102 protein-coding genes and 1 tRNA gene (2 of these 103 only partly in view) are annotated in these 115,343 nt (G+C 48.4%); 41 read left to right on the forward strand and 62 right to left on the reverse strand.

Going from position 1 to position 115,343, the window contains the following annotated elements:
- Nucleotides 1-137 carry the final stretch of a sodium-dependent transporter gene (locus E7746_RS03510; protein WP_136409849.1) on the forward strand. Its footprint begins 1,207 nt before the window's first position, so only the last 137 of its 1,344 coding nucleotides appear in the window; its start codon lies beyond the left edge, outside the window; it ends in the stop codon at nt 135-137.
- 72 nt (nt 138-209) lie between these two features.
- Here E7746_RS03510 and E7746_RS03515 read toward each other — a convergent pair whose 3' ends face one another.
- From E7746_RS03515 to E7746_RS03540, 6 genes are all read right to left on the reverse strand, one after another.
- Nucleotides 210-638, reverse strand: a complete 429-nt coding sequence (locus tag E7746_RS03515; protein ID WP_136409850.1) for a BACON domain-containing protein — start codon at nt 636-638, stop codon at nt 210-212.
- Nucleotides 639-640: 2 nt separating this feature from the next.
- Nucleotides 641-1,831 carry a C10 family peptidase gene (locus E7746_RS03520; protein ID WP_123396014.1) on the reverse strand — a complete coding sequence of 397 codons (1,191 nt, stop codon included), beginning with the start codon at nt 1,829-1,831 and terminating at the stop codon, nt 641-643.
- A 31-nt stretch (nt 1,832-1,862) separates the two neighbouring features.
- Nucleotides 1,863-2,249: a hypothetical protein gene (locus E7746_RS03525; protein WP_136409851.1), complete on the reverse strand. Its 387-nt coding sequence runs from the start codon at nt 2,247-2,249 to the stop codon at nt 1,863-1,865.
- A 210-nt stretch (nt 2,250-2,459) separates the two neighbouring features.
- Complete coding sequence (locus E7746_RS03530; RefSeq protein WP_136409852.1) at nt 2,460-4,127, reverse strand: hypothetical protein; 1,668 nt, start codon at nt 4,125-4,127, stop codon at nt 2,460-2,462.
- A 230-nt stretch (nt 4,128-4,357) separates the two neighbouring features.
- Entirely contained in the window at nt 4,358-5,725 is a 1,368-nt protein-coding gene (gene hisS / locus E7746_RS03535) for a histidine--tRNA ligase (RefSeq protein ID WP_123396012.1), read from the reverse strand.
- A 40-nt stretch (nt 5,726-5,765) separates the two neighbouring features.
- Nucleotides 5,766-6,944 carry a hypothetical protein gene (locus E7746_RS03540; protein WP_136409853.1) on the reverse strand — a complete coding sequence of 393 codons (1,179 nt, stop codon included), beginning with the start codon at nt 6,942-6,944 and terminating at the stop codon, nt 5,766-5,768.
- Between the two features lie 208 nt (nt 6,945-7,152).
- On the opposite strand from E7746_RS03540, the gene E7746_RS03545 reads away from it, so the two are divergent.
- From E7746_RS03545 to E7746_RS03565, 5 genes are read left to right on the forward strand one after another with little or no spacing between them, the layout of a single operon-like run.
- The gene (locus E7746_RS03545) at nt 7,153-8,178 is read left to right on the forward strand and encodes a lysylphosphatidylglycerol synthase transmembrane domain-containing protein (RefSeq protein ID WP_168184288.1); all 1,026 of its coding nucleotides are present in this window, start codon (nt 7,153-7,155) and stop codon (nt 8,176-8,178) included.
- A gap of 13 nt (nt 8,179-8,191) precedes the next feature.
- The gene (kdsB, locus tag E7746_RS03550; RefSeq protein ID WP_136409854.1) at nt 8,192-8,953 is read left to right on the forward strand and encodes a 3-deoxy-manno-octulosonate cytidylyltransferase; all 762 of its coding nucleotides are present in this window, start codon (nt 8,192-8,194) and stop codon (nt 8,951-8,953) included.
- Nucleotides 8,953-10,284 carry a M16 family metallopeptidase gene (locus tag E7746_RS03555; protein WP_136409855.1) on the forward strand — a complete coding sequence of 444 codons (1,332 nt, stop codon included), beginning with the start codon at nt 8,953-8,955 and terminating at the stop codon, nt 10,282-10,284. The genes kdsB and E7746_RS03555 overlap by 1 nt, the downstream gene beginning before the upstream one ends.
- Nucleotides 10,285-10,326: 42 nt before the next feature.
- On the forward strand, nt 10,327-11,457 hold the full coding sequence (gene tgt / locus E7746_RS03560) for a tRNA guanosine(34) transglycosylase Tgt (RefSeq protein WP_136409856.1): 1,131 nt from the start codon (nt 10,327-10,329) through the stop codon (nt 11,455-11,457).
- A 23-nt stretch (nt 11,458-11,480) separates the two neighbouring features.
- Nucleotides 11,481-12,554, forward strand: a complete 1,074-nt coding sequence (locus tag E7746_RS03565; protein WP_123396006.1) for an LptF/LptG family permease — start codon at nt 11,481-11,483, stop codon at nt 12,552-12,554.
- 19 nt (nt 12,555-12,573) lie between these two features.
- Here E7746_RS03565 and E7746_RS03570 read toward each other — a convergent pair whose 3' ends face one another.
- From E7746_RS03570 to E7746_RS03595, 6 genes are all read right to left on the reverse strand, one after another.
- Complete coding sequence (locus E7746_RS03570) at nt 12,574-13,824, reverse strand: CobW family GTP-binding protein (protein ID WP_136409857.1); 1,251 nt, start codon at nt 13,822-13,824, stop codon at nt 12,574-12,576.
- Between the two features lie 57 nt (nt 13,825-13,881).
- The gene (locus E7746_RS03575) at nt 13,882-14,757 is read right to left on the reverse strand and encodes a nucleoside phosphorylase (RefSeq protein WP_136409858.1); all 876 of its coding nucleotides are present in this window, start codon (nt 14,755-14,757) and stop codon (nt 13,882-13,884) included.
- Nucleotides 14,758-14,816: 59 nt separating this feature from the next.
- Nucleotides 14,817-15,917, reverse strand: a complete 1,101-nt coding sequence (dprA, locus tag E7746_RS03580; RefSeq protein WP_136409859.1) for a DNA-processing protein DprA — start codon at nt 15,915-15,917, stop codon at nt 14,817-14,819.
- 4 nt (nt 15,918-15,921) lie between these two features.
- Complete coding sequence (locus E7746_RS03585; protein WP_238337318.1) at nt 15,922-16,293, reverse strand: acyl-CoA thioesterase; 372 nt, start codon at nt 16,291-16,293, stop codon at nt 15,922-15,924.
- Between the two features lie 355 nt (nt 16,294-16,648).
- Nucleotides 16,649-17,911, reverse strand: a complete 1,263-nt coding sequence (gene fabF, locus E7746_RS03590; RefSeq protein ID WP_136409861.1) for a beta-ketoacyl-ACP synthase II — start codon at nt 17,909-17,911, stop codon at nt 16,649-16,651.
- Nucleotides 17,912-17,942: 31 nt separating this feature from the next.
- A complete protein-coding gene (locus tag E7746_RS03595) occupies nt 17,943-18,179 on the reverse strand; it encodes an acyl carrier protein (protein ID WP_123396000.1) in 237 nt (78 codons plus the stop codon).
- Nucleotides 18,180-18,491: 312 nt separating this feature from the next.
- Here E7746_RS03595 and E7746_RS03600 point away from each other — a divergent pair, with 312 nt between their 5' ends.
- Nucleotides 18,492-19,355, forward strand: a complete 864-nt coding sequence (locus E7746_RS03600; RefSeq protein ID WP_136409862.1) for an RsiV family protein — start codon at nt 18,492-18,494, stop codon at nt 19,353-19,355.
- Here the strand turns inward: E7746_RS03600 and truA are convergent.
- Entirely contained in the window at nt 19,352-20,161 is an 810-nt protein-coding gene (gene truA, locus E7746_RS03605) for a tRNA pseudouridine(38-40) synthase TruA (protein WP_168184289.1), read from the reverse strand. The two genes, E7746_RS03600 and truA, sit on opposite strands and share 4 nt — an antisense overlap.
- Entirely contained in the window at nt 20,133-22,031 is a 1,899-nt protein-coding gene (gene speA, locus E7746_RS03610) for a biosynthetic arginine decarboxylase (protein ID WP_123395997.1), read from the reverse strand. Before speA ends, truA begins: the two co-directional genes overlap by 29 nt.
- A gap of 241 nt (nt 22,032-22,272) precedes the next feature.
- Between speA and E7746_RS03615 the strand changes: the two genes are divergently transcribed.
- On the forward strand, nt 22,273-23,955 hold the full coding sequence (locus tag E7746_RS03615) for a tetratricopeptide repeat protein (protein WP_123395996.1): 1,683 nt from the start codon (nt 22,273-22,275) through the stop codon (nt 23,953-23,955).
- Between the two features lie 79 nt (nt 23,956-24,034).
- On the opposite strand, the gene E7746_RS03620 is transcribed toward E7746_RS03615, so the two are convergent.
- The 8 genes from E7746_RS03620 to E7746_RS03655 all read right to left on the reverse strand — a co-directional run bounded on the left by E7746_RS03620 (nt 24,035) and on the right by E7746_RS03655 (nt 31,296).
- Nucleotides 24,035-24,385 (reverse strand): type II toxin-antitoxin system HicB family antitoxin, encoded by a 351-nt coding sequence (locus E7746_RS03620; protein WP_123395995.1) that lies wholly within the window; start codon nt 24,383-24,385, stop codon nt 24,035-24,037.
- 38 nt (nt 24,386-24,423) lie between these two features.
- Nucleotides 24,424-24,639, reverse strand: coding sequence for a type II toxin-antitoxin system HicA family toxin (locus tag E7746_RS03625; protein WP_123396191.1), 216 nt, complete (start codon nt 24,637-24,639; stop codon nt 24,424-24,426).
- 131 nt (nt 24,640-24,770) lie between these two features.
- Nucleotides 24,771-24,846 (reverse strand) — tRNA-Gly (locus E7746_RS03630).
- Between the two features lie 168 nt (nt 24,847-25,014).
- Nucleotides 25,015-26,652 carry a chaperonin GroEL gene (gene groL / locus E7746_RS03635; protein WP_136409863.1) on the reverse strand — a complete coding sequence of 546 codons (1,638 nt, stop codon included), beginning with the start codon at nt 26,650-26,652 and terminating at the stop codon, nt 25,015-25,017.
- An 18-nt stretch (nt 26,653-26,670) separates the two neighbouring features.
- Nucleotides 26,671-26,946, reverse strand: a complete 276-nt coding sequence (locus E7746_RS03640; RefSeq protein ID WP_123395993.1) for a co-chaperone GroES — start codon at nt 26,944-26,946, stop codon at nt 26,671-26,673.
- A gap of 216 nt (nt 26,947-27,162) precedes the next feature.
- Nucleotides 27,163-28,374: a bifunctional 3,4-dihydroxy-2-butanone-4-phosphate synthase/GTP cyclohydrolase II gene (locus E7746_RS03645; protein WP_123395992.1), complete on the reverse strand. Its 1,212-nt coding sequence runs from the start codon at nt 28,372-28,374 to the stop codon at nt 27,163-27,165.
- Between the two features lie 11 nt (nt 28,375-28,385).
- Entirely contained in the window at nt 28,386-30,281 is a 1,896-nt protein-coding gene (locus tag E7746_RS03650) for an LptF/LptG family permease (RefSeq protein WP_238337320.1), read from the reverse strand.
- Nucleotides 30,282-30,396: 115 nt separating this feature from the next.
- On the reverse strand, nt 30,397-31,296 hold the full coding sequence (locus E7746_RS03655; RefSeq protein ID WP_136409864.1) for a helix-turn-helix domain-containing protein: 900 nt from the start codon (nt 31,294-31,296) through the stop codon (nt 30,397-30,399).
- A 353-nt stretch (nt 31,297-31,649) separates the two neighbouring features.
- On the opposite strand from E7746_RS03655, the gene E7746_RS03660 reads away from it, so the two are divergent.
- From E7746_RS03660 to E7746_RS03680, 5 genes are all read left to right on the forward strand, one after another.
- Nucleotides 31,650-33,254 (forward strand): DUF6377 domain-containing protein, encoded by a 1,605-nt coding sequence (locus E7746_RS03660; RefSeq protein WP_136409865.1) that lies wholly within the window; start codon nt 31,650-31,652, stop codon nt 33,252-33,254.
- Between the two features lie 109 nt (nt 33,255-33,363).
- Nucleotides 33,364-34,041 (forward strand): hypothetical protein, encoded by a 678-nt coding sequence (locus E7746_RS03665; protein ID WP_136409866.1) that lies wholly within the window; start codon nt 33,364-33,366, stop codon nt 34,039-34,041.
- Nucleotides 34,013-34,942: a DUF6377 domain-containing protein gene (locus E7746_RS03670; RefSeq protein ID WP_136409867.1), complete on the forward strand. Its 930-nt coding sequence runs from the start codon at nt 34,013-34,015 to the stop codon at nt 34,940-34,942. The genes E7746_RS03665 and E7746_RS03670 overlap by 29 nt, the downstream gene beginning before the upstream one ends.
- Nucleotides 34,943-35,034: 92 nt before the next feature.
- Nucleotides 35,035-37,248, forward strand: a complete 2,214-nt coding sequence (locus E7746_RS03675) for a heavy metal translocating P-type ATPase (protein WP_136409868.1) — start codon at nt 35,035-35,037, stop codon at nt 37,246-37,248.
- A 92-nt stretch (nt 37,249-37,340) separates the two neighbouring features.
- Nucleotides 37,341-38,087 (forward strand): nitroreductase family protein, encoded by a 747-nt coding sequence (locus tag E7746_RS03680; RefSeq protein WP_136409869.1) that lies wholly within the window; start codon nt 37,341-37,343, stop codon nt 38,085-38,087.
- Nucleotides 38,088-38,166: 79 nt separating this feature from the next.
- Here E7746_RS03680 and pulA read toward each other — a convergent pair whose 3' ends face one another.
- The 4 genes from pulA to E7746_RS03700 form a co-directional block, all read right to left on the reverse strand.
- Entirely contained in the window at nt 38,167-40,173 is a 2,007-nt protein-coding gene (gene pulA / locus E7746_RS03685; protein ID WP_370640278.1) for a type I pullulanase, read from the reverse strand.
- Between the two features lie 85 nt (nt 40,174-40,258).
- Nucleotides 40,259-40,570 (reverse strand): T9SS type A sorting domain-containing protein, encoded by a 312-nt coding sequence (locus E7746_RS03690; RefSeq protein ID WP_136409870.1) that lies wholly within the window; start codon nt 40,568-40,570, stop codon nt 40,259-40,261.
- A gap of 211 nt (nt 40,571-40,781) precedes the next feature.
- Entirely contained in the window at nt 40,782-41,330 is a 549-nt protein-coding gene (locus E7746_RS03695) for a 30S ribosomal protein S16 (protein WP_136409871.1), read from the reverse strand.
- Nucleotides 41,331-41,436: 106 nt separating this feature from the next.
- Nucleotides 41,437-41,622 carry a hypothetical protein gene (locus E7746_RS03700; protein WP_136409872.1) on the reverse strand — a complete coding sequence of 62 codons (186 nt, stop codon included), beginning with the start codon at nt 41,620-41,622 and terminating at the stop codon, nt 41,437-41,439.
- Between the two features lie 89 nt (nt 41,623-41,711).
- Between E7746_RS03700 and E7746_RS03705 the strand changes: the two genes are divergently transcribed.
- On the forward strand, nt 41,712-43,517 hold the full coding sequence (locus E7746_RS03705; RefSeq protein ID WP_107681949.1) for an IS1634 family transposase: 1,806 nt from the start codon (nt 41,712-41,714) through the stop codon (nt 43,515-43,517).
- 163 nt (nt 43,518-43,680) lie between these two features.
- Here E7746_RS03705 and E7746_RS03710 read toward each other — a convergent pair whose 3' ends face one another.
- From E7746_RS03710 to E7746_RS03730, 5 genes are all read right to left on the reverse strand, one after another.
- Nucleotides 43,681-44,880 carry a nucleoside recognition domain-containing protein gene (locus tag E7746_RS03710; protein ID WP_238337322.1) on the reverse strand — a complete coding sequence of 400 codons (1,200 nt, stop codon included), beginning with the start codon at nt 44,878-44,880 and terminating at the stop codon, nt 43,681-43,683.
- A 14-nt stretch (nt 44,881-44,894) separates the two neighbouring features.
- On the reverse strand, nt 44,895-45,923 hold the full coding sequence (locus E7746_RS03715; RefSeq protein ID WP_136409873.1) for a porin: 1,029 nt from the start codon (nt 45,921-45,923) through the stop codon (nt 44,895-44,897).
- A gap of 113 nt (nt 45,924-46,036) precedes the next feature.
- On the reverse strand, nt 46,037-48,001 hold the full coding sequence (locus E7746_RS03720) for a KUP/HAK/KT family potassium transporter (RefSeq protein WP_136409874.1): 1,965 nt from the start codon (nt 47,999-48,001) through the stop codon (nt 46,037-46,039).
- 129 nt (nt 48,002-48,130) lie between these two features.
- Nucleotides 48,131-48,676 carry an IS1096 element passenger TnpR family protein gene (locus tag E7746_RS03725; RefSeq protein ID WP_136409875.1) on the reverse strand — a complete coding sequence of 182 codons (546 nt, stop codon included), beginning with the start codon at nt 48,674-48,676 and terminating at the stop codon, nt 48,131-48,133.
- Between the two features lie 127 nt (nt 48,677-48,803).
- A complete protein-coding gene (locus E7746_RS03730) occupies nt 48,804-49,493 on the reverse strand; it encodes a lysophospholipid acyltransferase family protein (RefSeq protein ID WP_238337323.1) in 690 nt (229 codons plus the stop codon).
- 557 nt (nt 49,494-50,050) lie between these two features.
- Here E7746_RS03730 and E7746_RS03740 point away from each other — a divergent pair.
- The gene (locus tag E7746_RS03740) at nt 50,051-51,856 is read left to right on the forward strand and encodes an IS1634 family transposase (protein ID WP_136409411.1); all 1,806 of its coding nucleotides are present in this window, start codon (nt 50,051-50,053) and stop codon (nt 51,854-51,856) included.
- Between the two features lie 741 nt (nt 51,857-52,597).
- Here the strand turns inward: E7746_RS03740 and glyA are convergent.
- Genes glyA through pyrB form a run of 4 tightly spaced genes read right to left on the reverse strand, consistent with a single transcriptional unit; the run spans nt 52,598 to nt 55,887 of the window.
- The gene (gene glyA, locus E7746_RS03750) at nt 52,598-53,878 is read right to left on the reverse strand and encodes a serine hydroxymethyltransferase (protein WP_136409879.1); all 1,281 of its coding nucleotides are present in this window, start codon (nt 53,876-53,878) and stop codon (nt 52,598-52,600) included.
- A 35-nt stretch (nt 53,879-53,913) separates the two neighbouring features.
- Nucleotides 53,914-54,480 carry a flavin reductase family protein gene (locus tag E7746_RS03755; protein WP_136409880.1) on the reverse strand — a complete coding sequence of 189 codons (567 nt, stop codon included), beginning with the start codon at nt 54,478-54,480 and terminating at the stop codon, nt 53,914-53,916.
- Between the two features lie 17 nt (nt 54,481-54,497).
- Nucleotides 54,498-54,959: an aspartate carbamoyltransferase regulatory subunit gene (gene pyrI, locus E7746_RS03760; RefSeq protein WP_136409881.1), complete on the reverse strand. Its 462-nt coding sequence runs from the start codon at nt 54,957-54,959 to the stop codon at nt 54,498-54,500.
- Nucleotides 54,946-55,887 (reverse strand): aspartate carbamoyltransferase, encoded by a 942-nt coding sequence (pyrB, locus tag E7746_RS03765; protein ID WP_123395976.1) that lies wholly within the window; start codon nt 55,885-55,887, stop codon nt 54,946-54,948. Before pyrB ends, pyrI begins: the two co-directional genes overlap by 14 nt.
- A 233-nt stretch (nt 55,888-56,120) precedes the next feature.
- Between pyrB and E7746_RS03770 the strand changes: the two genes are divergently transcribed.
- Together E7746_RS03770 and E7746_RS03775 are read left to right on the forward strand one after the other, a co-directional pair.
- A complete protein-coding gene (locus E7746_RS03770; RefSeq protein ID WP_136411289.1) occupies nt 56,121-57,494 on the forward strand; it encodes an aminopeptidase P family protein in 1,374 nt (457 codons plus the stop codon).
- Entirely contained in the window at nt 57,491-58,399 is a 909-nt protein-coding gene (locus tag E7746_RS03775; protein WP_123395975.1) for a DMT family transporter, read from the forward strand. The genes E7746_RS03770 and E7746_RS03775 overlap by 4 nt, the downstream gene beginning before the upstream one ends.
- 67 nt (nt 58,400-58,466) lie before the next feature.
- Here E7746_RS03775 and E7746_RS03780 read toward each other — a convergent pair whose 3' ends face one another.
- Nucleotides 58,467-59,006, reverse strand: a complete 540-nt coding sequence (locus tag E7746_RS03780; protein WP_136409882.1) for a beta-class carbonic anhydrase — start codon at nt 59,004-59,006, stop codon at nt 58,467-58,469.
- Nucleotides 59,007-59,009: 3 nt separating this feature from the next.
- The gene (gene tilS, locus E7746_RS03785; RefSeq protein ID WP_136409883.1) at nt 59,010-60,347 is read right to left on the reverse strand and encodes a tRNA lysidine(34) synthetase TilS; all 1,338 of its coding nucleotides are present in this window, start codon (nt 60,345-60,347) and stop codon (nt 59,010-59,012) included.
- Nucleotides 60,348-60,456: 109 nt separating this feature from the next.
- On the opposite strand from tilS, the gene pheS reads away from it, so the two are divergent.
- Genes pheS through E7746_RS03805 form a run of 4 tightly spaced genes read left to right on the forward strand, consistent with a single transcriptional unit; the run spans nt 60,457 to nt 63,248 of the window.
- Nucleotides 60,457-61,476: a phenylalanine--tRNA ligase subunit alpha gene (gene pheS / locus E7746_RS03790; protein WP_123395972.1), complete on the forward strand. Its 1,020-nt coding sequence runs from the start codon at nt 60,457-60,459 to the stop codon at nt 61,474-61,476.
- An 18-nt stretch (nt 61,477-61,494) separates the two neighbouring features.
- A complete protein-coding gene (nth, locus tag E7746_RS03795; RefSeq protein WP_136411290.1) occupies nt 61,495-62,157 on the forward strand; it encodes an endonuclease III in 663 nt (220 codons plus the stop codon).
- Between the two features lie 5 nt (nt 62,158-62,162).
- On the forward strand, nt 62,163-62,801 hold the full coding sequence (locus E7746_RS03800; RefSeq protein WP_136409884.1) for a trimeric intracellular cation channel family protein: 639 nt from the start codon (nt 62,163-62,165) through the stop codon (nt 62,799-62,801).
- 6 nt (nt 62,802-62,807) lie between these two features.
- Nucleotides 62,808-63,248, forward strand: coding sequence for a GtrA family protein (locus E7746_RS03805; RefSeq protein ID WP_123395970.1), 441 nt, complete (start codon nt 62,808-62,810; stop codon nt 63,246-63,248).
- On the opposite strand, the gene E7746_RS03810 is transcribed toward E7746_RS03805, so the two are convergent.
- Nucleotides 63,232-64,443, reverse strand: coding sequence for a dicarboxylate/amino acid:cation symporter (locus E7746_RS03810; RefSeq protein ID WP_136409885.1), 1,212 nt, complete (start codon nt 64,441-64,443; stop codon nt 63,232-63,234). The genes E7746_RS03805 and E7746_RS03810 overlap by 17 nt on opposite strands.
- A 258-nt stretch (nt 64,444-64,701) precedes the next feature.
- Between E7746_RS03810 and E7746_RS03815 the strand changes: the two genes are divergently transcribed.
- The 7 genes from E7746_RS03815 to E7746_RS03845 all read left to right on the forward strand — a co-directional run bounded on the left by E7746_RS03815 (nt 64,702) and on the right by E7746_RS03845 (nt 71,989).
- Nucleotides 64,702-65,997, forward strand: a complete 1,296-nt coding sequence (locus E7746_RS03815; protein WP_123395968.1) for a TolC family protein — start codon at nt 64,702-64,704, stop codon at nt 65,995-65,997.
- A gap of 21 nt (nt 65,998-66,018) precedes the next feature.
- On the forward strand, nt 66,019-67,203 hold the full coding sequence (locus tag E7746_RS03820; RefSeq protein WP_136409886.1) for an efflux RND transporter periplasmic adaptor subunit: 1,185 nt from the start codon (nt 66,019-66,021) through the stop codon (nt 67,201-67,203).
- Between the two features lie 30 nt (nt 67,204-67,233).
- Nucleotides 67,234-67,983 (forward strand): ABC transporter ATP-binding protein, encoded by a 750-nt coding sequence (locus E7746_RS03825; protein WP_136409887.1) that lies wholly within the window; start codon nt 67,234-67,236, stop codon nt 67,981-67,983.
- A 5-nt stretch (nt 67,984-67,988) separates the two neighbouring features.
- Entirely contained in the window at nt 67,989-69,209 is a 1,221-nt protein-coding gene (locus E7746_RS03830; RefSeq protein ID WP_136409888.1) for an ABC transporter permease, read from the forward strand.
- On the forward strand, nt 69,202-70,281 hold the full coding sequence (locus E7746_RS03835; RefSeq protein ID WP_136409889.1) for a sensor histidine kinase: 1,080 nt from the start codon (nt 69,202-69,204) through the stop codon (nt 70,279-70,281). The genes E7746_RS03830 and E7746_RS03835 overlap by 8 nt, the downstream gene beginning before the upstream one ends.
- A gap of 18 nt (nt 70,282-70,299) precedes the next feature.
- Entirely contained in the window at nt 70,300-71,049 is a 750-nt protein-coding gene (locus tag E7746_RS03840) for a LytR/AlgR family response regulator transcription factor (RefSeq protein ID WP_136409890.1), read from the forward strand.
- Between the two features lie 61 nt (nt 71,050-71,110).
- Nucleotides 71,111-71,989 (forward strand): CPBP family intramembrane glutamic endopeptidase, encoded by an 879-nt coding sequence (locus tag E7746_RS03845; RefSeq protein WP_168184290.1) that lies wholly within the window; start codon nt 71,111-71,113, stop codon nt 71,987-71,989.
- A gap of 30 nt (nt 71,990-72,019) precedes the next feature.
- On the opposite strand, the gene lptB is transcribed toward E7746_RS03845, so the two are convergent.
- Together lptB and udk are read right to left on the reverse strand one after the other, a co-directional pair.
- Nucleotides 72,020-72,820 carry an LPS export ABC transporter ATP-binding protein gene (gene lptB / locus E7746_RS03850; RefSeq protein WP_136411291.1) on the reverse strand — a complete coding sequence of 267 codons (801 nt, stop codon included), beginning with the start codon at nt 72,818-72,820 and terminating at the stop codon, nt 72,020-72,022.
- Nucleotides 72,821-72,915: 95 nt separating this feature from the next.
- Nucleotides 72,916-73,536 (reverse strand): uridine kinase, encoded by a 621-nt coding sequence (gene udk / locus E7746_RS03855; protein WP_135946042.1) that lies wholly within the window; start codon nt 73,534-73,536, stop codon nt 72,916-72,918.
- 114 nt (nt 73,537-73,650) lie between these two features.
- On the opposite strand from udk, the gene E7746_RS03860 reads away from it, so the two are divergent.
- The gene (locus E7746_RS03860) at nt 73,651-74,400 is read left to right on the forward strand and encodes an MlaE family ABC transporter permease (protein ID WP_136409892.1); all 750 of its coding nucleotides are present in this window, start codon (nt 73,651-73,653) and stop codon (nt 74,398-74,400) included.
- Nucleotides 74,397-75,167, forward strand: a complete 771-nt coding sequence (locus E7746_RS03865; RefSeq protein WP_136409893.1) for an ABC transporter ATP-binding protein — start codon at nt 74,397-74,399, stop codon at nt 75,165-75,167. Before E7746_RS03860 ends, E7746_RS03865 begins: the two co-directional genes overlap by 4 nt.
- Before the next feature lie 57 nt (nt 75,168-75,224).
- Here E7746_RS03865 and rlmB read toward each other — a convergent pair whose 3' ends face one another.
- From rlmB to E7746_RS03910, 9 genes are all read right to left on the reverse strand, one after another.
- Nucleotides 75,225-75,980, reverse strand: coding sequence for a 23S rRNA (guanosine(2251)-2'-O)-methyltransferase RlmB (gene rlmB / locus E7746_RS03870; protein WP_136409894.1), 756 nt, complete (start codon nt 75,978-75,980; stop codon nt 75,225-75,227).
- Between the two features lie 31 nt (nt 75,981-76,011).
- The gene (gene recN, locus E7746_RS03875) at nt 76,012-77,673 is read right to left on the reverse strand and encodes a DNA repair protein RecN (RefSeq protein ID WP_168184291.1); all 1,662 of its coding nucleotides are present in this window, start codon (nt 77,671-77,673) and stop codon (nt 76,012-76,014) included.
- A gap of 1 nt (nt 77,674) precedes the next feature.
- On the reverse strand, nt 77,675-78,577 hold the full coding sequence (gene porD / locus E7746_RS03880) for a type IX secretion system protein PorD (RefSeq protein ID WP_123395957.1): 903 nt from the start codon (nt 78,575-78,577) through the stop codon (nt 77,675-77,677).
- A complete protein-coding gene (gene coaBC, locus E7746_RS03885; protein WP_123395956.1) occupies nt 78,574-79,770 on the reverse strand; it encodes a bifunctional phosphopantothenoylcysteine decarboxylase/phosphopantothenate--cysteine ligase CoaBC in 1,197 nt (398 codons plus the stop codon). Before coaBC ends, porD begins: the two co-directional genes overlap by 4 nt.
- Before the next feature lie 8 nt (nt 79,771-79,778).
- Nucleotides 79,779-80,540 carry a 3'-5' exonuclease gene (locus E7746_RS03890; RefSeq protein WP_135946047.1) on the reverse strand — a complete coding sequence of 254 codons (762 nt, stop codon included), beginning with the start codon at nt 80,538-80,540 and terminating at the stop codon, nt 79,779-79,781.
- A 39-nt stretch (nt 80,541-80,579) separates the two neighbouring features.
- Nucleotides 80,580-81,710 carry a DNA polymerase III subunit beta gene (gene dnaN, locus E7746_RS03895; RefSeq protein WP_136409896.1) on the reverse strand — a complete coding sequence of 377 codons (1,131 nt, stop codon included), beginning with the start codon at nt 81,708-81,710 and terminating at the stop codon, nt 80,580-80,582.
- Between the two features lie 126 nt (nt 81,711-81,836).
- Complete coding sequence (locus tag E7746_RS03900) at nt 81,837-83,045, reverse strand: acyloxyacyl hydrolase (protein WP_136409897.1); 1,209 nt, start codon at nt 83,043-83,045, stop codon at nt 81,837-81,839.
- 37 nt (nt 83,046-83,082) lie between these two features.
- The gene (locus E7746_RS03905) at nt 83,083-84,117 is read right to left on the reverse strand and encodes a hypothetical protein (protein WP_136409898.1); all 1,035 of its coding nucleotides are present in this window, start codon (nt 84,115-84,117) and stop codon (nt 83,083-83,085) included.
- 604 nt (nt 84,118-84,721) lie between these two features.
- Nucleotides 84,722-85,099 (reverse strand): MmcQ/YjbR family DNA-binding protein, encoded by a 378-nt coding sequence (locus E7746_RS03910; protein WP_136409899.1) that lies wholly within the window; start codon nt 85,097-85,099, stop codon nt 84,722-84,724.
- 227 nt (nt 85,100-85,326) lie between these two features.
- Between E7746_RS03910 and E7746_RS03915 the strand changes: the two genes are divergently transcribed.
- The 4 genes from E7746_RS03915 to E7746_RS03930 all read left to right on the forward strand — a co-directional run bounded on the left by E7746_RS03915 (nt 85,327) and on the right by E7746_RS03930 (nt 89,927).
- On the forward strand, nt 85,327-86,277 hold the full coding sequence (locus tag E7746_RS03915) for a glycoside hydrolase family 43 protein (protein ID WP_289703261.1): 951 nt from the start codon (nt 85,327-85,329) through the stop codon (nt 86,275-86,277).
- Between the two features lie 113 nt (nt 86,278-86,390).
- Entirely contained in the window at nt 86,391-87,164 is a 774-nt protein-coding gene (locus tag E7746_RS03920) for a patatin-like phospholipase family protein (RefSeq protein ID WP_168184292.1), read from the forward strand.
- Nucleotides 87,165-87,206: 42 nt separating this feature from the next.
- On the forward strand, nt 87,207-88,955 hold the full coding sequence (locus E7746_RS03925) for an alpha-amylase family glycosyl hydrolase (protein WP_136409902.1): 1,749 nt from the start codon (nt 87,207-87,209) through the stop codon (nt 88,953-88,955).
- 39 nt (nt 88,956-88,994) lie between these two features.
- Nucleotides 88,995-89,927, forward strand: coding sequence for a ribose-phosphate pyrophosphokinase (locus E7746_RS03930; protein ID WP_136409903.1), 933 nt, complete (start codon nt 88,995-88,997; stop codon nt 89,925-89,927).
- Between the two features lie 84 nt (nt 89,928-90,011).
- Here the strand turns inward: E7746_RS03930 and E7746_RS03935 are convergent, their stop codons facing one another.
- A complete protein-coding gene (locus tag E7746_RS03935) occupies nt 90,012-90,956 on the reverse strand; it encodes a DUF362 domain-containing protein (protein WP_136409904.1) in 945 nt (314 codons plus the stop codon).
- A 336-nt stretch (nt 90,957-91,292) separates the two neighbouring features.
- On the opposite strand from E7746_RS03935, the gene E7746_RS03940 reads away from it, so the two are divergent.
- The gene (locus E7746_RS03940; protein WP_136409905.1) at nt 91,293-92,846 is read left to right on the forward strand and encodes a Do family serine endopeptidase; all 1,554 of its coding nucleotides are present in this window, start codon (nt 91,293-91,295) and stop codon (nt 92,844-92,846) included.
- Nucleotides 92,847-93,153: 307 nt separating this feature from the next.
- Here E7746_RS03940 and E7746_RS03945 read toward each other — a convergent pair whose 3' ends face one another.
- On the reverse strand, nt 93,154-94,959 hold the full coding sequence (locus tag E7746_RS03945) for an IS1634 family transposase (protein WP_107681949.1): 1,806 nt from the start codon (nt 94,957-94,959) through the stop codon (nt 93,154-93,156).
- A 351-nt stretch (nt 94,960-95,310) separates the two neighbouring features.
- Between E7746_RS03945 and E7746_RS03950 the strand changes: the two genes are divergently transcribed.
- Nucleotides 95,311-96,171 (forward strand): sigma-70 family RNA polymerase sigma factor, encoded by an 861-nt coding sequence (locus E7746_RS03950; protein ID WP_123395945.1) that lies wholly within the window; start codon nt 95,311-95,313, stop codon nt 96,169-96,171.
- A 105-nt stretch (nt 96,172-96,276) separates the two neighbouring features.
- Here E7746_RS03950 and nhaA read toward each other — a convergent pair whose 3' ends face one another.
- The 4 genes from nhaA to dnaB all read right to left on the reverse strand — a co-directional run bounded on the left by nhaA (nt 96,277) and on the right by dnaB (nt 102,370).
- On the reverse strand, nt 96,277-97,677 hold the full coding sequence (nhaA, locus tag E7746_RS03955; RefSeq protein ID WP_136409906.1) for a Na+/H+ antiporter NhaA: 1,401 nt from the start codon (nt 97,675-97,677) through the stop codon (nt 96,277-96,279).
- Between the two features lie 55 nt (nt 97,678-97,732).
- Nucleotides 97,733-99,520 carry a translation elongation factor 4 gene (lepA, locus tag E7746_RS03960; protein WP_136409907.1) on the reverse strand — a complete coding sequence of 596 codons (1,788 nt, stop codon included), beginning with the start codon at nt 99,518-99,520 and terminating at the stop codon, nt 97,733-97,735.
- 124 nt (nt 99,521-99,644) lie between these two features.
- Nucleotides 99,645-100,697 carry a leucine-rich repeat domain-containing protein gene (locus E7746_RS03965; RefSeq protein WP_136409908.1) on the reverse strand — a complete coding sequence of 351 codons (1,053 nt, stop codon included), beginning with the start codon at nt 100,695-100,697 and terminating at the stop codon, nt 99,645-99,647.
- A gap of 116 nt (nt 100,698-100,813) precedes the next feature.
- Complete coding sequence (dnaB, locus tag E7746_RS03970) at nt 100,814-102,370, reverse strand: replicative DNA helicase (RefSeq protein WP_136409909.1); 1,557 nt, start codon at nt 102,368-102,370, stop codon at nt 100,814-100,816.
- A gap of 203 nt (nt 102,371-102,573) precedes the next feature.
- Here dnaB and E7746_RS03975 point away from each other — a divergent pair, with 203 nt between their 5' ends.
- From E7746_RS03975 to E7746_RS03985, 3 genes are all read left to right on the forward strand, one after another.
- Nucleotides 102,574-104,655 (forward strand): S9 family peptidase, encoded by a 2,082-nt coding sequence (locus E7746_RS03975; protein WP_136409910.1) that lies wholly within the window; start codon nt 102,574-102,576, stop codon nt 104,653-104,655.
- A 166-nt stretch (nt 104,656-104,821) separates the two neighbouring features.
- Nucleotides 104,822-106,303, forward strand: a complete 1,482-nt coding sequence (gene proS, locus E7746_RS03980; protein WP_136409911.1) for a proline--tRNA ligase — start codon at nt 104,822-104,824, stop codon at nt 106,301-106,303.
- 12 nt (nt 106,304-106,315) lie between these two features.
- Nucleotides 106,316-107,266, forward strand: coding sequence for a glycosyltransferase family 2 protein (locus E7746_RS03985; RefSeq protein ID WP_168184293.1), 951 nt, complete (start codon nt 106,316-106,318; stop codon nt 107,264-107,266).
- Between the two features lie 28 nt (nt 107,267-107,294).
- On the opposite strand, the gene rimM is transcribed toward E7746_RS03985, so the two are convergent.
- The 7 genes from rimM to E7746_RS04020 all read right to left on the reverse strand — a co-directional run bounded on the left by rimM (nt 107,295) and on the right by E7746_RS04020 (nt 112,634).
- Nucleotides 107,295-107,825: a ribosome maturation factor RimM gene (gene rimM / locus E7746_RS03990; protein ID WP_136409913.1), complete on the reverse strand. Its 531-nt coding sequence runs from the start codon at nt 107,823-107,825 to the stop codon at nt 107,295-107,297.
- Nucleotides 107,826-107,833: 8 nt separating this feature from the next.
- Nucleotides 107,834-109,144, reverse strand: coding sequence for a UDP-N-acetylglucosamine 1-carboxyvinyltransferase (gene murA, locus E7746_RS03995; protein ID WP_136409914.1), 1,311 nt, complete (start codon nt 109,142-109,144; stop codon nt 107,834-107,836).
- Nucleotides 109,145-109,158: 14 nt separating this feature from the next.
- Nucleotides 109,159-109,749, reverse strand: a complete 591-nt coding sequence (locus E7746_RS04000; RefSeq protein ID WP_123396182.1) for a DUF4290 domain-containing protein — start codon at nt 109,747-109,749, stop codon at nt 109,159-109,161.
- Nucleotides 109,750-109,896: 147 nt separating this feature from the next.
- Nucleotides 109,897-110,643: a 3-oxoacyl-[acyl-carrier-protein] reductase gene (fabG, locus tag E7746_RS04005; protein WP_136409915.1), complete on the reverse strand. Its 747-nt coding sequence runs from the start codon at nt 110,641-110,643 to the stop codon at nt 109,897-109,899.
- A 78-nt stretch (nt 110,644-110,721) separates the two neighbouring features.
- The gene (locus E7746_RS04010; RefSeq protein WP_136409916.1) at nt 110,722-111,087 is read right to left on the reverse strand and encodes a hypothetical protein; all 366 of its coding nucleotides are present in this window, start codon (nt 111,085-111,087) and stop codon (nt 110,722-110,724) included.
- Nucleotides 111,087-112,031, reverse strand: coding sequence for a 3-oxoacyl-ACP synthase III family protein (locus E7746_RS04015; protein ID WP_136409917.1), 945 nt, complete (start codon nt 112,029-112,031; stop codon nt 111,087-111,089). The genes E7746_RS04010 and E7746_RS04015 overlap by 1 nt, the downstream gene beginning before the upstream one ends.
- A gap of 12 nt (nt 112,032-112,043) precedes the next feature.
- Nucleotides 112,044-112,634 (reverse strand): TetR/AcrR family transcriptional regulator, encoded by a 591-nt coding sequence (locus tag E7746_RS04020; protein ID WP_168184294.1) that lies wholly within the window; start codon nt 112,632-112,634, stop codon nt 112,044-112,046.
- A gap of 705 nt (nt 112,635-113,339) precedes the next feature.
- On the opposite strand from E7746_RS04020, the gene dacB reads away from it, so the two are divergent.
- Entirely contained in the window at nt 113,340-114,692 is a 1,353-nt protein-coding gene (gene dacB, locus E7746_RS04030; protein WP_136409919.1) for a D-alanyl-D-alanine carboxypeptidase/D-alanyl-D-alanine endopeptidase, read from the forward strand.
- 156 nt (nt 114,693-114,848) lie between these two features.
- A protein-coding gene (gene guaB / locus E7746_RS04035; protein ID WP_136409920.1) for an IMP dehydrogenase crosses the window boundary here: on the forward strand, nt 114,849-115,343 show its start. The gene runs 984 nt beyond the window's last position; the window shows 495 of its 1,479 coding nt (coding positions 1-495); the start codon lies at nt 114,849-114,851; its stop codon lies beyond the right edge, outside the window.

The raw sequence follows: 115,343 nt of genomic DNA on the forward strand, positions 1-115,343 counted from the left end.
GCCGTGTCTTTCGTGAGCAATTGCGCGGTACAGGCTCAATCAAGGGCTGGATCTATAAGGTGATTGTAATATGCCTGCGTTATGTCGCTCCCACCGGCATTGCGCTTGTGTTCCTTTCCGGTCTTGATATCATCTGATAATATAGCCGTCACGGATCTATATAACGACAACGGCGCGGGATTCATTTTCCGCGCCGTTGCTGTTGATTGTTACTGTTGACTCGTCTGCGTCACTACGATAGTATCTTCCTCGTAACCGTATTCCCCGATTGTTATTTTCAGCGATCTTGTGTGGCCTGTATCGTTGGGCTTGAGCTCGATTTTGATGTTATTGTCATTAGACGACATGGTGTACCATTCTCCGGTCATATCCTTGGCGGGTTTCTTAACTTCGACTGTGTTGCCTGAACCGTCGGTAATTTCAAATTTGCACACCCACCATGCGCTTTTCCATGAATCGCTCTTATTTTCGGCGGTTATCGTCAGATTCACGGTTTGTTCTTTGCCGTCAACCGTTATGTCCTCGTTCTCAAATGTGTAATGATAGAATCGGTCAACATATTCCTTTTCATCATCTTTGCAGGCGGTCAACAACACTGTCATCAACCACCCGATAAATAAAATCTTGGGTATTCTCATAGCTAAAATCCATATATGTATATGTGTTCTTTTTTAGAAATATATGTCCTATTTCTTGGATCAGATGATGATGATGGGTAATCATCGCATGCGTACCACCCGTCGCAATTGCCATCCCAGCCCCAATTACAATGGTAAAGCACTTCAAGGATTAAACGTTGATTTCTAGATGAAATAGGCCTATATTTACTAGAATATCCATCAATAATCCAAGCATGTGCGAATTCGTTATCATTAGAAATTCCTCCTATTATGTGTGGATAGCCTTTTTTTAGATTATTAATCAGTCCATTATCATCTATCTCTCCATTTGCATAACTACAATTGTATCCTTGCCATTTTAAATAATTATATGCATCTTTTAATGTCGCAGAACTTGAATTACACCCAAATTTAGTTTTGCATCCATATGCGATTTCTTTAGTGAATGGAGCTACATATTCGCCTCTATATGTGCCCGCTTCAATTCTTGCGATTTCAGTTAGAAAGTCAAATTGCATAGCTAATGTTTCCCGTGATTCTCCTAGATAATGTTTACATTTAGTTATTGCTTGAGCAACTGCAGTAGATACGCATCCTAACGGCATATTGTGATTGTGATTTTCTGTATAGCATACGGGTATTTTATCATTGTATGGATGTCCTTGTCCCCATTGAGTTTTTACTATAGGGTCTATAAGTATTTCTTCATTAATATTGCTTCTGGAATAATTGGATGTATTGTAATATTCAATTATATCAGATTGCACTAAATGTTGAATGTCGTCAATTACTAACTTAAGTGTGGGAATTGAAATGGTATCAGTAATACTGCCTTTTTCACAGAATGCATAAACCTTATTCAATCTGTAGTCGTCTGAAACTATAGAAAATCCTTTTTCCCCATTAACAATGAATTCAATAATACTTATTGATGTGCGAATTGTATCAAAGTTTATACCTTTTATCTCCGCAATAGAATCAATATCTTTATTATTCAGATAATTTTTCAATGTTATAGATTCATCTTTCACTGAAATAACCATCGGCTTAGCTTCTGATCTACTGTTGGGATTGGTCCTATACCAAAACTCGCACATTAATTCGATTGCTTTGTCGGATTGTTGATTTACTTTTTCTTGAAATAATAATGGAGATTCATTATTGCATCCAAATAGGACGAAAAATGATAGAATAAATAGTAAATTTTTCATAATTAAAATTGTTAGTGTTTAAAATGATGTTTTAAAGAGTTAGCCAACCTTCATATTCGGAGCCAATAGTGGTTTTTATATTTATTTGATAAATACCAGATGTATTTCCTATATTTATACTTATAGGATGTTGAAGCGTGGAATATGAACATGTATATTTTTGACCGGTATTAATGTTTGTTATTGAAAACCAGGCATTCCCTTCATAAGATTCAAATGAGAAGTTAATAGTATCATTATGGTACCATGATACAACAGAAATAGTTTCATCATGTGGTTTAATATTAGAATCTGGTTTCTCCCTAATAGTAATATTAATAACACTATTGTTGCACTCAGATTCGTTTTCAGCATTAATTTGTGACCAATTAAATGCCACAGAAACAATGCATAGTAATGTAAGAAATATTTTTTTCATAAATGTTAATTTGTTTTACACAAATTTAAGGCAGATAAAAAATATTTCAAAGAGGAAAATATTTAGAGATATTATGCAAATAGGAGTATAATGCGTTGATTTTCAGGGGATATAAAATTATTATTCATGCAAATGAGTAATGCTTTGATAATCATGGAATTAAAATGTCGAAAGGATAATTGGATAAGTAATTAATTGGAATGTAGCGTTTTAGTGTATGTTACATACGAATAAATTCGCATTTTGGGGGTTACATTTGATAATATACTCTTTCAATCTCTTCTTTTTGGAATATACACTAGGCCTTTTTAAGTTGGTGAATATGCAAATTGATTTTGTTGAGAATCCAGCAAAAGTGTAAATAAGAAAATTAATATCATATTTGGAGAGCTGAGGCATTTCTTCTCTAAGTTTTGTTATGATTCCGTTTAAGTCTTGGTTTAGGTTATGCTCAAGTTCAGATCTGAATTTATGACCTTTCATATCCTCGATTATCTGTTGAGCTTTACGCGCTATTATTTTCTGTTTTTGTTTAGGTTCATCATCGTTATATGCGAATAATTCATCACAAATATTATTTACAATCTCAAATTTTTCTTTAATTAATCTAGCAATACTCTTTTGAAGACGTTCGCTGTATTGTTTATTTTTTGTAATTGAGCTATTTTTAATATTTAGTGTTGAAATTGAATCCTTCAATTCGTGTATTTGTTGTTTTAATTTATATTCTTTATGTTTTACTTTTTCATGAAGATAATATATTACACTGCATAATATAAAAATAGAAATTACAATTAACAATAATATTTTTATCTTATGGTTTTCAATATCAGACTCTGATTTCAAAGAGCGATATTTATAATATTCACTAATAGCACTTGGAACATTATTTTCAATTATAGAATAAAAAATAGAATCTTTTTTAGTTTGTAAATCAAGAATTATTTCTAATGCGTCATTATAGTTATTACAGCCTATTGCATATTCATATTCCATTTGTTTTAATGTTAACTGGTCATAGTTATCTTCTAAAGATTTTAGCTCACTTAAATAGAATTTTGCTAAATCTAATTTTTTTTGACTTATGGCAAGTCGTATTAGGTATATATAGCAATTGGGAATAGATTGTTTGTCTGAGTTTTTAAATAAAAAATTTATATTATCCATTAATCTATCATATTGTTGTAATTTATATAAAGAGATTAATTGTCGATATTTGCCGTAATTTATAAGCGATTTATCATTAATATAATTGTCCATTATACTGTCAGATAACTCGATACATCTATTGTATTCTCCATGGTTGGCATAGCTTGCTGCTAAATCAATCATGACATAACGGTAATTGTCATTTCTCCCTGATTTATTATAATGTTCAGCTGATTTGTGTAGTTTGTCAATGGCTTTTTCATCGTCATATGTTTCATTGAATATTTCACCCATTAATTCATATGCTCTACCTAAATAATAATTATCCTTTAATTGTAAGGCAATTTCTTCACATTCGATTGATGATATCATCCCTCCGCTATAATTACCATTATAAACGCGGATTCTTCCTTGGCAATATAGGGCCGTCATAAGATGATTCTTGTCATTATGTTCTCGAAAATAGTTTACAGCAATAGATATTAACGAATCGTTCATTTCAATAATATAATTGCGATATTGAGCGTGAGAATATAATACAGCATATAAGGCCTGGTTATATCCTTTCAGTGAAGTTGAATTTATATTGCGCAATATGGATAAGGCAGAATCAGGTTGTTCTGTCATTAATGATTCTGCTAAAATAAGATTTTTCTTTGTTGTTGAATCTGAACAAGCAATAAAAATCGGAATGAGTATAGCAAATAATAACTTAATATAATATTTCATAGATTTGATATATATTGTACAAATATAATATTTTTATTGATTAATATTATCGTTTATAAAATTAATACTAAATATAATGTTGATTTAAATTAAGCGAAATCTCTACTTTTTGTAATGTGACTTTGCAAATATTTGTGATTGATTTGCGTCTTGTGAGGTGTGAAACTATAAAAATTAGGCCTTCGGCGTAGTGCTGAAGGCCTTTATTATGTACGTTGTTTGTGTTATTATTAGTCGGCGAGGCGTTTTATCAACTCTTCGAGGGTGAGGAGTTCCTGATCGCCCGTTGTCATGTTTTTAAGCGTTACCTTGTTTTCGGCAAGTTCGGTTTCTCCGACTATGGCAACGAATGGTATTGCCAATGCGTTGGCATAAGCCATCTGCTTTTTCATCTTGGAATTTTCAGGGAATATCTCGGCCGACACTCCGGCTGTGCGAAGATGCTTTATCATCTGCATCGATGCACGGGCTTCGCTCTCGCCGAAGTTGGTAAACATCACCTTGACCGTGTCGAGTGCGTCGGCCGGATAGAGGTCGAGTGCATTGAGAACATCGTAGATGCGGTCGGCTCCGAACGATATGCCCACGCCCGACACGCCCGGCATTCCGAATACGCCGGTAAGATTGTCATATCGGCCGCCGCCGGTGATTGAGCCTATTGCAACATCACAAGCCTTTACCTCGATTATTGTGCCGGTATAGTAATTGAGGCCTCGTGCGAGCGACACATCAAGGTCGAGCTCGGCATTGAGTCCGAGTCTTTCGGTGCCACCGATGACTTCGCGCAGCTCCTCGATGCCTTTTCGTCCTATTTCCGAAGAGGCGAGGATGCCCTCCATTGTGGCGAGTCGCTCGGCTACGCTTCCCGAGATTGAAAGGATGGGCTGCAGGGCGTTGATAGCTTCATCGGAGAGTCCGTGTTCACGCAGCTCGGCGTTCACGTTGTCGATGCCTATTTTGTCGATTTTATCGATGGCCACAGTTATGTCGACAAGCTTGTCGGGTGCGCCTATCAGTTCGGCTATTCCGGCGAGTACCTTGCGGTTGTTGAGCTTTATCGTCACGTTTATGTTGAGGCGTGTAAACACCTGGTCGATGAGTTGGAGCAGCTCAATCTCGTTGATGAGCGAGTCGGAGCCTATAATGTCGGCGTCACATTGGTAAAATTCGCGGTAACGGCCTTTCTGCGGTCGGTCGGCACGCCACACGGGCTGAATCTGGAATCGCTTGAAAGGGAACTGAAGTTCGTTACGGTGCTGGACAACGTAACGCGCAAATGGAACCGTGAGGTCGTAACGCAATCCCTTTTCACACAGTTGCGATGTGAGCTTGCCGGTGCTTTCGCGGGCGTCGAGCAGTGCGGGGTCGGCTCCGCGCAGGTAGTCGCCCGAGTTCAGAATCTTAAAGAGGAGCTTGTCGCCTTCTTCGCCGTATTTCCCCATAAGTGTTGACAGGTTCTCCATTGCCGGAGTTTCGATTTGACGGAATCCGAATAGATGGAACACCTCACGTATTGTGTCGAATATATAATTGCGTCGCGCCATTTCGATGGGCGAGAAGTCACGCGTTCCCTTGGGAATTGAAGGTTTCTGAGCCATAGTCTTTAAGTGAATTTATTTTGGCGCAAAGTTACCCTTTTTATGCCAAAGATGCAACACAATCCTCGGCAGTGTTGTCGTTGAGAATCGTTTTCATTATGTCGAGGTCGCTTAGCACCTCGCCTTGCATCAGGTAGTCATCGCTATGTCGCTGCACCGACTCATATATTGACAGGGCTTTGGCTCGGTCATGTTCCATGAATAGGGCCACGGCGCAAAGCACTCTCGGTTTTGACGACATCATGCTTTGATATTGCGTTATGTACTTTTTCAGTTCGTCGGTGAATAGTTCTCGGGCCTGTTCGATGCGTCCTGTGACAAGCGAAGTAAACAGAAGCTCACACTCCACCTCTTTGGCATAGATTGGGATTATCTCCGATTTGTGACGGTAGAATTCATCGAACAACCTGTATGCCTCCTCCCATTGCATCATGTCGAGCAGTCGCGACGCCCTCATCATGTCCATTGAGAACTCAAGCGCATCCTTGTAGTTGACTGCGCCCGTGTCGATAAACCATTCCCGAGGCATGTCTTTGGGGCGTATTCCTTCCTGAATCAGGGCATTGGCGCGGAGTTGCATGATGAATCCACGCCGGGCAAGCTTGTTGCGTGACAATGACAGGACATTCATTGCATCGTTGCTTATGCCGCCTACTTTCATCGGCACCCCGTTTATTATGATGAAGATAATGTCGATGAAGATGAATATCAATATAAATTCATGAACGAATGTCTTCAGCTCAACGGTCAGCAGAATGGCTAAAGCCGCTATCAGCGCGAGTAAGTTGGCCAATACTCCGCCTGAATTGTAAAGGATTACGGGTACTTTGTCGTCGGGTTTGTCGGGTGGGGTGAGCAGGCACTGTCCGCCTGTGCCTGCTATGGCGTAACGCTTGATGCGCAGTCGTCCGTTATCCTTTATCAGCGTCATGTTGAATATGCGGAACGACACGAAGCGATACCCCGATATAAGACCGCACACAATATGCCCTCCTTCATGTATCAATACAAGTAAGGGCACCGCTATGATTGCGCTCAATACTCCTATCGCACCTCCGGTTATTCCGTCGCTTATATTTATTGTCGCAAGCTTGTGAAGAAAAGTGTCGAACGACATGTCGGTGAAAATGACAATTCCCAGCGTCACGAATATCATTCCCGCCGAAGCGCCTATTATCAGGCCTGCCGCAAGCTTTAGTATGGTCTTTATTATGTTCATGATTGGTAGTCGGCTTAAATAGCGGAGCAAATTTAATTATTTGTCACGTTCCTGCAAAATCGTTGCCTTTTCAATCGTCATGCGGGCTCATAGTGAATGAAGCGATAAATTATTTCCTAATTAGGGATAAAGGGGTTAACTTTGTAGTAGAATAATTGTCAGCGATACGGAGAGAAAAATGACAAGGTTTACTGAATCCGATAAAGAAATGTCATCACGATTAGGCCTTTGGAGGGTGCTGGTCCCTGTAGCCATAGGGCTTTGTGTCGTAGTGTGGCTCTTCTACAGGGAGTTTGATCCCGAAGTGTGGCACACGGTGCATTTCACCAATCGCGTTATATGGGGCATTGCCTTGGCGTGGGTGTTCATGCTGGGGCGTGACTTCGGTTATAGTTGGCGATTCAGGGTGCTGACCGACAAGGAGCTCCGATGGGGGCCGGCAGTGAGGGTGTGCATGATGTGTGAATTTACCTCGGCTATTACTCCGTCGACTGTAGGAGGCTCGTCGCTCGGCATGATATTCCTTCATCGTGAAGGTGTTAATCTCGGTCGTGCCACTACGTTGACAATGACTACGCTGTTCCTTGACGAGCTCTTCTTTGTATTGTCATGTCCGCTTATAGTGGCATTTGTGCCGTCAAAGGAGCTTTTTGGTTTCGGTCACAGTCAGTTTGAGATAGGAATCCGTTGGGTGTTCTGGTGTGTATATGCCCTTATATTGCTTTGGACCGTTGTGCTCTTTGTGGGTATAATTGTTAAGCCTCATGCAATACGCAAGGCTTTGGTGTGGCTCTTCGGATTCAGGTTGCTGCGCCGATGGCAGCCTACCGTCATTTCGCTTGGCGACAGCATGGTCGCCACCTCCAAGGATTTACGACACCGTTCAGCCGGATGGTGGATTGAGGCGTTTGCCGCGACGACAGTGTCGTGGATATCGCGTTATCTTGTCGTAAATGCCTTGTTTCTCGGCTTTGTGCCCTCGGCCGACCAGCTTGTGGTGTTTGGCCGTCAGTTTGTAGTGTGGGCCATACTGATGTTCAGCCCCACGCCCGGCGGCAGCGGTGTGAGCGAATGGCTGTTTACCGAATACTACGGCGATATGCTCCAAAATGCCGGAATAGCTCTGATAATCGCACTGTTCTGGCGCATAATCACCTACTATGTCTACCTCATAATCGGTGTGTGCATAGTGCCGTCGTGGCTTAAGAAAAGAGATAAAAAACAGATCAAATAAATAGAGTAGAGTTATGAAATTCATTGGTATCATACCGGCGCGTTATGCGTCATCACGTTTCCCCGGAAAACCGCTTGCCGACATTTGCGGAATGACGATGATAGAGCGGGTGTATCGTCGTGCTTCAATGGAGCTTGACGAAGTGTATGTGGCGACCGACGACGACCGCATTGCCGAGGCGGTAAAAGGTTTCGGCGGCAGGGTTGTCGTGACGGCTGCAACCCATCGCAGCGGCACCGACCGATGCTATGAGGCCTATTGCAACATAGGTTCCGATGCCGATGTGGTAATAAACATCCAGGGCGATGAACCGTTTATCGATCCGTCGCAGATAGCTGAGGTGAAACGTTGCTTCGACGACGAGTCGACACGCATAGCCACTCTCGTGCGCAAGTTTGATCCGGCGCTGGGCTTTGAGGCGTTGTTTGATGCCAATACCCCCAAGGTCACGTTTGACGACAACATGAATGCGCTTTACTTCAGCCGCTCCATAATCCCCTATGTGCGCAACTTTAAGTGGCAGGAGTGGATCGACCGATGCACCTTCTACACTCATGTGGGTATGTATGCCTATAGGGCTGCAACTCTTGCCGAGTTGACTTCGCTTCATCAAAGTTCGCTTGAACTTGCCGAGTCGCTTGAACAACTTCGATGGCTGCAAAACGGTTATAAGATAAAGGTGGGTGTGACCGAGTGTCCTACAATAGGCATCGACACCCCCGATGACTTGAAGAGAGCCGTTGAACTTTGTAAAACTCTTGAAGAAAAGCAATAATGCAGCACCCTGACAGAAAAACTCCTCCACAGGTGAGCAGCTTCGGACATCTGAGCGTGCCGTCGATACGTGTCATGACGCTTGACAACGGGTTGCCGCTTAAGGTTATCGACCACGGCAGCCAGGATGTGTGCCGACTTACCTGCGTGTGGGACGGGGGTATAGCCGAGTCACCCTCGATATCGTTGCCTACAATGACATTGAGCCTGATGCAGGAAGGAACCCGACATCACTCCGGCGTGGAAATAGCCGACCGCATCGAATTCAACGGTGCCCGCATTGCTTCGGGTGTCAATTCCCACCATGCGTTCATGAACCTGTTTACGCTTAATTCACGGGCCGACAATGTGATGCCGCTTTTGGCCGAAATGATTGTGGAACCGTCATTTCCCGAAAGGGAGTGGGGCGTAATAAAGGAGAAAACGGCACGCACCATCGAGCTCCTGCGCGAGAAAGTGGAATACTATGCCACTTGCGAGATAAACCGGTTGCTGATGGGTGACAATCATCCGCTTGCAAGGATGGACACTCCCGATAATGTACTGTCGATGACTGTCGATGACGCGGCACGTAACTATGAGGGCACTTATCGACCCGGTCGTAACGGTGAGGGAGCACCCACGATGACGCTCTATCTTGCCGGTCATGTCACGCCGGAGCTTGAGGAGCTTGTCAACCGCACGTTCGGCTCGATCGACATTGATTCAAGCCGTGGCGTAGAGCTTAAGTTTGTGCCGTTCAAGGCTGAGAATGATTCACGACGGTTAATTGAGATGGAGGGTATGCTTCAAAGTGCCGTGCGCATGGGCATTCCCACAATAAGCCGCCAACATCCCGACTACATAGAGTTGCGGCTGCTCATTATGGCGCTTGGCGGATACTTCGGCAGCAGGCTGATGCGTAACATAAGGGAGGACAAGGGTTACACCTATGGCATCCAGTCCTATCTGCTCGGACATCCCGAAGGCGGTCTGATGCAGATTGCCACATCTACCGACAATCGTTATGTCGATGTTTTGATCGATGAGTCAATCAAGGAGATAGAGCGTCTTGGCACGGGCGATTTCACAACGGGCGAAATGCAACGGTTGCAGCGTTACGCAATGTCGAGCCTTGCGTCGACACTTGATTCGGCATTTGACATCATGGACTACTACATAAACCAAAAAGTGGCGTTCACCCCCGACAAATACTTCGAGCAACAGGTCGATGCCATAAATTCGCTGACACCTCAACGGCTTGCCGAAGTGGCGCGTGAGCATCTGTCGGTCGACAAATTGACTATTGCAGTGGCCGGCGATTGTGTAAATAGTGCAAATGCACGCTCTTAGAGTTGCTTTTTGCCGCCAAAGATAGTAAATTTGCACTCTATTATGAAATTTGAGTTACAAGCTACCGATAAGTTCAGTAATGCGCGAGCCGGATTGATAACAACCGATCACGGCCCCATAGAAACCCCTATATTCATGCCTGTAGGCACCGTGGGATCGGTAAAGGCCGTACATCAGCGTGAACTGGACGAAGACATAAGGGCTCAGATAATTCTGGGCAACACATATCATCTATATCTGCGTCCCGGCATTGACATCCTGGAACGCGCCGGAGGACTGCACCGGTTCAACGGCTGGAAAAAGCCCATACTCACCGACAGTGGAGGCTTTCAGGTCTTTTCGTTGTCGGCCAACCGAAAGTTGAAAGAGGAGGGTGCCTATTTCCGCAGTCACATCGACGGGTCTAAGCACTTGTTCACGCCTGAGGGCGTTGTCGACATACAGCGCTCGATAGGTGCCGACATAATGATGGCGCTCGATGAGTGCCCGTCGGGAACAGCCGACTACGATTACGCCAAGAAATCACTCGGACTTACCACGCGATGGCTCCAACGCGGATGGAAGCGATATAAGGAAACCGAGGGCCGATACGGTTACTCGCAGGCTTACTTCCCGATTGTGCAGGGATGCACTTATGCCGACCTGCGCCGTGAGTCGGCCAAGACGGTTGCCGACCTTGGCGCCGACGGTAACGCCATCGGCGGCCTGGCCGTAGGGGAACCTGCCGAGGTGATGTACGACATGATCGAGGTAGTCAATGAGATACTTCCCGCCGACAAGCCGCGTTACCTGATGGGAGTCGGCACACCGGCCAACATACTTGAAGCGATCGAACGAGGTGTCGACATGATGGACTGCGTGATGCCTACACGTAACGGCCGAAACGGAATGCTTTTTACCGCCCACGGCATCATGAATATGCGCAACAAGAAGTGGGCCGATGACTTCTCGCCCCTGCAGGAGGACGGCCCGAGCTATGTCGACCGTTTCTATACGAAGGCTTATGTGCGTCACCTCTTTGCCGCACAGGAGATTTTGGGTATGCAGATTGCGTCGATACACAATCTGGCATTCTACCTGTGGCTTGTGGGCGAAGCACGCAAGCACATTCTTGCCGGTGACTTCAAGGCGTGGAAGGATGTGATGGTTGAACGTGTCACTCGTCGGTTGTGACCTAAACTTGATGAAAGACTGCCATGTTTAAGATTCTTGACCGATACATAATAAGGAAGTTCCTTGGCACGTATATATTTGCAATCGTGCTGATTCTGGCCATAACGGTGATGTTTGACATCAACGAGAAGCTTGACGCATTCCTGAAAGCTCCGTTGAAGGCTACCGTCTTTGACTACTTCCTCAACTTCCTCCCCTATTTTGCCAATCAGTTCAGCCCGCTCTTCACATTTATTGCGGTGATATTCTTCACATCCAAGCTTGCCGACAATTCCGAGATAATAGCGATGCTGTCGTCGGGCGTCAGCTTTAAGCGACTTATGGTGCCATACATGGTTTCGGCTGCTGTAATTGCCGCTTCAACATGGGTGCTGAGCGCCTATATCATACCGCCGGCCAACATCAAGCGACTTGAATACACCAATACCTACGTGAAGAATAAGCGCGTAGACTACGGCAGCAACATTCAGCTCATGGTGGCTCCGGGCGAAATTGCCTATATGAGCCGATTTGACAATACGACAAAGACCGGATATCGATTCTCGCTTGACAAGTTTGACGGCAAGAAGCTTGTGTCGCGACTCACATCCACAACCATAAAGTGGGATACACTTTATCAATGGCAGGTGCGTGACTACATGATACGTGACATCGAGGGAATGACTGAAAAGATAACCAAGGGTTCGCGCCTCGATACCATCATCCCCATTGAGCCGAGGGACTTCCTGATATCGGAAACCGACCATGAGAAGATGACCTCCCCGCAGCTTCAGGAGTATATAGCCCGTCAGAAATTGCGTGGTGTGGCCAATATAAAGTCATTTGAAATAGAGAATGAACGCCGCTATGCGATATGCGCGGCAGCGTTCATATTGACTCTGATAGGAATGTCGCTTTCGTCCAAGAAAGTCAAGGGCGGAATGGGTATAAACATTGGCATAGGCCTTGTGCTCAGCTTCAGTTACATCCTGTTCACTACCGTTACATCGTCATTTGCAATATCGGGTTACACATCGCCATTTGTAGCGATGTGGATTCCCAATGTAATCTACATAATAATAGGTATTGTGCTCTATCGCCGTGCATCGGCAGGATAGAGTAGGAGAAAGAGTGCAATCACTCTTTCTCCAGACAGGCATCGAGTGCCGATGCTATTGCGTCACGGTCGAGATGCTGACCGATGAACACGAGTTTGATCATGCGGTCGCCGTAGACATCATCCCAGTCGCGTGCAAGTCCGGGCTCGTATTGCATCAATTGGCGTAGTTCTTCTTCGGGAGCTGTTGCATACCACAGACCCGCTTCGGTAATTTTCTTCTGTACACCGGCTTGCTCGAAAAGAATCGACATGTCACGATTGTGGCTGAAGTAGAGCACGCCCTTGGTGCGTATTACGTTTGCCGGCCAATTCATGTTGACATAACGGTCAAACTTGTCAAAGTTGAACGGACGGCGGCGGAAGTAGACAAATGTCCCTATACCGTATTCTTCGGCTTCACCCTCTCCATCGTGATGGTGGTGATGGTGATGCGAGTCGCAATGATGATGGTGCTCATCATGGTGGTGCTCGTCATGATGGTGATGATGCGATTCATGCTCGTCGTCATCGTCATCATCATCATCAAGAGGCTTTTCTATCTCATGCACCCATGTCGCCGAAGTGGCCACCGACTCGAAGTCAAAGAGCCGTGTGTTGATTATGTCCTCAAGCGGAACATCGGCATAGTCACACTCTATAATACGGGCCTTTGGCTGTAGGGTGCGTATGATGCTCTTTATGAGTCCGGCCTCTTCGGGCGTGACTTCTGATATCTTGTTGAGGAGGATTATGTTGCAGAACTCAATCTGTTGAATTACGAGATTCTCTATGTCGTCCTGGTCGATGTCATGCTTTGTGAGTGAGTTGCCGCAGCTGAATTCGCTCTTCATGCGAAGGGCGTCGACCACGGTTACGATGCAGTCGAGATAGGGAGGCTTTATGCCGAATACGGTTGAATAGTCGTCCATCTGACTCATTGCGTCGATGGTCTGCGCGATAGGTGCGGGCTCGCACACTCCGCTTGCCTCGATTACGATATAGTCGAATTTGCGTGTAGCGACGATGTCCTGCAACTGCTTTACGAGATCCATCTTCAATGTGCAGCATATACATCCGTTCTGCAACGCCACGAGGTCGCCGGAATCGTCCTGTCCTACGATTCCGCCTTTCTGTATGAGGGTTGCGTCGATGTTGACTTCGCCGATGTCGTTTACGATTACGGCAAACTTAATGCCTCGTTCATTGGAGAGAATGTGATTGAGCAAAGTTGTCTTACCGCTCCCGAGATAGCCCGTGAGCAGCAGGATTGGTGTAGCTTTACGATTCATTTCGATGTTATGTTGATGTTTTGTCGGATAGTTCTTGACCGTGTCGCCGACTGTGGGTCAGATGCGTTCGAGCACGGTCTTTATCAAGTCGTGAATTGCTGTTTTGTAATTGGGTGTTGCGTTGGTCGACACGCGATTTGCGATTATTGAGCACACGGTCATCGCCTTGTGTCCGAGCAGCAGTGACAGTCCCTGCAATGGCGCACTCTCCATTTCGTAGTTGGTGACGGGTTCGCCGTTGTAACGGAACTTCTCGATGCGGCTGTTCAAGTCGGGATTGGCGAGCGGCAATCGAAGTTCGCGGCCTTGCGGGCCATAGAAACCTACAGCCGATATAGTGTGACCTCTCACCATGTCGTCACGGCCTATGCGCTCAACAAGCTCCTTGTCGGCAGGCACTACGTAGGGCTTTGCCCATAACGGATTCCAGTGTACATAATCGCAGAAAGCCTGTTGATAGTCGATGTCACACACTTCGTTGCGTCCGGCATAGTAGTTGAGCACACCGTCAAATCCTATTGCATGAGCGGCTATGACGGGTGTGCCGACAATCAGTTCGGGCTGTAACGCTCCCGATGTGCCTATGCGCACGAGGGTGAGTGTGCGGTGTTCAGGCTTTACTTCACGGGTGGCGAAGTCGATGTTGGCAAGTGCGTCGAGCTCGTTGATCACAATGTCGATGTTGTCGGGGCCTATGCCGTGGCTAAGACACATTATGGGTTTTCCCTTATAGGTGCCACCTATGGTGTGAAATTCACGTGACGACACTTCAAATGTCTTGGTGTCGAAAAATTCAGCTACCATGTTTACTCGTCCCGGATCGCCCACGAGGATTATTCGGTCGGTCAACTGGGAGGGAAGAAGGTGTAGGTGGAAGATTGTACCGTCGGGATTGATTATCATTTCTGATGGTTGAATTTTTTTAGTGCTCATGATAGTCTTTGAATTTTGGTTGTTATATAGAATCTAACGCGCACACAGCCTGTGATGTTTTACGAAAGTCGGTATTTACCGCCGGGATAGGTGATAATAATGCCTTTGAACTCCATGTCGATAAGCGTAGTCATCAATCGGCTTATGGGGATGCCGAGCGTGACGCACATTTCATTGATGCATCCCTCGCCATTGGCGGTGAGGTAGTCGGCTATCGATTGTTCGTCGGGTGACATCGTGACGGGCAGCTCCTCTTGTGTGCCTTCGGTCGGCTTTGATTTCCACTGCATCGCCTCGATGAGCGCATCGGCACCGTCGATGAGTGCCGCTACGTTGGATGCTATCAGCCGGTTGCATCCGCGACTGTATTTGTCGGATGTCCTTCCGGGAAGTGCCATGACATCGCGGTTGTAGGCCGCTGCGATGCCTGCAGTGATGAGTGCACCACCTTTTTCGGCCGATTCCGCTACGACGAGGCAGTCGGCAAGCCCGGCTACAATGCGGTTGCGAGCCACGAAATTGCCTTTGTGCATAACGCTTTTCGACATGTAGTCGGTGACGAGCATGCCTCCTTTATGCACTATTTCGGCTGCCGCGTTACGGTGAGCCGCAGGGTATATGGTGTTAAGGCCGTGGGCCAGGACTGCAACGGTAGGCAGCCCGGCATTCATGGCGGCCCGATGGGCGGCTATGTCGATGCCATAAGCAAGTCCGCTCACGATAACGGGCGGAGAGTCGAGCTTTGCCGCGAGGTCGTCGATGAGGCGCGTTACGAAGTCGACGCCGTAAGGTGTTGCGTGACGCGTTCCCACGATGCTGATTATGTGACGGGCATTGATGTCACACTCTCCAAGAGTGTAAAGCATCAGTGGTGCGTCGTCGCACTCAGTCAATCGCGAAGGATAGTCGCTGTTGCGGAAATATAGTGTGTGAATCCTGTTCTCATCGATGAATCGCGCCTCATTTCGGGCACGTTGCATCAACTCGGCGCGGTAATCGGAGTCGAATAGCCGATTGGAGCACCCCATTATTGCCGACAGCTTACTCTTGGGGAGGGTAAAGAATGTCGCTTCGTCGCCGGTGCGGGAAAGTATTTCCTCGGCCAATCGGCGATTGATGGAGCGTAACGATGCAAATGCTATGAGATAGGGATCGGTCATTTAATTACAGATAATTCTTGAACGCTTCGGCAAGTTCGTCACCTCGGGTGAGTCGTCCGTTACGTGTCGCGACACAGCTCACCTTGGATGTTACTACGGGCTGCCCCTGCATGTTGTATATGTCCTGAATGAATACGAATCGCGCTCCGTTGCGCGTTATGTTGAGTTTGCTCACAAATCGCTCGCCAAGACGGAGCGGGGTCTTGTAGGTGATTTCGACCTTGTTCAGGACGGGGTCGATGCCTTGCTCGTGCATGGCACGGAATGAGAGTCCCGCCCATTCGCAGAATTCATGGCGGGTGTGTTCGAGATAGTGAAGATATATGGCATTGTTTACGATTCCTTCGGAATCGACTTCATAATCACGTACCTTCATTTCAAGTTGAAAGATATATTTTTTATCCATGCTCAAATTTAACAAAAAAAATTCATACTATTTTTATTTATTCATAATTTCGTGTGAACCATTAATTGACAAGAGGTGTTATAAAAGGGCAATACGGCACACATTGCCTATTGCAATAGAATTTGTTGATGATTCTGTTTGGTGGTTTGTAATTGGTGTCGCGTAGCGGCGGGATTATTAAACTTTGTTTGATGTTTGTAATTTGATTGCGTGCCAGACATAATGTCTTGGCGCGTAATCGACTTTATATATGTGTTTGTCAGAATAAAAAAGAGCAGCGGACGACCAAAAGGCCGTCCGCTGCGATGTATTAGGTTAATGTCGATTATTCGGCATATTTCTTTACAATGACAGTGGCATTGTGACCGCCGAATCCGAATGTGTTGGACAAGGCGATGTTTACCGGGCGCTTCTGCGCTTTGTCAAATGTAAAGTTGAGGTTGTAGTCAATCTCTTCGTCCTGATCCTCTGGGTCGTGATTGATGGTGGGGGGAACGATGTCGTTCTGCACCGACTTCACGCAGAAGAGGGCTTCGAGAGCTCCGGTGGCACCGAGCAGGTGTCCGGTCATTGACTTGGTGGAACTGATGTTCATCTTATAGGCATGGTCGCCAAACACTTCCTTGATGGCTTTCACCTCGGAAACATCGCCGACCGGTGTCGATGTACCATGAACATTTATATAATCGATTTCTTCGGGCTTCAAACCTGCGTCCTCAAGAGCATTCTGCATTACAAGCTTTGCTCCGAGTCCTTCGGGATGGGTTGCGGTAAGGTGGTAAGCGTCGGCCGACATACCGCCTCCGATAACTTCAGCGTATATCTTGGCGCCACGTGCCTTTGCGTGTTCGAGCTCCTCGAGTACGAGGACTGCCGAACCTTCACCCATTACAAAACCGTCGCGTGACTTGCTGAAGGGACGAGATGCCGTTTCAGGGCTGTCGTTGCGAGTCGATAATGCGTGCATAGAGTTGAAGCCTCCAACGCCTGCAGGGAAGATTGCAGCCTCGGCACCGCCTGTGACAATGGCATCGGCCTTGCCCAAACGGATTAGGTTGAATGCGTCGATAAGAGCGTTGGTTGATGATGCACAGGCCGAAACGACACCATAGTTGGGGCCGTGGAAGCCATATTGCATGGATACGTGACCCGATGCAATGTCAGCAATCATCTTGGGGATGAAGAAAGGATTGTATTTTGGCCCCATGTCCTCGTGCATTGCATAGTATCCGGCTTCTTCTTCAAATGTGTGAAGTCCGCCGATGCCTGCTGCAATGATGACTCCGATTCGATCCTTGTTGATGTCCTCGTCGGTAAGCTTGGCATCGTTCACTGCTTGCTCGGCAGCTACGAGAGCATACTGTGCATAGAGGTCGAGGGTGCGGGCTTTCTTGCGGTCGAAATGATCGGCTACATTGAAGCCTTTAACCTCACAAGCGAATTGAGTCTTGAACTTTGAGGCGTCAAAATGGGTAATAGGTCCGGCTCCGCTTACACCTTCGAGGGCATTCTTCCATGTGGTGTCCACATCGTTGCCTATGGGTGTCAGCGCTCCAAGACCTGTTACAACAACTCTCTTTAATTCCATTTAATTTATAAGGAAGTCAGAGTGTAAAAAATTAGTTCTTTGCAGCTTCGATGTAGTCGATAGCATCCTTAACTGTAGTGATGCCTTCAGCCTTGTCATCGGGGATAGTGATGCCGAATTCTTTCTCAAACTCCATGATGAGTTCAACGGTGTCGAGGCTATCTGCGCCAAGGTCCTTGGTGAATTCTGCGTTTTCAGTTACTTCATTTTCGTCAACGTTGAGCTTGTCAGCGATAATAGCCTTAACTCGAGATGCAATTTCTGACATAGTTGTAAAAATTTTATTATTAATAAATGTTTTTTGCGATTTTGCAGTGCAAAGTAAGTAATTTTAATCGAATTACTAAAACTTTTCTATGCACAAAGTTGCTTTTTTGCGCAATTAGGTTGATTTTACCTATTAATTGGTCAATTTTTCGTGTGAATATACATATATATAATAATAAACAACCCGCCGGAGGGTTACAAATATGTTACGGAAATAAGCAAAAAGGAATGTGCGTTGTTATACTAACGTTAGTTACTGTGTAATGCAGGATGCAATTGTTGCATATTGTACAATAAAATAATATATAGCAAAATGAATTTGAAATTTTACACGCCTATGGTTGCCGGGTTGCTGATTTTGTCGGCTTGCAGTCAATCGGCATCGAAAGGAGATAACGATGCTTCGGTTACTACCGAGGGTATTGTCAACTTTGAGGTAAAGCAGACAATCAAGACACTTGATCGTACCTATGCCTGCAAAGGGGCTTCGGCGGTGTTTGACGATTCGATACCTGTGTTCAGTGTTGTAAGGATGGCTGTGCAATGGCCTGAGAAGATGGGTGATTGCAATATAAAGGTGCTTCAGGACTCGCTGTTGTCGATGATGTTTGACGATCCGGCAATAAACATCGATGAATCGATGGTGAGAGCGGGAGAGAACCCTGAGGGTGCCGATCTGTTCACGATGCAGCCTATTGACTCGCTGCCCAATGAAGGTGCGATGGTGTATATGCGTGACATGATCTCATCGGTCGTTACTTTCAGCCGTCACTATGTGGTATATGAGGTGTTGACGAGCGTATATGACGGCGGAGCCCACGGACTCACCAACTCGCGTTATCTAACCTACGATCTTGACAAGGGCCGGGTAATCGATGCCAATGTAATGTTCAAGCCCGATTCAGGTGACGCGTTACTTAAGGCTATAAAGAGCGAGCTGATGGCCGACAACGGTGTGTCGACATTGAAGGAGCTTGACGCCAAGGGATTTTTCAGCGATCAGATATATGTGTCGCACAATGTGTATCTTCAGGGATATGATGTGGTGTTTCACTATAACCCGTACGAGATAGCACCTTACAGTGAAGGCAGTGTCGATGTGAGGATTCCTTTCTATGAGATAAGCGACCAGCTGACTCCCGAGGTGTTGAACATATTCAACACGACTGATTTTTAGTAAATATATTCAAAGGGGTAGGTTATATCCCAAAGAAATAGCGGTTGAGGCGGCATCGATGTTCCGGCGGCACATCGGTCATGAGCCTCAACCACTTTTTTGAACTGGTCGAGCGTCATCTTGCCTCGTCCCACCTCGATAAGGGTGCCCACTACCGCACGCACCATGTTGCGGAGGAAGCGGTCGGCCGTAATGACGAATGCATGGCGTGACGCGTCACCGTCGACTGTCGACCACTCGGCATGTGTGACATTGCAGATGTTGGTCTTGTTGTCGGAGTGCAGTTTGGCAAATGAGGTGAAGTCGTCGATGTCGAGCAGTATTGCCGCCGCGCGGTTCATCATGTCGAAGTTGAGCGGTGATGCGGGTTCCTGCCAGCTCAGCGGGTAGAGAAACGGCGACTTTCCCGTGTGGGTGTAGTAGTGATAGGTGCGCGATGTGGCGTCGAACCGAGCATGTGCATCGGGCGCTACTTCGTAGATTCCCTCGATGGCTATGTCGGGCCCGACCATTGCGTTTAGGCTGCGACATAACGCGGCTTTGTCGGTAATGGGTTGCGACAAGTCGAAGTGTGCTACCATGAGCCGGGCATTGACACCGGTGTCGGTTCGTCCCGCTCCGGTTATTTTTATCGGAGTGCGCAATGCTCGTGACATGGCGAGTTCGATTGCCGACTGGACGCTTACGGCATTGGGCTGTGACTGCCACCCGTGAAAAGATGCGCCTCTGTAGGAGAGGCGCATGAAGTAACGTTGATTATGTGACATGTCGTCGGCTTCAATCGTTTTCAAGGTAGGTGTAGCCATATAGTCCCGAACGGTAGTTGCTGAGGAATTCACGGCCTTCTTCGGGCGAAATGCGACCGGCTTTCATTGAGGCGGTAACCCATGTTTCCACGTTACGCACGAGTTTCTTGGGATTGTACTGCACGTAGTCGAGAACTTCGTCCACGGTTTCGCCGTAGATTATCTGATCGATTTCGTAACGGTCCTTGTAGACGCTTATGTGCACGGCGTTGGTGTCGCCAAACAGGTTGTGCATGTCGCCGAGAATCTCCTGATAGGCTCCGACGAGGAATACTCCGATGTAGTAGGACTCGTTGTTGCGCAGGGTGTGCACGGGGAGTGATGTCGATGTGCCGTGGCTGGATATGAAGTTGGCTATCTTTCCGTCGGAGTCGCAGGTGATGTCCTGTATCGTGGCATTACGCGTGGGCTTTTCGTCAAGACGCGATATGGGCATTATGGGGAACACCTGGTCAATGGCCCATGAGTCGGGCAGCGACTGGAACAGAGAGAAGTTGGCAAAGTACTTGTCGGGTATCATCTTTGCGATTTTTCGCAGCTCCTCGGGTGCGTGTTTCATCGTTGATGCTATTTCACCCACTTCGCGTGCTATCGACCAGAACAGTTTCTCGATTTGGGCGCGTGTGCGCAGGTCGAGCATTCCGAGGCTGAAGAGGTCAAGTGCTTCTTCGCGTATCTGAAGTGCATCATGCCAGCTCTCGAATACTCGCGGCTGGTTTAGCTTGTCCCAGATGTCGTACAGCTCACGTGCCAACTCGTGGTCGTCGGGGCTTATTTCCTCACGATCGTCCCATTGGGGCAGGGATGTGGTGGCGAGTACCTCGAATATGAGTATGGAGTGGTGAGCCGTAAGCGAGCGTCCGCTTTCGGTTATTATGTTAGGCTGTTTAAGCCCATTTTTAGTGCAGGCGTCAACGAGTGCCGACACCGAGTCGTTGGCATACTCCTGGATTGAGTAGTTCATCGAACTTTCGCTTGCCGAACTGCGGGTGCCGTCGTAATCGACCCCGAGTCCTCCGCCTATGTCGATAAATTCGATGTCAAATCCCATTTTTGTAAGCTGCACATAGAATTGTGTAGCCTCGCGCAGCGCATTCTTGATGCGGCGTATCTTTGTAATTTGACTTCCGATGTGGAAATGGATAAGCTTCAGGCAGCTGGTCATCTTGTTTTTCACAAGGAAGTCGAGAGCCTGCAGGAGTTCGCTTGAGTTAAGACCGAATTTTGACTGGTCGCCTCCCGATTCTTCCCACTTTCCCGAGCCTGAGCTGGAGAGCTTTATGCGTATTCCGATATTAGGCATTATCTTCAGTCGCTTGGCAACTTCGGCTATGAGAGTCAGCTCGTTAAGCTTCTCTACGACAAGATATATGCGGCGACCCATCTTCTGTGCAAGCAGGGCGAGTTCGATGTAGTCCTCGTCCTTGTAGCCGTTGCATATAATGAGGGCGTTTTCATCGATGTTGATTGCGAGCACAGCATGAAGCTCAGGTTTTGAGCCGGCTTCAAGTCCGATGTTGAATTTCTTGCCGTGTGACACGATCTCCTCCACCACCTGTCGCATCTGGTTCACCTTTATCGGGTATATGATGAAATTCTGTGCGTTATATTTGTACTCCTCGGCCGCTTGTTTGAAGCACCTCGATATCTTCTCGACACGGTTGTCGAGAATGTCGGGAAAACGAAGCAATACCGGGGCTGCCACATCACGCACCTGGAGCTCGTCGAGCACCTCCTTGATGTCGACCGAGGCATAGCCTTCACGAGGGGTCACCTGTACGTGTCCCTTTTCGTTAATGGAGAAATAGGTCAATCCCCATCCGTTGATATTGTACAGCTCTGCGCTGTCGTCAATTCGCCATCTTCTCATCGGCTGAAAAATTGAATTTAGAAAGTTTTTGGTTAAATGATTCTACAAATTTACGATTTTCCGTGTAATAATTTCATAAAAGGATATTAAATGTTGTTGCGATGCTACATGATGTGAAATTAATGAGATAATTTAACAAATATGTGGCCGCATTAAGCTAATAATGTTTGAAATTTGTAGTATATTTGTAGTGCTATAAATCGATTATTCGTTTAAATTCATACAGTAATTCAAAATCATCATGAACAGCAAATTTTGCTATGCGCTCATTTTGGGCAGTGCTTTAGTTTTTACAGGTTGTGGCAAGAAGATGAATCAGTTCAGAGCTGATTACTTCTCGGTCAATCCCAATCCGCTTGAGGTGGTGGGTGAAAAGGTGCCCGCAACCGTTACAGGTAAAATCCCGGGAAAATTCTTTGTGAAGAATGCTGAGGTTACGGTGACTCCCTACCTTGAATTCAACGGAACCGAAATCGCATCGACCCCCTACACATTCCAGGGCGAGAAGGTGCGCGGTAACAATCCGGTAATCAGCTACGACGGTGGCGGTACAGTGACCATCCCCGTTAGCTATAACTACAATCCCGAGATGATTAAGAGCAATCTCAGCCTGGCATTCACAGTGCGTCAGGGTGGTAAGCAGTATGCTCTTCCGCGCGTTAAGGTGGCCGACGGTGTTGTGGCTACCGCCGCTCTTGCCGATGCCGCTACAGTGTCGCCTGCAATTGCTCCCGACAAGTTCCAGCGCATCATCAACGAGAAATTTGATGCCGATATAAAGTTCCTTATAAATCAGGCCAATATACGTGACGGTCAGCTGCGCACAGCCGAGATGAATAACCTCCATCAGGAGATTGCCGAGGCTAATGAGGACAATCGTCGCGAAATCAAGGAAATAAACATCACTTCTTATGCATCGCCCGATGGTGGTGTAGAGCTGAACACCCGTTTGGCCGAGAATCGTGAGAAGAATACCAAGAGCTATGTTCAGAACAAGCTTAAGAAGGACAACATCTCGGAATTCGGTGAATTGACCGCCAACTTCACTCCTCAGGACTGGGAAGGTTTCCAGCGTCTTGTTGCAGCAAGCAATATCCAGGATAAGGAGTTGATTCTCAGTGTTCTTTCAATGTATAAGGATCCCGAGCAGCGCGAGCGTGAAATACGTAACCTTTCATCAGTGTTTGATCAGCTTGCCGAGGAGATTCTTCCCCAGTTGCGTTACTCTCGCATCACTGCATCAATCGATGTAATAGGCAAGAGCGACGAGGAGATCATGAACATCTACTCCTTGAATCCCAAGGCTCTCTCGGTTGACGAGATACTTTATGCAGCAACGCTGACCGACAATAACGACAAGCGTCTTCAGATTTATGATACTGCCATCGAGCTTTATCCCAAGGATTATCGTGCTTACAACAACCTTGGTATGTGTCAGTACATCGACCAGGACTATGAGGCTGCTGAAGCCAACTTCGCTCAGGCTGCACGCCTCGCTCCCGAAAGCGGTGAGGCTCAGATGAACCTCGGACTTGTGTCGTTGCTCAACAAGAACTACAAGGAGGCTACAGCCAAGTTTGGTAACGCAGCCGGTGTTCCCGCTCTTGGTGACGCTCTTGGTGTTTACTACATGAAGCAGGGCGACTACAATTCAGCCATACGTGCATTTGGCGACAGCAAGACCAACAACGCCGCTCTTGCCCAGATTCTCAACAAGGATTACAGTAAGGCTAAGAATACACTTTCAGGTGTGGTTCACCCCAATGCTACTACGTTCTATATAACCGCAATACTTGGTGCCCGCACCAACAATGAAAAGATGGTTATGAACAACCTTCGTCAGGCTATAAAGCTCGACAAGTCACTTGCAGCCAAGGCTCAGAACGACCTTGAGTTTGCAAAGTTCAACCTCCGCAATCTCTAATAGATTAATTTATTAAATAACAACGGCTTCACCTCATGCAGGTGGAGCCGTTGTCGTTTATATAGGGGAATACAAATACTTATGAAGCGGTTGCGCTGTGGTCAAGCTCATGCGTTACGGCACGGGTTATAAACTCGTTTATTGTCGTCCCGGTTGCTTCAGCCATTGCAGCAACACGACTGTGCAGGTCGGATGTCATCCTGACAATGAATTTGCCACTATATGGCTTTGCCGGTTCTATGCCGCGTTCTTTACAGCTTTCGAGATAATCGTCTACTGCACCCTCAAAATCAGCTCTTATCTCTTCGACAGTATCCCCTTCATAGGAGATGAGTGTGCCGTGAAGCCCTTGTACTTTTCCAAATAAGCAATCATCCTCTTCGCTGAACTCCACCGAACCTGTGTAACCTTTATATTTTAAATATCCCATGATTATATAAGTTTTAGTGTCTTTAATACTTCTGTTAGTTACCTCACTTGGTAAGGCTTCAACTCGCCCGACGGATGAGGCTTATGTAACAATATAGTGTCCTTGCCTCTTACAAATTCAACTCTTGAACCCGATGTTTTACCCTTATTTCGTTCTTCAAAACCCAAAGCACACAAGAGAGTTCGGGCTTCATCGTAGGAGAAGTCTTTCGGGCATGACAGGAGGCGCGCTATTAGCTTTTCTTTCTTGCTCATATTGTAGTTTTGTGCAAAGATACTAAATTCAGTATCATAAACAAATTTTTTCAGATAAAAGTTTATGAAATTACAGGCAAATAATAAAAGCACTGATCTTCAAATATAATTGAAAATCAGTGCTTTGCAGATGGAGCGGTAAACGGGGCTCGAACCCGCGACCCTTAGCTTGGGAAGCTAATGCTCTACCAGCTGAGCTACTACCGCGATTATTTTCGATGCAAAGTTAGTAATTAATTCGGAAGAGGCGTAACCGAGCAGGCATATTTTTCAGCATAATATTCGGCTCCATTTAAGTGCACATCTTTATGGGTAAAAACAGACGAGGCGCATTGTCAATTGACAGTGCGCCTCGGTGTTAATTTAAGTGGGAAATTACATCATTCCACCCATTCCGCCCATACCTCCGGCAGGCATTGCGGGAGCAGGATTCTCTTCCTTCTTCTCGGCAATTACACATTCGGTGGTGAGGAACATTCCGGCGATTGATGCAGCGTTTTCAAGAGCTACACGAGTTACCTTTGCAGGATCGATTACACCGGTTGCAAAGAGGTGCTCGTACTCGCCTGTGCGTGCATTGTAACCGTAGTCGCCTGTACCTTCCTTAACCTTCTGTATAACAACGGCACCTTCTACTCCGGCATTGGCTACGATCTGGCGCATAGGCTCTTCGATAGCACGCTTGATGATTGCGATACCGGTGTTTTCGTCATCGTTGTCGCCCTTGAGGTTTTCAAGGCTTGCGATGCTGCGTATGTAAGCTACGCCTCCACCGGGAACGATTCCTTCGGCGATGGCTGCACGGGTTGCGCTCAATGCATCGTCGACACGGTCCTTCTTCTCCTTCATCTCAACTTCGGAGGGAGCACCGATGTGAAGCACTGCCACACCGCCGGCAAGCTTGGCAAGACGCTCATGGAGCTTCTCCTTGTCGTAGTCGCTTGTGGTGGTTTCAATCTGAGCCTTTATCTGAGCCACACGCTGTGCAATGGCTTCCTTAGAACCCAAGCCGTTTACAATGGTGGTATTTTCCTTGTTGACAGTAATCTTTTCGGCCTGACCGAGCATGTCGATGGTCGAAGTTTCAAGGTTCATGCCCTTTTCCTGCGAAATAACTGTTCCGCCGGTGAGCACTGCGATGTCCTCAAGCATCTCCTTACGACGGTCGCCGAATCCGGGAGCCTTGACTGCGCAAATCTTAAGTGAGCCACGCAGACGGTTTACAACGAGTGTTGCAAGTGCTTCCTGATCGACATCCTCGGCGATGATGAGGAGCGGACGACCGCTCTGAGCGGTAGCCTCGAGGATGGGGAGCATCTCCTTGAGCGATGAAATCTTCTTGTCGTAGATGAGTATATAGGGGTGATCCATCTCACACTCCATCTTCTCGGTGTTGGTAACGAAGTAGGGTGAGATGTAGCCACGGTCAAACTGCATACCCTCGACGATGTCGACGGTGGTTTCGGTTCCCTTGGCTTCATCAACTGTGATTACGCCCTCTTTCTTTACCTTGCGCATAGCCTCGGCGATGAGCTTACCGATTTCGGCGTCGTTATTGGCCGATACACGGGCAACATCCTCGATTTTCTTCAAGTCGTCGCCTACTTCCTCGGCCTGACCCTTGATGTTCTCAACAACGGCAGCTACGGCCTTGTCGATACCGCGCTTGATGTCCATGGGGTTGGCACCGGCGGCTACGTTCTTCAAGCCTACGTTGATGATTGACTGTGCAAGAACGGTTGCAGTGGTTGTACCGTCACCTGCATCGTCACCGGTCTTTGATGCAACTTCCTTAACGAGCTGTGCGCCCATGTTCTGGAAGGGGTCTTCGAGTTCTACTTCACGAGCTACCGACACACCGTCCTTTGTGATGTGGGGAGCACCGAATTTCTTGTCGATTATAACGTTGCGGCCTTTAGGACCAAGAGTTACTTTAACTGCATCGGCGAGAGCGTCAACGCCTTTCTTGAGCTCTTCGCGAGCCTTGATATCAAATTTAATTTCTTTTGCCATGATTTCTGTTCTCTTTTTTTAGTCTTTAATGATTGCCAAAATGTCAGATTGACGCATGATGAGAAGCTTTTCACCGTCGAGCTCAATCTCGGTGCCGGCGTACTTGCCAAACATTACAACATCATTTTCCTTAACCACCATTTCTTCATCCTTAGTGCCTTTTCCTGCAGCGAGTACAGTGCCGCGCAGGGGCTTCTCTTTTGCTGAATCGGGAATGATGATACCTGACAAGGTCTTCTCCTCGGCGGGAGTGGGCTTTATCAATACTCTGTCAGCCAATGGTTGGATATTCATAGCTTTTTATTTTTAATTTGTTAGATATATGTTTTTTTTGTGATTATTCAGTTTCACTCAGTTTTCATGTACTCTATTAGCATATATTGTGCCAATGTCAATACGTGACAAAAGAGGTTGACAAATTGTCACCTCCCCCGCGCCACATACATATATAACAATAGAAGCCGTCATGTGTTTATGACGGCCTCCGTAAAAATTGGGAATATTCCTTAATTACATGTGCAGATTGTGGCCCATGCGCTCTTTTTTGGTGCGCATGTAACGGATGTTGTATTCGTTGGGCGCAACTTCGATAGGCACGTTCTCGGTTATTTCAAGTCCATAGGCTTCGAGTCCGACGCGCTTTACCGGATTGTTGCTCATTAAGCGCATTTTACGCACTCCGATTTCGCGCAGTATCTGCGCTCCCACGCCGTAGTCACGCTCGTCGGCGAGGTGTCCGAGGCATATATTGGCGTCTACTGTGTCCATTCCGCCTTCCTGCAGCTTGTAGGCTTTCATCTTCTCCATGAGTCCTATGCCGCGGCCTTCCTGATTGAGGTACACGACAGCTCCGCGACCCTCTTTTTCGATCATTTCAAGTGCGCGGTGGAGCTGGTCGCCGCAGTCGCAACGTTTCGACCCGAAGATGTCGCCTGTCATGCATGATGAGTGTACGCGCACAAGTGCGGGAGAGTCGTCGCCGGCGAGGTCGCCTTTTATTATCGCTACGTGTTCAAGTCCGTTGCTCTTCTGACGGAAAGGAATCAGCCTGAAGTGTCCCCATTGTGTGGGCATGTCTACTTCTACGCCTTTCTCGACAAGCGACTCCTGGTTCAATCGATAGGCAATCAGGTCTTTTATCGAGATGAGTTTCAGCCCCCATTCATCGGCGCGGCGGCGCAGTTCGGGCAGACGAGCCATGCTTCCGTCCTCGCTCATGATTTCCATGAGAGCGGCAACGGGCTGCAAACCCGATAGGCGGGCAAGGTCGACGGCGGCTTCGGTGTGTCCGGCACGGCGCAACACTCCTTTATCCTGTGCGTAAAGGGGATTTATGTGTCCGGGACGGCCGAATGTTTCGGGGCGCGAAGCGGGGTCGGCAAGGGCGCGAATTGTAGCAGTGCGGTCGTTGATGCTGACGCCCGTGGTGCATCCCTCAAGCTTGTCGACTGTTATTGTGAACGGTGTGCCAAGCATTGAAGTGTTGTTGCTCACCTGATGGTTCAGCTCGAGCTCCTCGCAGCGTGACATGGTCATGGGCACGCACAGCACGCCTCGGGCGTTCTTGAGCATGAAGTTGACTTGTTCGGGTGTTATTTTTTCGGCGGCAACTATGAGGTCGCCTTCATTCTCACGGTCCTCATCGTCAACCACTATTACAAATTTGCCTTCGCGGAAATCCTTCAAGGCTTCGTCTATTTTGTCCAGCTTTATGTCGTCCATATTGCTAAAATTTAGTTATCGGTGTCTTCTGTATCAACCGTTAACAGCGAAGCAAGTTCACTGCATGTAGTGATTATGTGATGTATTTCCTCTTTCAACTTGTCCTGAGTGCGTGTTCCGACGATATATAAAGGAATACCGATGGGGAACATTGCGGCACACAGCCATCCGAGCCACTTGTAGTTGGTGGGGTGGTAGAACCACAGGCTCTTCATGACAGGAAGCTCCATGAGCTTTAGTATGATGATGCGGTTGCGGCTGTTGGATATGTAGTCGACTGTGTGCTCCAGGTCGGCGCTTATTGTATGAAGTTCGCGTCTGTTGTAGCCCTGAGTCCAGTAGTCGATGTAGCTTTGCCGCCCCTTGTAGCGATTCATAAACTCGTTGCACTTTGCAATCAGGCCGTCGATCATTGACAGGGCTTCGGGTATTTCGACCTCGTTCATCACCACTTCCTTTACCTCGAGCTTGCGGGTTTCGCTGCGGCCTATGAGCTTGCGGAAGAAGTTGGTGTAGGCGTCACGGTTGAATAGCGCCGAGTCGTTTACCGCCTTGTAGGTGAAGAATATGCCAAGCGGCAGCAGCACGAATGTCGACAGCCACATTCCTTCCCACACTTCGATGCGGCCGTCACGCGCCATCTTGTTGCCGGTATTGTCGATGATGAAGTAGAAAATGAACAGGAATACCGAGATTACGAGCGGCATTCCGAGTCCTCCTTTTCGTATAATGGCTCCTAACGGTGCGCCTATGAAGAAGAACACAAGGCACGCTACCGAGAGCGTGAATTTCTTCATAAGCTCGATATGGTGACGGCGTATCGTGCGGCGGTCGTCGTTCATCGTGTAGGAGCGGAACTCGTAGTCCTGGCGTATGCGCTTGGCCTTGGACAATGCCTGGGTCAGATAGGACTTTGCAAATGACGGGTTGGAGCCTCGGAACAGTGAATCGATGTCGAGCGGCTTGGTCATTGTGACCTCTTTCTGCTTTATGCTCAACACTCCTTCGGGCGATGACTGATAGGTGTAGTAGGGCAGTCCGAAATAGCCCATCTCCTTGATTGACTTTCCATATTCGGCGCCGATGCTGTCGACACGCTTGTTGACCGAGTCGATGGTCTGTTGCAGCTCGGCCATGTTTTTGCCCACAAACTGATTACGCATTCCGCTCTCGTCCATACGGTTGAAGTTGGCGTCGAATGCAATCATAACCTCTTTGTTGTCAAATGACTCGCGACGATAGGGGACATTGTTGGCCGATACACCCTGTTCACGGAGATTTTCAAATTGCTCTCCCTGCCAAAGTTTCAGGATGAGGTGGCTCTTGTCGTCGGTTATGCTCATTTTTCCGGAGTCGGAATATATGATGGTGGCGTTGTCGGAGCCTTTGCTTACATTGTAAATAAGCACATCGTACAACATTCCGGTGTCACGGTTCTTTTCGCGGACATAGAGGTTGAATCCTTGAATCTGGTCGTAGAAAACTCCTTCGGGAATCTCCAACTCGGGCGATTTCTGCCTCATCGAGTAGAGCAGCGTGAACATTTTGGTCTGCGATATTGGCAGCACGTTGTTCTGGAAGAAGAATGCGCCTATTGCAACGAGTACCATGAATATGATAAGCGGTCGCATGGCTTTGATGAGCGACACGCCTGACGCTTTCATGGCCGTAAGCTCAAATCGCTCGCCGAGATTGCCGAATGTCATCAACGATGCAAGCAGTACCGCGAGGGGCAGGGCCATGGGCGCCATTGATAGTGCCGCATAGAAGAAAAGCTCGCCGATTACGCTGATTTCAAGGCCTTTTCCCACAAGGTCGTCGATGTTTTTCCACAGAAATTGCATCAACACGATAAAGAGACATATCAGGAATGTCATTAGAAACAGAGGCAGAAAGCTCTGTAGCATAAATAGATATAGTCGCTTTATTCTTAGCATTGGGGCTTATTGTTTTAGAGGGGCAAAGTTACAATAAATCCACAACTTGAGCAAGAAGTCGGATAGGTGAAAATGTCACTATGTGTCATTTAGTGTTGAGTGACGACATTGTTTGGGGTGACGAGCGGAATGCTCGCGGCGACTGGCCCGTGAGGTGCTTGAAATATTTGCCGAAAAACGACTGGTTGGTGAAGTTGAGCTTTGTGCTGACTTCCTGAATTGTAAGGCCGGTGTTGCGTAACAGTGTCTTCGCTTCCAGAATCACGTATGAGTCGATCCATTCGCTTGCGGTGCGTCCGCTTGCCTCCTTTATTGTAGCCGACAGGTGTTTGGGGCTTATGCACAGTTTGTCGGCATAAAACGATATTGATCGTTCGGTGCGGAAATTCTCTTCAACGATGCATATAAAGCTGTAGAAAAGTGCGTCACGTCGCTTCATCTCCTTGGTGTTGTCGACCGATGACCAGTGAGCCAGGTAAAGACCCAGTGTTTCATAAAATAGCGCTTCAAGCAGAGTGCGCACGACTTCGCCTTGATACTGATGACCTTGAGAATAGGTTTTCCGACGCAGAATGTCACGCAGTTCGGTCTGGCTTGCCACTTCATCATCGGTAAGTGCTATTACGGGATTGTCGCGGAAATGAGTAAAGCACGGCAATGTCTTGGCCAACGGCGGCAGCATGTCGCCGAGCAGGCTTGAACTTAAGCTAATGAAGTGCCCTTTGAAGTCGGGCGATGTGACATAGCGGTGTAATATGTGTCCCGGACGCAGCACCATCATGTTATGTTGGGTCATCTTCTGGCACGATGAATCATAGTATAATGTCAGCGTGCCCCGTTCACATAGAATCAGCAACATCAAGTCAACTTTGGCAGGAAGCACGAGTTCTTTTATCTCATTAAGATTGTCGCATATTGCGATTGTGTCGATGCTTGCTGCAAGACGCGATGATGAAGGGATATGGTCGATTGTGGCTATGTCCATTGTCGTTGGTTTTATGCGGTTTTAACAGCCGGTATTTAATTGGTAATTGCCGGCAACAGGATTATTGGTGCCCATGATAGGGGGGTGACATCACCGGCCAAGTGCCCTTTTGCCATATATAATGATATATTTTTGATGGATATGAACGCAAAGGTGATGCGGGTCAATTCCGATAATAGTCTGTATGATTTGTTTATAGTGGATTTTATTATCATTGAGCATGCAAGATTGCGATGTTGTGCAAAGTAAAGAAATTAATTTGTAATGAACAATATTTTAAATGATTTTATATCATGATGTTGGTGCCTTATTGCGAGATTATTACTATTTTTACGGAATAAAAAATTGAAGCAATGAACAGTGACTTCAAATACTGGTGGTTTAGGATTGTCGCAAGTGCCATTTTGCTTATGGCGGGTGTGATGCCGGTATATTGTGCGCTGGTCGGAAAGCAGGAGGTTCAGGGTGCGTTGGACATTCTTGACACGGAATTGCAGCACAGTGACCTTTACATGCAGCGCCGTGCATTGAAGATTGATTCAGTGTCGGGCGAGATGAAGAAATATGCGACTTATTCTCCGGAGCGACTGAAGCTTATTATGGAGCTTGGCGACTGTTACTCGGGTTATCTCACTGATTCGGCTCTTGTGAGCTATTGGCACGGAATGCATATTGCCGACTCTATCGGCGACCGTGACATGGCTATGCGACTTGAGCTTAAGCTTATCTCCAATTTGCCGGTTGTGGGGTTTATCGATGAAGCGGTAAGCCGATTTGAACGTATGAATATAGATTCGTTGCCGCCTGAACTTAGGGTTCTTGCGTTTGAGTCGGGTAGGCAGATGTACAGTTATGTCGCTTCTTTTTACGGAAATTATCCCGATGCCTATCGTAAATGGAATGACAAGGCTGTTGACATGCAAAAGCGTCTTCTTGAGGTGATACCTAAGGATACACCCCAATATCTGTTGAACCAGGGTGAATACTATTATCTAACGGGGAAATATTCCGAGGCCGAGGCCACTTTGTCGGAGTTGCTGTACTCGGTTGGCGACGATTCCAATACGGGAGCACGTGCGGCTCATATCATAAGTCAGATAGCCGCGTTGAAAAACAAGGATGACGAGCACGTGTATTATCTTGCAAAATCGGCCATTGCCGATGTAAAGTCGGCTACACGTGAGGTGATGTCGCTTCAGGAACTTGGAGTGAAGCTATATGAACTTGGCGATATAGATCGAGCCTATTCCTATCTGTCGATTGCGTTGGGTAATGCCGTGGAGTGTAATGCATCGATGAGAATGTTGCAGACATCGCTTGCGTTACCGGTGATCGGTGCCGCGCACAGGACAGAACTTGAACGCGGGCGTCACCGACTTTACATGGTGCTCGGAGGAATGGCCGTTATGATGATTGTGCTGGGAATACTGCTGTTGGTTCTGCGCCGGGAGATGAGGCGCATGAAGTTGCTTCAGCAGCATCTTGAGGGTGCCAATAGCATCAAGGAGATGTATATGAGCCAGTTCCTGAATCTTTGTACCATATACATGGATAAGCTTAATCAGTTCTGTAAAATAGCCGAGCGTAAAATTTCGACAGGTCACACCGATGATCTCTATAGGATGACAAAGTCGGGCAAGTTTGTCGAGGAACAGAGTAGGGAGTTTTATGACACTTTCGACAAGGCATTCCTTCACATATATCCTGATTTTGTGGAACAGGTGAACCTATTGCTGCGTCCTGATGAGCGCATAGAGCTGCGTGACGGAGAGTTGCTGAACACCGATCTGCGTATTCTTGCCTTCATGCGTCTTGGCGTTGATGAAAGTACACGCATCGCCCAGGTGCTGAATTATTCGGTGAATACAATATACTCTTATCGTAATCGATTGAGGAATAGGGCCATCAATCGTGAAAATTTTGAAAATGATGTCATGAAAATAGGCGCAATCTCCTAAACTTTGCTAAAAATGTTGCATTATATATAAATGATATTTAACTTTGAATGTCAAGTGACAGGATTGTTAACAGGAATTTTGCTATTGTAAAAGAAAATCGATAATACCATTGCAACATAATCGTATAAAAATCATATTACTTGTAATAGCTCTTTTCGCAGGGACGGCTCGTGCTTCCGATATTCCGATAATAGTGTCGTCGGAGAATATCGAGAATGTACTTGAACAGCTCGATGAAGTCCTTGAAAATCGAAATGTGTATATAACTTCGCGTCTTAACAGAATCGACAGTATAAAGTCATTGCCTGTTGGGATTGGGCGTGAGGCTTATAGAATGTTGGAAATAGGCAAGGAGTATGAGTCGTTTAACAATGACTCGGCATTTGCTTATTTTCGCAACGGCTATGATATGGCTCGTTTGACCGATAATCTGTCGCTAAGGCTTGAACTCAAGCTGAGATTGATAAAGGTGCACGTTCGCAATGGGTTTGTCAAGGAGGGTTATGACATGTTTCTTGCCATTCCCGATGACTCCATCCCCGATTCCATGCGAGCGATATATTACGGCAATGCCGCTGAAGTGTTTTTCCAGGTGGGAATGGTCTATTACTCGGCGACACCTCCCTATAATGACTTGTGTAATAAATACCGTCGTGAATACATGAAGTATATCATACCCGGGTCGATTGAGTGGGAGCTGCTTGATGCCGAAAACTTCATATATATGGAGAATTACGGTGCGGCGATAGCCACTGCCGTTGAAGTCATGGAGCGCGCCCGACTATAGCCCCGAGTATGCCAGAGCCTCTTATCTGGCCTACTATTGCTATGAACAGCAGGTGAATAAGCTTAACGAACAGCTCTATTTCATGTCGCAGACCGCTATCTCGGAGGTCATGGGGGGATGTCGTGAAGGATTGGCATTGCACTCTATGGGACAGCTGCTTTACGATTACGGCAACATAAACCGAGCACACCGCTATCTGTCGGCTGCCATTGACATGTCGTCGATGAGTGACGCCAACCGTAGGGCCGCGCCTGCGGTGGAGTCGCTCGTGCTGATGGAACGAAGCTTCAAGGACAGAGGTGAATATAACGCGACTCTTGTGTGGCTGCTCGTTTTAACGCTGGTTATCTGGCTGGTGATAATTGTAGGAGCATTGATATATTATCGCCGTGACATGGCTCGCCTGCGCAAGGCGCATGCCCGCATAGCTCAGGCCAATAACGCCAAGGAAACCTATCTGAAGAATTTTCTTGACATGTGTGCTCTTTCGACCAAGCGTCTTGGCAACCTTTGCAAGACCGTAAACCGAAAACTTGCTTCGGGGCAGGTTGAGGACTTGTACGGCATCACGCGGTCGGGGCGTATAATGGATGAGCAGCGCAAGGAGTTCTACATGATATTCGACAATGCCTTTCTGCACATATATCCGTCATTTTTTGAGGAGCTTAATTCATTGTTGCGTGAAGAGGAGCGTTATGTCGCTCCAACTGACGGCAAGCTGCCTACTGAGTTGCGTATATATGCTCTTGTTCGTCTTGGCGTTGACGACGGAAGTCGTATTGCGGAATTCCTTGGATATTCAATCAATACCGTATATGCCTATCGTGCCAAGGTTAAGGCCAAGGCTATAAATCGTGACACATTTGATGCCGACTTGATGCGCATCGCTGTCATAGAGTGACATTGTCAGTTCTCAAATATTCGGTTTTGTCGTGACATTAAATTAATCGGAGTGTTGTATATTTGTAACAACAAATCCGAAATTCATAATTCATGGCAAAATTAAAAGAAGAAAAATCCATATATCCTGTGAGCGGTATGCACTGTGCCGCTTGTGCCGGTAAGGTCGAGTCGGTGCTGAACTCTCTTGACGGAGTCAAGGAGGCTGTTGCCAACTTTGCCTCACGTGAGGCGAGTGTAGAATATGATCCCGATGTGATTACTCCCGAACGGATGCGTGATGCGGTACGGCGTTACGGCTATACGCTCCACATCGAGATGAGCGAAGAGGAGCTTGACCGGATGCGTGAGGCCGAGATGCGAAAAGTAAAAAGAAACGTGACATTCTCGGCTGTGCTTACCGCAGTGATATTGATAGTGTCGTTTGCATTCCATCACGGAGGAACGGCTGTGAATGTGCTGTTATGGTGTCTTGCTACTCCGGTAGTGGTCATTGGCGGCCGTCTGTTCTATGTCAATGCCTGGCAGCGCCTGCGTCAGGGCTCAAGCGACATGGACACTCTTGTTGCGTTGAGTTCGGGCATCGCTTATCTGTTTAGCGTATTCAACACTTTATTCCCCGAGGTGTGGTTGCGTCACGGTCTTATGCCTCATGTCTATTTTGACGCGGCTGCATGTATAATAACGTTCATCTTGATAGGGCGTATGCTTGAGGAGCGTGCCAAGCAACGCACTGCCGTTTCGATAAAGAATCTGATAGGCCTTCAGCCCAAAAGCACCATCGTGGTGTTGCCCGACGGCACGCAGGTTGAGAAGTCAATCTCCGACATAACGATAGGTGACATACTGCTTGCCCGTCCCGGTGAGAAGATTGCGGTTGACGGCATAGCTGTGGATGGAGAAAGTCATGTCGACCAAAGCATGATGACAGGCGAGCCGATGCCTGTAGCCGTAAGGGAGGGCGCCAAGGTGTTTGCCGGAACGGTCAACGGCGAGGGCAGCTTCACTTACCGGGCCCAAAGCGTGGGGTCGTCGACCATGTTGTCACGCATAATCGCCCTGGTTAAGGAGGCGCAAGGCTCCAAGCCGCCGATACAGCGCATTGTCGACAAAGTTGCATCGGTATTTGTCCCCGTTATTATAAGCCTATCGGTCGTAACGTTGTTGCTGTGGCTGTTTTTCGCCAAGGATAACGGCGTCACTTACGGAATATTGTCGGCCATAACTGTGTTGGTTATCGCCTGTCCGTGTGCTCTCGGACTTGCCACACCCACCGCCTTGATGGTGGGAATGGGGCGCGGTGCCGAGGAGGGCATATTGATACGTGACGCTGTGAGTCTTGAAATCGCCAAGGGCGTAGATACTGTTGTTCTCGACAAGACAGGCACATTGACCAAGGGAAAGCCCGAAGTGGTCGACAGCATGTGGGTTGTCAGCGATAATGCCCATGCACGCAACGTGCTCTATTCGATTGAGCGCAGGTCGAGTCATCCGTTGGCTGCCGCAATAGTTGAAAGCCTTACCGACTGCGAACCGGTGCTCGTTCTTGCGTTTCGTAACATCCCCGGGGAGGGATTGCGCGCCCAGGTGGATAAGATAAACTACTTTGTAGGCAATGAGCGGCTTTTAAGCAACAACGGTGTGACAATTCCCGCCGAGGTTTCGGCCACGGCATCTAAATGGGCGGCCGACGGTTGTTCGGTAGTCTACATCGCGTCGGAAAAGGAAGGGGTCATGGGATTGTATGCCGTGGCCGATGCTGTAAAGCCGACATCGTTGCGTGCGGTTGAAATGCTGCGTGATGAGAATGTGGAGCTGCACATATTGACCGGCGACTCTTCGGAAGCTGCGTCACTCCTTGCACGCCGTGTGGGCATAGAGCATTACAAAGGTAACGTGACGCCTGCCGACAAGTGGCAATACATAAAGTCGCTTCAGGATAGCGGACGCAAGGTGGCTATGGTGGGTGATGGTGTAAACGACAGCGCGGCATTGTCGATGGCCGACCTTAGTATTGCAATGGGGTCGGGAAGTGATGTGGCCATAGATGTGGCCCAGATGACGATAATATCGGATAATCTTGAGAAGGTGCCTCAGGCCATAAAGCTGTCACGTGCCACGGTTGGCATCATAAGGCAGAATCTTTTCTGGGCGTTTATTTATAATGTAATCGCCGTGCCTGTTGCAGCCGGATTGCTGTATCCTTTTACAGGATATCTGTTAAACCCCATGATTGCCTGTGCATTGATGGCGTTAAGTAGCGTAAGTGTCGTCACAAATTCATTAAGGTTGCGAAAAAAAGGTTGAAAAACGTGACGAATCGATGAACTTTATCGACGATTCGGTTGTTGTTTATGCAAACTTGGAGTGCTTACCTACTTTATTCTTGTAATTAGATCATGAAAGATGTAAAATCTACATTATTGGACCGGCGCAGTATACGCAGATACGAGCGTGAAGATATACCGCAGGAAACGATGGACTTAATCTATGAGGCTATCAGGAATACTCCGACCAGTTATAACGGTCAGCAGTTTTCGGTAATCGACATAGATGACCAAAGTGTTAAGGAAAAGTTATATGAGTTGACCGGACAGAAACAGATTAAGACTTGTCGCAGGTTTATGCTGTTTTGTGCCGACTACAATAAGATAAGAACCATTGCTGATGCAAAACTCATAGATCTCCCCGGCTTCACTCACACAGCCGACGGTGTTATCGTAGGCGTGGTCGATGCCGCCCTTGCGCTCATGAGTGCGCTTGTTGCCGCTGAATCATGCGGACTTGGTACGTGTCCCATCGGTTATGCCCGTACCGCAGCTCCCGAAGCAATAGCAAAGATGATGGACTTGCCCGAAGGTGTATTCGTTGTGTGCGGCCTTGCCATAGGCGTTCCTCGCGAAATGCCCGATTTGAAGCCCAAGCAGCCGCGTGAGCTTATGATATTCCACAATGCCTACAGGCGTGACAACATGGTGCCCGATCTGCTGAAATATGACAAGCAGATTTCGGAGTACAATGCCACTCGCACAGGCACCAAGACCGACAACGACTGGGCGGGACACATCATTGGCTACTATCGTGAGGCGATGGCCTACAAGACTCTCGATGCGCTTCGTCGCAGAGGATTTGATGTAAAGCAATAATTTTAGACATATAATAGATGAAAATAGCGCGGTTTCCGTTAAAGATACCGCGCTATTTTTTGTGAGTGGTCGATGTCGATTATTTCTCTTTGGCGAGAATAAGTGCCGAGCGTGGAGCGACTTTCAGTTTGCCGCCTTTGCTCATTCCCAATCCTTCAGCGTTGAGTTGACCGTCCTGTGCCACTACAATCCAGTTGCCTTTGGGCACCTTTACTTCCTTTGAGTCATCGGAGCCGTTGAATATCAGCTTTATCTCTTTCCAGGTATCACCGTTGGCGTTATCCTTTATTGAGTAGGAGATGAGGTTGGGCTCGTTGTTGGTGTTGTCAAATACGATGTGCTTTGCCACATCCTTGGCAGTTGTCATGCGGAATGCGGGATGGCTCTTGCGGAGCTTTATAAGCTCACGGTAGTAGTTGAACAGATCGGCGTTTTCATGCTTCTTGCTCCAGTCGATTGCATTGATTGAATCGGGTGACTTATAGGAGTTGTGTACACCTTTCTTGTCGCGGAATATCTCTTCGCCGGCAAACATGAAGGGTGTGCCCTGTGAAGTGAACACGATTGTCTGCGCAAGCTTTGCCGCACGCTGTCGGTCGGCGGTGCTTTCATCGGGAAGCGACTTGATCAGCTTGTCGGTGAGCGTCAGGTCATCGTGACATGAAACGTAGTTTATCACCTGTGTCGGGCTTAGAGCATAGGGCTTCTTTGAGTTGTTGCCCTTTGAGTAGTCAACTTGGGGGTGATCGGTTGCAGCTACGATGCCTATCTTAACGGTTTCTTCGTTTCCCGGCTTTCCTGTGGCAAATCCGCGGTCGGCGGCATTGGTGTAGTGTCCCTTCACAGCGTCACGCAGGTCATCGCTGAACACAGCTACCTGAGGCATCTTGTACACATTGTCCTTCAACGCGCGTTTTTCAACGGGGAGGGGAGAGTCGCCTGCTGTCCAGCCTTCGCCGTAGACAAATATGTCGGGATTGATCTTCTTAAGCTCGGCGGCAACTTCGTTCATGGTTTCAATGTCGTGGATGGCCATGAGGTCAAATCGGAATCCGTCGATGTGGTATTCATCGGCCCAATACTTCACTGAGTTGATGATGAAGTCACGCATCTGCTGGCGCTCCGATGCAGTTTCGTTGCCGCAGCCCGAAGCATCGCTGTAGCTACCGTCGTCACGGTGACGGTAGTAGTAGCCCGGAGCAGTGAGCGAGAAGTTGGAGTCGTCGTTTTGTGCGGTGTGGTTGTAGACTACATCCATGATAACGCCGATGCCGTTGTCGTGGAGAGCCTTGACCATCTCCTTCATTTCGCGCACACGGGTTTCGGGTTCGGCCGGATTGGTCGAATAGGAACCTTCGGGAGCGTTGTAGTTATAAGGGTCGTAACCCCAGTTGTACTGATTGGAGGGCAGCTGCGACTCATCGACGCTATTGTAGTCGTAGGAGGGCAGAATGTGGATGTGCGTTATGCCAAGCTCCTTCAGGTGGTCGATTCCGGTCTTGTCGCCGAGAAGTGAACGAGTTCCCTCTTCGGTAAGAGCAAGGAACTTGCCTTTGTTCACAATGCCCGATGAGGGGTGCATCGAGAAGTCACGATGATGCATCTCGTATATTACGGCATCATTGATGTTTTTCAATGCAGGTCCGCGGTCATTGGCCCAGCCTTCGGGGTTGGTGTCGGCAAAGTTTATTATGGCGGCACGGTGGCCGTTGGTTCCTACGGCCTTGGCCCATACCCCGGGAGTTTCGTCAAGCCATTTGCCTTTGTATTTTATCTGGAAAGTGTAGAATTTGCCGTATAGTTGTTCAGGAACCGAAACACGCCATGTGCCACGCTCGCTACGCTTCATTGCGAGGGTGGCGGTTGCTGTCGAGTTACGGTCGGTGGGATAGAGTAACACATGTGCTTCCTGTGCTTCAGGCGACCACAAGGTAAAATGAGTGCCTTTTGAGTCGACAACGAGTTCGAGATCGTTGCCGTCGTAGGTTTCAAAGGTGGAGTACATGGCATCGGGTGATGCTGCGAGAGCCTTGTCGGCTCCATACACCAGAGCTGCTGACACGATTGTGCCGGTGCATAGCTTCATTAGATTCAATTTCATTAAAATTTAATTAATAAAGATAACAATATGCTATAAGACAATGCGATAGCGCGATTTTACAATCACGTTGTCATCGCACAACAATTTTCTTGGACCAAGAACTGCATTTGACGATGTAGTAACCTTGCGGAAGTTCGACTGTCAGTGTATAGTCGGCTTTTACCCTCTTTACAAGCTGTCCTGTAATGGAATAGATATAGAATTCATGAGCTTTGCCATCGCTTACCGTGATTTCCAGGCCGCCTGTTACAGGCTTTATTGTAGGTGAGTTGTCGATTACCTCGGTTATTGCATCGTCGTTCATCTCTTGCACGGATGATGCCGCCATAGGCAGTGTTGTCATGGCCGTAAGCAATGAAATGATGACAAGCAGTCTGTTCATTAATTTTGGTTGATTGATATACTTTATACAAAGTTAGTCATTTAGTGTGGTTTTCACAAGATTACGTTTCCCAAAAAACAATAAAATGAGTTATTTGTCTATGGAATATTTATGCTAAGGCCGAAACCTTACGCATTACCCTTATGGATATAAGAAGAGTCCCGAAACCATAACGGTTTCGGGACTCTCTTGTAAGGTAGCTAACCGAATATTATTCAGCAGCGGGAGCCTCTTCTGCGGGAGTTTCCTCAGCAGCGGCTGCTGCAGCGGCAGCATCAGCTTCGGCCTTAGCGGCAGCGATTTCGGCTTTCTTCTTGGCAACGGCTTCAGCCTTTGCCTTGTTCTTAGCCTCTTCAGCCTCAAGACGCTTCTTGTCCTCAAGCTCCTTCTTGCTTGCGATTGATGCCTTAGCAGCATCAACTGAAGCCTGACGCTTGAGCTTCCAAGCCTCGAAACGACGCTGAGCTTCTTCTTCGTTGAATGCGCCCTTCTTAACACCACCCTGGAGATGCTTCATCAAAAGCACACCTTCGTGAGAAAGAATGTTGCGAACTGTGTCGGTGGGTTGAGCACCTACGTTAAGCCAATACAAAGCACGCTCGAAGTTCAATGTTACTGTAGCAGGATTAGTGTTCGGATTATAAGAACCTATCCTTTCAATAAATTTACCATCACGTGGTGCCCTGCTATCGGCGATTACAATGGGATAAAACGCATAGTTCTTGCGACCATGACGCTGTAATCTGATTTTAGTTGCCATTTTTAATTAAATGAATTAGATGTTTTGTATTTGCTAAATGCGAGTGCAAAGTTAGTGACTATTATCGGATTTGCCAACTTAATTTCTCTTTTTCTTATGGCTTTCCTCAAAATAGTGTGATTATTACATAGAGTCCGTGGGCAATCATCGCGGCCATAAGACCTCCAATTGTGTGGGCGAGGATTGCTTTGGGGGTGAGTTCACGGTATCCGAGAGAGTCGAGCATGGCTGTGTGGGTGCTCAGGTATCCGCTCCAGCACATACCTCGGTAGTTTGACAGTTGCATTTTCATGAATCTTTTTTGCTGGCACGCTTGCACGTGTCAAATTTTATTACTATCTTTGTAGCACTGTGTAGCAATCAACGGCAGGGCGGCATAATATGAAGCTGAAAATAACCAAGACAAAAAAGACTTCCATCCTTTATGTACAGAAGGCATACAGGGACAAGAACGGCAAAAGTACCTCAAGAATCCATGAGCGCCTTGGAACGCTTGAGGAAGTTCGTCAGAGATGCGGAGACAGAGATCCTGTTGAATGGGCCAGGGAATATATCGCCAGGCTTACGGCACAGGAGAAGGAGGGCCGGCAGGTGATAATATCACGTCTGTCGCCCACAAAGCTTATTGAAAAAGGCGAGGCTCAGAGTTGCGAGAGCGGATATCTGTTTCTTAAACGGCTGTACCATAAGGTCGGGATGGACAGGATATGCGAGGCAATCTCACGTAAACATAAGTTCGACTTCGATTTCAACAAAGTTCTGGAGCTGATGGTCTACGAACGGCTTTTGAGACCGGCTTCAAAACTAGGTAATTATCGCAGGAGCGGAAGCTATATCGAGCCTTTTGATATAGAAAAACAGCATATCTACAGGAGTCTGGATATCCTGGACAGACACGGTGAATACATCCAGAAGAGACTTTTCCTTAATTCGTCAAAGGTTGTCGAACGGGATACGACCGTCATGTACTATGACTGCACCAACTATTTTTTCGAGAGAGAATCTGCCGATCCGGACTATGTGACAGACAAAAAAGGGAACGTTCATGAACGTATACGCAAGTACGGAGTCTCCAAGGAACATCGACCGAACCCCATCGTACAGATGGGTATGTTCATCGACAACTCCGGCATGCCGGTTGCGATGTGCATCAATCCCGGCAATGCCAACGAACAGACTACCTTGATTCCAACTGAAAAGATTATAGTTGAGAAGATGGGGGTCAGCAAGATTGTAGTCTGTACAGACGGAGGTCTCTCTTCTGAAGGCAACCGGTCATATAACTCCACAGCAGAAAGATCATTCATAACGGTGCAGTCAATAAAGAAACTGGAGGATAATCTCAGGGACTGGTGTCTGGAACCGACAGGATGGAAACTTGTAAAGTCCGACACGGTACAAAAAGACAAGCGGTACCGGGATGCAGACGAGGATGAACTGGAGTTTGACCTGACTGATGCCGATACTGCCCGTTATTACGGAGACCGCACTTTTTATCGCGAGCGTTGGATTGTCAATGAAAAGACAAAGTTCTCTCAAAGATTGATTGTGACATTTTCATACAAATACCGCGACTACCTCCGATTCCTGCGTCAACGCGAGATTGACAAGGCTGACAGCAATGCACGTGGAAACAGGACATTGACCAAATCTTATAAGAGCCCTGACAGGTTCCTTTCCGAGACCTACGCCACAGAAGACGGCGAGGTTGCGGTATTCAGAACCGTCTCCCTGAATCTTGACGCCATATCAGAAGAAGAAAAATATGACGGCTTCTATGCGATATGTACGGATCTGTCTGACAATGTGACGAAAATCATCGAACTGAACCATAACCGCTGGGAGTCGGAGGATGCCTTCAGGGTCATCAAGACTGACTTCAAGGGTCGACCCGTCTTCGTCTGGACGGCGGAACACATAAGGGCCCACTTCATTGTCTGCTTTATCACACTACTGCTCTTCAGAATAATGGAAAAGGAACTGAACTATAAATACACATCCTCCGCTATAATTGAGAAACTACGGTCAATGACTATGAACATAGTCAAGGGAGAAGGCTACAAGCCTAACTTCACACGGGATGATCTTACCGATGACCTACATGCCAAAGCCGGCTTCAGACTCGACACCGAGATTGTTACTCGTCAGAAAATCAAACAGATTATTGCTAATATTAAAAAAGGTTAAATATAGATAACCCCATTCCAGTGCTACATATATAGACCCTTTTGCACATGGCTTCACGCCAATGTACAAAAGGGTTTGCTCGTTTTTGGACTGTAAAAGATGGGAAAGTTAGTGACTATTATCGGATTTGCCAACTTAATTTCTCTTTTTCTTATGGCTTTCCTCAAAATAGTGTGATTATTACATAGAGTCCGTGGGCAATCATCGCGGCCATAAGACCTCCAATTGTGTGGGCGAGGATTGCTTTGGGGGTGAGTTCACGGTATCCGAGAGAGTCGAGCATGGCTGTGTGGGTGCTCAGGTATCCGCTCCAGCACATACCTATGGCAGTGAATACGGCGATGGCATTACCGTCGATCCAGCCTTGTGAGATGAAGTTGGGAACAAGGCTTAAGGCAGCTCCCACGGCTCCGAGTGCGGTTATCGGGAATGCTACCAGATGCGGATCGTTGAATCCGAAGAGAACTTCAAACACTATGTTGATCTTCTGAGCCAGCCAGGGCAGCAGCTCGACGCCTTCATAGGCTGCTCCGGTGTATTCGCCCGATGACGATGCCCCGAATGTGAGTATCATGACGAGTGTTGATATTATGAGCACACCTGGGATGATGGCTATGCCCACATCGACTCCGGTGCGTCCACCGTCGAGGAGTGAGTTTAGTATGCGGATGAATAGCGACTTTGACTCAACGGTCTTCTCCTCGGTTACTTCGTGCTGCTCCTCGACTGCAGTTTCATGGGCGTAATTGGGATAGTTCTTGATTACGAAATATTGCATCAACCGTGTTGAAACGATACATCCGCAGAAAGCGCCGAAAAAGCCCACGAGGGGTGCAAGGAAGAAGCCTTGGCCCACCATAAACACGATGACAAGGAGTCCCATGCCGAAGGCTGTACCGAAATTGGTGAGCGAGATGTATTGGAATTTCTTGAAGTAGCTGCTGAACCGCTTGTCCTGTGAAAGGGATATGATGGCGGGATTGTCGCTGAGGAATGTCATTACTGCGCCGAGTGCGGCAACTCCGGGCAGATTGAACAGCGGGCGCATCAAGGGGCGGAGCATGTTTTCGAGAAGTTTAACAACGCCGAATTCGACGAAAAGTCGTCCGATGGCTCCTGTTATAACGCATATTCCCATAAGGTAGAATACCGTGTTGAGCAACAGGTCATGGGCTGTGTGCATGATTGTGTTAAGCATGTTGGGCACACCCATTATCGACCCGATATAATAGAAGAGAGCGAAAATTACGACCAGACATATTACGCCTGAGGGAATGTAGCGTGTTATGCTGAATTTTGATGTGGCCGGTGTGGCTGGGGCCGGTTGGATTACATTGTCATCCTGCTGATTGATTGGTTCCATTGTTGTGAGTGCTTTTACCGTTTAAAAGAGAGTAGATTCATGTTCCATTTTACGCCTATGTCAAAGATTGTGGTTTTGTTCTGCATGAGGTCGGCATCGTTTGCATTCTTGCCCCATGAGTAAAATAGGTTGGCGTGAAATCTCAGCGCATGACTGCGATTTTTCAGAGGGGAGAACTCAAGGCCGCCACCTATCATTTTCATTTCAGTTCCGGGGAGCACGCACATGTCGGCGTCACTTCCCGAGCGATTGACATCGTAGGTCATCTTGCCGAATATATTCCACTTTTCGGTGGGGCGGAATGACACTTCGCCCATTATCGATATGTCCTTGAGCAGGAATGTCTGTCGGCGTGACGCTCTATTCATCAGGTCGAGCTCGAGCGTCACCTTGTCGACGGTGAATTTGTTGCCGAGGGCGATGTAGTTGATGAATCGGCCCGGAAGGTATTCGATCATGTTTATCGAATAGATGGCGTTGAACCATCCGTGATTGCCGTTCCAAAGCAGGTTGTAGGAGTACATGTCACGATTGTCGCGGGTATAGAAGGGACTTTCGCAGAATTGGAATGTCAATTTGTCCGATTCGGTAAAGCTGTATCCGGCCGATGCTCCTATTTCATAGCAGGGGATGTTGTTCCAGAACACCGAGCATCCGTAAAGATCGATGGGTGCGCGGTCATACTCCCAACCTCCTATGGCCACTACCTGTTTACCTCCGGCAATCGACCATTGGCCTATGTTGTAGTTGAGGTAAACCCAGTCGGTCGCGTCAAAGAATGTGCGGTCGGAGTGCTCTTTGTTGAGTCGTTGCCGCCAGGAGTATGACAAGTTGTCGGTGATGTTGCCGTCGGCTCGTATATTTATGAATTTACCTTCAAAGCCGGTGTTCTCCTTCACCGTCGTTCCGTCGAGCCAGTGGCGTTGGTAATCAAGTCGTGTTTCGAGCCTGAGAGTAAGCAGACTCTCTTCATTGTCGTTCGCTTGAGCTTTGGAGCATAGGATGCTCAACGCTATAAGCGCAGTGCAAATCGCTCTTCTCATAGTGGTAATAAATTCCGGTTAACGTTTATTTGTGATTTGATGTGCAAATATAGGATTTTTATACAATAAACACCAAATAAAAATTAAATGTTAATAATATTTACGCTTGATAATCACGATATGCGCGTTATTCGACGGTTGGGGCGATTGTTTATGATCAGCGGAACCTGTTCCACGGTTACTGTGCTCGTGTCAAGACCGAGGGCTTTGTCGGCCGTGATGGTGATGTGACGCAGCAGCTCGTAAATGGCCATTATGCGCCGTTCCGAAGGCTTGCAGTTGCTCGATTGCGAAAACACACGTTGGATGATGACAAAACGGAAATCCCCGGGAATGGAGTGACGCATCATCGACGGATAGGTGCTCGTGAGGTTGAGCTGGTTGTCAGCTACGAGGTCTTCGACGATCTGACGCAGGTAAACACTCACCTGAGGACGCACCTTGAAACCTATGCGCAGGTTGATCAGGAACAGTGCGTCACGTACGATTGTTTTCGAGCTGTATTCCAGCGTGTCAGGTTCGTCTACATGGTCGATTCTTACTATCCAGTAGTGGTCGGCACGCTTGGGCTGCTTGTTTATTATTGAATAGAGCAGCTTGCTCTCCACCTGGCCTTCAGTGTGGGAATAGCTGATGTAGACGACATTGGACGCATATTTGGCAATCTCACGGTCGTTGCGTATGTCGGTTATTATGTCGACATAACCGTCCAATGGTTTATAGTCGATGAAACGTGACCTCACGCGGCGCCCTATGTGCCATGCGAGCATGATCGCACACAACAGTCCGGCAATCAGCACGGTAAACCATCCGCCATGCATGAACTTGAACACATTGGCGGTGAAGAATGCGCCTTCAAGGGCGATGAACACCAACATGAACAATGCCGTAATCCATGATGCTACGCCCCGTGACCTCAGATAGAATCCAAGCAGCACGGTGGTTGTGAGCATTGTCACGGTTATGGCCAATCCATAGGCGGCCTCCATGCGCGCCGATGAACGGAATATGACGACGGTCAGCAGACACCCGAGAAAGAGAAACATGTTTATTGCCGGGACATATAGCTGCCCCTTTATCGTGCCGGGATATTTTATGTGCATTCTTGGCCAGAAGTCAAGGTTTATGGCCTCGCTTATCAATGTGAACGAGCCGCTTATAAGTGCCTGGCTGGCAATTATGGCCGCTCCTGTCGACATTATGATTCCCCCTATGAGGAACCCTTTTGGCATTATGGCGTAGAAGGGATTGGCATCGGCCGCAATCGCTCCCTGATGAGCTATGATCCATGCTCCCTGTCCGAGATAGTTGAGGATGAGCATTATCTTGACAAATATCCAGCTTACCGAGATGTTTAGGCTTCCGCAATGTCCGAGGTCGGAGTATAGTGCTTCGGCTCCTGTGGTGCATAGAAACACGGCTCCGAGAATGAACATCCATCCTGGATAATGCACGATGAGCCTGACCGCGTAGTAGGGATTGAACGCATGAAATATGGAGGTGTCGGCTCCTATGTTCATGATGCCGAGAATTCCGAGCATCAGAAACCAAATCAACATGAAAGGGCCAAACCATCGCCCGATGGCCGATGTGCCCGAGCGTTGAGCCAGAAATATAAGCGTTATGATTGTGAGTACAATCGGCACTACGGGGGTGCGTGGATAGATGTCACACAAGCCTTCTACCGCCGAAGTGACGGTGAGTGCTGGCGTTATGACACCGTCGGCCAACAGTGTGCTTGCCCCGACGGCGGCCACTATGTAAAGCCATTTGTGTGGTAGTTTGCGCACAAGTGAGAAGAGCGCAAGTATTCCTCCCTCTCCCTTGTTGTCGGCCCGCAATGCTATGATTACGTATTTCAGGGTCGTTTGCAGCGTAAGTGTCCAGATGACGCATGACACTGCACCTATTATATAATCGGCATCGTAGGCGGGATAAACGTGCATGATGGTTTTCATCACATAGAGGGGTGATGTGCCTATGTCGCCGAATACTATGCCTATGGTTACGAGAAGAACCATAGCCGTGATGCGGCGTACGGTGGGAGAGGCCGAGTGTGATGAAGTTCCGGTTGTCATATCAAAAGAAACGCATCGAGCATTTAAATTGTTGAATGAGCTTCTCCATCATGATGTGTAATAAAACAGGGGGGACTCCGCGTTACGGAATCACCCCTTGTTTATATATGTTTATGTAAAAGCAGACTTTTACATGTTTTCGTCAAATGTCATTTCATCAAAACCGGCGGCGTCAAATTCATCGTCATTGAACTCATCGCTTCCGTAGAAATCCTCGTCGAGGTCGTCGACCTGTGTTGCAGCAGCGTTTTTGGCCTCAAATTCCTCAAGATCCATGGTCTGTGGGGGAGGTGTGCCCATCGATGCTATGCACACAGGGTCCTTAAGGTTCTTTCCCGGTACACTCTTCTTCATTTCAATGAAGAAGCAGCGGTCGGTCATGTAGTCGAATACGAATATTAGGCGCTGTCCGTCGTCGATGTAGTCGCTCAATATCGTTTCATCCATGAGATAGACGTCTTCGTCCGATTCCGAGCCCATGTCCTCAAGGGTGATTTCCTTGCCTTTCTCCCAATTATCGTCACAGATGAAGAATGAACACATCTGGTTTTTGTCATAGTCGACCGAGTCGCAGATGGCGTTTCTTAGGTCGAGGAATGTTGCATCGGCGTCGATGCTGATTTCCCTGCGGAAATTGTCGACCTCGTCTGATACAAGTCTAAAGTTGAATATCATATTTTATAATTTATATTCGATTATATCGATACGTTTTATCATTTGCGAAATTAATAAAATTCCCATATAATGTACACAGTTCCTATGACAAATTTTGTAGCACTCCGCTGAAAAGAGTCGGCGACATTCATTTATGTCGCTCGGGCAATGAGTCGTGTATGGTGGCGTAGCTTCCGTCAAGTAACTGAAGCAGGTCATGTTTTCCGTTCACGGCCTCGATAGGCTTGTGTATGGTCAAGGTTATGTGTCCCCAATTGGGAATTTTCTTAAAGCGAGGCATCACCTCAAATGATCCGTCGATGGTGATTGGAACGACCGGAAGGCCGAATTCCATCGCAAGGACAAACGCTCCGCGCTTGAAACGCCGCATCTTACCGTCCCATGTGCGGGCTCCTTCGGGAAATACGACAAGCGACATCCCTCCGCGCAGCTGCTTTTCGGCTTTCTCCATCGTGGCCTTGGTGGCCGACGGCGACGAGTTGTCGACCATGATGTGGCCCGACACCTTGCATGAATAACCTACAAACGGAATCTTTTCAAGCGACTTCTTCATCATCCAGCGGAAATTGTGGTTGAGGTATCCGTAGATGGAGAATATGTCGTAGGCTCCCTGGTGGTTGGCTATGAATACGTAGGATGTGTGGGGGTCGATGTTTTCGCGTCCTTTGACAGTGACCTTGACCATGGACATGACACAGAAAAGGCGCGCCCACCAATGCGGGAAAAAGTAGCCCGCCCAGCGACCCATGCCCAGCATGCTCAGGATGATGGTGATTGTCGCCGTCAATATCGTGGCCGTCAGCAGAACCGGGGCCATGATTAAAATCTGATATATTCTATACAGTATTAACATCGTGATGCAAATATAACAAGCGTGATGCTAAATTGCAAAACATAATATGTATTTTTTGAATATAAGAGCCGGTACGACAATAAATGTTAACGGCAGGGCGGTCAATTGTTGAGTGATTTTCTTTAGCTCTTGAGGGAGCGATGGGGCTCCATCGTGACCGAAAGAGATGAAGAAAAGCGCCAACGAGTGGCCGAGGCGAAGGTAACTTTCGTCCCATCAAATATTGGGGCAGCATCTTCCACTGACATCCGGTGTAAACCAGATATACAATAGCTGTGAATATCTTATAGAGGTCTGTCCGTTCCTTTCCAAGGAAGCCTGACAAAAACTTACGGATGCGCTTCCGCTGGCAATGCTTAAACTTTATTTTCATGGAGTCAATGATTAATGTTACTGAGATATAACACGGTAGTTTGACAGTTGCATTTTCATGAATCTTTTTTGCTGGCACGCTTGCACGTGTCAAATTTTATTACTATCTTTGTAGCACCGTGTAGCAATCAACGGCAGGGCGGCATAATATGAAGCTGAAAATAACCAAGACAAAAAAGACTTCCATCCTTTATGTACAGAAGGCATACAGGGACAAGAACGGCAAAAGTACCTCAAGAATCCATGAGCGCCTTGGAACGCTTGAGGAAGTTCGTCAGAGATGCGGAGACAGAGATCCTGTTGAATGGGCCAGGGGATATATCGCCAGGCTTACGGCACAGGAGAAGGAGGGCCGGCAGGTGATAATATCACGTCTGTCGCCCACAAAGCTTATTGAAAAAGGCGAGGCTCAGAGTTGCGAGAGCGGATATCTGTTTCTTAAACGGCTGTACCATAAGGTCGGGATGGACAGGATATGCGAGGCAATCTCACGTAAACATAAGTTCGACTTCGATTTCAACAAAGTTCTGGAGCTGATGGTCTACGAACGGCTTTTGAGACCGGCTTCAAAACTAGGTAATTATCGCAGGAGCGGAAGCTATATCGAGCCTTTTGATATAGAAAAACAGCATATCTACAGGAGTCTGGATATCCTGGACAGACACGGTGAATACATCCAGAAGAGACTTTTCCTTAATTCGTCAAAGGTTGTCGAACGGGATACGACCGTCATGTACTATGACTGCACCAACTATTTTTTCGAGAGAGAATCTGCCGATCCGGACTATGTGACAGACAAAAAAGGGAACGTTCATGAACGTATACGCAAGTACGGAGTCTCCAAGGAACATCGACCGAACCCCATCGTACAGATGGGTATGTTCATCGACAACTCCGGCATGCCGGTTGCGATGTGCATCAATCCCGGCAATGCCAACGAACAGACTACCTTGATTCCAACTGAAAAGATTATAGTTGAGAAGATGGGGGTCAGCAAGATTGTAGTCTGTACAGACGGAGGTCTCTCTTCTGAAGGCAACCGGTCATATAACTCCACAGCAGAAAGATCATTCATAACGGTGCAGTCAATAAAGAAACTGGAGGATAATCTCAGGGACTGGTGTCTGGAACCGACAGGATGGAAACTTGTAAAGTCCGACACGGTACAAAAAGACAAGCGGTACCGGGATGCAGACGAGGATGAACTGGAGTTTGACCTGACTGATGCCGATACTGCCCGTTATTACGGAGACCGCACTTTTTATCGCGAGCGTTGGATTGTCAATGAAAAGACAAAGTTCTCTCAAAGATTGATTGTGACATTTTCATACAAATACCGCGACTACCTCCGATTCCTGCGTCAACGCGAGATTGACAAGGCTGACAGCAATGCACGTGGAAACAGGACATTGACCAAATCTTATAAGAGCCCTGACAGGTTCCTTTCCGAGACCTACGCCACAGAAGACGGCGAGGTTGCGGTATTCAGAACCGTCTCCCTGAATCTTGACGCCATATCAGAAGAAGAAAAATATGACGGCTTCTATGCGATATGTACGGATCTGTCTGACAATGTGACGAAAATCATCGAACTGAACCATAACCGCTGGGAGTCGGAGGATGCCTTCAGGGTCATCAAGACTGACTTCAAGGGTCGACCCGTCTTCGTCTGGACGGCGGAACACATAAGGGCCCACTTCATTGTCTGCTTTATCACACTACTGCTCTTCAGAATAATGGAAAAGGAACTGAACTATAAATACACATCCTCCGCTATAATTGAGAAACTACGGTCAATGACTATGAACATAGTCAAGGGAGAAGGCTACAAGCCTAACTTCACACGGGATGATCTTACCGATGACCTACATGCCAAAGCCGGCTTCAGACTCGACACCGAGATTGTTACTCGTCAGAAAATCAAACAGATTATTGCTAATATTAAAAAAGGTTAAATATAGATAACCCCATTCCAGTGCTACATATATAGACCCTTTTGCACATGGCTTCACGCCAATGTACAAAAGGGTTTGCTCGTTTTTGGACTGTAAAAGATGGGAAATATAACAAGCGTGATGCTAAATTGCAAAACATAATATGTATTTTTTGAATATAAGAGCCGGTACGACAATAAATGTTAACGGCAGGGCGGTCAATTGTTGAGTGATTTTCTTTAGCTCTTGAGGGAGCGATGGGGCTCCATCGTGACCGAAAGAGATGAAGAAAAGCGCCAACGAGTGGCCGAGGCGAAGGTAACTTTCGTCCCATCAAATATTGGGGCAGCATCTTCCACTGACATCCGGTGTAAACCAGATATACAATAGCTGTGAATATCTTATAGAGGTCTGTCCGTTCCTTTCCAAGGAAGCCTGACAAAAACTTACGGATGCGCTTCCGCTGGCAATGCTTAAACTTTATTTTCATGGAGTCAATGATTAATGTTACTGAGATATAACACAAATCAGACCTTTTCCCCTTTTGGTTGAACCGAAATTACCATCGCCTCGCATATTGCGGGCGCTTTTCCGTCTGTTTGTCAGTCGTGTACATCCAGTACACTCCTTCCTCGCAGACCAAAAATCGCTCCGCACTATGCGACCCTGCCGTTAATATTTATTGTCGAACCGGCTCTAAAAACAACGACGGCCGGAGCAGTTGCTCCGACCGTCAATATGAGTTGATTTATTGTCGTCGATTTAGTAGGCAAACATGGGGTAGGACTCCATTGTGGTGTTTACCTTTTCGCGTACTGCGGCTATTACTTTCGGGTCGTCATGGTTGGAGAGAACGGTGTCGATCATTTCTACGATTTCGCCCATAAGTTCCTCTTTGGCACCACGGGTTGTGATGGCCGGAGTACCGAGGCGTATACCCGATGTCTGGAACGGGCTGCGTGAGTCGAAGGGCACCATGTTCTTGTTGGCTGTGATGTCGGCTTCAACAAGCACCTTCTCGGCAACTTTTCCGGTGAGGTTGGGGAACTTGGTGCGGAGGTCGACGAGCATGCAGTGGTTGTCGGTTCCTCCCGATATGATTTTGTAGCCCTTGTCGACAAGTGCCTGAGCCATTACGGTTGCATTCTTCTTGACCTGGGTCTGGTAATCCTTGTAAGCGGGTTGAAGAGCTTCGGCGAATGCCACGGCTTTTGCTGCGATTACGTGTTCCAGCGGGCCGCCCTGTACGCCGGGGAATACGGCTGAGTCGAGCAGTGCCGACATCTTGCGCACCTCGCCCTTGTTGTTGGTCTTGCCCCAGGGATTGTCGAAGTCCTCTCCGAGCAGTATGATACCGCCGCGCGGGCCGCGAAGTGTCTTGTGGGTGGTTGAGGTGACGATGTGGGCATATTTTACCGGGTTGTCGAGCAGTCCGGCTGCGATGAGTCCGGCGGGATGAGCCATGTCGATCATCAGTATCGCACCGATTTCATCGGCAAGACGACGCATGCGTGCGTAATCCCATTCGCGAGAGTAGGCGCTTGCACCGCCTATTATGAGCTTCGGACGCTCACGACGGGCCACTTCCTCCATCTGGTCATAGTCGACAAGACCTGTATCCTCCTTTACGTTGTACTCCAAGGCTTCAAACATCAATCCCGAGAAGTTGACAGGGCTTCCGTGTGACAGGTGTCCGCCGTGGGAAAGATTGAGTCCCAGGAACTTGTCGCCGGGTTTCAGGCAGGCCATGAATACGGCCATGTTGGCTTGTGCTCCCGAGTGAGGCTGTACGTTGGCGTAAGCGGCGCCGAAAATTTCCTTAACTCGGTCGATGGCAAGCTGTTCGGCTTCATCTACAACCTGGCAACCGCCGTAGTAACGGTGTCCGGGATACCCTTCGGCATATTTGTTGGTGAGGCATGAGCCCATTGCTTGCATTACCTGGTCGCTCACGAAGTTTTCGGATGCGATAAGTTCAATGCCATGTTTCTGACGCTGATGTTCACGCTCAATGATGTCGAAAATACGAGTGTCTCTTTCCATTCAGTCTAATTGTTTATTGTGTATATTTAATCCAGTTACTTCTTTTTCTTGACCGACCATCCGAAATGTCCTATGCACTTTCCGAGTTCGTAGTAGCCTCCGTGGCTGTAGGCCATCAGTCCGGCGCGTGACAGCTCGAATGCTCCGCTTTCGGGATTGATGAGGCTTTCGTCGGCCAATACGTTCAGCACTTCGGCTATGAACATGTCATGGCTGCCGAGGTGTATTATCTCCTTGACCTTGCACTCGATGCTCAGCGGCGACTGCTCGATGTATGGACATCCTACCTTTACGCCTTTCACCGGTGTCAGTCCTGTTTCCTTCCACTTGTCGTAGTCGCGACCCGACTTTACGCCGGCCCAATCGGTGGCACGTGCCATGTCGAGGGTGGTGAGGTTGATTGTAAACTCCATCTCCTCGCTGATTATGTCGTAGCTGTGGCGCGACGGACGCAGCGAAATGTAACACATAGCCGGGTCGGTGCAGATTGTTCCTGTCCATGCCACTGTCGCCATATTGTAGCGTTCGGGAGTGTTTCCGCAGCTAACAAGCACTGCGGGGAGGGGATATATCATTGTTCCCGGTTTCCAGCTTTGTTTCATAGTGGGATGGGAGTTGTTTATTTTATTTGGGCATCCTTTGCACTTACCGTGTGGCCGCAGTAGTGACAGCGTATCACGCGATTCTCGGGGTCGATAAGCTCAAATTTTGTCTTCATCGGCTCGTTGTTGGTGATGCACTTGGGATTGTCACACTTCACGATTCCGATTATGGTTTGAGGCAATGTCACGTGATATTTCTCGACGACTTCAAAGTCGCGGATGATGTTTATCTTGGCCGTGGGAGCGATGAGCGCTATGCGGTTAAGTACATCTTCGGGGAATATGGTGTCGGCCACCTTTATGATACCCTTTGTGCCGAGCTTCTTGCTGTCGAGGTTGTTGCCGATGGTCACGTGCTTGTCGAGCTTCTCGATTCCGAGTATCTTTACGGCCTGGAACAAGGCCGATGACGGGATTCGGTCGATGACGGTGCCGTTGCGCAATGCGGCTACGGCAAGTTCTTTCTTACATGTTGTCATGATTCTTCTCCTTTAAAATGTCAATACCTAATGCACGGCATATAATGGCCTGACGGGCGTAGAGCCCGTTTTGTGCCTGTTGGAAATAGTAGGCTTTCGGGCTGTCGTCGACATCCTGGTCGATTTCGTTGACGCGGGGCAGCGGATGCAGCACTCTGAGATTGTCGCGGGAGTTCTCGAGCATTGCGGCATTCAGGTTGTAGAGATTCTTGACTTTCTCGTATTCCATTATGTCGGTGAAGCGTTCACGCTGCACGCGGGTCATGTAGAGGATGTCGCTGCTGTTGATCACTTCGGGTGAGAAGTCGGTGTACTCATTGTATTTTATTCCGTGCTCGTCGCAGAATTTGGTATATTCGCGAGGCATGCGCAACTCGTTGCAGGCAATGAAGTTGAATGTGGGGTTGAAGTATTGCATGGCCATGAGCAGTGAATGTACCGTGCGGCCATACTTAAGGTCACCCACCATGGTGATTGTCAGATTTTCAAGCGTGCCTTGTGTCTTGTATATCGAGTAGAGGTCGAGCATTGTCTGCGATGGGTGCTGATTGGCTCCGTCACCTGCATTTATTATAGGTGTGTCGGTTACCTCGGTGGCGTAACGTGCGGCTCCTTCAAGGTAGTGACGCATTATAATCAAGTCGACATAGTTGCTGACCATCTTGATTGTGTCCTTAAGGGTTTCTCCCTTGGAGGAGCTTGTGGTGTTGGCGTCGGAGAAGCCGATTACGCGGCCTCCAAGGCGGTTTACAGCCGTTTCAAAACTAAGTCGGGTGCGGGTTGACGGTTCAAAGAATAGCGTCGCTACAACACGGCCCTCAAGAATCTTGTGATTGGGATGTTCCTCGAAGTACTGTGCCTGTCCAAGCAAGCTTAAAATCTCGTCCTTACTGATGTCGGAGATTGATACAAGGCTGTTGCTGTTCATCGTAATGGTGATGTGAATTATTCTGATTGCAAATTTACTACATCCCACTTTTATAAGCAAATAATTTTTGCATTGATGAAAATGAATTGTGAATGATGAATAAGAGCCGTTAACATTTATTGTCGTACCGGCTCTAAATGCGGCTATTGCGGAGGTTGATGTAAATATTCAAATTATTTTAATGTATATTTCACAAGAAAATATTAATTTTGACAAGATTAAATTTAATGGCTATGTTCTCAAAGGAAACTTATGTAAACCGTCGTGCCGAACTTAAAAAGAGAGTCGGCAGCGGACTGCTATTGTTCTTAGGTAATGATGATTGTGGCGCAAACTATGAGGATAACACCTATCCTTATCGCCAGGATTCTTCATTCTTGTACTATTTCGGCCTCCCGTATGCCGGTCTTAATGCAATCATAGATATAGATGAAGACCGTGAAATCATATTCGGCGACGAGCTTACCATCGACCACATCGTGTGGATGGGTACTCAACCCACGATTCACGAGAAGGCTCTGCGCATAGGCGTAGGCGAAACTCTGCCTTCGCGCAATCTGCGTGATTATCTCGACAAAGCTGTCAAGAGCGGACGAACTATACATTATCTTCCCACTTATCGCCCCGAACACAAGCTTAAGTTGTGGGAATTCCTCGATATAAAGCCCGGTGCCGAGCAGCCTTCGATTCCCATGATACGTGCTATTGTCGACATGCGCAACCACAAGACCCCCGAGGAGATTGCGGAGATAGAGCGTGCATGTAACGTTACGGCCGATATGCACATCGAGGCAACCCGCGTGTTGCGTCCCGGAATGAGAGAGTATGAAGTGGTGGCTGCCCTTGAGGCTGTGGCTAAGGCCAACGGCTGCGGATTGTCGTTCCCGACTATAGCAACCGTGTGCGGGCAAACCCTGCACAACCACTATCACGGTAATATCGTAAAGCCCGGCGACATGCTGCTTGTAGACGCCGGTGCGGAAACCGAGATGGGATATGCCGGCGACATGTCGTCGACTATATGTGCCGACAAGTACTTCACTAATCGTCAGAAAGAGATTTACGACATACAGGTGGCTTCGCATTTGGCAGCCGTCGATGCGCTTAAGCCCGGAGTGCCGTTCAAGGATGTATATGAACTGTCGGCACGTGTAATCTGTCAGGGACTGAAGGATCTCGGAATCATGAAGGGTGATCCTGCCGAGGCTGTAGCCGCAGGAGCTCACGCGATGTTCTTCCCTTGCGGTCTTGGTCACATGATGGGACTTGATGTGCATGACATGGAGAATCTCGGTGAAGTGTGGGTAGGCTACGACGGTCAGCCCAAGAGCACCCAGTTTGGCCGCAAGTCGTTGCGCCTCGCCCGTCCTCTTGAACCGGGCTTTGTGCTCACCATCGAACCGGGTGTCTACTTCATTCCCGAACTGATTGACTACTGGAAGGCTGAGAAGCGTTTTGAGGAGTTCATCAATTACGACAAACTTGAAACCTACAAGGACTTCACCGGCATCAGAAATGAGGAGGATTATTTGATAACCGAAGACGGAGCCCGTCGTCTTGGCAAGAAGATTCCGTTGACCACCGAGGAAGTTGAAGCTTTGCGATGAATTCCAATACTAAGTCAATAGTACTCGCATCGGTAGCGGTGTTGAGTTGGTCGACTGTGGCTACGGCATTCAAGATAGCTCTGAGTCAGCTCACCTATTTTGAAATGCTATTGGTGGCGTGCATAACCGCATTCATGATTTTCACCGTGTGGATGACGGTTGAGCGGAAATGGGGACAGTTGCGCAAGGTGTCACCGAAATTGTGGGGCACATTCGCACTCCTCGGATTGCTGAATCCGGTGTGCTACTATCTTGTGCTTTTCAAGTCCTATTCGTTCCTGCCGGCTCAGGTGGCTCAGCCCATTAATTATATGTGGCCCATAGTGCTGCTTGTGCTTCTTGCCATATTTGACAAGCAGCCCATTCCGGGACGGAAGTACATAGGCATGGTTATGTCGCTTGGCGGAGTGGCTTTCATCTCGCTTGGCGGCAAAGGAATAACCGGCGATCTGTCGCCTGTGGGTCTTGGCTTAGCAGCCTTCAGTGCATTGCTTTGGGCTACCTACTGGATGTTCAACAACCGGTTGAAGGACAGCGTCGACGAGTGTGTCAGCCTTTTCCTGAGTTTTCTGTTCGGAACAGTCTACATGTGCATCGCCGCATGCTTCATGCCGGTGGATATAAGCTCTTGGTCGGGAATCCTGGCCGGAATGTATATCGGCGGGTTTGAGATAGGCATACCGTTCATCTGCTTCGGAATGGCCATACGCATTACGAGCAATCCGGCATTGATTAATCAAATGTGCTACTTATCTCCGTTTATGTCACTCTTCTTCATCGCGGTGATTCTTGGAGAGCCCATAATGTTGACGACCTATATCGGCCTGTTCCTGATTGTCGCCGGTATTGTATATAACCAATACTTTGCCGTGCCGTCGGGCAAGCCCAAGCGACAATTGTCGTGACATGATAAAATATTAGGACAATAAAAAAGACAAGGGTGCATGTAACGTGCACCCTTGTCTTTTTTTGTCATAGTGCTGAAAGTTCTCCCGTCAGCGAATCCATTATGTAGCCTTTGACCGTTACATCGGTTGGTATGAGCGGGTGGTTGCGCACGAGGTCGACCGTTTCCTCTACAGCCGCATGAGTGTCTTCAAATCCATGCAGCCAGCTCTTCAGGTCGATGCCGCAGTGCATCATCAGGTTTATGTGTTCGTCCGATATGCCTCGGCTGCGCATCAGGTTGAGCATTTCGTTGGCATCCATTCCCTGTACTCCGCATCCGGTGTGTCCTATTATCATCACTTCGGTCACGCCAAGCTCATAGATGGCAACCAACAGGCTGCGTACTGTCGAGTCAAAAGGATTCGTGATTGTGCCTCCTGCGTTCTTGATCATCTTCACATCACCGTTTTTAATTCCGAGGGCTGCCGGCAGAAGTTCTACGAGCCGGGTGTCCATGCAGGTGACGATTGCGATTTTCTTGTCGGGGTATTTTGAAGTCTTGTACTTCTCATACTCCTTTGTTTCTACAAATCTGCGATTGAATCGCAACATCTCTTCAATCATGGTCTATTGTTGTTTAAAAGTTGAATCGATTGTAAGCTTTATCGCTTTGCGAGTCGTTGATGTGACGGGGAAATGCCGTGATGCACGCATACCCATTACCCACAGTATTACACCGTTGCGGGTGAGCAGCCATGTGAGTTGCTTGTCGTACAACGACATTTTGGCGTCGGAAAATATGTCGCTCACAAGTCGGCTGCCTTTCATGCCGAAGGGTGACATCCTGTCGCCTTCGCGCCAGTGTCGTATTACGAATTTGGGGTCGCCTTCCAGTGCCGATGAATCGAGATACATCGTGTTGGCGTCACGTGTAAACTTTATGTCGTCGGCATTGACTGATTCGCAGGTCAATCCCCGGGGAAGTGACGACTTGTCGTTCAGGTCTATTTCAATCTCTTGATCATGGATTGTCGTATGTGGTGACACTATGAGTGTCCCACGGTCGATGAGCGCTTTATGGTCGGCTGAGAAGAACTCCTTTCCCGATGAGTCGGCCGATGCAATCATGTCGGCTGCCTGGGCGTGATTGAAGCCATATCGTTTTATCGATTCATACAGCAATTGAACGGAATTTTGGCACTCTTTGGCCATTCGGGCTATGTCGATGCTGTTGTCGGCCGACCGGTAGGGTGCCTTAAGCGCATTTACGCCTTCATTGAACAGCTGAAGGTTGTCATGCAGGTTGTCGATTGTCGTCGTAATCGTGTTTTCGGCATCGGGAAACAGCTCATATAGCTGTGGGAGCACAACGTTACGCAGCCGGTTGCGCTTTACATCGTTGATGAGGTTGGTGCTGTCGGTTACATACTCGATGCCGTTACGTGACAGATATTCGATGATTTCACGGCGTGACGTGTCGAGCAGCGGACGGATAATGCATCCGTTGACTGCTTTCATACCGGCAACTCCGGTGATTCCGCTTCCTCGCAGAACGTTCAGAAAGAATGTTTCGATGTTGTCATCGCGATGATGGGCTACGGCTACCGGAATGTCACCGTATTTTGCTGAAAGTTCCCGAAACCAGTCGTAACGCAGGTCACGGCATGCCATTTCGGTTGACACTCCGTGGGCTTTTTTGTATGACTCGACATCGAAGTGTATCTCTTCATATTCGGCATTGAATCGGGCTGCCGTCATCGCGGCGTGTCGTCGGTCACGTTCCGACTCCTCGCCGCGCAGGTGAAAGTCGCAGTGGGCTGCTGTGCACCGGTAACCCAGTGCGGTCAGCACGGCGAGCAATGCCACGGAATCGGCCCCGCCGCTCAATGCCACAATTACATGCTGCTCAGGGTCGAGCATACCGTTACGCTCGATATTCGCTTTTACTTTATCGACAAAATCCATGACTGCATCAGGTGCGGTTGTTTGATATTATTACTCGGCGATTGGATTTTATTTCCAAAGTTACAGAAAAATTTTGTAATTTTGTCGCAATAAAGTAATTGACACAGCTATGTTAGAAAAAATAAATTCTCTCAAGGCCGAAATCGAGCAGCTTACCGCTGCCAATGCCGGTGAGGTAGAAGCACTTCGCATCAAATATCTTAGCAAGAAAGGCGAGATATCGGTTCTGTTCAATGAGTTCCGTAATCTGCCCGGTGATCAGAAGCGCGTCATAGGTGCTCCGTTGAATCAGCTTAAGGACTTTGCCACCAACCGCATAAACGAACTTCGTGAGTCGATGGGCAATGCCGACAATGTTGATCTGGATCTTGACCTTAGTCGCACTGCGTCACCTATAAAGCTTGGTACTCGTCACCCGTTGTCGCTTGTGCGCAACGAAATCGTGTCGATATTTTCACGCCTTGGATTCTCAATCGCCGAAGGCCCCGAGATAGAGGATGACTGGCATGTGTTCTCTTCGCTTAACTTTGCGGCCGACCATCCGGCACGTGACATGCAGGACACGTTCTTCATCCAGCGTAATCCCGATGTGCTGCTCCGCACTCACACTTCAAGCGTGCAGTCAAGAGTTATGGAAAAGGCTCAGCCGCCTATCCGTATAATCTGCCCCGGACGAGTTTACCGTAACGAGGCCATATCGGCACGTGCCCACTGCTTCTTCCATCAGGTTGAGGCGTTGTATGTCGACAAGAACGTGTCGTTTGTCGACCTTAAACAGACACTGCTCTACTTCGCACAGGAGATGTTTGGCCCCGAAACCAAGATACGCCTTCGCCCGAGTTACTTCCCGTTCACCGAGCCTTCAGCCGAGATGGATATATCATGTAACCTTTGCGGCGGTAAGGGATGCTCATTCTGCAAGCACACCGGATGGGTTGAGATTCTCGGTTGCGGTATGGTCGATCCCAATGTCCTTGACGCTTGCGGCATAGACTCCAAGGAGTACACCGGTTTTGCATTGGGTATGGGTATCGAGCGAATCACCAACCTCAAATATCAGGTCAAGGACTTGAGAATGTTCTCGGAAAACGACACTCGCTTCCTTGAGGAGTTCACAAGTGCCCATTAACAGCGTTACCCTATGGCTATGACCGTCAAAGAACGCTACAGGCAGGTGATAGAGTGGTTCAAGACCGCTATGCCGGTGGCCGAAACGGAGCTCCGATACGAGAATCCGTTTCAGCTTCTTGTGGCTGTCATATTGTCGGCTCAATGTACCGACAAGAGGGTCAACATGATTACTCCTCCGCTGTTTGAGGCTTTCCCGACGCCCGAGGCGATGGCTGCCGCTACACAGGATGACATATATGAGTACATAAAGTCGGTGTCCTATCCCAACAATAAGGCCCGCAATCTGCTCGGAGCTGCAAGGATGCTCGTCGAGGAGTTTGGCGGCGAGATGCCATCCGACATGGATGACCTCATAAAACTTCCCGGGGTAGGGCGCAAGACCGCCAATGTCATGCTGGCCGTAGTGTGGGGAAAGGCGGCGATGGCCGTTGACACCCATGTGTTCCGCGTGAGCGAGCGCATAGGTCTTACGACCAACAGCAAGAATCCGCTGCAAACCGAGAAACAGTTGTGCAAATATATTCCCGAGGATATAATTCCGCTTGCCCATCACTGGCTGATACTTCACGGGCGTTATGTGTGCAAGGCTCGCCGTCCCGATTGCCTTAATTGCGGATTGACCGGTGTGTGCCGATACTATCGCCGGGAAAATAAGGAGAAAACAAACAACGAAATCTGACGCGAATGGATGTAGAACAGACATTCCTTTTTATAATAGAGGTCGTAGGCACTGTCGCTTTCGCAATAAGCGGAATACGCATGGCTGCAGCCAAGCATTTTGACTGGTTTGGCGCTTATGTCGTGGGACTTGTCACCGCGATAGGCGGCGGTACGGTGCGAGACCTGCTTCTCAACATTCCCGTATTCTGGATGCAGACATGGTGGTATATCGCCGTGACGGGATTGTCGCTTATCGTAGTTATTGTGTTTCGCCGGATTCTTGTGAAGACGCGTGTCCTGTTCCTGTTTGACACCATTGGTCTTGCCTTGTTTGTAGTCATAGGAATCCAGAAGACTCTCGCCGTTGACTATCCTTTCTGGGTGGCCGTGATCATGGGTATTACAACGGGCGCTTTGGGCGGTGTGTTGCGTGACATACTTGTCAACAATGAACCGCTGTTGTTTCAAAAGGATATATATGCCACCGCGTGTCTTGCAGGAGGACTTGTATATTGGGTGGCCTATTATTGCGGCTTGTCGATGCCTGCTCAAGGCATTGCCTGTGCGGTGACGGTAATTGCCATGAGATTGCTTGCCGTAAGGTACAGCTGGTCGTTGCCTGTGCTGGTTGATATCGATGAAAATACCGGAAATAAAGTGTAATTGATTATGGCTAACGGATTGAAGCTCCCCAACAAATCACTGATGCAGTTCATCAAGTATGCCTGTGTAGGCGTGCTCAATACGCTTGTCACGCTTTGCGTGATATACGTGTGCAAAGCTTTGTTTGGTGTCAATCCGCTTGTGTCCAACGCCATCGGCTATGTTTGCGGCGTTGTCAACTCTTTCCTGTGGAATAAGAATTGGGTGTTTAAGTCGTCGGGCAACTACTACCGCGAGGCTATGATATTCCTTATAGGGTTCCTTATATGCTACGGATTGCAGCTGCTTACCGTTTGGCTGCTGAGCTATGAAACCCGCCTTGAATACTTTGAACTTAAGATTGCCGCGTTCACCCTTTCAGGCTATGGCCTTGCAACGCTTATAGGCAACGTGGTCTACACCTTGTCCAACTACGGATACAATAAAATCATCACTTTCCGAGGATAGCGGCGTCATCTGACGCTTCGTGACGATTGCGCTTGCCAAACAGCTTGTCGACAATCAATGCGATGAATCCGTCGCCGGTCACGTTACATGCCGTGCCGAAGCTGTCCATTGCTATATATAACGCTATCATGAGCGCTTGATCCTTTTCGGTAAATCCAAGCATGGACGCGAGCAGGCCGAGCGATGCCATTATAGAGCCTCCGGGTATGCCGGGGGCGGCGATTATCGTGACACCGAGCATACATATAAATCCGACAAACATGGGAAAATCATAGGGCAGGCCGTTCATTATCATCAAAGCCACGGCGCATGACACTATTTTAAGTGTGCTGCCCGACATGTGTATTGTGGCGCAAATCGGTATTACAAAACCCGCTATGTCCTCGCTTACTCCCATCTTGATAGCCTGACGCAGAGTCACGGGTATTGTAGCCGCTGACGATTGGGTGCCAAGTGCGGTGAAGTAGGCCGGGAGCATGGTAACCAGCAACTTGAACGGATTGCGTCGCACTACCAGTGCCGCGACGCAGTATTGGAGTACAAGGATGAAGATGTGCATTGCAAATATCACGAGTATCACCATGAAGAATGTCGCGAGTATGTCGCCCACTTGTCCCGATACGGTCATGTTGAGAAATATGCCGAAAATGTAGAGCGGCAGCAGGGGGATGATTATACTCTTAATAACCTTGGCCACTATGTCACGGAACTCATTGGCGCATTTTCTTAGGGTATTTCCTTCAAGATAGGCAATGCCTACTCCGAGCATGAATGAGATTACCAATCCCGTCATAACGCCCATCAACGGAGGTATTTCTACAGTAAAATAGGGGAGTAGGTCGGCGGCGTTTTTGAGGCCGCTGTCGATTGGTCTCGGATTTATCAGATGCGGGAATGTGGTTGCGCTTGTGAAGTAGGAGAGGAATCCAGCAAATATAGTGGCACCGTAGGCTATGGCGGCGGTCACAACCAGAACTTTTCCTGCTTTTCGGCCAATATCGGCTATGGCCGGAGTCACAAATCCTACAATGATGAGAGGAACGAGAAATCCGAGGAACTGGCTGAACAGTCCGTTGAAAGTCATGAATATTCTTCCAAGCCATTCGGGAAATATATATCCGCAACCAATACCGAGGGCAATGGCAAAAACTATTTGAAGGAGCAATCCTATCTTAATCTTCTTTTTTTCAGGCATTATGCAGGATGTTAGTAGTGAAAACTTTACCAAAAATAGTGCATTTTCGCGTTTATAACAATATTCTGACGAAGAAAGATTAGAATTATTATTATGAAATGATTTTTCACTTTGCTTAACAGCACGCATCGCTAATTAGTTACTTGTCGAGGTAATAGTGATAAATTGTAACGATATTGGCCGTAACATCTAATAATTTTGCATGAAATCAATGGCAATATTAAATTTGCTTTAGTAAAATCAAATGAATGCCGTCAAATGAATAAAAGAATCCTACTATGTGTCGTGACTATTGCGGGACTGTCGGTTGCACAAGCTCGTGATTGGAGTTACAATGATTGTATCGAGTATGCGCGTCAGCACAATATCTCGTTGCAGCAGTCGCGGATCAGCGGTGAATTGAGCGAGTACACTCTTGAAGAGTCAAAGGCCCAATGGCAGCCTACACTTGACTTTGCCACATCCCACACCTTGAGCAACACCCCGTGGGGGTATGGCAACAAAAACAGCTACAACAGCAACTACGGGTTGAATGCGGGCTGGACTGTGTGGAACGGTGGCGAGCGTGAAAACACCATCAAGCGCAACAAACTTCAGACTCAAATTTCATCGTTGAATACCGAGGACATGTTCCGTTCATTGGAAACCGATATGCTGTCGGTCTACATGAACATTCTCTACGCCAAGGAGTCGATAGCGATATACGAGGAGGCTGTCAAGCTTAGCGAGGCTCAGGCCGACCGTGCCCGTCAGCTGATGGAGAGCGGACGAATGTCACGCGTCGATTATGCGCAGTTGCAGGCCCAATACGAGCAGGATCGCTATTCACTGGTAAATGCACAGGGCACTTACGAAACACGCCTCATGGAGCTGAAGCGACTTCTCGAACTGGGCATCGATACTGAAATATCGCTCCAGGCCATTGAGTGGACGGCGCAGGAGGTGCTTGCCGAAGTTCCCCCGATTGAGGAGAGCTATCAGCTTGCGTTGGCTACCGATTCAAGACTTAAGGCCAATAAGCTTGAGGAGGAGAGTTCCGACTATGACATAAAGATTGCCAAGGCGGGTGCCATGCCTCGAATATCGTTGAATGCCGGAATAAGCACCGGATATTTTGCTCCGGGCAACAACTTCGGAGAGCAGATTAAGCGGAGTGTCAGCGAATCGATAGGACTCACGTTGTCATTGCCGATACTCGACGGCAAGAGAACCAAAATGGCTGTGGCACGCGCCAATGCGCAGCGCATTAATGCACAGCTTGACACGGAGTCGCGCCTCAACGATATAGCTCAGCAGATTGAGTCGTGCTATATCGACCTGCGTGCCGCACAGTCACGCTACACGGCAGGCGAGGAGCAGGTAAAGTCGGCTGAACTCAGCAACGAACTTGTCAACGAGCAGTTCAATCTCGGTCTTGTCAACACCATCGAGTTGCTCACTGCCCACAACAACCTCCTCGAAGCGCGACACTCGTTGCTTCAGGCCAAATACATGGCTATACTCGAACATAAGATGATTGAGTTCTATCGCACATCATCGGTAACTATGCCTTAACAAAACAAATAATTATAAATTATGAGAATCCAGCAATTAATTTACACTGCTTCGATTGCCCTGATGCTTTCGGCATGTTCAAAGGAAGCCAAGATTTCGCTTGAAACGGCCAAGGTTGAGGTAGGGGAGATCAGTGAGTCGGTGACTGCTACCGGAACTGTTGAGTCGGTGACGCAAGTCGATGTGGGTACACAGGTAACGGGTATAATTGATAAGTTATATGTCGATTACAACTCAGTGGTGACCAAGGGCCAGCTTTTGGCCGAGATTGAAAAGACTTTGCTTGAGAGCGACCTGAAGAGTGCCGACGCCAACATGGAATCGGCCCGTCTTACCTACGAATACAATAAGACTAACTATGAGCGTGACAAGAAACTTCACGACAAGCAGCTTATAAGCGATTATGAGTTCCAGACTTCGGCCAAGGACTATGAAGTGTCGAAAACTTCCTACGACAAGGCGCGTGCCGACCGTGTGAGAGCGGCAAAGAACCTGAACTATGCCGAAATATACTCGCCTATCGATGGTGTTGTGATTTCGCGTGAGGTCGAAGTGGGACAAACAGTTGTGTCCAACATGAACGTTGCAAACTTATATGTAATCGCCGACCTCGACAACATGCAGGTTGTGGGAAATGTCGATGAGGCCGACATAGGCCAGGTGAAGCTCGGTCAGGCCGTGACATTTACTGTCGACGCTTATCCCGAGATGGTGTTTAACGGAACCGTAACGCAGGTACGACTCAATCCCACCACTGAAAGCAATGTGGTTACCTACGAGGTTATCGTTGCCGCTCCCAATCCCGAACATAAACTGATTCCCGGTCTTACCGCTAATCTCACGATATATGTGACTCAGGAAAAGGATATACTGACGATTCCAAACAAGGCGTTCCGATTCCTGCCTCATGACTATCCCGATGCAAAGAATCTGCCCGCGGCTCCTGCCGATGTAGAGCCCTTTATGGCTGCCGAGCCCGACATGAAGCGGGTGTGGGTGGTGCGTGACAATGCTCTTGTGCCCGTGACAATAAAAACCGGAGTGAGCAACGGTGCTGTGACCCAGGTGATTTCGGGTATAGGCGAAAACGATGTCGTAGCCGTTGAGTACGACATGGGAATGCCGCAAATGGGAATGCCACAGGGCATGGGCGACGGCGAACGCAGTCCGTTTGCTCCCCAACCGCCGGGACAAAGGAAAAAGTGACATGAATAATTCCAATAACAGGAAATCATCATGAATACAAATCGAGAGATAATAAGGATTGAGAATTTGCGCCGTGACTTCGTCGTGGGCGGTGAAACCGTCCATGCCCTGCGAGGTGTGTCGTTCACGATTCACGAAGGTGAATTTGTAACGATAATGGGTACATCGGGTTCAGGTAAATCGACGCTTCTCAATCTGCTCGGATGCCTCGACACTCCCACTACCGGCGAATACAAGCTCGACGGAGTGTCGGTGCAATCCATGAGCAAAAATGAAAGGGCTGTGACGCGAAACCGCAAGATAGGATTCGTGTTCCAGAGCTATAATTTGCTTCCCAAGACCACGGCCCTTGAAAATGTCGAACTGCCTCTGCTCTACAACCCGAAAGTGTCGGCACGACAGCGCCGTGACATGGCCACGAAGGCTCTTGAGGCAGTGGGACTGCATGACCGGTTGTACCATAAAAGCAATCAGATGTCGGGAGGACAGCAGCAACGTGTTGCTATAGCACGTGCTCTTGTCAACGACCCCGTCATCATACTTGCCGATGAGGCTACCGGAAATCTTGACACCCGCACATCCTACAGCATTCTCGTGCTGTTTCAGCAGCTTCATTCGAGAGGACGAACGATCATATTCGTGACCCATAATCCCGATCTTGCCGCTTACTCATCGCGTAACATAGTGCTGCGTGACGGAAAAATCGTATCGGATGTTATTAACCCAAATCCGGCATCGGCCAAGGAGGTCTATGACTCGTTGCCTGCCGAAAACGACTGATGAATATGAAATTTGGCAATCTGTTTAAAATAGCGTTGAAGGCTCTCAATAACAATAAGATGAGATGCTTTCTCACGATGCTCGGCGTCATCATCGGTGTTGCGTCGGTGATAACCATGCTGGCAATCGGACAAGGTTCAAAGGACAGCATAAAGGCGCAGATATCGGAGATGGGTTCCAACATGATAATGATTCATCCCGGTAACATGCAGCGTGGCGGTGTGCGTCAAAGTGCCGATGACACTCAGTCGCTTGAGGTTGTTGACTTTGAAGCAATACGTGACGAAGCTGCCTTCGTTTCATCGATATCGCCTACTGTCAACAGCGGCGGCCAGTTTATCAACGGTAACAACAACTATCCATCGACAATATATGGAGTCACTCCCGACTATCTCGATATACGAAAGGTAAAAGTCGCCGACGGAGCCATATTCACCGAGCAGGATATAAAGTCGGCCGCCAAGGTGTGCCTGCTGGGAAAGACGGTCATTGACAACCTGTTTCCAAACGGGGAGAATCCTATAGGCAGGGTGGTGCGATTCAACAAGATACCGTTCACCGTCATAGGCACTCTCGAACCTAAAGGAACCAACTCCATGGGTATGGACCAGGATGATGTAGTGCTCGCGCCTTATACTACCATAATGAAGAGGGTGCTTGCAATCGACTACATTCAGGGACTTTATGCGAGTGCTGTTGACGAAGACATGACCGATGACGCAATCGATGAGATAACTGAAATACTACGACGCCAGCATAAACTGAAGGATGGTGCCATTGATGACTTTGAGATACGTTCCCAACAGGAGTTGAGCGAAATGATGAACTCCACGAGCGACATGATGACGGTGTTGCTTGCCTGCATAGCGGGAATTTCGCTCCTTGTGGGAGGTATAGGAATCATGAACATCATGTATGTGTCAGTTACCGAGCGTACCCGTGAAATAGGTCTGCGCATGTCTATTGGAGCACGTGGAATCGATATACTTGTCCAGTTCCTTATCGAGGCTGTGATTATCAGCGTTACGGGAGGTGTGATAGGTGTCATAGTTGGTGCACTTGCTTCATGGCTCGTGAATGTCGTAGCACATTGGCCAGTTTCAATCCAAGTTTATTCAGTGGTCCTTTCGTTTGTCGTATGTACCGTTACAGGAGTGTTCTTCGGATGGTATCCGGCAAAGAAAGCTGCAAATCTCGACCCGATAGAAGCTATTAGATATGAATAGTGAAATAAATAGTTACAAACAGCCTTCTCAGACACTGCAGAAGTGGGTGAAAGTAGTCACCCACTTCTTGTGTCTTGGTATAATCTTCATTCTTCCCGAGGTGCTTGTGAGCCGTAGTTTCCCGGCCGGGAGCGGTATCCCATGGGGAATGTATGCCAAGTCGCTGCTATTTGTGGCGGTGTTCTACATCAATTATTACATCATAATAGACTATTGCCTCGGAAGGCGTCGATGGGTGTTGAGGCTTACTGGACTTAATGTCGTCATAATCATCGTGACGCTGCTATGCGCTTATTTCTTGATGGATATGCATTCGGGCGAAATGCCGCGCCGCGTACCCCGTCATGTTGATGCGCACGCCGATTTGCTCAGGCGAGTGTCATTTCTGATGCGTGACGTGGTTATGGCGATTCTCACCGTGGCGTTGAGCGTCGCCATGAAGCTTAGCGACTATTGGGTGAAGCTTAACCGTCAGCGGCAGGAAATGGAGATGGTGCAGCACAAGGAAGAGCTTGAGAGCCTTAAGAAGCAGCTTAACCCTCACTTCCTTTTCAATACGCTGAACTCGATATATGCTCTCATAGCCATAAGCCCCGACAAGGCTCAGCAGGCGGTTCACGAGCTGAGTCAGCTGCTGCGTTACGTGCTCTATGAAAATTCGCCTACAGTTCCCATCCAGGATGAGCTTACATTCATTGACAACTATGTCAAGCTCATGAAGCTGCGCATAGGCGATAAGATGCCTATCAATGTCACGCTCGACAGCGGCGACTGCAATGACTGTCACATAGCTCCGCTGCTGTTCATCTCGCCGGTTGAGAATGCTTTCAAATACGGCAATACAGGTCGGTCGGGCGACAGCATCGACATTTCAATCGTGTGCCGCGAAGGATCGATACATTGTCACATCGCCAACAATTTCATCGATTCGGAGAAGCGTGACATAGCATCCTCGGGAATAGGAAATGTCAATCTTCGGCGTCGTCTTGACCTTATTTACGGCAACAAGGCCGAAATGTCGACAAAAATAGATGGCGACCGATATATAGTTGACATGATAATAACGTTATAATATAAAAACAAAGACTATATGCTTACATTACGTTGCTGCGTAGTAGATGATGAGCCTTTGGCTCAGGAACTGGTTGCGTCATATATCGAGAAGACTCCTTTCATGGAGCTTGTCGGTAAGTTCAGTTCGGCTCAGGATTCGGTCAAGACGATTCTTGAGGAGGATATTGATGTCGTGTTCCTTGACATACACATGCCACAGCTCAACGGGATGGAGTTTGCGAGAATAGTGCCTTCCACCTGTCGCATAATATTCACTACGGCCTATGACCGGTATGCCATCGAAGGGTTCAAGGTCAATGCTCTCGACTACCTCATGAAACCCATAAGCTATGAGGAATTTGTGGGAGCGGCCAACAAGGCTCTGCAGTGGGTTGAACTGCGCCGTAGGGCCGACGAGCTTGACAACAACAAGCGTTACATCATTGTGAAGAGCGAGTACAAGCAGGTGCAGATACCCATCGACAAAATACAGTTTATCGAAGGGTTGAAGGACTATGTAAAGATATATGTCGAAGGTGAAAAGAGTGCCATACTCACACTTACGAGCATGAAGACGATAGAGCGTTATCTGCCGGCAACCGAATTCCTGAGGGTCCACCGCTCATTCATTGTGAACACATCGAAGATAAGCATTATTGAACGTAACCGCATCGTATTCGGCAACCACTATATCCCGGTGAGCGAGAGCTACAAGCAGGCGTTCAACGATTATGTGGCCGGCTACTCGCTGTCGCTACAGCGTGACAATCAGTCGGGCGAAGATTGATGTGACGATGTCGTCATTTTTCATTAACTTTGCAGTGTAATCAAAGTTAATGTTTATCTATATGGATCAACAGTTACGCATAAGCGCAGGCAAGAGTCTTGCTTTGTTCATTTGTTGGTGGGTGCTTTGCACCCTTCTCGGCTCGGTTATAATAGGATTGGTAGGCGCCGACGATGTTGTCAGGTTACGCTGGGCCACCGTGTTGCAGGACTTGTTCATATTCATTATGCCAGTCGCCATGACTGCATTGATAGCCGCACGCAATCCGTTGCGCTTTACGGGCGTTGACCGTTGGCCATGCAGCAGAGCCGTTATATGGACTATGGCTGTCGTGGTTCTGGCGATTCCGGCAATGAACGTTATCGTGCAGTGGAATGCATCGCTCACCCTTCCTGAATCGATGAGCCGTATCGAACAGGTGCTTCGCGCGAGCGAACAGGCAGCCAACGGCATGGTGATGATGCTTATGAGCGGTACATCGGTTCTCGACCTGATCCTGTCGATACTTATAATGGGATGCTTGACCGGTATTGCCGAGGAGCTGTTTTTCAGGGGGATGCTGCAAAAGCTGCTTCACGTGCAGCTGCGTAACGCGCACATAGCCATTTGGGCCACTGCCGTCATATTCAGTGCCGTGCATCTTCAGTTTTTCGGCTTTGTTCCCCGCATGTTGATAGGAGCCTTCTTAGGCTATCTTGCATGGTGGAGCGGCTCGTTATGGCTCCCTGCCATGGCTCATGCTCTAAACAATAGTCTTGTCGTTATAAACCAATGGCTTGTAAATACGGGACGGAGCAGTGTCGATGCCAATTCAGTGGGAGCCGACGGTTCGGCCGTCGACATGGCGATAGCAGCCATAAGCCTTGCCGCAACAATCGGCGCACTCTGGTATCTGTCGTCACGTGTCTTCGGAAAGAGCCGAAAAGCGACGATTGATTAGAGCCGTTAACATTTATTGTCGAACCGGCTCTTAATCGAATTTCTTGCGACGGAAGTTGAATCCGCGACCGAGATACTTCTCGCGCACAACGGGATTCTCGGCAAGCTCTTCCGATGTACCCTGAAAGAGTATCTTACCCTCAAAAAGCAGGTAGGCACGGTCGGTGATCGACAGTGTTTCGGGTGCGTTGTGGTCGGTGATTAGAATGCCGATGTTTTTCTCCTTCAATTTATAGACGATATACTGGATATCCTCAACCGCGATGGGGTCGACGCCGGCAAACGGTTCGTCGAGCATTATGAACTTGGGGTTGATGGCAAGGCATCGTGCGATCTCGGTGCGTCGGCGTTCACCTCCCGACAGCTGGTCGCCGAGGTTTTTGCGCACTTTCTGCAATCGGAACTCCGCGATAAGGCTTTCAAGCTTGTCACGCTGATACTCACGGGATGTGTTGGTCATCTCAAGCACCGAGCGGATGTTGTTCTCTACGCTTAGCTTGCGGAATACCGACGGTTCCTGGGCGAGGTAGCCAATGCCATTCTGGGCGCGTTTGTAAACCGGATATTTGGTTATGTTGAGGTCGTTGAGGAATATTTCACCTTCATTGGGGGTTATAAGCCCTACGGTCATGTAGAATGTGGTAGTCTTGCCCGCACCGTTAGGCCCGAGAAGTCCCACAATCTCGCCCTGCGTGACATTGATTGACACGTGGTTTACGACCGTGCGCTGACGATATTTCTTTACGAGATTTTCGGTGCGCAGCACCATTTTTCCTTCAAACAAGGTTTTTCCTGCATCGGGGTCGGTGACTTCACGGGTGTTGTCATCCATGTTCTCGACTTCGATAGCGGGAGCGTCATTTACAGGTTCGTTTATCTTTTCGTCAGACATATATTGAGGTTGGCTGATATTGTTTCGTGAAATTGTCATTTGGGAAGCCTTTTCAATCGGCTTGCAATGTAGTCGGTAAGCAGTTTTATGGCCACCGTGTTGTTGCCACCTTGTGGCACTATCAGGTCGGCCTTGCGCTTTGACGGCTCGATGTAACGCTCGTGCATGGGCTTCAGCACGGCCTGATAACGGTCGATTACCATCTGCGGAGTGCGTCCGCGCTCTATGCAGTCACGTGCGATTACCCTTATAAGTCGGTCGTCGGCATCGGCGTCTACAAATACCTTTACATCCATCAGCTGACACAGCGACGGCTGGGTGAGCACAAGTATGCCCTCGACAATGATGACGTCACGCGGCTCCACATGCACGGTTTCTTTCTGACGGGTGCAGGTGAGGTAGCTGTAGGTTGGCATTTCGATGGATTTGCCCTCCTTAAGCTCGCGCAACTGCTTTTCAAGCAGTGTCCATTCGATCGATGCCGGCTCGTCAAAGTTGATTTTGCTGCGTTCCTCCATGGGAATGTGCCCGGAGTCCTTATAGTAGGAATCCTGGGGAATGACAGCGACTTCGCCTGCCGGCAGACTCTTTATTATTTTGTTGACGACGGTGGTCTTACCCGACCCGGTGCCGCCGGCAATACCGATTACAAGCATTTTTTGCTACAGTATATGAGATTTTAGACACACAAAGTAAATAAAAAATCCCTTACAAGCCAAGAAAATCCTTAACTTTGCAGCATCAATCCTAATATAGATAATCAATAAACTATGATTATAGAATCGTCGTTGACCACTTTCGGTCAGTACTGCATTTTTATGTGCCGTGTATTCACTCCTCCTCAGAAGTGGAGGGTTTTCGGACGCAAGTTGTTGCAAGAGATAGGCAAGCTCGGTCTTGACTCGATTCCGTTGACGATAGTAATATCAATTTTCATCGGAGCCGTTATATGCATCCAGATGCAGCTCAACATGACATCGCCCATGATGCCGGCTTATTCGACAGGTCTTGCCACGCGTGACATCCTGTTGCTGGAGTTCAGCTCAGCAGTGTTGTGTCTTATCCTTTCAGGAAAGGTGGGCTCCAACATAGCATCGGAGATAGGCACCATGCGAGTTACCGAGCAGATCGACGCTCTTGAGATAATGGGTATAAATTCGGCTCAATTCCTGGTACTTCCCAAGATATTGGCCTTCATGTTCTTCATCCCCGTGCTGGTAGTGTTCTCGATTGCCACGGGACTGTTTGGCGGATGGTTCATAGCCGCATTTACCGACATGATTCCGGTGTCGCGTTACATATACGGAATACAGACAATGTTTGTCGAATGGTATGTTTGGTACACTATAATAAAGGCTCTCGTGTTCTCGGTGATCATCACATCGGTGGCTTCATATTACGGTTATTACGTTAAAGGCGGTGCGCTCGATGTGGGTAAGGCTTCGACCGATGCCGTAGTTGCAAGCTCGATTCTGATTCTCCTTTTTGATGTCATACTTACTAAACTGTTGATGCAATGATTGAAGTTAAGGACATTTATAAGTCGTTTGACGGAGTTCAGGTGCTCAAAGGCGTGAGCGCGACATTTGAAACCGGTAAGACAAATCTGATAATCGGACAGAGCGGTTCGGGAAAGACGGTGTTGATGAAGTCGATTGTGGGTCTTGTGCGTCCCGAAAAGGGCGAGATTCTATATGACGGCCGTGACCTGCTTCAAATGAATCGCGAACAGGTTCGGTCGTTGCGCACCGAGATTGGAATGTTGTTTCAGGGTTCGGCACTTTTCGACTCGGAAACGGTGCTTGGCAATGTCGAGTTCCCGTTGATGATGTACACCCGCATGAGCGATGCCGAGCGTCGCGAGCGTGCTCAATTCTGCCTTGAACGTGTGGGCCTTAAGGGAGCCGACGACAAGTATCCGAGCGAGATTTCGGGAGGTATGCAGAAGCGTGTAGCTATTGCGCGTGCAATCGCACTTAATCCTAAATATCTTTTCTGCGATGAGCCTAACTCGGGACTTGACCCGAAGACATCTATCCTCATCGATGAATTGTTGAGCGACATAACGCATGAATATCAGATAACGACCGTAATCAACACCCATGATATGAACTCGGTGCTTGGAATAGGCGAGAACATCGTGTTTATCAACAAGGGTTACCGTGAGTGGGTTGGTAATAAGGAGCTTATATATGAAACGACCAACGAGGCGTTGAGTCACTTCGTATTTGCCACCGACCTGTTCCAAAAGGTCAAAGAATACGTTATCCACAACGCACGCCGATAACAAAAAGAGCCGCATCAATCAATGCGGCTCTTTTTGTATCACATATTTCTCGATTAATCAGATTACTTCCATGTTGGATTGCAGGCGCTGGCGCACTACTTCGTAGATGATGACGCCGGCGGCTACTGAAACATTTAGCGATCCAATGTGGCCGAACTGGGGTATTGACACAAATGTGTCGCACAACTTCATGACCTCGGGTGATACGCCAACATCCTCGGCTCCCATCACTATTGCCACGGGAACGGTATAGTCGGCCATAGTGTAGTTTATATCGGCCTTTTCCGAAGCAGCCACTACCGTGTAACCGTTATCCTTAAGGAATCTTACAGCCGAAGCCGCGCTACGCTCGCGACACACCGGAATGTGCAGCAGCGCCCCTGCCGAGGTCTTTACGGCATCACCGCCAACCGATACGCTTCCACGCTCGGGAATGACGATGGCATCTACTCCGGCACATTCGCATGTGCGTGCGATGGCTCCGAAGTTGCGCACATCGGTTATGCCGTCGAGAACGACTATGAAGGGTAGCACACCGTCCTCATAGAGTTGAGGAACTATGTTGTCGAGGCTGTGGTAGGTGACTGCCGACAGGACGGCCACCACACCCTGATGATTTTTGCGCGTTATCTTGTTGATGCGCTCTACGGGGACGCGCTGCGTCACGATGCCGTGAAGGCGTATCAGTTCGTTCAGCTCGTTTATAAGGTCGCCGTGCAGATCCTTCTTGATATAGACCTTGTCGATGTCCTTGCCTGCTTCGATGGCTTCCATGACGGCGCGTATGCCGAATATGTATTCATTGCGTTCCATATATACCGTGGTTTAGAGCGTTATTTTTCGTTTATTTAATATTCAATAGTGACTTGGCGTTGGCCCGAGCGGCATTGTCGACTGTCGAGCCGCTTAGCATTACGGCGAGCTCGTCGATGCGTTCGTCGGTCGACAACCGTCGTATGCGGGTGTGGGTAGAGTGTTCGTCATCCTGCTTGTAGACCTTGAAGTGGGCGTTGCCTTTGGCTGCCACCTGAGGCAGATGAGTAATGGCCATGACCTGGATGTTGGCGGCTATCGACTGCATCATTGCGCCCATGCGATTGGCGACATCACCTGAAACACCCGTGTCGACTTCATCGAATATAATCGACGGCAGTTGCATCTTGTCGGCTATTATCGCTTTGATTGACAACATGAGTCGCGAAATTTCTCCGCCCGATGCAGTGCCTCCAACCGGCATCAAGGGCTGGTTTTTGTTGAAGGCGAATAGGAATCGGATGCTGTCGGCTCCGGTCGATGACAGTTCGGTCGGGGTAAGTTCCACCTTTATTTGCAGATTCTTCATGCCCAGCGGCATGGCACGTTCGCGCAGGTCGGCCTCAAAACGGGCGGCTTCCTCGGCGCGTCGTTTCGACAGTTGTGCGGCAAGCTCTTTGGCGAGGCTCTTGGCGCGGCGAGCTTCCTTTTCAAGCTCTTCGATGGTGAACGAACTGTTTTCGAGTTCGTCAAGCCTTGCGCGGAACGATTCACGCAGTTCTATAAGTTGGCCTACCGTCGACACATGGTGCTTGTGTTGCAGTGCATAGATGTCGTTTAACCGTTCTTCGATTGCGTCAAGCTCGGCCGGGTCGGCGTTTAGATCGCTGTCAAATGCACTTAGCGTGTCGGCTATGTCCTGAATTTCGATGCGTGCCGACTGCAGGCGCTCGGCGAGTGAATCGGCATTCTCAAGTATGCGGCCGAGAGCTTCGCAGTAGTCGCCTGCTTCGCTTAAGAGCGACAGGGCGTTGGAGTTTCCGTTGAGCAGTGCGTCAAGTGCGCCGTTTATGGTCGACTTTATGTCGGTCATGTTGGATAGAATCTCGCGTTCGTGCTCAAGCTGCTCCTGCTCGTCGGCGACAAGATTCATCGCATCGAGCTGTTCGAGCTGGAAACGCGTGAAGTCCTCGTCGCTGCGGTTCTGCTCAATTTTTCGCTTGGCTTCATGCAGTCGCTTCACTGCACTGCGGAAAGCAGCATAACGCTTGCGATAGTCGCTCAACAGCGTGTCGTTGCCGGCCATGCTGTCGATTACGCGAAGCTGAAATTCAGGCGAGGTGAGCAACTGGTTCTGATGTTGCGAATGGATGTCGACAAGCTGCATGGCGACATGTGAGAGCAGGTCGAGAGTGACGGGAGAGTCGTTGATGAATGCTCGCGAGCGGCCTGCGGGGGCCACTTCACGGCGAAGGATGCACATAGTGTCGTCCCACTCGATGTCGTTGGCGAGGCAATACTCCTTCAGGGTGGGGTAGTCGTCGATCTCGAACGTGGCTTCAATTATCGATTTCTTGCCCGAGTCGCGCACAGCCTTAATGTCGGCGCGTTCGCCGAGAATAAGCGACAAGGCTCCGAGCATAATCGACTTTCCGGCACCTGTTTCACCGGTAATGATGTTGAATCCGTTGTCAAACGTTATGTCGACGGTGTCGATTAACGCATAGTTTGATATGTGTAACGATTTGAGCATTTTATTGATTTTTACCATTTACCATCGCATCAATCCGTGATGATTCGGCCGGAAAGATGTAGGATAACAATTGATGGACTCTTTTGCGTTCACTCTCGGGCGAACGGGAGTATATGTTTATAATCTCATCGAGCTTCGCGTCCTTGAACATTGGCAAGGCTATCGACATGGGTGCTGTGTCATAGACCTTCTTCATGTTGTCGATGGCGGCCGTTATGTTGGCTCGTCCTTTATCGGGGCTCATCGACATCTCATCGAGCCCCTTGCGGTGATAGGTGTAGATGAAGTCACGCAACGGCGCTCCCGATTTGTCGGTGAATGTCTTGATTATCGCGCTGCGGTTGCGGTTGTCCTCAAGCATTCTCCATCCGCTTTGTCCCGACGACTGGGCCATGTAGACTATGTTGTCGGCCTTTGCGTAGAACCGGTCGCCGCCTTCGGGCGAAAAACTGTCGAAATCCAATCCTAAAATAAGGTAGGCATAGAAATTCAGCAGTGCGGTGAGATTGCTCTCAAAGGTATTTTCGGAGAATATAAGCGGCTCGCCTTCGCGATACTCAAATTCAATGCGGGTGTCCTTGTGGTTAAGCAGCGTTGTGGTGTAGGTGCTGTTATAGACCGGACGCGACGACTGTATCTGCAGGTCGCCCCGCATCATGGGTTCGTCATACTCCTTTATGGTGAGAAACAACCGACACTCGATGCGCTCGTTGGGCGAGAACCGTGCATCGCTCCAGTCGCGGTTGTTCATATAATCGGCTATAGCGCTCTGAAGTGATGTGAACACCGACAATCCCGCACCCTGCACTTGCGAGCGATCAATCTCGACGGTGCAGTTCAGCTCCCTGGCCAATAGTGATAACGGGAACAAAAGGGTTGCGGTAATCCACAATCGTTTCGTCATAGCGACAGCAGTGTATCGATTATGTCGGATGCGACTTCACGCTTTGGCTTCATGTCAAAGTGCAGCTCGCCGCCGTCAAGCTTATAGATGGTGACCTTGTTGGTGTCGGTGCGGAATCCTGCACCTTTGTCGCGCAACGAGTTCATCACTATCATGTCGAGGTTCTTGGCCTTCAGTTTATGGAGGGCGTTTGACATTTCGTTGTCGGTTTCAAGCGCAAATCCCACAAGTCGTTGTCCGGGCTTTTTCATCGCACCGAGAGTGGCGGCTATGTCGGAATTCTTTACCAGCTCGATTACCGGCAGGTCGTCGTGCTCGCGCTTAATCTTTCGGTCGGCGGGATGGGCCGGAGCGTAATCGGCCACAGCGGCACACATTATAGCTGTGTCGCATGACGGGAATATGCGTTCACAGGCTTCAAGCATTTCGCGTGCCGACTCAACATCGACAACCTTTATGCGCGGATTGACCGCCTTTAACGCCACAGGGCCGCTTACTATTGTCACATCGGCTCCACGCGAGGCGGCCTCTTCGGCTATGGCGTAACCCATTTTGCCCGAGCTGTAGTTGCCGATGAAGCGCACGGGATCGATTTTTTCGTATGTTGGTCCGGCGGTTATCATTATATGCTTTCCGGCAAGTGACATTCCTCGGTCAAAGAAGCGGTCGAGCACACTTGCTATCACTTCAGGCTCCTCCATGCGGCCTTTGCCCACAAGATGGCTTGCGAGTTCGCCCGAGGCGGGCTCGATGATGTGGTTGCCATAGGAGCGCAGCAATTCGAGGTTTCGTGTAGTCGACGGATGGGCAAACATGTCGAGGTCCATCGCCGGGGCTATGAATACGGGTGCTTTGGCCGACAGATAGGTAGTTATGAGCATATTGTCGGCAACGCCGTTGGCCATCTTGGCGATGGTTGACGCTGTTGCCGGGGCGATTATCATCGCATCGGCCCACAGTCCGAGGTCGACATGGCTGTGCCATTCGCCGGTGTTGGCTGTGAAAAATTCGCTGACAACCGGTTTGCCGCTTAATGCCGACATGGTTACGGGTGTTATGAACTCCTTGGCAGCCGGGGTCATGACAACCTGCACTTCGGCACCGGCCTTGACGAGCAACCGCAAGAGATAGGCCGACTTGTAGGCGGCTATTCCTCCCGATATTCCGAGTATTATATGTTTGCCTTTTAGCATTTTCGAGTTTACTTCATGCGAAGTTTTATGTTGGTGATTACTTGTTTGGTGTTGGCGGGGAATTCACCCTGCATCATCCATGAGTAGTAGCCTATGTCGCGGCGGAAAACATCCTCCACAAGCTGGCCCTTGTATTTTCCGAAGTTAAACACCTCCTTGCCGGCTTCGTTGTATATGATGCGGCCCATGAGGTCGACATTTTTGTTCTGTGACGAGAAGTCGGACAGGAACGCGATGTCGTTTTTCAGCGAAGGGTAGTGGTCGAGCTGCGCCTTCAGCACCTCGTAAGTGGCGCGTGTGTCGGCGTTGGCCGAATGAGCTTCGGTGAGGTCCTTTCCGCAATAGAATTTATAGGCTGCAATCAATGTGCGTTGCTCCATCTTGTGGAATATTGTCTGCACATCGACAAATTTTCTTCGTGACAGGTCGATGTTGACCCCTGCGCGCAGAAACTCTTCCATAAGCATGGGCACATCGAAGCGGTTGGAGTTGAATCCGGCTATGTCACATCCGAGAAACACGTTGGCGAGTTCCTGAGCCACCTGCTTGAACGGCGGGGCATTCTTCACATCGTCATCGGTTATGTGATGTATTGCCGTTGCCTCGGCGGGAATCGGCATTCCCGGATTTATGCGCAGGGTGCGTTCGGTTTCATTGCCCGAAGGCATGACCTTTATATAGGAAATCTCCACGATGCGGTCACGCAGGATGTTGGTGCCGGTTGTTTCGAGGTCAAAGAAAATTATCGGATTTTTTAGAGCAAGTTCCATTATGAATTTGCGAGAGAGGGATTTACCTGAATATTGGGTTTAGAAATCGGATACGGTCATCGGCATCAGCAGCATCAGCAGCTCGCTGTTTTCGGAGTTCTCCGAAGGAACGAACACTCCGGGACGGCTGGGGTCGGAGAGCTTGATGAGAATGTCGGTGGTCGAAATGGTGTTGAAAATCTCGATGAGGTAGGGTGCGCTGAAGCCTATGATTATTTCAGTGCCGGTGAAGTCGCAGGGAACAACCTCGCGAGCCGATGTGCAGAAGTTGTTGTCGGTTGCCTTCATTGTCAGCTGATCCTTTTCAATCTTGAATTTTACGAGGCCGTGGCCCTGGTCGACAAATACGCCCACGCGTCGCACGGCGTTGAGGAACGATTGACGGTCAACGGTGATGGCATAGGGATTTTTTACCGGAATGACACGGTTGTAGTCGGGGAATGAGCCTTTGATGAAACGGCAGTTGAACTTGTAGGAGGGGCTTTCAAATGTAGCGCTCTTGGGTTCAAGCGTCACCTTCACCTCGTCTTCCTTGGCAAACACGTTCTTGATTACAGTTGCCGGCTTTATGGGCAGGATGCAAGAGCCTTCAACGCCGGGAGCCGACATTGCGTTGCGATACTTCACAAGCTTGCGGGTGTCGGTGGCGACAAATGTTATGGCATCGGGCTTGATGTCCCAGAGAATACCCATCATCTGAGGACGCAGGTCGTCATTGCCTACCGCAAATAATGTGTTGTCGATACCCTTGATTATCTGCTCGGTGGGGCAGGTGAATTCGATGATGTCGGTCGACTCGTCGACGCTTTCATTGGAGGGGTACTCGTTGCCGTTTATTGCTATGAAGCTGTAATTACCGCTGGGATATACGATTTCAACCGCAAGGTTGTCGTCGTTGATGTCAAATGATATTCCCTGGTCGGGCATTTCCTTGAGCAAGTCGACCATACGGCGAGCGTCGACACAGAATTTGCCTTCGCCTTCGGCATCCATCACTTCAAGATGTGCCACGAGCGTATTCTCAAGGTCGGAAGCTGTAATGGTGAGCGTATTGTCGCTAAGCTCAAACAGGAAGTTATTGAGAATCGTCAGCGCATTCTTGGAATTGATGACTTTACTTACAGCCGAAACGTAGCTGTAGAGCGTCTTACTGGAAACATTGAACTTCATAACTGTATGATATTTGTATGTGATTTTTATTCTAACTTACAAAAATAGCAATTTCTGCTCACATATACCTTATAATACAGCAATAATATTTCGGCGTCGGGCTGCTGCCGTCGCTACCGCGCTGATTCAGCGGAGGTCGTTGAAACGATAGCCTATGCCTATCATGAGGTTGTTGGGATTCTCAAACTTGTTGAGCTGGTAGCCTATGTGCAAAAACAGGCTGCGGGTCATGTGTACCTTAAGCGCAAGCACCTGATATAGGTTGCGCGTGTCGGGGTTGCCCAGGATGTTGTAGCCTACACCGGCATTGATTGAGAATATGGGCATTACGAGCTCGCCACGCAATGAAAGTCCAGCCGAAACCTGATGAAAGAAGGGCGGGCGATGGAATTTAATGTCGTCGCCGTAGGTTCCGTCGACCCAATAGGAGGCCAAGTCGGAACTTTCGTCATATTGAATGTCGACCGACATTCCGGCGCGGAAAAATCGGTTGAAGTTATACATAGGCGAGAAGTTTATTCCGGCTATTCCGAATCGTCCGGGAAGCAGTTCAGGTGAATCGTGCAGCATTATCATGCGCTTGCGTGCCGCTCCATAGACGACAAGGTCGTAACTTATGTGAGGCTTAACGGGGTCGACTGCGGGGTATGGAGTGTCGAGCGACGATTTTGTCCTGTCGTCAAATGTGTAAGTCATTCCCACACGCGCTCCGAGTGAATTAACACCTGGATTGGGCCATGAGGTGTTGCCGTTGGAGTAGTGGGTCATGTCGATTCCTGCCGTAAGGCTCCATTGGCGTGACATGCGGTAGTTGAGCATGAAGCCGAGGTTGATGTAGGCGTTGACCTTTGAACCCACGATGATGTTTACCGGAGGGAGGTCGGGATTATACTTTTTCCAACCGAATGACGCACCGAAGTTCCACTCATAGTCCAATGACAATCGTGGTGACAACTTGATGATTGGAGCGCCTTGAAAGAGGTAGAGGTTTATAGGAGAGCCTGTGCGCGCGTTGTCGAAGAAAGTGGTGTAGGATAGGCCGATACCCTGATATGTGTCGGGGTATAGGCGACCGGTGCGCGTGACATCGGAGTATTTAAACGAATATTTGAGGTGAGCCGACATTGCGCTGTGGAGCTTTGTCGCACCCGTTTCGTCATAGTCCTGTGCCACATGGTTGGATGAAGATGCCACGTAACCGCCGCGGAGATCGGCACCGATGCGGTGTATGTATTTCGGCGCGTTGGCGCAAGTGTCCTGCTCCGATAGGTTGGCGGCGTTGACCGATGCCGATGCCAACAAGGCGGTTATGGCAATTATATATTTAAAAATCATGCGTGTAGATCTATTGCAGATTATTTATTTATCGGGTTTATTCGTCGATTGTCGCTTCTTCCCATTTACAACTGTAGTTGTAGGGCTGCATCACGGTGACCACAAACGGTAGTTTGATTTCCTTGTCGTTACGGTTGTTCACCAATGTCAATTCGCCGTTTGCTCTCATGATGATTCGGTTGATCGACAGGTTTAGCTCTCTTGCCGACATGGGAGGAACTTCGACGGGATAATCTACATTGAAGCTTCCCCCGTTGATCAGTGCGTTGTCGGGAGTGTCGGTGACTATTATTTCGCGTGAGAATTGAATTTCCCTACCGTTGAATCCGCCAGCGATTTCCTCGGCATCGTCACGGTGGATGTAGGATGGTATCTCCACTACGGGCATTTCGGCATCGGGATCGAGTTTCAGTCGGTCCATGCCGTTGGTATTGAATATCACCATGGTGGTGCAGTGTTGTTGAGGATTGAACACCTGTTTTGTCGCCGATTGCGTTTCGTTGATAATTCTAAAAGGAGTGCTCTGCTCGTCGCTGAATCCCTGTGAAAGGCTTGCCTTATTGTAGGATAATCCCTTGATTGAATATAAGGTAGGGCCATCAGGTGACGGCAATATCGAGAACGCAATGAACTCTTCCTTGTAGGTGTAGGATAACATTATACTGCCGTGTACATCGTAACCTGTCATATTCATGATTGAGCTGATTGTCAACTCGTTTTCGCCGGTGCGCGTTACTTCAAAAGCCACATCGTCGTTTTCGGCCAACATGCGCGTTATTTTGGGCATACTGCTCGAAATTTCGTATAGATAGATGTAGTTTCGGTCGTCGTATTTGTTATATATGTCGCCTGTGTGATCAAACAGCGTACAATCGAAAGTGGCATCGTTGTAGAATGCAATCTCTATGGACTTCAGTTGCGATGTCTGGAACGTGATTGATTTATTGCCTTGATCGGGAATCTCGATCTCGGTAATTGAAGGATGTTCGTCGTCAATGAAAATATCGTTGTTGCATCCTGTGATAATCATAGTAATGAGGATGGGTAGAATCCTCGATAATAGGGCTTTCATATTTAAATGATTGGTATTTTTGTGCAAATATAATGAAAAATACATCAAAAATTCTCGACTAACGATTTTTATCGTTTTTTAACCATCAATGATTGCCGGAGATTGCACTGTCAACAATATAGGATATTCGCGCTTTAGAGCCGGTTCGACAATAAATATTAACGGCAGGGTCGCATAGTGCGGAGCGATTTTTGGTCTGCGAGGAAGGAATGTACTGGATGTACACGACTGACAAACAGACGGAAAAGCGCCCGCAATATGCGAGTCGATGGTAATTCAGTTCAACCAAAAAGGAAAAAGGTTTGATTTGTGTTATATCTCAGTAACATAAATCATTGGCTCCATGAAAATAAAGCTTAAGCATTGCCGGGGGAAGCGCATCCGTAAGTTTTTGTCAGGCTTCCATTGAAAGGAACGCACAGACCTCTATAAGATATTCACAGCTATTGCATATCCGGTTTATACCGGATGTCAGTGGAAGATGCTGCCCCAATATTTGATGGGACAAAAGTTACCTTCGCCTCGGCCACTCGTTGGCGCTTTTCTTCATCTCTTTCAGTCACGATGGAGCCCCATCGCTCCCTCAAGAGCTAAAGAAAATCACTCAACAATTGACCGCCCTGCCGTTAACATTTATTGTCGAACCGGCTCTTATTTTTCCTGTGAATTTCTTTACAACCTCGCTGTAGCTGTGGCGCAACAGGCTGATTATTAGCTCGTCGGTCAAGGCTTCGCGCATTCTCACCTGATTCCAGTACTTTTTGTTCCAGTGCCACGCCGTGGTTATTTCAGGGTGGGCCTCACGCAGTTCCACTGCATAGTCTGGATCGCACTTCATTACGAGCCAGTCAATGTTGTCGAGGTCTATGACCGCGAATATTTTACCCAATATCTTGAATGCGAGAATCGATTCATTGAAAGGGAAATCCTCGGTCACCATAGGTAGTGACAGGCAGTAGTCGCGCAGTTCCGTTACGTTCATGACGGTTGTTGTTTATGTTTGGTAGCCATTGCTTTGTTCCCGCTATAATGGCGGACGCTTTAATTTATGAATTGCAAAGTTATGCAAAATCACGGATTTTCATTATCTTTGACCGCTCTATAAAGGCAAAACTTATTCATATCCAAGACTCAATTAGTATTAATCCAATTATCCCTCACATTGCAATGAAGCGTGTATTAATAATGATTTTTGTAGCTCTGGCAGTTATGTCAGCAGATGCCGCCGAGCGTAAAGCAAGGGTTCGGAATAACGTGCCTCTTGACTCAATAGTGCTGAGCGACCCGTGTGTATTGGCCGATAGTGCCACTATGACCTATTACATGACGGGAACAGGCGGCCTGTTATGGAAAAGCCGCGACTTGAGGCTGTGGGACGGCCCATACCGTGTAGCCGAAACCGACGATGAGTCGTGGATGGGGCCCAACCCCATGATTTGGGCAGCCGAGCTTCACAAGTATAAAGGAAAATATTACTACTTCGCAACATTTACCAACAGCAAGAACATACTCGGAGAGTATCGCGGCAACAAGCTTGAGCGTCGTGCGAGTCACGTATTGGTAAGCGACAAAGCCGAAGGCCCTTATCGTCCGATGGCCGATGACACATATCTGCCTGCCGACAAACTGACTCTCGACGGCACTTTCTGGGTCGACACCGACGGCAAGCCTTACATGGTCTACTGCTGGGAGTGGCTGCAGAATTGGGATGGTACGATAGAGAGCATTGAGCTGAAGCCCGATCTTCGCGGAAGTGTGGGAGAGGGACGAATACTGTTCCGTGCAAGTGATTCGCCTTGGAGTCGCGAGAAAATCGACGGCAAGGAGCGTCCCAATCGAGTGACCGACGGGCCCTACCTGTTCCGTACCGCTACCGGACGGCTCGGCATGATATGGACAAGCTGGATATATGATGTCTACACTCAAGGCGTGGCCTATTCCGAGTCGGGAACTCTTGAGGGACCGTGGATTCAGGAGAAGGAGCCTATTACGCCTCCCGATTTCGGACATGGAATGCTCTTCCGCACATTTGACGGCCGGTTGCTTATGTCGGTTCACAGCCATAAGTCGATTAACGGTCACTATCATCGTGTTCCGCATCTTTTCAATGTGGACGACAGTGGCGACAAGCTCGTGATTGGCGATGAATATCGCCCATGACCCGGGGCAGGGGTGCGATGATTTGGACAGCCGTGTTAAATTCTTACAACAAATCGATGGTTGAATGATATAAAACCATTAATTTTGTGTTTAGATAAGAAAGTATTTACATTTTGTCTGAAAAGAAACCATATAAGATAGGTCTGGCACTTAGTGGTGGAGGAGCACGTGGGTTTGCCCATGTGGGTGCTTTATACGCCATGGATGAATTGGGCATCAAGCCTGATATAATTGCAGGGGTGAGCGCGGGCTCCATTGCCGGCTCGATGTATAGCGCCGGTCTTAAGCCCCTTGAGATCATGAAGCTGTTCATGAAGGCCAAGTTCACCGATTTCTGTGAAATAAGCGTCCCAAAGGACGGCTTTTTCCGCATGAACGGATTCAGGTCGTTTCTCAACAAGTCACTTGGAGTGGAGCTGATTGAGCAATGCAGTACTCCGCTTGTAGTGTGTGCCACCGATCTTGACAACTGCTGCCCCGTGCAGTGGCGTGAAGGTGCTATAGCTGAGCGAGTGATGGCGTCGTGTTCGATTCCCATCGTGTTTCAGCCGGTAAAAATCGACGGATTGAACTATGTTGACGGGGGTGTGCTTCACAACCTTCCGGCGTGGGCGATACGTGATGATTGCGATTATCTGATAGGCATAAACTGCAGCCCCATGGTGAAGAAGAATACCTATAAGGGTACTTTGCTGGATGTGGCTCAACGCTCCTACATGTTGATGGCCAAGACAAACGCCATTGCCGACATGCATCTATGTGACCTTGTCATCGAAACAAAGTCCATAGCCGACATGCATGTATTCAATATGCATCAGAAGGAACTTGTGTTCCGAAGCGGCTACAAGGCGGCTCGCGATGCCATAAAGAAGGCCGGCCTCGTTTAACCGTGATTGCATTTAGTTGACTAAATCTATATAACAGAAGAAATGAGTAAGGAAAAACCGGTAATTTATCAAATGCTTCCTCGTTTGTTTGCCAATTGCAATGAGCATTGCATACCTAACGGTACGATCGAGCAAAACGGCTCAGGCAAGATGAACGACATCACTACCAAAGTGCTAAGAAGCATTAAGGATTTGGGAATCACGCATGTGTGGTATACAGGGATTATCGAACACTCCAATCAGACCGACTATTCGCGCTATGGAATAAGTAGAGATAATCCGCACGTAGTCAAAGGCAAAGCCGGATCGCCCTATGCGATAAAGGACTACTACGATGTGGATCCCGACATAGCTGTGGATGTGAACAATCGAATAGGGGAGTTTGAGGCGTTGTTGATGCGCACTCATGATACCGGTATGGGCGTGATCATTGACTTCGTTCCCAATCATGTGTCACGACAATATGTTTCTGACGCTAAGCCAGCCGAGGTTGTGGATTTCGGCGTGGGCGACGACAAGAATCGATTCTTTGAGCGCAACAACAATTTCTATTACATACCTCATCAGCTCTTTGCCCCGAGCATCGACCTTGGTGACGGAGATGACGCCTACGTGGAGTTTCCGGCAAAAGCGTCGGGCAACGACTGCTTCACGGCCTTCCCGTCGCAGTTTGACTGGTATGAAACGGTCAAGCTGAATTACGGTATCGACTACGGCGACGGTTCCCATCACTTCTATCCGATTCCGCGCACGTGGTTCCAGATGCTTGACATTCTGCGCTATTGGGCGTCAAAAGGTGTCGACGGATTCAGGTGTGACATGGCTCACATGGTGCCTATTGAGTTCTGGCAATGGGCTATCACCAATGTCAAGGAGCGTTATCCCCATGTCATCTTCATTGCCGAGATATATGATGTGTCGCTTTACCGTGATTTCATAAAGTACGGCGGATTTGACTACCTCTATGACAAGGTTAACCTCTACGACACGCTTCGCGGCATACAATGTTCCAACATTTCGGCAGCCCAGATAACCAATTGCTGGCAGACGGTTGACGGAATCTCCGACAATATGCTGAACTTCCTTGAGAATCACGATGAACAGCGATTCGGCTCAAAATATTATGCCGGCGACCCGTCGCTGGTCATCCCCTCGATGATTGTAAGCGCCATGATGGGACGTGGCCCGTTTATGATATACGCCGGTCAGGAGCTTGGCGAGCAGGCTCTGGATGCCGAAGGTTTCAGCGGTTACGACGGTCGTACTACAATATTTGACTACTGGAGCATTCCCACCGTGCGCCGTTGGCTCAACGGAGGAAAGTGCAACAATGACCGATTGACAGGTCAGGAGCGATGGCTGCGCGACAAATACCGTACCATATTGCGCCTTTGCAATAGCGAGAAGGCTATTTCAAGCGGCCGTTTCTTCGACTTGATGTATGTTAACTACGACAATCCCACATTGAATCCTCATCGCCAATATGCGTTCCTGCGCAGCTGCGATGATGAAACGTTGTTGATTGCCGTTAACTTCGGCAGCTCTCCCTGCAACTTGAAGATAAATATTCCGCAGCATGCATTTGAGGTGTTGAGCATGCCTCAGGGCGATTGCGTTGCCAAGGAACTCCTGTCAAAGGATATGATGCGTAAATCCATGTCGTCAGACAAGCCCTTTGAAACTGAAATAGGTCCCTACGATGCCGTCATTTGGAAGATAAAGCATAAAAATATACTTCCTGATGATAAAAAAAGAGGTGACGATAGGCGAAATAATATCAAAAAACAATAAATTTGCACAAAAATTCCAACATACTAAATATATTGTGTAATGTTACCACCATTTAAGATTTTTGCCGGAACCAAGTCCGAGTACATGGCCAAAGAGATATGTGCCTCACTCGGTGTCGAGCTTGGCAAGATGAACATCCAGCATTTTGCTGACGGTGAATTTGAAGTTTCTTTTGAAGAGTCAATTCGCGGATGCGAAGTTTATCTTGTTCAGTCGACATTTCCCAACAGCGACAATCTCATGGAACTGTTACTGATGATTGACGCTGCCAAGAGAGCTTCGGCACAATCAATTATAGCTGTGATGCCTTACTTCGGTTGGGCTCGTCAGGACCGTAAGGACAAGCCTCGTGTGTCGATTGCCGCAAAGCTTGTAGCCGACTTGCTGAGCACGGCCGGCGTCGATAGAGTAATCTGTATGGACTTGCACGCCGACCAGATTCAGGGATTTTTCAACGTTCCTGTCGACCATCTCTATGCATCATCGGTGTTTATACCTTATATAGAGTCGCTTCATCTTGAAAACATGGCCATTGCCACTCCCGATGTGGGTGGTGCCAAGCGTGCCAACAATTACGCCAAATATTTCAACGTGCCCCTTATCCTGTGCCATAAGCAGCGTGCCAAGGCCAATGTTGTGGCAACGATGACCGTTATCGGCGATGTTCAGGACAAGAACATCATTCTGATTGACGACATGGTCGACACTGCCGGTACTATCACCAAAGCTGCCGACCTGATGATGGAGAAGGGTGCAAAGAGTGTGCGTGCATTGTGCTCTCACGCTATCATGAGCGATCCTGCGAGCGATCGTGTAAACGAAAGCGGCATAACCGAGATGATCTTCACCAACAGTATCCCCTATAAGGGCAACTGCCACAAGTGTACGATACTGTCGGTGGCACACCTGATTGCCGACACTATTCGTCGCGTGCATGAAAATCAGTCAATTTCATCGCAATATCTGATTTAGGAAAAAATTGAATGGACATAAAAATGTGAAGGCCGGCAACTCGAAAGAGAAACCGGCCTTCACTATTTTGTGCTGACTGGAATGTCAGTCAATCATCACGATCTTGTATTCCTTTGAGCCAAGACCGATTTTCTCGGCATGGTCTATGGTGTGGTTGCCGTGACGGCTTTGGATGCGTTCTATCAACGGACGGTTGTCGTTGCCTTCAGTGGGCTTTACGCCATATACCAGTTCAAGGCAAGCTTCGTCGAGGGCTACAGGATCGGTTGACGCGAGGATACCTATGTCCTTCATCTCGGGGTCGCGGGGATGTGAATCGCAGTCACAGTCGACCGACAGGTTGTTCATTACATCGATATAGAGGATGTTGTCGCCGAAGTGGTCGGCCACGCTCTGTGCGGCGGCAGCCATCGATTCAAGGAATCCGTCCTGATCGCCGGTGTGCGACCACATGCCTTTGAGCTTGTCGGTGTATCCTGCTGTGTGTATGTAGGCTTTTCCGTTGGCCGATGCTATGCCTATCGACTGATTTTTCAGTACTCCGCCCAGTCCGGCCATGGCATGACCCTTGAAGTGTGCGAGGTTGATCAGGAAGTCGTAGTTGGCGAGATTGGCGCCTACGAGATTATACTTTATGTGGGTGGTGTCGCGCACGGGCAATTTTATCTCTCCTGCTCCATCCATTATGTCGACATCGGCAATGTCAAGAAATCCGTGTTCACGAGCCGCTTTGAGATGCTCCTCGGTATTGGAGCGACGGCCGCCGTAAGCTGTGTTGCACTCAACGATTGTGCCGTTGACTTTCTGCACAAGGCCCTTGATCAGTTCGGGCTTCAGGTAGTTGTGACCTCCGGGTTCGCCCGTGCTGATTTTAACCGCTACTTTGCCGTGAGCCTTGCGGCCTACTGCCTCGTATATTTTCACGAGTGATTCGGGCGTAATGTCACGTGTCATGTATACGGTCGACTGTGCCACTCCCGTGCAGCTTATTGCTGCTATGGCAATTGCTGTAATTAATTGTTTAATCATAATGTGTATTGTGATTTGGTTGTTATTGCAAAGATAGATAAATGAGCCGACAATACGGGTATATGTCATTGCATTATTTCATGACAAATATGAAATTTCATGGTGGTATATTGCCATAACTGTGTGTATTATTGCATAAATCACATAGTTATTCAATCAATTTCACATTTTTATAGTCAATATAGTTTAAAATGAGATGCGCCTTTATTAAATAGGTTTAAGTATACATTTTTTAATATACTACAATTAAAATAATGCGTTATTTTTGCGTCTAAATCACAAGAGTTAAAATTTAACACTGGAAAATTTAAAAATTAACATACCAATCTAAGAGTTATGAATTTGTATAGTAAAATTGCATTATTGGCTTGTGGGGTGGCTATTGCCAGTTCGGCTGTTACGGTATTTGCCGTAGATGTACTCAACGGTAATGACATGCCGTCGTCATCATCCTATACTTTTACCGAGTCGGGATATGACGGAGGCGGTATCTACAAGGTGTCGCAGAATGGTGTAACACCTCCTACCGACTTCACTCATGCCGCCGAAAGCACAATCAACGGCGTTGTGAGCATAAAGAGTTATGCGACTCCTCGCGGATATAACGCTTACGGCAACGGTGGAGGTGCATCGCCTTTCAATGATCCGTTCCTGGAGTTCTTCTTCGGTTCGCCCAATGGAGGAAATCGCCGTCAGCAGCCTCAGCAGAAGCAGGATAAGCCTGAGCAGCAGCTCGGACTCGGTTCGGGTGTCATCATAAGCCCCGACGGATATATCGTTACAAACAATCATGTCATTGACGGTGCCGAGCGACTTGAAATAACGCTTAACGACAACCGCACCTTTAACGCTAAGGTCATAGGCTCGGATGCATCGACCGACATCGCTTTGCTGAAGATAGAGGCCGAGGGGCTTCCCGTAATTCCTATCGGCGACAGTGATGCGCTGAAGGTGGGCGAGTGGGTGCTTGCCGTGGGTAATCCTTTCGGATTCACCTCGACAGTGACTACCGGTATCGTCAGCGCCAAGGCCCGCAGTATAGGTAGCGCCACACAGGGTCGTCCTATGGGTATCGAGAGCTACATACAGACTGATGCAGCTGTCAATCCCGGAAACTCGGGAGGCGCTCTTGTCAACATCAATGGTGAACTTGTGGGAATCAACACCGCAATATATTCACAGACAGGTAACTATGCCGGATATTCATTTGCTGTGCCCACATCGATTGTAAAGAAGATTATCACCGACATCAAGCAGTATGGAACCGTTCAGCGTGCCGTGCTCGGAGTCGCTTACAGGGAGCTCACTCCCCAGCTTGTAAAGGACATGGAGATTACCGCAGTCAATGACGGTATACTCATCGACGAAGTGGTTGAACGTAGTGCCGCAATGGAGGCCGGATTGCAGAAGAACGATATAATAGTAGGCATAAACGGAGTTGGAATCCACAATAGCGCACAGCTTCAGGAGCAGCTCAACAAGTATCGTCCCGGCGACAAGATTGTAGTGAAGTACATTCGCGACAACAAGGAGAAGTCGACCAACGTTACATTGCGTAACAATCAGGGTAATGTCAACATCACGGTTGCCAACGACTACACCGCACTCGGTTGCGCCTTCAAGACGTTGTCGGCCGAGCAGCTTCGTCAGTATCAGCTTACCTCCGGATTGCAGGTTGTAGGCCTTAAGGACGGTAAGTTCAAGAGTGCCGGTATAAAGGACGGATTCATTATCCTCGACATAAACAACATGCGTGTCAAGAGTCAGGATGATGTAGAGAAAATCTATGATGCCATAATGAAGAGCGACGAGGCGGATAAGGTTATGTTCATAACCGGAATCTATCCAACCGGTCGTAAGGTTTATTATGCAGTTGATTTAGCCGATTAATTTGAGCGTAACATAATTGGATGAGCGTGCCATGCCGGGCAAATCGGCGTGGCACGTTTTTTTATGTGTTAAAATACTTAAGTTTACCTATTAAATCTTGAAAATAGCTAATTGGGATGACTTAACATAACTTGAAAATGTTATAATATTAAATCCTTTATCCATAAATCTTACATTTAACGTGCGAAATTTGGATAGAATTTCCCATCTTTTACAGTCCAAAAACGAGCAAACCCTTTTGTACATTGGCGTGAAGCCATGTGCAAAAGGGTCTATATATGTAGCACTGGAATGGGGTTATCTATATTTAACCTTTTTTAATATTAGCAATAATCTGTTTGATTTTCTGACGAGTAACAATCTCGGTGTCGAGTCTGAAGCCGGCTTTGGCATGTAGGTCATCGGTAAGATCATCCCGTGTGAAGTTAGGCTTGTAGCCTTCTCCCTTGACTATGTTCATAGTCATTGACCGTAGTTTCTCAATTATAGCGGAGGATGTGTATTTATAGTTCAGTTCCTTTTCCATTATTCTGAAGAGCAGTAGTGTGATAAAGCAGACAATGAAGTGGGCCCTTATGTGTTCCGCCGTCCAGACGAAGACGGGTCGACCCTTGAAGTCAGTCTTGATGACCCTGAAGGCATCCTCCGACTCCCAGCGGTTATGGTTCAGTTCGATGATTTTCGTCACATTGTCAGACAGATCCGTACATATCGCATAGAAGCCGTCATATTTTTCTTCTTCTGATATGGCGTCAAGATTCAGGGAGACGGTTCTGAATACCGCAACCTCGCCGTCTTCTGTGGCGTAGGTCTCGGAAAGGAACCTGTCAGGGCTCTTATAAGATTTGGTCAATGTCCTGTTTCCACGTGCATTGCTGTCAGCCTTGTCAATCTCGCGTTGACGCAGGAATCGGAGGTAGTCGCGGTATTTGTATGAAAATGTCACAATCAATCTTTGAGAGAACTTTGTCTTTTCATTGACAATCCAACGCTCGCGATAAAAAGTGCGGTCTCCGTAATAACGGGCAGTATCGGCATCAGTCAGGTCAAACTCCAGTTCATCCTCGTCTGCATCCCGGTACCGCTTGTCTTTTTGTACCGTGTCGGACTTTACAAGTTTCCATCCTGTCGGTTCCAGACACCAGTCCCTGAGATTATCCTCCAGTTTCTTTATTGACTGCACCGTTATGAATGATCTTTCTGCTGTGGAGTTATATGACCGGTTGCCTTCAGAAGAGAGACCTCCGTCTGTACAGACTACAATCTTGCTGACCCCCATCTTCTCAACTATAATCTTTTCAGTTGGAATCAAGGTAGTCTGTTCGTTGGCATTGCCGGGATTGATGCACATCGCAACCGGCATGCCGGAGTTGTCGATGAACATACCCATCTGTACGATGGGGTTCGGTCGATGTTCCTTGGAGACTCCGTACTTGCGTATACGTTCATGAACGTTCCCTTTTTTGTCTGTCACATAGTCCGGATCGGCAGATTCTCTCTCGAAAAAATAGTTGGTGCAGTCATAGTACATGACGGTCGTATCCCGTTCGACAACCTTTGACGAATTAAGGAAAAGTCTCTTCTGGATGTATTCACCGTGTCTGTCCAGGATATCCAGACTCCTGTAGATATGCTGTTTTTCTATATCAAAAGGCTCGATATAGCTTCCGCTCCTGCGATAATTACCTAGTTTTGAAGCCGGTCTCAAAAGCCGTTCGTAGACCATCAGCTCCAGAACTTTGTTGAAATCGAAGTCGAACTTATGTTTACGTGAGATTGCCTCGCATATCCTGTCCATCCCGACCTTATGGTACAGCCGTTTAAGAAACAGATATCCGCTCTCGCAACTCTGAGCCTCGCCTTTTTCAATAAGCTTTGTGGGCGACAGACGTGATATTATCACCTGCCGGCCCTCCTTCTCCTGTGCCGTAAGCCTGGCGATATATTCCCTGGCCCATTCAACAGGATCTCTGTCTCCGCATCTCTGACGAACTTCCTCAAGCGTTCCAAGGCGCTCATGGATTCTTGAGGTACTTTTGCCGTTCTTGTCCCTGTATGCCTTCTGTACATAAAGGATGGAAGTCTTTTTTGTCTTGGTTATTTTCAGCTTCATATTATGCCGCCCTGCCGTTGATTGCTACACGGTGCTACAAAGATAGTAATAAAATTTGACACGTGCAAGCGTGCCAGCAAAAAAGATTCATGAAAATGCAACTGTCAAACTACCGAGCGTAACATAATTGGATGAGCGTGCCATGCCGGGCAAATCGGCGTGGCACGTTTTTTTATGTGTTAAAATACTTAAGTTTACCTATTAAATCTTGAAAATAGCTAATTGGGATGACTTAACATAACTTGAAAATGTTATAATATTAAATCCTTTATCCATAAATCTTACATTTAACGTGCGAAATTTGGATAGAATTTTGTATCTTTGTACGTTTAATATCTTGTGTATATACAGATGAGACAATTAAAAATTACTAAGTCAATCACCAATCGAGAGAGCGCATCACTCGATAAGTATCTGCAAGAAATTGGCCGTGAGGACCTTATAACTGTAGAAGAGGAGGTTGAACTTGCTCAAAAAATCAGGCAGGGTGATCAGGCCGCTCTTGAAAAGCTGACCCGTGCCAATTTGCGTTTCGTCGTTTCTGTAGCAAAACAGTATCAGAATCAGGGATTATCGCTTCCTGACTTGATTAATGAAGGTAACCTTGGCCTAATCAAGGCAGCACAGAAATTTGATGAAACACGAGGATTCAAGTTCATTTCCTATGCGGTTTGGTGGATTCGTCAGTCCATTTTGCAAGCATTGGCCGAACAATCAAGAATCGTGCGTCTGCCCTTGAATCAGGTGGGCTCGCTCAACAAAATCAGTAAGGCACTGTCAAAGTTTGAGCAGGAGAATGAACGCCGTCCTTCAGCCGAAGAGCTTGCCGAGGCACTTGATGTGCCCGTTGAGAAGATTGCCGACACACTTAAGGTTCAGGGCCGTCACATTTCGGTTGACGCACCGTTTGTTGAAGGTGAGGACAACAGCCTTCTTGATGTGCTGACCAATGACGATTCGCCCATGGCTGATGCCACCTTGACCCAGGAATCGCTTTCCAAGGAGGTGGAGCGAGCACTTCGCCAATTGCATGAGCGTGAGCGCGAAATCCTGAAGATGTTCTTCGGTATAGGATGCCAGGAGATGACTCTTGAAGAGATTGGTGCTAAGTTTGACTTGACCCGTGAGCGTGTACGCCAGATAAAGGAGAAAGCGATACGACGCTTGAAGGGGCAGAAGAGCAAGCTGCTCAAGACATATCTGGGACAATAATTGCCGTGTTTTTTAGATAGCGATTAATCGTTCCTTATAGTAAATGCGGGATGCCCGGTATCGGACATCCCGCATTTGCTTATTTGTTGATGATTGTTTGTGCTGTTAACATTCGCCCGAGTCTTCACACGGTGTCTTGGGCAGGAAGTGATGCAGCATCATGAAGCCGAGCACTCCGGCAAGAAGCGAACCCACTACGATGCCAAGCTTGGCGTTGTTGAGAAGTTCAAGTCCGTGTGCGCCCATCGAACCAAACGACAGGTTGGCGATGAACAGTGAAACGGTGAATCCGATACCTCCGAGCATTGAGATCGATGCCATCATCTTCCAGTTGCAATATTGAGGCATTGGTGCGAGATGCAGCTTCACGGTAAGCCATGAGAACACGAATATTCCGAGGAATTTACCCAATACAAGTCCGCATATAATGGCAAGGCCGATGCCGCCTACGAGGGCCGATGCGTCCATGTGCCATAATGTAATGCCCGCATTGGCAAATGCGAAGATGGGTATTATAAGGTAGTTGACCACGGGATGGAGCGAGTCCTCAAGCTCCTGAAGAGGAGAGATCACCTTATCCGATGCCGACTCTATCTGTTTAAGCCAGTCCATCTGGTCTTTGTTCAATATCGAGCGGCGATTGAGCAGTTCGTCGTCTTCGGCGTTGAAATAGGCTATTGAACGACGTATTGTCTGGATATATTTCTTTGGCGGGAACACGGGCGTCGCCGGGATACAGAATGCCACAAGCACGCCGGCGATGGTGGGATGAATTCCTGAGTTTAGGAAGAGGTACCACACGATTGTTCCTATCAACAGGTAGAAAATCTTACTTTGTATCTTGAACACCGAGCCGAGAAACAACACTCCGAGCAGTATGAGGGCATATACAATAAGCATAGCTTCGATGTGGGTCGAGTAAAATGCCGCAATGACTATGATGCCGCCTATATCGTCGACAACGGCGAGGGTGGTAAGGAATATCTTAAGCGATATAGGTACTCGGCTTCCGAGCATTGCAAGCACACCGAGCGAAAAGGCTATATCGGTTGCCATGGGGATGGCTGCGCCGCTGGTGAAGTCGGTTCCCGCGCTTAGCAGCAGGTATATACACACTGGCACCACCATGCCGCCTATTGCAGCGATGATAGGCAGAAGCGCTTGTTTGAATGAGCTCAATTCGCCCACAAGTACTTCACGCTTTATTTCCAGTCCTATCGTGAAGAAGAATATTGCCATGAGCGCATCGTTGATGAACTGAAGCATGCTCATCGGATGGCCTGCGTGGCTGAAAATGTTGAATGAGCCTACCTGAAGGCGTATCTCTTGCTCCCAGAAATCATTGTACATCTGGTTGATTCCCGGAATATTGGCAACAACAAGGGCGAGAATGGTAGCTACGATGAGCACATTTCCTCCCGAAGCATGACTCTTTACCGCACGTTTGGCCGAGTAATAGACCCTGTGGGTGAAGGTGTCGTGCTCTTCAATATGTGTCGAATCCATAATAAAAAATGTAAATTGAAAAAAATATGATGCTGTAATTATAACAACTTATGTTCTAATCGAGTTTCAGTACTGCAAGGAAAGCTTTTTGCGGAACTTCAACCGATCCTATCTGTTTCATGCGCTTCTTTCCTTTCTTTTGCTTCTCCAGCAATTTGCGCTTACGTGATATGTCACCGCCGTAGCACTTTGCCGTTACATCCTTTCGCACGGCCTTTATGGTTTCGCGGGCGATTATCTTCGCACCTATTGCGGCTTGGATGGCAATGTCAAATTGTTGACGCGGAATGAGCTCTTTAAGCTTCTCACACATCCGTCGGCCAAATGTCACGGCGTTGTCGGCGTGGGTCAGGGTGCTTAGCGCGTCGACGCTCTCGCCGTTGAGCAGGATGTCGAGCTTTACGAGTTTCGACTCACGGAAATCGTGGATGTGGTAGTCAAATGATGCATATCCCTTGGATATCGACTTCAGCTTGTCGTAGAAGTCGATCACGATTTCGCCAAGCGGCATGTCAAATGTCAGCTCTATGCGGTTGCCCGAGATGTATTCTTGCTTTACAAGTTCACCTCGTTTGCCGAGGCAAAGGGTCATTATGGGACCTATATAGTCGGCTGCGGTTATGACCGATGACCTTATGTAGGGCTCTTCGATGTGGTCGATGAGCGTGATGTCGGGTAGGCCGGAGGGGTTGTGTACCTCGGTCATGACGCCTTTTTTGTCATATACACGGTAGGACACATTGGGCACGGTTGTGATGACATCCATGTCAAACTCTCGACCGAGGCGTTCCTGAATGATTTCCATGTGAAGTAATCCTAGGAAGCCGCAACGGAATCCGAATCCGAGAGCGGCCGATGACTCGGGCGTGAAGGTGAGCGATGCGTCATTGAGCTGCAGCTTTTCGAGCGATGAGCGCAGATTCTCGAAATCCTCGGTTTCGATGGGGTAGACTCCGGCAAACACCATCGGCTTTACCTCCTCAAAACCGTCGATGGCCTCTTTGCACGGACGGTCGACATGGGTTATTGTGTCGCCGACCCTGACCTCCCTGGAGGTCTTGATGCCTGAGATTATGTATCCCACATTGCCGGCCGACAGCTCCTCGCGGGGTGACATGTCGAGCTTCAGCACGCCTATTTCGTCAGCGTGATACTCCTTGCCTGTCGATACGAATTTCACGAAGTCGTTTTTGCGTATTGTGCCGTTGACTATCTTGTAGTAGGCGATAATGCCTCGGAACGGATTGAACACCGAGTCAAATATCAATGCCTGCAACGGAGCTTCGGGGTCGCCGGTGGGAGCGGGTATGCGCTCGATTATGGCTTTAAGTATTTCGGGTATTCCTATACCTGTTTTTCCTGATGCACGTATTATCTCTTCGCGTTTGCATCCGAGAAGTTCTACAATCTGGTCTTCTACTTCGTCGGGTTTTGCACTGTCAAGGTCAACCTTGTTGATAACCGGGATTATTTCAAGGTCATTGTCGATGGCCATGTAGAGGTTGGATATTGTTTGGGCCTGGATGCCCTGCGATGCGTCGACAATGAGTAATGCGCCTTCACAGGCGGCTATTGAGCGTGACACCTCGTAGGAGAAGTCAACGTGTCCCGGAGTGTCGATGAGGTTGAGCGTGTACTCTTCGCCGTCGAGAGTGTAGTTCATCTGTATGGCATGGCTCTTGATGGTTATTCCACGCTCGCGTTCAAGATCCATGTCGTCGAGCACCTGTGCCTGTAGGTCCTTTGCGGCAATAGTGTTGGTGTACTCAAGAAGTCGATCGGCAAGAGTGCTCTTGCCGTGGTCGATATGGGCTATTATGCAGAAATTTCTAATACGTTTCATAGGACTGCAAAATTAGTGAAAAAAACCAACATGGGCAAATAAAGGAAAGGAGCGTAAGACCTTTCGATCTTACGCTCCTTTCTAATGTTTAGTCATCGGTCAAGCCGACTTGAAAAAGCTGTCATTAATAGTTCCACTGGCATGCAACCATCGATAGGCTGCTACATCCGATTGTACGGAAGTCGGTAATGTAGTTGTAACGGCAGTTGATGTAGGTAAGAGCCTGGTCAAATGATACATCAAGCAATGTCAACTGGTTGTTGTTACAGATAAGACGCTGCAGGAATGTCTGGTTGCTCAATGTCAAGCTGGTAAGGTCGTTGTAAGAGCAGTCAACATACTGGATGTTGGGGCAGTTGTCAACGGTGAAGCTTGTCAAGTCGTTGTAAGAGCAAACTACATCGATAAGTGCGCTACAGTCGCGGAGTGCGAGAGTTGCCATACGGTTGTCACTGCAGATGAAGGTGCTCAACGAGGGCAGACCTGAAATAATCATGTTGGAGATTTCGTTGTCGTCGATGTTGAAGTTGGTAAGGTTTTCAACGCCGAAGAGGTTGATTGAGGTCAGCTTGTTGTAACCGCAGTAGAGATTCTTAAGAGCGGTACAGCCTTGTACGTTCAATGCCTCGATGTGGCAACCCTGACAGTTAAGAGTCTTAAGGTTGGTGGCGTTGGCTACACTTAATTCGACAAACAAGTTGTTAGAGCAGTTCAGGTTCTCAAGAAGCGGAGTTCCTGCAATATCAAGGTCGGTCAGACGATTGCGGTAAACTGTAAGCTTTGTAAGGGCGGCATTACCGTCAAGCGTAAGAGTCGAGAGCTTATTGCGTGAAGCGTTGAGTTCTACGAGAGCTGCGTCACCTGCTACTGAGATTGAAGTAATGGCGTTACGCGATACATCCACCTTAGTAAGAGCTGTGAAGCCCGACAGGTCAAGAGTTCCGGCAAGGTGCTTGTCTTTCCATTCGATAGCGGTTACACGTCCGTTAGCTACGGTGACACCTTCCCATGTTGCCGGTGATTTAATGTCAGTGATCTTTAATGCAGTTGCATTTGTTCCACCTTTTTCAGCTGGCTGAGATAAGAAAGCCTGAAGCTGTTTCACCTCGTTCTTGTTCTGAGCGAAAGCGGTCACGCTACCTAGCATGAGGGCAATCATTAATAAAGCTTTTTTCATAAACATTGAAATAGTTGAGTTATAAAATGTTCTTTTTATACCTCTAAAACAATGCCTGTGAGAAAAAGTTTAAAATGCTCCGACTTATTGTGAAAAAAATGTTTTAAGAACCGGCTCTAAAACGGAGGAGGTGTATCTTCGGGCCCTCTCATGATGTCGGCGTCGCCGCCGCTTAGCGTGCCTGTCGATGCAATGGGGTCGCTGTCAAATGTATTTAGCCTTGAACCTACGGTGCTTGTCGATGAAAGTGCCTCGTTGTCCTCCTCGTCCCAGTTCTCAAAACGGGCGAATCGGGCCTTGAACCTAAGCTTTATGTCGTCGACCGAACCCGAACGGTGTTTTGCCACGATAAATTCGGCAAGTCCGCGAATGTCGTTTCCTGCAGCATCCTGGTCGGAGCGGGTGTAGTACTCGGGACGGTGAATGAAGCACACAATGTCGGCATCCTGCTCGATCGCTCCCGACTCTCGGAGGTCGCTGAGCTGAGGACGCTTTCCTTCGTTGCCGGGGCGTGATTCAACCGAGCGGTTGAGCTGCGACAAGGCGACGATGGGAATGTTCAACTCCTTGGCAAGCTGCTTCAAGGAGCGTGATATCATACTCACCTCCTGCTCGCGGCTGCCAAACTTCATGCCCGAGGCGTTCATCAGCTGCAGGTAGTCGATGATTATGAACTTCACCTGATGCTCTCTTACGAGTCGACGGGCTTTGGTTCGTAACTCGAATATCGACAGTGATGGTGTGTCGTCGATGTACATCGGTGCGCTGTAGAGGTGCTTTACGCGTGACATCAGCTGATCCCATTCGATGGGAGTAAGCTGTCCCGACTTTATCTTTTGGCTTTCCAGTTCGCACACATTGCTTATCAGACGGTTTACCAACTGGAGATTGGACATTTCAAGAGAGAATATGGCCACCGGAATGTTGAAGTTGACCGCCATGTTCTTGGCCATCGAGAGCACGAATGCGGTTTTACCCATAGCCGGTCGTGCGGCTATGATTATAAGGTCGGAGTTCTGCCATCCCGAAGTCAACTGGTCGAGCTTGTGATAGCCCGATTCAAGTCCGCTGAGTCCCGATGTACGGTTGGCCGCCGACTGTATCTGCTCGATGGCCTGTCCTATCACGGGGTCGATTTGCGTGACATCTTTCTTTACATTGCGTTGCGAAATCTCAAACAGCTTTCCTTCGGCTTCCTGAAGCAGGTCGTCGACATCGTTGCTCTCATCAAATGCTTTCCCCTCGATTGATGACGCAAAGGTTATGAGCTCGCGTGCAAGGTATTTCTGCGCCACGATTCGGGCGTGAAATTCAACGTGGGCTCCCGAGGCCACTCGTGAGGTAAGCTCCGATATGACTACGGGGCCGCCAACTTCGTCAAGGGTGTTGTTGAGGCGAAGCTGCTCTACCACGGTGAGCATGTCGATGGGCTTCTGCGCCGCGCCGAGGCTCTGGATGGCTTCGTAGATGCGCTGGTGGGCCGGTTCGTAGAAACTTTCAGGTTTCAGGATGTCACACACCGTTGTGTAGGCATCCTTTTCCAGCATGAGGGCTCCGAGTACCGCCTCTTCCACCTCCTTGTCACGCGGCATCATGCGCCCTCCGGTGTCGTAGAGCGATGAGTGCTGAGGTTTTTGGCGTCGTGAGCTATTTGATTGATTGTTTTCGGGCATGTCAATTTATTATATGTTGCAAAGGTACGATTTTTAAATGTTCAAATTAGCTTATCGAATGTTGTTATATGTTAAATGACTGACGGGCCTTATCGTTGCTAAATCAGGATTAAAATAATTTTGTACCTTTGTAAAGTGTGTTAAAAACCGTAATACATCATTAATTATTTTACAATATGTACAATTATTTTAAACCAGTCATTATGTCAACAGCTTTACTCATTGCGGCCGCATCGTGTGCGACTCAACAAGCCGATGATAAAGTTATCGACAAGCCCGACTTGAAAATAACCGACGGTATTTTTTCAGTAGAGGCTCTTGAAGCATTAGGACGAGTGACCGAGCCGGTTGTGTCGCCCGATGAAACCAAAATCCTTTATGGTGTTTCCTACGAAAGCATTGAGGAAAACGCCTCCAACCGCGACCTCTATGTAATGAATGTCGACGGCAGCGATGCCAAGCGCCTGACACGTACACCCAAGTCGGAAAACAATGCCGTGTGGATTAACGGCGGTGCTCAGATTGCATTCCTCTATCCCGATAACGGTGTCAACCAGGTGTGGGTTATGGATGCCGACGGCAACAATCGCAAGTGTGTCAGCAATGTTGAGAACGGAGTCAACGGCTTCCTCATCTCACCCGATGAAAAGCATGTGGTGATGATTGCCAATGTTAAATATACGAAGACAGCTCAGGATGTATATCCCGACCTCCCCAAGGCTTCGGGTCGAATAATTGACGACCTCATGTACAAGCATTGGGACGAGTGGGTGACCGAGATTCCTCATCCCTTCCTCGGCGACTTTGACGGAAACAGCGTCACCAATGTCTACGACATAATGCAGGATGAGCCTTACGAGGCTCCCATGAAGCCGTTTGGCGGCGTCGAGTCGTTTGCTTGGTCGCCCGACAGCAAGCAGCTTATATATGTGTCACGCAAGAAGACCGGAATGGAGTATGCATTGTCGACCAATTCCGACTTGTATCTCTATGACCTCGAATCGAAGACTACCAAGAACATCACCGAGGGCATGATGGGTTACGACACCAATCCTGTCTATTCGCCCGACGGAAAGTATGTGGCATGGCTGAGCATGGAGCATGACGGATATGAAAGCGACAAAAACCGCATTTTTGTAATGGATTGCGCTACCGGTGAAAAGACCGACCTTACAGCTAATTGGGATTACACTGTCGATGCCATATCGTGGGCTCACGATAGCCGCTTCTTATATTTCCTCGCTTGCCGTGACGGTGTTAAGCCCATGTTCTCTATAGGACTTGACGGCACAGTGAGCGTGGTAGCTCAAGGTACTTGCGACTATGACTGCATAGCACCTCTATCCGACGGCCGTGTCATCACAATGCATCACTCTATGATCGCTCCCAACGAGATATATTCTGTTAAGGACGGTGAAGTGACGCAGCTTACCGAAGTCAACAAGGAGCTCCTCAATCAGGTGACCATGCCTACCGTTAAACAGGAAATGGTGACAACGACCGATGGTAAGGAGATGCTCACATGGGTTATCCTGCCTCCCAACTTCGATGAGAGCAAGAAATATCCCGCAGTGCTTTATTGCCAGGGCGGTCCCCAGCAGGCCGTAAGCCAGTTCTGGAGCTACCGTTGGAACTTTGCCGTAATGGCGTCGCACGGTTATGTCATCATCGCTCCCAACCGTCGCGGACTTCCCGGCTTCGGTACTGAGTGGAACGCACAGATATCGGGCGATTACGGCGGCCAGAATATGCGTGACTACTTGAGCGCAGTCGACTACATGAAGGAGAAGCCCTATATCGACGGTGAACACATCGGTGCCGCCGGTGCAAGTTATGGCGGATTCTCGGTATATTGGCTTGCCGGAAATCATGACAAGCGCTTTGCCTGCTTTATCGCTCATGCCGGTATATTCAACACCGAATCACAGTATCTCGAAACTGAGGAGATGTGGTTTGCCAACTGGGACCTCGGCGGCCCGTTCTGGGACAAGTCAAATGCAGTTGCACAGCGCAGCTTTGCCAATTCACCTCATAAATTTGTCGACAAGTGGGATACTCCTATTCTCATAACTCACGGAGAGTATGACTTCCGCATCCTTGCATCGCAGGGCATGATGGCGTTCAATGCCGCTCGCCTGCGTGGTGTTCCGGCTGAAATGCTCATATTCCCCGATGAGAACCACTGGATTTTGAAGCCCCAGAATGCAGTGCTTTGGCAGCGTGTATTCTTCCGTTGGCTCGACCATTGGCTGAAGCCTGAAGCTGCGGTTGAAGAGGCTAAGTAAAGAGCTGAAAACCGACATATATAGCGGGACATATCGCAACGGCGGTGTGTCCCGCTTTTTATTGCTCAAAAAACTTGGCCCTATATGCCTAAAATATGGGCGTTTTTAGCTAATTTTGCACATTAAATAAAAGTAATCAACCCAATAAGTAAAAATTCATTTTACGATGGCAAAAGAATTAAAGGACCTCACCAAACGCAGTGAAGATTATTCAAAATGGTATAACGAACTTGTCACCAAGGCCGATCTCGCCGAGCAGAGCGCAGTGCGCGGATGTATGGTAATCAAGCCTTATGGTTACGCGATATGGGAAAAAATGCAGCAGACACTCGACCGCATGTTTAAGGAAACCGGTGTGCAGAATGCCTATTTCCCGCTATTGATTCCCAAATCATTCCTATGCCGTGAGGCTGAGCACGTTGAAGGTTTCGCCAAGGAGTGTGCTGTCGTTACTCACTATCGACTGAAGAACGACCCCAACGGTAACGGCGTGGTAGTGGATCCTGATGCCCGTCTTGAAGAGGAGCTTATCGTGCGTCCCACTTCCGAAACCATTATATGGGGAACTTATAAGAACTGGATTCACAGCTACCGTGACCTGCCCGTGCTTTGCAATCAGTGGGCCAACGTTATGCGCTGGGAAATGCGTACACGCATGTTCCTCCGCACAGCCGAGTTCTTGTGGCAGGAAGGCCACTGTGCCCATGCTACAGCCGAGGAATCGGAAGCTCGTACCGTACAGATGATTAATCTCTATGCCGATTTTGCTGAAAAGTATATGGCAATGCCCGTCATCAAGGGTGTTAAATCGGCTAACGAACGTTTTGCGGGAGCACTCAACACCTATACCATCGAGGCCATGATGCAGGATGGCAAGGCTTTGCAGTCGGGAACATCGCATAACCTCGGTCAGAATTTCGCAAAGGCATTCGATGTGACATTCATCAATAAGGACAATCAGCCCGAATATGTATGGGCTAACTCATGGGGAGTTTCCACTCGACTTATGGGTGCGTTGATCATGACCCACTCCGACGATAACGGTCTTGTGCTTCCTCCTCACTTGGCTCCTATTCAGGTTGTCATAATCCCCATCTACAAGAACTCCGAGCAGCTTGCCGAGATAAGCAAGACTGTAGAGCCTATTGTCGAGCAACTTCGCGCTCTCGGCATCAGTGTCAAGTATGATGACGCTGAAAATCGCCGTCCCGGATTCAAGTTTGCCGACTATGAGCTGAAGGGTGTTCCCGTGCGTCTTGCAATAGGTGCGCGTGACATTGAGAACGGAACAGTTGAGGTGATGCGTCGTGACACTCTCGAGAAGCAGGTTGAGCCGCTGGATGGCATAGCAGCCCGCGTGCAGGCATTGCTTGAGGAGATACAGACCAATATCTACCAGAAGGCTCTCAAGCATCGTGAGGAGATGACCCGCGAGGTCGACACTTACGAAGAGTTCAAGAAGGAGATCGAGAAGGGCGGATTTATTCTCGCTCACTGGGACGGTACGGTTGAAACCGAGGAGAAGATCAAGGCCGAAACAAAGGCTACGATACGTTGCATACCTCTGGAAGGCGACAAGACTCCCGGTGTGTGCATGGTTACCGGAAAGCCTTCGGCACAGCGCGTAATCTTTGCTCGTAACTATTAATAGATTTTTATTATGTCACTTCCCGTAATCGCAATTGTCATTCCTTGTTACAACGAGGAGGAGGCGCTGCCCATATCGGTGGCACGACTCACCGAGTTGCTTGACCGTATGGCCGCCGACGGGCTCGCATCGCCTGAGAGCTATATAATGTGCAGCAATGACGGTAGCTGTGACCGCACTTGGAATGTAATTACCGAGCTGCATGCAGCCGACAAGCGAGTAAAGGGAATTTCGCTTGCTCACAATCGCGGTCATCAGTACGCGCTGCTTGCCGGACTGATGGCTGTGCGTGACCGCTGCGATGCCGCTATATCGATTGATGCCGATTTGCAGGACGATCCCGAGGCTATCGTAAAGATGGTGCAGGAATTCCGCAAAGGAAAGGAGATTGTCTACGGCGTGCGTTCAAGTCGTGCGTCCGACACGTGGTTCAAGCGCACTACGGCACACGGATTCTACAGCTTCCAGAAGATGATGGGGCTGAACACGATTTACGACCATGCCGACTACAGGCTTATGAGCAACCGGGCGCTCGACATGCTTAGTGATTACGGCGAGAGTAACTTGTTTCTTCGCGGCATAATACCGCAGATAGGACTCGACACCGCTGTGGTCACCTACGAGCGTCACGAGCGAGTGGCGGGTGAGTCAAAGTACCCGCTTGCCAAAATGCTCAGCTTCTCCATCGACGGCATAACCTCGTTTTCGTCAAAGCCTATACGCATCATATTCATGGTGGGACTGATACTGCTCCTTATAGATATAGGTGTGGCAGTGTACGTGCTGTCGGCTTACTTCGCACATAAGACAATATCGGGCTGGACCTCTATAATGATGTCGGTGTGGTTCCTGGGCAGCATCATATTGATGAGCATAGGAATCGTGGGCGAATATATAGGCAAGATATTCATCGAAGTCAAGCATAGACCTCGATTTGCAGTGCGTGACGCTCTTTGGGATTGACCGGGAGCGGGCGAAACAAAAATTAATTCTATAAATCAAGTATACCCTCGGGGAGCGTCATTACGATGTATCGCTCCTCGGGGTTTATTTCATCTATAAGCTCATCGGCTATGGGGATGTATGCAGGCTGTCCGTCGGGACGGTTGATGACAAACAGTGCATTTTCGGTCGAGTCCTCGATGTCGGTTATTGTTCCCACGGGTTCACCGTTGGCATGTACGATTGTATAGCCTATCAGGTCCGATGCATAGAAGCCGTCATCGTCATGGTCGGGTGCAGCCTTCACTTCATCCTCTTTCAGTGCATATATTATGCGGTTGGTGAGCCGGGCGGCATGGCGCTCGTCATCTATTTCGTCAATTTTAATCAGCACCGTTTCAGTGCGTTTCGGGCGTAGTGAGTCGATGAAAAACGGCACGTATATACCGTCGACATCCATCACTATTCGGTTTATGGCCTCAATGTCGACATCCTCGTCGATGAATGCCGATATCTCCCCGTTTATGCCGTGGGGCTTGCCAAACTTGCCTATTTCGATGATTTGCTCCGAAGTTATCATTCTGTCGATTAGTTGGAAACTCTCATGATGTTTGCGCCTATGGCATTCAATCGCTTGTCGATGTTTTCATAGCCGCGGTCAATCTGGTCGATGTTATGTATGTGGCTTGTGCCTCGTGCGCTCATTGCCGCGATAAGCATTGCGATACCGGCACGAATATCGGGCGAAACCATGTTGGTGGCTCTTAGCGAGTTCAGTCGTCCCGAACCTATGACTGCGGCACGGTGCGGGTCGCACAATATGATTTGGGCTCCCATGTCGATGAGCTTGTCCACGAAGAAGAGTCGGCTTTCAAACATTTTCTGGTGTATGAGCACGCTGCCTCGAGCCTGGGTGGCCACTACGAGAAACACGCTGAGAAGGTCGGGGGAGAGTCCGGGCCACGGGGCGTCGGCAAATGTCATTATCGAACCGTCCATGAAGGTGTCAATCTCATATCCGTCATGTTGAGGTATTACGATGTCGTCGCCTTTGACCTGAAGTTCGATGCCGAGGCGCTTGAAGCTGTCGGGCATTATTCCGAGGTCGTTGTAGCTTACATTTTTCAGTGTGATGTGACTTCCCGTCATTGCGGCCATGCCTATGAAGCTGCCTATCTCGATCATGTCGGGGAGTATTCGGTGGGTTGTGCCGTGAAGCGATTCCACGCCATGGATTGTCAGCAGATTGGAGCCGATGCCTTCTATCTTTGCACCCATTCGGCACAACATTCGGCACAGCTGCTGGATATAGGGCTCACAAGCCGCATTGTATATGGTCGTGGTGCCTTTGGCAAGGACTGCGGCCATGATTATGTTGGCTGTTCCGGTCACCGAAGCCTCGTCGAGAAGCATGTAGGTGCCTTTGAGTTCGTTGGCTCTGATTTCGTAGGCGTGTTGCTCGGTGTTGTATTCAAATTCAGCTCCGAGCTTGTTTATACCGATGAAGTGGGTGTCGAGGCGTCGGCGGCCTATCTTGTCGCCTCCGGGCTTAGGGAGTACGGCATAGCCGAAACGTGCCACCATGGGACCCACAAACATTACCGAACCGCGCAGCGATGCCGATTTCTTGATGTATTCGGGCGTGGTGATGTAATCGAGGTTTATGTCGGAGGCTTGAAACGAGTAGGTGTTGGGCGAAATCTTCTCGACTTTCACTCCCATCTCGCAAAGCATTGATATGAGATTGTTTATGTCGAGAATATCGGGAATGTTCTCGACTGTTACCTTGTCGGGGGTCAACAAGGTGGCACAAAGTATCTGCAACGCTTCGTTCTTGGCTCCTTGCGGGGTGATTTCTCCATCAAGGCGGTGTCCGCCTTCGACAATGAATGTACTCATGGTATAAAGGAATTTTATTTTTTCTTTTTCTTCTTGGAAGTTGTAGGAGCTGGAGCTGCCTTGAATTCATGTAGATGATAGGTTGCCGGATCAAGGCGTATGGCTCCGTGGCTGTACATGGCCAGATCCTTGAATATCTTTGCGTCGTCGACTCCGTCGGGATTCACGGCGAGCATGAGTTTCTTCATGTGGTTGGCGATAAGCCTTATCAGTGCGTCACGCTCCTCGTTATCCTCCATCGTAGCCGCCTTGGCTATCATCAGTTCGATGCTTTTGCCGTAATGGCGCATCTTTATCGGTGACAGTTGATAGTCTATTCGATCGGGACGAGTTTCCAGATTCTCAGGGCGTATAATGTCGCACGGATAGTCTATGTCAAGCTTGAAGTCGCTCATTATTGCGAGATGATCCCACAGCTTGTGCTTGAAATCGTCGACATCGCGCAGCTGTGGAAACAGGTTGCCCATCGAGTTGATAATCGAGTAGGCGCATGCGGTGCGTTCTTCCCTGTCCTCGATTGTGAGGCAATGGTCGACCATCTGCTGGATGTTGCGTCCGTATTCGGGCAATATGAGTTTTTTAAGTTGAGTATTGTATGTAAGCATTTCTATCGGTTTTGCTAATGTGTCCAAAGTTACCATAAAATAAGCAAATTGGCAACTATTTTTGTTCACTGCGTTAAAAAAATAGACATCCGCACTGTCGTTAAAGAGCAGTGCGGATGCCGTGTATGTCGTTTGTGTCGATGTGTATTACATGTTCATTCCACCGTCAACCTGAATTACCTGACCGGTAACATAGCTTGACATGTCGGAAGCGAGGAATACGGCTACATCGGCGATGTCGCCAACCTGGCCGCCACGGCGCAAGGGGATTTTCTTAACCCATTCGGCACGAATGTCATCGGGTAGGGCGGCAGTCATGGCGGTTTCGATAAATCCGGGAGCTATGGCGTTGGCGCGTATGCCGCGTGAGCCTACTTCCTGGGCTATCGACTTGGCGAGGGCGATAAGTCCAGCCTTTGAGGCTGCATAGTTGGCCTGTCCGGCGTTTCCGTGTACACCTACTACCGATGCCATATTGATTATTGAGCCGCCGCGCTGACGCATCATTATGGGGAGAACGGCGTTGATGAAGTTGAAGGCACTCTTAAGGTTCACTGCTATCACGGCGTCCCATTGAGCCTCGGTCATGCGCATCATGAGGCCGTCCTTGGTTATACCTGCGTTGTTTACGAGGATATCTATCGAACCGAAATCCTTGTGTACTTCGGCTACAACTTCCTTGGTCTGGGCGAAATCGGCTGCATTTGAAGCGTAACCCTTTACTTTTACGCCGAGAGCTTCGATTTCCTTTTCAGTGGCTTTGCCGTTTTCATCGATGGCGAGGTCGGTGAATGCAATGTTGGCTCCTTCCTGAGCGAAACGCAGGGCGAGAGCTTTACCGATACCACGTGCGGCACCTGTGATAAGTGCTGTCTTTCCTTCGAGTAATTTCATCTGTTATCGAGTTTTTGGTTATTGTATATTTAATCTAATCAGGTGCAAAAGTAACGAAATAATGTCGTATATCCAAAATTATCGCTTCCCGAGCGAGAATGACACGTAGCCTATGTCGCTGAGATAGCTCAGTATTTTGCCTATAAGCAGCGTGAGTTCGGTGTCGCGTCGTGCCGAGCCGGTTGGCATCGTCGCGCGAAGCGCTTGTGCCAGCGACTCCAGATGCTCGGGCCCGAAGCCCTTGACTGCCGTAAGATACATCAGCGGATTGTCGTCGACAAGCAGCCTGTCAAGATCGATGTCGAGCCCGTCCGACAGCTCCTTGCGGCAGCAGTCGTATGCATTTTCGACCGTGTTGCCGCTTTTGCCTATGCCGAGTTTGATGAGGAGTGCTCCTATTACGGTCGCAATCTTTTCTACTTCACGCTTGATGTAGTCGGCCATTACACTTCAAGAAGGAATGCTCCACATGAATATCCGCCGCCGAATACGGTGAGTCCCACTTTGTCGCCCTTCTTGAACTTGTCGCGGTTTTGTGCGAATACAAGTGCGCAGCTTGCCGAACCGGTGTTGCCGAGCTCCTCGATGTTGTTGAGAAAGTGTTCGTCCGACAGGTTGAGCTGATGAGCCACCTGTGCCACGATTCGCTTGTTGGCCTGATGTGTTATGATGTAGTCGAGATCGGCGGGAGTCAGGTTGTGGGGTGCTGTGGCATTTTCAAGCGCTACAAGCATCTGGTGACATGCGTTTACAAATACGTCGCGTCCGTCGGGCATCTCGATGCCGCCTTCTTTGGGACGGAGCACCACGCCTTCGGGGCCTTTGCCTATGTCACCGAGTCCGCGGGTGAATACCTCCTTGACGGCAATGTCGCTGTCGGCGGTCTTGTCCTTCGACAGGAAGTAGGCTACTGCGGCGTCACCCCAGAGATGTCCCGATTTCGGGTCGCTTTCATTGGAGTAATATGTATTGTGCTCCGAGCACACGAGGAGTGCCTTTGTCGCCTTTCCGGCTGCGAAGTATGTTTCGATGATTTCAAGACCGTTGACAAATGACGAGCATGCGGCCGATACATATATTGCGCGTGCGTTGGTTATGCCATATTCGCGTTGCGCTATGTGGGCGAGGGTAGCCACGGTGTCGTAGGGAGAGTAAGAGGCTGATACTATCAGGTCGACATCCTTTATGTCGTAGGGCAGATGTTTGATGGCATCGGCAATTGCGGCCAGACCCATCGAGTTGTGTCCTTCGCCTTCTCCGGCTTTGGAGCGAGTCTTTATTCCTGTGCGTTTATATATCCAGTCGCTTGTTAATCCGTTGACTTCAAGGAAATGGTCGTTGTCGACGCGTCCCTCGGGGACGTAATATCCTGTGGCGTTTATATACATAATCGTTTGAGTTTATTTCTTTATACCGTTTATTATGAATTGCTTGATTTGATTGCGAAGTTTCGATGCATCGACTCCCATTTGCTCGAAGTTGGCTCGCATATACGACAACTCTATGCCCTGAAACAGCATTATCATCGTCGAATATACTCCGTCGACTTTCTCCGGGTCAAATTCTCCTGTCTTCAAGCCGTCGCGTATTATCTGACGGAGCATCTCCATCTCCTTTTCGACAGCAAGATTGCGTATGCGTTCGACGCGCTTTACTTCGCGTATGAAAAGAGTGCGCAACATGGCGTTGTCCTGATGATGGTGAACGGTTTCCACTACAATATCAAATCGCTTGTCGATGTAGCTCATCAGTTTTTCGGTCGGCTTCAGATCGGTTGCCAACACTTCGCGCAGTCGGGTTACAAGTTGTTCGCTCTCTTTCTCTACAACTGCATTGTAGATTTCTCGTTTATTCTTGAAATAGGTGTAGATGGTGCGGCGACCCTTCTCCGAAGCGTTGGCAATGTCGTTCATAGTGGTATTTTCGATACCCTTACGAGCGAACAGCTGTCTTGCTACTTCAATAAGCTTTTCACGAGTCTTGATTGCCATAAATATTGCACAAATTAGAATAAACTGTGCGAAATTAAACATTTTTCGTCACATACAAGCAATTTTCATAGCTAAAACTAATGAATTTTGTAAAAATATATAAAAATAGCAACGATTATTTAGAGCCGGTTCGACGATAAATGTTAACGGCAGGGCGGTCAATTGTTGAGTGATTTTCTTTAGCTCTTGAGGGAGCGATGGGGCTCCATCGTGACCGAAAGAGATGAAGAAAAGCGCCAACGAGTGGCCGAGGCGAAGGTAACTTTCGTCCCATCAAATATCGGGGCAGCATCTTCCACTGACATCCGGTGTAAACCAAATATGCAATAGCTGTGAATATCTTATAGGGGTCTGTCCGTTCCTTTCCAAGGAAGCCTGACAAAAACTTACGGATGCGCTTCCGCCGGCAATGTTTAAACTTTATTTTCATGGAGCCAATGATTCATGTTACTGAGATATAACACAAATCAAACCTTTTCCCTTTTGGTTGAACCAAAATTACCATCGCCTCGCATATTGCGGGCGCTTTTCCGTCTGTTTGTCAGTCGTGTACATCCAGTACACTCCTTCCTCGCAGACCAAAAAACGCTCCGCACTATGCGACCCTGCCGTTAATATTTATTGTCGAACCGACTCTTAGCCTGTTTGTAAGGTTAAAATATACCGTGGAGTCGCTGTTTCGTGGAATTTATGTAATTTTGAAGCATGAAACATTTGATTGCTTTTCTATTTTTGAGCTTTGCGTTATGTGCCGGTGCTGCGTCACCAATAGTGTTCAAGGGTGATGAGGCTGCGCTTGAGGGCATATACGTTATGGAGCTTGCCACCGGAAAATGCCTGAAGTCCTATAATGCCGAGAAGGCGTTTACTCCGGCATCGGTTACAAAGTGCCTCACTGCAGCGTCGGCTGTGAGAATGTTGGGTAAGGATAGTCCGTTCACTACTGCCGTCACATTGCATGGCGAGATCGTCGACGGAGTGTTGTCGGGAAATGTCGTGGTGCATGGCTGCGGCGATCCAACGTTGGAGTCGGGGAGTTTTCCATCTAACAAGGGTTTTGTAAATGACATTGTTGCCTGGGTGCGTCAACAGGGCATTGACTCAATAGCCGGGGAGGTTTTGGTCGACAACGGCGGATTTCCCGAAATAGGCGTGTCGCCCTATTGGTTGCTTGAGGACATTGCCTGGGAATATGGTGCGGGACTCTATGGCTTGAACTATAAGGACAACAGTTTCTCGATGCGTTTGTATCCCGGCGACGGGTCGACGGGTGTCGACACTACACCGGCCGTTCCGGGGCTTGAAGTTGTCAATTCACTGCGCAGCGGCTCAAAGGGCGATGTCATGGCAATGCGAGGCGAGGGCTCCTATATATTAAATGTGTATGGCACCGTCAGGGGCGAGAGTTATGCGTCACGCTATTCGATGCCCTATCCTGACTTTGTGTTGCGTGACGAAATTGTCGATGCACTGGGTAGTGCCGGCATCGGGTGCGGCAACGAGTTCATGGAGGTCAAGGTTAATGGCATCACTCCGTTAAGGCACAAGTCGCCGTTGCGCGACGAGATATTGCGCGTAATGATGCTTAAGAGCAATAACCTTTTTGCTGAGGGAATGTTGCGCTCGCTTTCGTCGGCCAAGGGGCTGCACACTGCCGATGCCGCTCTTGAGGTACAGAGTGATTATTGGAAGGGTGAAGGCGTCGACTTCTCCTCGATAAAGGTGTGTGACGGTAGCGGACTTGCGCGCACCAACCGTTTCACCCCGAAGTTTCTTGGTGACATATTGGCTAAGATGTCGTCTGACAAGGATTATGTGTCATTGTTCCCGTTGGCGGGAAAGGAGGGCACTGTAAGGTCGCTTCTTGCCGACACGAGGCTTGCCGGACGGTTGGCACTGAAGTCGGGCAGCATGAACGGTGTGCTGTGCTATGCCGGTTACAAGCTTGACGCCTCACGCCGTCCCACCCATGTGGTTGTCATAATGGTGAACGGTTTTAATTGTCGTGCGGCCGATGTGCGTGTCGCTATACGCAAGTATCTGCTCACCCTGTTTTGATGCGGCGATGCACGCTCTGGTGGCTGAAACGGGCAAAATTGCCCATAATGCTTAAAATATATTAAAAAAGGTGGCCAAAGCAGAAATGATTTTGGCCGCCGATTTTTTAATGTGTGAAAAAAGCATTAACTTTGTGCGCAATAAATTCTACACAGTATGTCATTTATTGCAGATAGAGTAAAAATGGACGGTCTTACATTTGACGATGTCCTTTTGATTCCGGCCTATTCGGAAGTCTTACCGCGGTGTGTTGACCTTACCACCAAGTTTTCACGAAACATAACATTGAATGTACCACTGGTTTCGGCCGCTATGGACACGGTGACCGAGGCTCGTCTTGCCATTGCCATTGCTCGCGAGGGTGGTATCGGTGTTATCCACAAAAACATGTCGATAGCCGAGCAGGCTCGTCAGGTACATGCCGTTAAGCGTGCCGAAAACGGTATGATATACGATCCTGTCACCATCAAGCGCGGAAGCACCGTAAGGGATGCCTTGGCCATGATGGAGGAATTCCACATCGGTGGTATTCCCGTTGTTGATGACGACCGTAAGCTTGTAGGTATCGTTACCAATCGTGATTTGCGTTTCGAGCAGAACCTCAACCGCCTTATCGATGAGGTGATGACATCAAAGAACCTTGTCACGACT

The organism is Muribaculum gordoncarteri, assembly GCF_004803695.1.
GTDB lineage: Bacteria > Bacteroidota > Bacteroidia > Bacteroidales > Muribaculaceae > Muribaculum > Muribaculum gordoncarteri.

Excerpts from the sequence above, each read along its gene's own strand:
- E7746_RS03975 (WP_136409910.1), top strand. The coding sequence starts at position 102,574 with ATGTCAACAGCTTTACTCATTGCGGCCGCATCGTGTGCGACTCAACAA.
- dacB (WP_136409919.1), top strand. The coding sequence starts at position 113,340 with ATGAAACATTTGATTGCTTTTCTATTTTTGAGCTTTGCGTTATGTGCC.
- E7746_RS03825 (WP_136409887.1), top strand. The coding sequence starts at position 67,234 with ATGAATACAAATCGAGAGATAATAAGGATTGAGAATTTGCGCCGTGAC.
- E7746_RS03570 (WP_136409857.1), bottom strand. The coding sequence starts at position 13,824 with ATGAATCGTAAAGCTACACCAATCCTGCTGCTCACGGGCTATCTCGGG.
- E7746_RS03865 (WP_136409893.1), top strand. The coding sequence starts at position 74,397 with ATGATTGAAGTTAAGGACATTTATAAGTCGTTTGACGGAGTTCAGGTG.
- groL (WP_136409863.1), bottom strand. The coding sequence starts at position 26,652 with ATGGCAAAAGAAATTAAATTTGATATCAAGGCTCGCGAAGAGCTCAAG.
- E7746_RS03645 (WP_123395992.1), bottom strand. The coding sequence starts at position 28,374 with ATGGACGACATAAAGCTGGACAAAATAGACGAAGCCTTGAAGGATTTC.
- nth (WP_136411290.1), top strand. The coding sequence starts at position 61,495 with ATGACCGTCAAAGAACGCTACAGGCAGGTGATAGAGTGGTTCAAGACC.
- E7746_RS03545 (WP_168184288.1), top strand. The coding sequence starts at position 7,153 with ATGTCATCACGATTAGGCCTTTGGAGGGTGCTGGTCCCTGTAGCCATA.
- proS (WP_136409911.1), top strand. The coding sequence starts at position 104,822 with ATGGCAAAAGAATTAAAGGACCTCACCAAACGCAGTGAAGATTATTCA.
- E7746_RS03600 (WP_136409862.1), top strand. The coding sequence starts at position 18,492 with ATGAATTTGAAATTTTACACGCCTATGGTTGCCGGGTTGCTGATTTTG.
- E7746_RS03985 (WP_168184293.1), top strand. The coding sequence starts at position 106,316 with ATGTCACTTCCCGTAATCGCAATTGTCATTCCTTGTTACAACGAGGAG.
- truA (WP_168184289.1), bottom strand. The coding sequence starts at position 20,161 with ATGGCTACACCTACCTTGAAAACGATTGAAGCCGACGACATGTCACAT.
- E7746_RS03930 (WP_136409903.1), top strand. The coding sequence starts at position 88,995 with ATGTTACCACCATTTAAGATTTTTGCCGGAACCAAGTCCGAGTACATG.
- E7746_RS03800 (WP_136409884.1), top strand. The coding sequence starts at position 62,163 with ATGGATGTAGAACAGACATTCCTTTTTATAATAGAGGTCGTAGGCACT.
- E7746_RS03805 (WP_123395970.1), top strand. The coding sequence starts at position 62,808 with ATGGCTAACGGATTGAAGCTCCCCAACAAATCACTGATGCAGTTCATC.
- E7746_RS03740 (WP_136409411.1), top strand. The coding sequence starts at position 50,051 with ATGAAGCTGAAAATAACCAAGACAAAAAAGACTTCCATCCTTTATGTA.
- tgt (WP_136409856.1), top strand. The coding sequence starts at position 10,327 with ATGAAATTTGAGTTACAAGCTACCGATAAGTTCAGTAATGCGCGAGCC.
- dprA (WP_136409859.1), bottom strand. The coding sequence starts at position 15,917 with ATGACCGATCCCTATCTCATAGCATTTGCATCGTTACGCTCCATCAAT.
- E7746_RS03845 (WP_168184290.1), top strand. The coding sequence starts at position 71,111 with ATGGATCAACAGTTACGCATAAGCGCAGGCAAGAGTCTTGCTTTGTTC.
- E7746_RS03640 (WP_123395993.1), bottom strand. The coding sequence starts at position 26,946 with ATGAATATCCAACCATTGGCTGACAGAGTATTGATAAAGCCCACTCCC.
- E7746_RS04010 (WP_136409916.1), bottom strand. The coding sequence starts at position 111,087 with ATGGCCGACTACATCAAGCGTGAAGTAGAAAAGATTGCGACCGTAATA.
- E7746_RS03695 (WP_136409871.1), bottom strand. The coding sequence starts at position 41,330 with ATGGCAACTAAAATCAGATTACAGCGTCATGGTCGCAAGAACTATGCG.
- E7746_RS03675 (WP_136409868.1), top strand. The coding sequence starts at position 35,035 with ATGGCAAAATTAAAAGAAGAAAAATCCATATATCCTGTGAGCGGTATG.
- E7746_RS03965 (WP_136409908.1), bottom strand. The coding sequence starts at position 100,697 with ATGAAAAAAGCTTTATTAATGATTGCCCTCATGCTAGGTAGCGTGACC.
- rlmB (WP_136409894.1), bottom strand. The coding sequence starts at position 75,980 with ATGGAACGCAATGAATACATATTCGGCATACGCGCCGTCATGGAAGCC.
- dnaN (WP_136409896.1), bottom strand. The coding sequence starts at position 81,710 with ATGAAGTTCAATGTTTCCAGTAAGACGCTCTACAGCTACGTTTCGGCT.
- E7746_RS03935 (WP_136409904.1), bottom strand. The coding sequence starts at position 90,956 with ATGATTAAACAATTAATTACAGCAATTGCCATAGCAGCAATAAGCTGC.
- E7746_RS03715 (WP_136409873.1), bottom strand. The coding sequence starts at position 45,923 with ATGAGAAGAGCGATTTGCACTGCGCTTATAGCGTTGAGCATCCTATGC.
- kdsB (WP_136409854.1), top strand. The coding sequence starts at position 8,192 with ATGAAATTCATTGGTATCATACCGGCGCGTTATGCGTCATCACGTTTC.
- E7746_RS03540 (WP_136409853.1), bottom strand. The coding sequence starts at position 6,944 with ATGAACATAATAAAGACCATACTAAAGCTTGCGGCAGGCCTGATAATA.
- E7746_RS03810 (WP_136409885.1), bottom strand. The coding sequence starts at position 64,443 with ATGCCTGAAAAAAAGAAGATTAAGATAGGATTGCTCCTTCAAATAGTT.
- E7746_RS04000 (WP_123396182.1), bottom strand. The coding sequence starts at position 109,749 with ATGCTTACATACAATACTCAACTTAAAAAACTCATATTGCCCGAATAC.
- E7746_RS03860 (WP_136409892.1), top strand. The coding sequence starts at position 73,651 with ATGATTATAGAATCGTCGTTGACCACTTTCGGTCAGTACTGCATTTTT.
- E7746_RS03815 (WP_123395968.1), top strand. The coding sequence starts at position 64,702 with ATGAATAAAAGAATCCTACTATGTGTCGTGACTATTGCGGGACTGTCG.
- E7746_RS03835 (WP_136409889.1), top strand. The coding sequence starts at position 69,202 with ATGAATAGTGAAATAAATAGTTACAAACAGCCTTCTCAGACACTGCAG.
- murA (WP_136409914.1), bottom strand. The coding sequence starts at position 109,144 with ATGAGTACATTCATTGTCGAAGGCGGACACCGCCTTGATGGAGAAATC.
- E7746_RS03780 (WP_136409882.1), bottom strand. The coding sequence starts at position 59,006 with ATGATTGAAGAGATGTTGCGATTCAATCGCAGATTTGTAGAAACAAAG.
- E7746_RS03820 (WP_136409886.1), top strand. The coding sequence starts at position 66,019 with ATGAGAATCCAGCAATTAATTTACACTGCTTCGATTGCCCTGATGCTT.
- E7746_RS03730 (WP_238337323.1), bottom strand. The coding sequence starts at position 49,493 with ATGGCCCCGGTTCTGCTGACGGCCACGATATTGACGGCGACAATCACC.
- E7746_RS03530 (WP_136409852.1), bottom strand. The coding sequence starts at position 4,127 with ATGAAATATTATATTAAGTTATTATTTGCTATACTCATTCCGATTTTT.
- tilS (WP_136409883.1), bottom strand. The coding sequence starts at position 60,347 with ATGGATTTTGTCGATAAAGTAAAAGCGAATATCGAGCGTAACGGTATG.
- E7746_RS03625 (WP_123396191.1), bottom strand. The coding sequence starts at position 24,639 with ATGAGCAAGAAAGAAAAGCTAATAGCGCGCCTCCTGTCATGCCCGAAA.
- pulA (WP_370640278.1), bottom strand. The coding sequence starts at position 40,173 with ATGAAGCTATGCACCGGCACAATCGTGTCAGCAGCTCTGGTGTATGGA.
- E7746_RS03585 (WP_238337318.1), bottom strand. The coding sequence starts at position 16,293 with ATGAAGGTACGTGATTATGAAGTCGATTCCGAAGGAATCGTAAACAAT.
- E7746_RS03755 (WP_136409880.1), bottom strand. The coding sequence starts at position 54,480 with ATGAAACAAAGCTGGAAACCGGGAACAATGATATATCCCCTCCCCGCA.
- pheS (WP_123395972.1), top strand. The coding sequence starts at position 60,457 with ATGTTAGAAAAAATAAATTCTCTCAAGGCCGAAATCGAGCAGCTTACC.
- E7746_RS03700 (WP_136409872.1), bottom strand. The coding sequence starts at position 41,622 with ATGAAAATGCAACTGTCAAACTACCGAGGTATGTGCTGGAGCGGATAC.
- E7746_RS03940 (WP_136409905.1), top strand. The coding sequence starts at position 91,293 with ATGAATTTGTATAGTAAAATTGCATTATTGGCTTGTGGGGTGGCTATT.
- E7746_RS03705 (WP_107681949.1), top strand. The coding sequence starts at position 41,712 with ATGAAGCTGAAAATAACCAAGACAAAAAAGACTTCCATCCTTTATGTA.
- E7746_RS03915 (WP_289703261.1), top strand. The coding sequence starts at position 85,327 with ATGTCAGCAGATGCCGCCGAGCGTAAAGCAAGGGTTCGGAATAACGTG.
- glyA (WP_136409879.1), bottom strand. The coding sequence starts at position 53,878 with ATGGAAAGAGACACTCGTATTTTCGACATCATTGAGCGTGAACATCAG.
- lptB (WP_136411291.1), bottom strand. The coding sequence starts at position 72,820 with ATGGATGACAACACCCGTGAAGTCACCGACCCCGATGCAGGAAAAACC.
- pyrB (WP_123395976.1), bottom strand. The coding sequence starts at position 55,887 with ATGAACAGCAACAGCCTTGTATCAATCTCCGACATCAGTAAGGACGAG.
- E7746_RS03620 (WP_123395995.1), bottom strand. The coding sequence starts at position 24,385 with ATGGGATATTTAAAATATAAAGGTTACACAGGTTCGGTGGAGTTCAGC.
- E7746_RS03775 (WP_123395975.1), top strand. The coding sequence starts at position 57,491 with ATGAATTCCAATACTAAGTCAATAGTACTCGCATCGGTAGCGGTGTTG.
- fabF (WP_136409861.1), bottom strand. The coding sequence starts at position 17,911 with ATGGAATTAAAGAGAGTTGTTGTAACAGGTCTTGGAGCGCTGACACCC.
- E7746_RS03950 (WP_123395945.1), top strand. The coding sequence starts at position 95,311 with ATGAGACAATTAAAAATTACTAAGTCAATCACCAATCGAGAGAGCGCA.
- E7746_RS03520 (WP_123396014.1), bottom strand. The coding sequence starts at position 1,831 with ATGAAAAATTTACTATTTATTCTATCATTTTTCGTCCTATTTGGATGC.
- E7746_RS03655 (WP_136409864.1), bottom strand. The coding sequence starts at position 31,296 with ATGGACATAGCCACAATCGACCATATCCCTTCATCATCGCGTCTTGCA.
- E7746_RS03595 (WP_123396000.1), bottom strand. The coding sequence starts at position 18,179 with ATGTCAGAAATTGCATCTCGAGTTAAGGCTATTATCGCTGACAAGCTC.
- pyrI (WP_136409881.1), bottom strand. The coding sequence starts at position 54,959 with ATGACAACATGTAAGAAAGAACTTGCCGTAGCCGCATTGCGCAACGGC.
- E7746_RS04020 (WP_168184294.1), bottom strand. The coding sequence starts at position 112,634 with ATGGCAATCAAGACTCGTGAAAAGCTTATTGAAGTAGCAAGACAGCTG.
- E7746_RS03770 (WP_136411289.1), top strand. The coding sequence starts at position 56,121 with ATGTTCTCAAAGGAAACTTATGTAAACCGTCGTGCCGAACTTAAAAAG.
- hisS (WP_123396012.1), bottom strand. The coding sequence starts at position 5,725 with ATGGCTCAGAAACCTTCAATTCCCAAGGGAACGCGTGACTTCTCGCCC.
- rimM (WP_136409913.1), bottom strand. The coding sequence starts at position 107,825 with ATGATAACTTCGGAGCAAATCATCGAAATAGGCAAGTTTGGCAAGCCC.
- E7746_RS03515 (WP_136409850.1), bottom strand. The coding sequence starts at position 638 with ATGAGAATACCCAAGATTTTATTTATCGGGTGGTTGATGACAGTGTTG.
- E7746_RS03890 (WP_135946047.1), bottom strand. The coding sequence starts at position 80,540 with ATGGAACTTGCTCTAAAAAATCCGATAATTTTCTTTGACCTCGAAACA.
- E7746_RS03830 (WP_136409888.1), top strand. The coding sequence starts at position 67,989 with ATGAAATTTGGCAATCTGTTTAAAATAGCGTTGAAGGCTCTCAATAAC.
- dnaB (WP_136409909.1), bottom strand. The coding sequence starts at position 102,370 with ATGCCCGAAAACAATCAATCAAATAGCTCACGACGCCAAAAACCTCAG.
- E7746_RS03720 (WP_136409874.1), bottom strand. The coding sequence starts at position 48,001 with ATGACAACCGGAACTTCATCACACTCGGCCTCTCCCACCGTACGCCGC.
- E7746_RS03555 (WP_136409855.1), top strand. The coding sequence starts at position 8,953 with ATGCAGCACCCTGACAGAAAAACTCCTCCACAGGTGAGCAGCTTCGGA.
- E7746_RS03660 (WP_136409865.1), top strand. The coding sequence starts at position 31,650 with ATGAACAGTGACTTCAAATACTGGTGGTTTAGGATTGTCGCAAGTGCC.
- E7746_RS03910 (WP_136409899.1), bottom strand. The coding sequence starts at position 85,099 with ATGAACGTAACGGAACTGCGCGACTACTGCCTGTCACTACCTATGGTG.
- E7746_RS03525 (WP_136409851.1), bottom strand. The coding sequence starts at position 2,249 with ATGAAAAAAATATTTCTTACATTACTATGCATTGTTTCTGTGGCATTT.
- E7746_RS03680 (WP_136409869.1), top strand. The coding sequence starts at position 37,341 with ATGAAAGATGTAAAATCTACATTATTGGACCGGCGCAGTATACGCAGA.
- E7746_RS03905 (WP_136409898.1), bottom strand. The coding sequence starts at position 84,117 with ATGAAAGCCCTATTATCGAGGATTCTACCCATCCTCATTACTATGATT.
- recN (WP_168184291.1), bottom strand. The coding sequence starts at position 77,673 with ATGCTCAAATCGTTACACATATCAAACTATGCGTTAATCGACACCGTC.
- coaBC (WP_123395956.1), bottom strand. The coding sequence starts at position 79,770 with ATGCTAAAAGGCAAACATATAATACTCGGAATATCGGGAGGAATAGCC.
- E7746_RS03945 (WP_107681949.1), bottom strand. The coding sequence starts at position 94,959 with ATGAAGCTGAAAATAACCAAGACAAAAAAGACTTCCATCCTTTATGTA.
- E7746_RS03725 (WP_136409875.1), bottom strand. The coding sequence starts at position 48,676 with ATGATATTCAACTTTAGACTTGTATCAGACGAGGTCGACAATTTCCGC.
- lepA (WP_136409907.1), bottom strand. The coding sequence starts at position 99,520 with ATGAAACGTATTAGAAATTTCTGCATAATAGCCCATATCGACCACGGC.
- fabG (WP_136409915.1), bottom strand. The coding sequence starts at position 110,643 with ATGAAATTACTCGAAGGAAAGACAGCACTTATCACAGGTGCCGCACGT.
- E7746_RS03840 (WP_136409890.1), top strand. The coding sequence starts at position 70,300 with ATGCTTACATTACGTTGCTGCGTAGTAGATGATGAGCCTTTGGCTCAG.
- porD (WP_123395957.1), bottom strand. The coding sequence starts at position 78,577 with ATGACGAAACGATTGTGGATTACCGCAACCCTTTTGTTCCCGTTATCA.
- E7746_RS03690 (WP_136409870.1), bottom strand. The coding sequence starts at position 40,570 with ATGAACAGACTGCTTGTCATCATTTCATTGCTTACGGCCATGACAACA.
- E7746_RS03575 (WP_136409858.1), bottom strand. The coding sequence starts at position 14,757 with ATGAGCACTAAAAAAATTCAACCATCAGAAATGATAATCAATCCCGAC.
- speA (WP_123395997.1), bottom strand. The coding sequence starts at position 22,031 with ATGAGAAGATGGCGAATTGACGACAGCGCAGAGCTGTACAATATCAAC.
- E7746_RS03710 (WP_238337322.1), bottom strand. The coding sequence starts at position 44,880 with ATGGAACCAATCAATCAGCAGGATGACAATGTAATCCAACCGGCCCCA.
- E7746_RS04015 (WP_136409917.1), bottom strand. The coding sequence starts at position 112,031 with ATGTATATAAACGCCACAGGATATTACGTCCCCGAGGGACGCGTCGAC.
- E7746_RS03925 (WP_136409902.1), top strand. The coding sequence starts at position 87,207 with ATGAGTAAGGAAAAACCGGTAATTTATCAAATGCTTCCTCGTTTGTTT.
- nhaA (WP_136409906.1), bottom strand. The coding sequence starts at position 97,677 with ATGGATTCGACACATATTGAAGAGCACGACACCTTCACCCACAGGGTC.
- E7746_RS03615 (WP_123395996.1), top strand. The coding sequence starts at position 22,273 with ATGAACAGCAAATTTTGCTATGCGCTCATTTTGGGCAGTGCTTTAGTT.
- E7746_RS03900 (WP_136409897.1), bottom strand. The coding sequence starts at position 83,045 with ATGATTTTTAAATATATAATTGCCATAACCGCCTTGTTGGCATCGGCA.
- E7746_RS03650 (WP_238337320.1), bottom strand. The coding sequence starts at position 30,281 with ATGCTACAGAGCTTTCTGCCTCTGTTTCTAATGACATTCCTGATATGT.
- E7746_RS03565 (WP_123396006.1), top strand. The coding sequence starts at position 11,481 with ATGTTTAAGATTCTTGACCGATACATAATAAGGAAGTTCCTTGGCACG.
- udk (WP_135946042.1), bottom strand. The coding sequence starts at position 73,536 with ATGCTTGTAATCGGTATTGCCGGCGGCACCGGGTCGGGTAAGACCACC.